This is a genomic window from Sulfurimonas sp. (assembly GCF_026196735.1).
GTDB lineage: Bacteria > Campylobacterota > Campylobacteria > Campylobacterales > Sulfurimonadaceae > Sulfurimonas.
The window spans coordinates 1-115,343 of the sequence record NZ_JAPHUF010000002.1; the positions used below are offsets into that span (position 1 = coordinate 1).

Sequence of the window (115,343 nt, forward strand, 5' to 3'; positions counted from 1 at the left end):
ATCAAAAGGGTGGTGTTGGCAAAACGACTACTGCTGTAAACTTAGCTGCTTCACTGGCGGTTGCAGAAAAAAAAGTGCTTTTGATAGACTCTGATCCTCAGGCGAATGCTACTACATCTTTGGGCTTTCATAGAAATGATTATGAATTCAACATGTATCATGTCCTTATCGGTACTAAAAAACTAAAAGATATTATCTTAAAATCTGAGCTTCCGACTCTACATCTTGCTCCATCAAACATTGGTCTTGTTGGAATTGAAAAAGAGTATTATGATGCAGAGAACTCAAAAGGCCGTGAATTAGTTTTGAAAAAAGCTATTTCTAATGTACTAAAAGAGTATGATTATATTATTATAGATTCGCCGCCGGCACTCGGCCCTATGACAATAAATGCACTTTCAGCTTCAAACTCTGTTATTATTCCTATTCAGTGTGAATTTTTTGCACTTGAAGGGCTTGCACAGCTTTTAAATACTGTAAAGCTTGTAAGAAAATCAATCAATAAAAATTTAAATATAAGGGGATTTTTACCAACTATGTTTTCATCTCAAAATAATCTTTCAAAGCAAGTTTTTGCTGATTTAAAGCAACACTTTAATACAAAACTTTTTAAAGATAAAGATGGCAAGATAATAGTAGTTCCAAGAAATGTTAAACTTGCGGAATCTCCATCTTTTGGTAAGCCGGCAATTTTATATGATGTAAAGTCTATCGGTTCAATATCTTATCAAAATTTAGCACAAGCGATAATAGAAGAATGAAATCACAAAAATTAGGCCGTGGATTAGATGCACTTTTAGGTGAGATGGATGAAGCTTATGAAAATGAAGGCTCTTCAAAAGATTACATAATTGAAGTCTCGTTAAGAGATATAAGACCAAATCCGTTTCAGCCAAGAAAACATTTTGAAGAAAGTTCTCTTTATGAACTTAGCGAATCAATTAAAAATGATGGTTTGCTTCAACCAATCGTTGTTAGTGAAGATATTGACGGTTATATTCTTATTGCAGGAGAGAGAAGGCTTCGTGCATCCAAGCTTGCAAAACTAAAAACTATTCGTGCTATTGTTTTACATAGTGATGAGCAGAAGATGAGACAGTTTGCTCTAATTGAAAATATTCAAAGAGATCAACTTAACTCCATAGAACTTGCTCACGCTTACGGTGAGTTGATGAAGCTTCACGAATTGACTCAAGAAGAGTTGTCTTCTAGAATCAATAAAAGTAGAACACATATCACAAATACTATAAGACTTTTGCAGCTCTCTGCAAAAACACAAAAATCATTAATCGAAAAAAAGATTACAGCCGGTCATGCTAAAGTTTTAGTAGGTCTTGATGAAAAGCAGCAGCAAGTGATTGTAAACTCAATAGTTGGACAAAAGTTAAGTGTTAGAGAAGTTGAAAGTATTATAAAAAGTATGAAGTCTAATAAATCAAATTTTTCTGATAAAAAAGTAGAAGTTGAGTCATATAATTTTTCAGATGTAAAAAATAAATTAACTTCACTTGGATTTAAAGTAAAAACTTCAAATAAAAGTTTAACTATAGAATTTAATGACGAAGATCAAATAAAAGATTTTTTAAGATATCTACCAAATTAACATATTAATTATGTAAATTTTCATACTATATTTATATAAATTATAAAATTCTTTAATTTTTTTTCTTACTTTAACAATTCTTTTAATTTTATCGTAGTATAATCACGCAACTTTTAGGAGGTGCTATGTTAGATATAAATCCGATACTACTTGTAGCTACATTAATCGTGTTTCTTACACTTATTGCCACTCTTAACAGTTGGCTTTATAATCCATTGTTTGCTTATATGAGTAAAAGAGATGAAGATATCAAAAAAGACTTAGAAAAAGTAGGTTCTAATGATGATGAAATCAATTCTCTTAATGAAAAAGCAGAATCAATAATTACAAATGCTAAACTGGAAGCTTCGGCCCTGAGAGAGAAAGTTATTGCGGATGCTAAAGAGTTAGCAGATAGTAAGTTAGAAGCAAAGCGTGCTGAATTAGCTAGTCAGTATTTAGAATTTGAGCAATCACTTGCTCAATCTAAAGAACAGTTGAGAGGTGAGTTAAAATCACAAGTTCCATTGTTCGCAGAAGCTGTAAAAGCTAAATTTAGTCAAATATAAGGATGTAATGTGAGTAGAGTTTTAGTATTTATGCTAATGATGTCAACAATAGCATTAGCGTCTAGTGGTAATGCAGAAAATGCAGGTACAGATATAGTTCAAAGAACGGTTAACTTTTTTCTGTTTGCTGGTTTAATTTGGTACTTAGTGGCAGAACCGGTAAAAAATTATTTTTCGTCTAGAAGCCAAACAATAGCTGATGAGATGCAAAAAGTTCAAGATAAGTTAAAAGAGTCTTTAACTCTAAAAAAAGATGCTCTAGCTAGAATTTCAGATGCTGAGAAGTTTGCTGAAGATTTAGTCGTGAGTTCTAAAAAAGAGAATAAGATTATTAATGATAACATAATGGCTCAATGCGATGCAGACTTGGAAATTCTAAGTAAGCAACAAGTTGTACTACTTGATTTTGAACAAAGAAAAATGATTCGTGCTGTTATTGAAGAGACACTTGATGAAGTGTTAAGCAAAAGTAGTGATAGTTTCGATAAAGAAGCCATGGCTAATGTTATCTTGAAGAAGGTGGCATAATATGGAAGAATTAATCGCAAAAAAATATATCAAAGCTATTAAAAAAAGCTCTGATTTACAAACAATGCAAAATATGACTTTAATATTTTCTACTTTAGCTGGGGCATTTAATAATGATAAATTTATTCAAATCATTAATAATCCAGATGTAAGTAAAGATCAAAAATCAGAGATTCTTTTATCAGCGGTTAAGTCTGCTGATTCAAAAGATGTAGAGAACCTGATTAAATTGCTTGCTGAGCATAATCGTATCAATATTATTCCTGCAATAGCAGAAGTAATGAGAAAAGATGTTGCAGATACTACCAAGAACTATGATGGAATTGTATATAGTGATAGCGATATCGATACAAAAGTTATGGAAGATCTAAGTAGTGGATTAGGTAAAAGATTTGATTCTAATATATCGTTAGCATTTATAAAAAATGATTTTAACGGAATTAAAGTGGATGTTCAGGACCTTGGAGTTGAAATAAGCTTCTCTAAGTCAAGAATTAACAGTCAAATAATAGAACATATTATAAAAGCAATTTAACTTCAAGAGAGGAGATATATAGTGGTAGCAAAAATTCAAGCTGATGAAATCAGCTCAATAATTAAAGAGCGTATCGATAACTTTGAACTAAGTGTTGATATTAACGAAACAGGTAAAATTGTTTCTTATGCTGATGGTGTTGCTCAAGTTTACGGACTTAGCAATGTTATGGCCGGTGAAATGGTAGAATTCGACGAGGGTACTAGAGGTTTAGTAATGAACCTTGAAGAAAGCACGGTAGGTGTTGTTATTCTTGGCGGAGGAAATGCACTTAAAGAAGGTATGTCTGTTAAAAGACTAGGTAAGCTTCTTAAAGTTCCTGTTGGCGATGCGCTTTTAGGTCGTGTTGTAAATGCACTTGGTGAGCCAATTGACGGAAAAGGTCCTATTGAAACAACTGAAACTCGTTTCGTTGAAGAAAAAGCACCTGGTATTATGCAGAGAAAATCTGTACATGAGCCGTTAGCAACCGGTATTAAAGCTATTGATGCACTAGTTCCAATTGGTCGTGGTCAAAGAGAGCTTATTATTGGTGACAGACAAACTGGTAAAACAACTGTTGCACTAGATGCTATTATCAATCAAAAAGGTAATGGCGTTGTTTGTATCTATGTTGCAGTAGGTCAAAAAGAATCAACTGTTGCTCAAATCGTTCGTCGTTTAGAAGACCATGGTGCAATGGAATATACGATTATTGTATCTTCTACAGCTGCTGAAGCTGCAGCACTTCAATTTTTAGCTCCATATACTGGTGTTACAATGGGTGAGTACTTCCGTGATAACGCTAGACATGGTTTGATTGTATATGATGATTTATCAAAACATGCAGTTGCATATCGTGAAATGTCACTAATTCTTCGTCGTCCTCCGGGCCGTGAAGCATATCCTGGTGATGTTTTCTATATTCACTCTCGTCTTCTTGAGAGAGCTGCAAAGCTTTCAGATGAAAAAGGTGCTGGATCACTTACTGCACTTCCTATTATTGAGACTCAAGCTGGTGATGTTGCGGCATATATTCCAACTAATGTTATCTCTATTACTGATGGTCAGATTTTCTTGGAAACTGAACTATTCAACTCGGGTGTTCGTCCAGCTATTAATGTTGGTCTTTCTGTATCTCGTGTTGGTGGTGCTGCTCAGATTAAAGCTACTAAGCAAGTTGCCGGTACATTAAGACTTGACCTTGCTCAGTATCGTGAACTTCAAGCATTTGCTCAGTTTGCATCTGATCTTGATGAGATATCTCGTAAACAATTAGAGCGTGGACAAAGAATGGTAGAAGTTTTAAAACAAGGACCTTTCTCTCCACTATCTGCTGAGAAACAAGTTGCTATCATTCTTGCTGGTAATGAAGGTTTCTTAGATGATTTTGATCCATCAAATGTAGTTCGTTTTGAAGCTGAGTTATATCCATTTATTGAAGCATCTTATCCTCAAATTTTTGAGAATATCAGAAGTACTTCAAAAGTAGATGATGATACTAAAGCACTGTTGATAAAAGCACTTGAAGAATTCAAAGCTACTTTCGTAGTAGCATAAGGAAAACTTAATGGCAAACTTGAAAGATATTCAAAGACAGATAAAGAGTGTTACTAACACTCAAAAGACGACTCGTGCAATGAAGCTTGTATCGACTGCAAAGCTTCGCCGTGCAGAAGAGTTAGCAAAACGCTCTCGTCTTTATGCTGCAAAAATGAATCAGGTAATTGCCGAAATAGCTGGACGCATAAAATGTAACAAAGTTGGTGGAATTGATAATCGTTGTTTTACAGAGATTGAAAGCCCAAAAACAGTTGACATTGTTTTTGTAACTGCTGATAAAGGTTTATGTGGTGGTTTTAATATTCAAACAATTAAAGCTGTTAAAAAACTATTAGCAGAATACAAAGAAGAAAATGTAAAAGTGCGTTTACGCGGAATCGGTAAAAAAGGTATTGAGTTTTTTAAATATAATGAAGTTGAACTTTTTGACTCAGTTGCAAATCTTAGCTCAAAACCGGATAAAGAGAGATCTGATGATTTCATTGAAACTTCTATTGAAGATTTTAAAGATGGAAAAATTGATGCTCTGCATATAGTATACAATGGTTATAAAAACATGATTACTCAAGAGTTACATGTTAATAAGATATTGCCAGTTGATACAGAGCAGTTCGAATGCGATGATGAGCCAAAGTCTATGTTAGAAATTGAAGCTCAAGATGAAGAACATATGTTGGATTCTTTAGTAAACAGATATGTGCAATATGCTATCTACTATGCACTAATTGATTCAGTTGCAGCTGAGCACAGTGCTAGAATGCAAGCTATGGATGCAGCTACTAATAATGCAAAAGATATGGTTAAGTCGTTAAATGTTGAGTTTAATAAAGCAAGACAAGCGGCTATTACTACAGAACTTATAGAGATTATAAGTGGTGTGGAGTCTATGAAATAATGGAGAAAAATATGATTGGTAAAATAAGCCAGGTTATGGGCCCGGTTGTTGATGTTGATTTTGATGGTTATCTTCCAGTAATTAATGAAGCAATCGAAGTTAATGTTAATGTAGAAGGTACACTAACTCGTTTAGTACTAGAAGTTGCAGCTCACTTAGGTGATGGTCGTGTAAGAACGATTGCAATGGATATGAGTGAAGGTTTAGTTCGTGGAATGGATGCTACTGCTACTGGTAGCCCTATTAAAGTTCCAGTTGGTGAAAAAGTTCTTGGTAGAATTTTCAATGTAATCGGTGAGACTATTGATGATGGAGATCAAGTTACTGATTCTCCTACTTGGTCGATTCATCGTGAGCCACCAGCTTTAGTTGATCAGTCAACTACAACTGAAATGTTTGAAACAGGTATCAAAGTTGTTGACCTTTTAGCACCGTATTCTAAAGGTGGTAAAGTTGGACTATTCGGTGGTGCGGGTGTTGGTAAAACAGTTATTATCATGGAGCTTATTCATAATGTTGCTCATGGTCATGACGGTTTATCAGTATTTGCCGGTGTTGGTGAAAGAACTCGTGAAGGTAATGACCTTTACCATGAGATGAAAGACTCAAATGTACTTGACAAAGTTGCACTGTGCTACGGTCAAATGAGTGAGCCTCCGGGAGCGCGTAATCGTATTGCTCTTACTGGTCTTACTATGGCTGAGTACTTTAGAGATGAGAAGAATCTTGATGTACTAATGTTCGTTGATAACATCTTCCGTTTTGCTCAATCAGGTTCAGAGATGTCTGCACTTCTTGGTCGTATCCCTTCAGCTGTTGGTTATCAACCGACTTTAGCTCGTGAAATGGGTGCTCTTCAAGATAGAATTACATCAACTAAAAATGGTTCAATTACTTCTGTTCAAGCTGTTTATGTACCAGCGGATGATTTAACTGACCCTGCTCCTGCTTCTGTTTTTGCTCACTTAGATGCAACTACAGTACTAAACCGTAAAATTGCTGAAAAAGGTATCTATCCTGCTGTTGATCCATTAGATTCAACTTCAAGATTACTTGATCCGCAAATTATCGGTGAAGAGCACTATAGTGTTGCTCGTGGTGTTCAACAAACACTTCAAAAGTATAAAGACTTACAAGATATCATTGCGATTCTTGGTATGGATGAGCTTTCTGAAGATGATAAAAATGTTGTTGAAAGAGCTCGTAAGATTGAGAAATTCTTGTCTCAGCCATTCTTTGTTGCTGAAGTATTTACAGGTTCTCCTGGTAAGTATGTTTCTTTAGCAGATACTATCAAAGGTTTCAAAATGATTCTTGATGGTGAATGTGATCACATGTCAGAAAATTCTTTCTACATGGTTGGTGGCATGGATGAAGCTATTGAGAAATCTCAAAAGAAGTAATTCATAAAGGACCCAAATGAGTAATTTAAAACTTGAAATCCTGACTCCTAATGGCGAAATCTATAATGGTGAAGCTCTTAGCGTAACTCTTCCTGGAGAAGAGGGTGAGTTTGGCGTTCTAGCAGAACACTCTTCATTATCTACACTATTAGAAGCTGGTGTTATTGATATTGAAAAAGTAGATAAATCAGTCGAATCAATTTTAATCAATTGGGGTGTTGTCCAAGTTGATGAAGAAAAAGTTGTTGTACTTGTTGAGGGTGCCGTAGCAATTCGTGGTGAAACAGAGAGTGATGTAGCTAGAGCTCTTGAAAACGCTAAGGAACTTATCGATTCTATTAAAGATGATAATCCTGCAATTGCGTCTGCAACTGCAAGAATAGAATTAGCAGCCCAAAATTTAATATAGATAATGACTAACGAAATTATTGATTTTTATATTAAAAGTCACCCGGTAACATTAGGTGTATTAGCTCTTTTAGCAATATACTTTATCGTGCTAAATTGGGTTTTCTTTTATCGTTATTTTTCAGTTAATAGTTGGCTTCAAATCGAGAGTAGATCTCTTGAGAGCCTTCTAATGGGTTCAACATCTGTAGACACTATGTCATTTTTAAATAATTTTTTAAAATCCAGCTCAAGTAGCACTAAAGAAGTTTTAGATTTAGCTATGATGGCTGCTACTAAAGAGGCTACAAAAGGTCTCTCGGTACTCTCTGTTTTTGCTTCTACAACACCATTCATCGGTCTATTTGGTACAGTTGTCTCTATCTTGGACACTTTTACTCATATAGGGCAAAGCAGTGGCGGAATGAGTATTATAGCAAGCGGTGTTTCAGATGCACTTGTTGCAACTGCAGCCGGTATATTTGTAGCTATTTTTGCATATACATATCATCAAATTTTAAATAGAAAATCGTTTGAGCTTATTAGTTCTATGCAGATGCAAAGTGATGCAATATTAGCTAGAAAAGCATAAGCTATGAGTTATAAATGGGAAGATAAACCTGAATTAAATATTACTCCACTTGTGGATGTGATGTTGGTTTTATTGGCTATTATGATGGTTGTTGCACCAAATATGATTTATGAAGAAAAAATAAATTTACCCCAAAGTTCTAAAACTACTCAGTTAGTTAAAATACCACCTGTTCATATAGTAATAGATAAAGATAAAAATTTAAAAATAAATAAAGACACTTTTTTACTAAACGCTTTTATGGATAATTTTCCACTTTATGCAACAAAGCTTAATAAAAAAGCGACTGTACTTATCAGTGCAGATAAAAGACTGGACTATGGTGTTGTTATGTCAGTATTGGCTGCTGTTAAACAGGCAGGTTTCTCTGAGGTATCATTAGCAACGAATGGATAGAAACAACTCGTATTTCTACATAAGTGGTTTTATATCACTCTCTTTGTTTGCATTTTTTTTATCACTTTTCTTTTTTATGATTTATTCATCTAAAGAGCCAAAGTTTTTTGCTTTAAAAAAAGACAATTTTATATCTGTATCAGTTGATATAGCAAGTGCTAAGAAAAGTGTAAAAAAATCTACAGTTCAAAAAACTGTAGCTCCAATAGAAAAAAAAGAAGTAAATATAGATAATCTTTTTGACAATGTCTGGACACAAGGAGTAAATAAAACAGAGAAAAAAGTCAAAAAAGTAAACAACAGGAGACTTCTTGAAATACAAAAAAAGATTAGTACTTCAGAAGTTAAAAACAAGGACTCTATAACCGATAAAATTAAAAATATTGACAAAAGTCAGTTTGATGACAAGGGTTCTAAAGCATCTACGGCAACCGAAGTTAATGAATATTTAGCTAAAATTCAAGCATTAGTATATGAACATTTTTATCCGCCACAAAATTCACAAGGCAATAGCGTTGAAGCTGTTATTGAGCTAAGTGCAATTGGTAAGGTAGTTGATTTTAGAATACTAAGATATTCTACTAACAGTGCATTAAACAGTGAGTGTGATAATATAAAAGATAGGCTCTTAAGAGTTGTTTTTCCAGAACATCCACAAAACAGTTCTGGTACATATACAATAACATTAACATCTAAGGAATAATTTTGAAAATTTTGATTTCATTTTTAATGGCAATAACTGTAGCCTTTGCAAGTGATGCAACTATAGAAGTAATTAAGAGGGTTGATTCTCTGCCGACTATAGCAGTTGAAGATTCATCTGAGAGTTATGATAATAAATTTAAAATGAAGTTTTTTAAATCACTGATTGCTGATTTAAATGTATTATCTATTTTTAATGTAGATAGATATCATCGTGAAGTAAAATACGATGCCAATGAAGTGGCATACGAGAACAAAGATATGGATTATGTTCTAAGATATAGACTTGTAAAAAGTGATAACGGCTCGCTTAATGTTAACTTGAAAATATTGACAAAAAATGATACCGTATTTGTTAAAAACTATAAGATTAATAACCCTAAAATATACATGTTTGTTTCTCATACGATAGCTTATGATATCAATAAATTTATGGGTGAAGATCCAGTTGAGTGGATGAAAAGAAAGGTAATTTTTTCAAGAATAATTGCTCCTCAAAAAAGTGAACTTGTAATTGCAGACTATACTCTTGAATATCAACATGTAGTTGTAAAAGGCGGTTTCAATATTTTTCCAAAATGGGCAAATAAAGAACAAACAGCATTTTATTATTCATCATTAGATGAAAAAAAACCAACATTAAAATATGTAGATATTAAAACTGCAAAGAGTAAAGTTATAGGTTCTTCTGATGGAATGATGATATGCTCTGATGTTAGTGATGATGGTAGTAAACTACTACTTACTAAAGCTCCCAACGGCCAACCTGATATTTATATGTATGATGTTAATACAAAAATAACTTCAAGGTTAACAAAGTATGGCGGTATTGATGTTAGTGGGTCATTTATGGGTAAAGACAGCATAGTGTTTGTCTCTGATCGTTTAGGTTATCCAAATATTTTTTCTAAAAATATCAACTCTAACAGTGTTGAGCAGATGGTTTATTATGGAAAAAGTAATATATCATGTAGTACTTTTGGAGAGTATATAGTATATAAATCAAGAGAAACCTCAAATGCATTTGCTAATAATACATTTAATTTACATTTGATTTCAACTGAAACAGATTTTATAAGAAGACTTACCGCTGTTGGAGTAAATGAGTTTCCAAGATTTTCAGTTGATGGAGATGCTATAATATTTATTAAAAATTATAAGGCTCAAAGTTCGATTGGTATAATTAGATTAAATCACAATAAAAACTATCTTTTTCCATTAAAGTATGGAAAAGTTCAATCATTGGATTGGTAATATACAATTATCATAGTATATTAATATTATTTTGGTACAATCATGGCAAATAAAATTTAAGGTAGAAATATGAAAAGTATAGTAATCTCAAGTGTTGTAATAGCACTATTAGTTTTAACTGGATGTTCTAGTAAAGAGCCTGCAGTTGATACAAGTTCTCAGTATGAGAGTGTAGAAAAAGTTGCTCCTGTGCAAAGCGAAACAGTATCATCTGATGAATCATCTGTTATGTCTGAAGACGGTAGTAGAGCCTCTGCTAGCGATTATGCAAGTGTTTCTTCTAGTGACTCTATGTCTAGTTTAGAAAATGATCTTTCAACGATATATTTTGATTTTGACAAATTTAATATTCGTGAAGATATGCAAAACAATATTGCTAATGATGCAAGCATAGTAAACGGTGCAGCAATTAAATTTTCAGTTAAGCTAGAAGGTAACTGTGATGAGTGGGGAAGTGACGAATATAACTTTGCACTTGGACTAAAAAGAGCAAACAGTGTTAAAAAATCATTAGTTGCGCAAGGCGTTAATACTAACCGTATCACAATGGTAAGTTTTGGTGAAAGTAACCCTACATGTACTGAGAAAACTAAAGATTGTTGGGCTAAAAACCGTAGAGTTGATTTTAAACTTTTACCATAATAAATGAATCGCAATATAATAATTGCAATTTTTGCAATATGCATGCCTTATTACCTTATCGGTGCCGAACCTTCTGCGTTCGGTGCCGGTGATTTAAATAATCCTCAGCCATATGGGCTAACTTCAAGCGAACAAACCCTTCTAGAGAATAAAAAGAAACTTCATAAAGTTGTTGTCAAAAGTAATAATCAAGCAAATGAAGTTGAATCACTAAGACAAAGAATAGATGGACTACAGACGATTATTGAAAGCATAAGTGCATCGTCTCGAGAGAATAAATTGAAGTTAAAAGAATTAGATAAACAGAATCGTGATGAGCTTGAAAGCAGCAGCGAGTATGAAAAGCGCATTCTCAAATCAATTGAAGAGACTAATGAGCTTATAGTAGTTAATAAACTAGATATAGAAAAAGTCAATCTTAGTTTAGTTGAAATGTCAAAATTGATAGATACCATCAATAGTACATATGTGACTAAAAATGAATTTAATACACTTGTTAATAATGTAAATAACTTTAAAGATTTAGTTGCAAAAGAATTGAAATCAAATGCAAAACCTAAAAAATCAAAATTAGACAGTATGAGTAATGGAGATGTGGCAACTAAAGCAAAAAATTATTATGATAAAAAACTTTATACTGAGGCATTAGAGTATTATAAGCATCTTATAAAGAAAAACTATAAACCTGCTCGTTCTCATTATATGGCTGGAGAGATAAATTACAATAGAAAAAATTATGCTAAAGCTATTGCATATTTTAAAGAAAGTGCAAAACTGTACTCTAAAGCATCTTATATGCCTATTTTGTTGTTACATACAGCAATTTCTATGGATAAAACAGGTGATAAAGAGAATGCAAAAACTTTTTACAATGCTGTTATCTCAAAGTATCCGGATAGCTCACAGGCAATAGAAGCAAAAAGTAAACTTGATTTAATCAAATAGTTCAAATAGATTTATCTGTAATTAGTATAATTATGATAAAATTCCAAAAAAACAAAAGGCATAAAAATGGCAATAGAAGCAAATCAAATTGTATCAATAGAGTATGAAGTTAGAGACGGGGAGAAGATTGTAGATAGCAATATTGGTGGCACGCCGTTAGTATTTATGTTTGGTAAAGGTCAGATTATCCCAGGATTAGAGAAGGGTATAGTTGACATGTCAATTGGTGAAAAAGGAGAAGTTCTTGTAAAAGCGGAAGATGCATATGGTCAGTACAATGCTGAAGCAAAACAAGAAGTTCCAAAAGACCAATTTGCTGGAATAGATTTAGAAGTTGGCATGAGTCTTTATGGTCAAGGTGAAGATGGTGGTACTGTTCAAGTTGTAGTAGAAGAGATAGGCGATGAAAATGTTATTATTGATTTTAATCACCCTTTAGCTGGTAAAGATTTATCTTTTATCGTATCAATTAACAACATTAGAGAAGCATCTGCTGAAGAAGCTATGACTGGAATTCCTGCTGAAATGAAACAAGGTGATGAGAGTTGTGGAACGCACGAAGCTTCTGGCTGTGGATGCTAATTATGTAACTGCTTCTGCATCTTCAGCAGAAGCATTCAAAACAGCGACTCTTTTAAAAACACTAAGTGTCAACTCTTTAATTACGGGAGAGACAGGTGTTGGAAAAAAAAGTCTAGCTTCTTATATCCTTCCAGATGCACCAATACTTGATGCATCGAATCATGATGAATTGTTGAGTACTTTAGAAAGTTCTAAAGAAATAGTTATTACAAATCTAGAAAATTCACCAAATATAAAAAAAGTCTTGGATATTATCACTTTAAAAAATATTAGAATAATCGCAACTGCGAAAAGTTCATATTATCATGAAAATATTGATGATATATTTAGTGTTAAATTTGATATCCCGCCACTATCTCAAAGACCGGAAGATATTGATGAGTTAGTACAAAAATTTATTAAAGAAGCTTCTAGAATTTTTACTACAAATCAAGAATTCAATATGAAAAATTTTAAACCTGACTTATCAAATAACTCAACTTCATTAAGACGACAGGTAATGATAAGTTATTTATTGCAAGATATCGATGATAATGAACTTATGGATATTATGCAAAATTACTTAATAGATAAGCTGGGTTCAAACAGTGATTATAAAAACTTTTTATATCTTTATGAAGTTCCTTTAATAAAATCAGGGCTTCAAAGATTTAAGTCACAGCTTCAGTTAGCTGATAAACTAGGACTAAACAGAAATACTCTTAGAAAGAAGATAGCTGATAATAGTGCATATTTATAAAATTAAAATGAATAGGAAATAAAATGAAAAAAATAGCAATGATTTTTGCAGGACAAGGTTCTCAAGCAGTAGGAATGGGAAAAGATTTTTATGAAAATTCTAATATCGCAAAAGAGATGTTTAAAGAAGCTGGTAAAAGAATAGGTGTTGATTTTAAATCTTTGATATTTGAAGAAAATGAAAAATTAGGACAAACTGCTTATACTCAACCTGCAATTTTACTGGTCCAAATGATAGCGTACCGTATTTTTAAAGAAAAATGCCCAGATATTAAAGCTGAACTATTTTTAGGTCATTCTCTAGGTGAATTTTCTGCCTTATGCGCAAGTGGTGCTATTGATTATATTGATGCTGTTGAGCTTGTACACAGACGAGGTCAACTTATGCAAGATGCATGTTCAGATATTGAGGCGGGTATGATGGCTATAGTTGGTCTTGATGATGCTTCTGTGGAAAAAATTTGTACTGATGCGGGGAGTGTTGGAAAAAAAGTTTGGCCTGCTAATTATAATCAAGATGGTCAATTAGTTGTTGCCGGTATGAAAGCAGATTTAGCATCTTTAGAGCAAACTTTTAAAGACGCCGGTGCAAAAAGAGCGCTTCTTCTTAATATGTCGGTGGCATCTCACTGTGAACTTCTTTCTCCAGCTCAATTACCGTTAGAGAGTTTAATGGAGAGTATGATAAATGAGAGTTTTGAAGCTCCGGTTATCTCAAATGTAACTACAGCACCATATAGTTCTAAAGAAGAAGCTGTAGCTCTACTGAAAGATCAGTTAGTCAAACCAGTTAAATATAAACAATCTATCCTTGCAATTGCTGGTGATATAGATGTAGCTATTGAGTTTGGAAACGGTGTTACTTTAAAAGGTCTAAATCGTAGAATTGCAAAAGATATGACAACTCTGAATATTTCAGATATGGATTCACTCGCTAAAGTAGCAGAGGAAATCTGTAACTAGCATGAGAGTAACATTAGCTCAAACATCTCCAAAATTAAATCGTTCTAATCTTGATGATATTGTAGCAATTATAAAACAATTTAGTGATGAAAGTGATTTAATAGTTTTTGCTGAACTCTCTTTGAGCGGATATAGCTTGCAGGATAAACTTTTTGAAGATGCTTGGGATATAAATGATTTAGATGTTTTAAAGAGTTTGAGTCTACATGTAGATATTGCAGTCGGTGCTGCGATTAAAGATGAAAACGATTTTAGAAACGCAGCTCTATATTTTTCAAAAGGTAAACTTCTCTCTTCTCATTATAAGGTTCATCTTCCAAATTATGGAATGTTTGAAGAAGCGAGATACTTCAAAGCCGGTGATATTTTTGAAAGTTTTGAGAGTAGTTATGGAAAAATATCTATGCTTGTTTGTGAAGATTTATGGCACAAATCTGTACATGTAGATTTAATAAATGAAAATCCTGATTATATCTTGGCTTTAGTTGCTTCTCCAGCTCGCGGCTTTACAAATAATGGCTTGGAGATAGAAGATAAGTGGCATGAGATAATAAAAACAGTGGCTAAAGAATGCAATGCAAAGCTAATATTTGTAAATCGTGTTGGTTTTGAAGATGGTCTTGGTTTTTGGGGTGGAAGCTGCATAATTGATGAAAAATCAAATATTATGTATAAACTACCCAAGTATGAAAAGATAATAAAAACATTTAAAATATAGGAAAAAATTTGAAAATAGCAATCATGGGCGCAATGCCTGAGGAAGTAGCTCCAATATTAGAGAAATTAGGTGAGTATAAAACAACAAAATATGCAGATAATGAGTATTATGAAGCGACTTATAAAGGCGTTGATATAGTTGTAGCTTACTCAAAGATTGGTAAAGTGTTCTCTACGCTTACTGCAACTACAATGATAGAGCATTTTAATTGTGACAGACTACTTTTTTCTGGTGTAGCTGGTGGTATAAATCCAAGTTTAAAGATTGGCGACTTGATTGTTGCTACTAAATTGTCTCAACACGATTTAGATATTACTGCATTTGGTCACCCTATGGGTTTTGTCCCGGGAGGAAGTGTTTTTGTTGAGGCAGACAAAGATTTAATAGCATTATCAAAAGATGTAGCAAAAGAGTTAGGTAAAACAGTAAAAGAGGGTATTATTGCTACCGGTGATCAATTTGTGCATGATGAAAAGGTTAAACAAACAATTGTAAAACATTTTAATGCTGATGCTTTAGAGATGGAAGGCGGTTCAGTTGCAGTAGTGTGTAAATCTTTAAATGTACCATTTTTTATTCTTCGTGCTATAAGTGATACTGCAGATACTGATGCTAGTTTTTCATTTGATGAATTTATGGAGTCAAGTGCAATTATATCAGCAGAGTTTATTATGAAAATGATAGATAGAGTTGTTGAGTAAATATGTCTATTAAAATATCAAAAAAAATCATGTCAAAGCTTGGCAAAACAAATGCCGAGTTTGAACTCATAGAAGAGGGCGATAAGATACTCGTTGGACTTAGTGGCGGTAAAGACTCACTTACCATGATTCATGCCATGAAAGAGCAACAGCGTCGTGCTCCATTTAAATTTGAATTTATTGCAGTAACTATTGGTTACGGAATGGGTGAAAATTTTGATAACTTAATAAAGCATTGTAAAGAGTATGATATAGAGCATATTGTTTACGATACAAAGATTTATGAACTAGCAGAAGAAAAAATTAGAAAAAACTCATCTTTTTGCAGTTTTTTCTCTCGTATGAGAAGGGGTACTCTATATGGTATAGCAGAGAAAAATGGATGTAATAAGCTGGCTCTTGGACATCACATGGATGATGCCGCAGAGAGTTTTTTTATGAATTTTATTTATAACGGGCAGATGCGCTCACTTGCTCCAAAATATAAGGCAGATAATGGTTTGATTGTTATTCGCCCATTGATTCAAATGAGAGAAAGACAGCTTAGAGCATTCGTTGTCGATAATAATATAGCAGCTATAGGTGATGAAGCTTGCCCAGCAATGCGTTTTGATGTTAAAATGCCGCATGCTCGTGCAAATACTAAAGTGATGTTGGCAAAGATGGAAAAAGAGTTCCCAAGTCTCTTTACCAGCTTAAATGCCGCATTTAAAAATATATCTATAGATAGTTTTTTTGATAAAGAGAAGTTTAATATTTAGACTCTATATTCTCTTCATCTTTAGCTATTTGTACTTTATTATCGTGAAGAGTGTCTTCTTTTAAAGTCTGTAAAAATTCTATAATGTTCTCTTGATAAGAGACTATGTCTCTATCATGAGAGAGTTCTAATAGTGGCTTGAGAGACTCCGTATCAATTTTTTTTGCATATCTTGGAACAATTTTTAGTTCTTTTTGAATATTTGATACTAATGTATCTATATCTAGTCCATTGTTATCTCTTACTTTTTGAACTAGCTCTTTGGTTGATGAAACCAATAGATTTGCTCTATCCTCTTCATTTTTATAAATATCCATACCAATATTTTTTACTATTGCATAACTTTCTTCTTTGATGTCTTGATTTGCAGCTATAACAAGAGCAAAAATCTTGGCACGAAAGTCCAAGGAACCATGATGATGAACAAATAGCTCACGAAATGCACTAAAAAAGTGGTGTTTAATTTTAAAACTTAACCCCATTTAAATCCCTCATAAATTACTAATATGTTATTATACAGAAAACAAACTGAATATCCTTAAATAGGGGGATATCGACCTTTTATTTTTTCTAGTGTGCCCAAAGTGTGCCCAAAAGTGCCAAAAAAAGCACTAATTATCTATTAAAAAAGTACCTCTTTTTTTCTCTTTATTCTCAACATATCTGGCATATTTATTGAGAGTCATATCAGGTGTTGAGTGACCTAACATTTTACTAACCCAGAGTATATCTTCTCCATTACTAATCATCATAGATGCAAAAGTATGTCTCATCTGATATGGATTACGATATTGAATATCCAATTTATCAAATAATGGTCTCCAATAAGAAGTAGATATATTTGCTCCATCAGAATAGTTTTGACCTTTTCTACTATTGAACAAATATTCACTTGAATTCAACTTGTATTGTAGATGATTTTTTAAATAAGGTAAGAGTACATCAATAATGTCAACATCTCTGATACTAGATTTAGTTTTAGGAGTAGATTCAATTTTTTGTCTTTTAGCTCTTTGAACTTTTATGATTTTTTTTTCAAAGTCTATGTCACTCCATTTAAGAGCGACTAATTCACCAGTTCTCATGCCAGTAAAAAAACCTATTGCATAATAAGCTTTGATTTCATCATCTATGTTATCTAATATAGTAAATATCTCATCTTTAGAAAAAGGCTTGATTTCTACTACTGCAACATTATTTGGTGCTTTAACAAACTTCAATGGATTTCTAATTATTATTTCATCTGCAACTGCATCTTGAAACATAACATTAAAGACAGCTCTTATGTAGGCTAAACTTTTTGTAGACAAAGATTTTAATATCTTATTCTGCCAAGTAGCTATTTGAGATGGTTTAATCTTATCAAGCTTCTTATTGCCAAAGTAGGGCTTTATATGCCTTTTATAAAGATATTTATAATCCTCTTGACTAGAAGCTTTTCTATGAACTTCGTGTATCTCAAAACTTATTTGCATAAACTCATCTACAGTTGGTACTTTTTCAACATTGTCAGTTTTAAAGAACTCATCCGAGGTTAGTTTAAAAACTATCTCAGGTATTAATTTTGTTTCGGCTAGTTTGCGGTTAGCTTTAGTATCATCAAGGTTTAAAGACCTTCTATATCTATTTGATTGATGATAAAATGTTATCCACAGCTTGCCTTTGCGACTGATTAATTTCATTTGTTTTATCCTTACAGATAACCCATTCATCAATTGCAACTCTATCAAACAGTATTTTACCACTCTTTTTAAAAAAGTGTATACCCTCTATAAAATACTCATCTTTTATTTTATAAATTCTGTCTGATGAATAGCTAAGATACTGAGCTAACTCTTTAACACTTAACCACCTTTTAGTATGTCCCTCTTCTAGTTGATTATTTAATTTCTCAATTAACTCAAACATCTGAGGGAGTAGCTTTAAACTTTCAAATTCTATGTTCATAATGCTACTCCTAAAAGACTCGTTTGAGTCCACGTCTTACAAGCTCATTATCAATTGCATCATACTTATGCAGTAGTTCATCAAAGAGTTTATCATCAGGCATAACACCAACCATCTCTTTAGAGAGTCTTCTTTCAAACTCTTTTAGTCCATAATTAGAGTAGTTCTCTAACTCCTCTTCAAATGTCTGTTTCTCTTTTACATAGACATCATGTACTTTTATAATGTCTTGTCTCAGTTGATAATCTTCTTTTACATCTTGGAGAAGTTCATAGAAGTATAGAAGTGTTGGAGAATTTTTATGAATAAGCAGTCTCATAATTTGACGTTTAATAGGTTTACGAGCATCTTCAAGAGAGTAGCTATAAGTTACTTTTTCAATCTTCTTCATTTCAGTAGTTATCTGCATAAACTCTTTATTATCGTAGTGAGTTGATATGTATTTCCATATTGGTAATATGTCAGCACGTTTACGATTAGATGAGTTTATCTGTGCATCTGTAAGTCCTGATACATCAATTAGTTTTACTAAATCACATCCCATTTCAAATAAGCTCTGTGAACGACTTAATGCATCTTCTATAGTATCTATAGCATACTGCTTTAAAAACTCTCTATGGAACTCAAATTCTACGTTAAATATAGATTGTTCAACATTTAATCCATTTGCTCCAAAATAGTTATACATAATCTCTCTTTTTATTTCTGATGCAGACTCTAACTCTTTTATCTTGTTATATATTCTTAGAAGAAATGGCTTCTTACCAACATAGTAGGTTTCTAACTCATAGCCAGTTGAACGCTCTCCAATATTTGCAGAGTGAGTCTTCTTTTTAGAAAGTATCATCTCTTTGCGTAGATAGTTGAAGTTATGTTGTATGAACATATTTATATCTATTCTAGTTACTGGAAAGTAGTTAGTACTTAGTAGTGAGCCTTTTAGTAATTGAGTGTTGATATACTCAACTAATGACTTTAAACCTATTGTATATATTCCAATAGCATTTAGTTGAACTCTGATGTTATGAATGTTTTGAGATTTTTCTGAATCTTTGAATCCTACTCTAAAGAACTCATGGTTAAACCATAAGAAGCCATCTCTACCCATACCGCTATATTTAACATCTATGTTATTGATAGTGATAATGATATCGTTATCAACATAAGCATAATTAAGAGCTGTGAACTCTTCTTTTTTAGCTTCTATTTGCTCTATGATGTTTTCATAATAGTTATCATAGTTACCACCACTTTGAGCGAAATAATATAAAGCATCTATCCCACTGATATGAGGTACTTTTTTTTCTATTTTATTTTTCATCTTATATTTCCTTTCGAGTACCTAGCACTCTTATTTTGAAGAACATTTATATATATTCTTTATGACTTACGTCAGGGGGTGTTACTAAAACCCCCTAGTAATAATTAATGTGTGTGATTTGTAACGGCTTTCGTCTCTGTCTCTAGAGGCTCAGGCGCTTCTAGCCGACAGATATTTCAGCTCGTTACAACTCATAGAGTCGTAGAGTCTCTGAGTTTATATTCCAAAAAAAGTAATCCCTTGACCAAAGTAAGATACATCTACTGTAACTTCTTTGCCATTCATACCTTGATATTTAGAGGCTTTGTCATTAGGTATAGTCAAGTCATGTAGAACTGACTTCTTACCACCTTTAAGTTCTTGTACAGTCATTACTTGGATACGTTTTTTATTAACGACTTCTCCAGTATCTTTATTCGTGTAAGACGAATCATATTGTCCGATTTGTATTCCAGTTAATTTAAGCATTTGTTTATCTCCTCAGATAAGAATTAAGATGAACTAAAGCGCTTTAGTTATCTTTGTTTATTCGCAATTACAAGGAGATTATAGATTTTTTGAGGTTTTATAGCATGGGGAATATCATAGAAAACTTCTATGATATTAACTTTAAAATGTTTTCTTGTTCTTGTTTATTTTCAAATACTGGATGTAGTTTTAAATTTGACTCTGTTCTAAACTCATAAATAGCAGTATTAAAAAAGTGACTTTTTAACTGTACTGGTTTAAGAAAGTATGTATTATCAATACTTGATTTTGGTATACCAATGTAATGTTCCATAATAATATTAAGAGCAGTTAATACTTTCGCTTGTGAGAGCTTCTTCTTTAAGTTCATAATACCATCGATAAAAGTATATTTTTTATATAGTGAGACTGATAATATTTGAGCACTTTTAAAAAAGTCATTTTCTTTTAAGGGCAAAGAAGCATTTAAAAAATATCTAATGTTAAAAGCTATGTCAATTTTATATTTAGCTACTAACTCATAATTAATAGAGTCTTTACCTATAAATTGTAAAGCATTTAAAGAGAAATCAATTTTATATGAATCATCTTGAAATTCACTTATAATTTTTTTAGTCAATAAAGTAGCAGAGTCATCATTATTTAAGTATAGCGCTTCATCTAATGCTTTTTGTCTAGGAATAATCAACTCAAAGATATTACTGTTTGGATATGTTGCTATTCCTCCAACTAGTGCGGAAGATAAAGATAATTTCTTGTGTTTAATTATTGAATACTTATACTCATCTAAAATATTAATAAGTAAATTTAGTTTTGCACATATTGGGATATCATCAACTTCTACTAACTTGTCATACTTAGCAAGTGTTCTTAGAGCATCCACAAGTATTGTATTAGATGTCTCAATATTTGATATCTCAAGAGTATTTTTAAATGCATCTTCTAGCTCATCTTGATTTAAATAATCGTATGTATTAAACCTATAAGTGTTTATCTCAGCTAAAGTATCATAGATAAAACTTACATCTATTTCATTATTAAACTCTATTTTAATAGATTCTACTAACTCATCTACAATAGCATCAATTTTCTTTCCTGACTGTAGTTTTTGTGTAACATTTTCCATTACAAGACTATATGTATCCATTTTAAACCCTTTTTTTTATATTTTTTTTTGCATTACTAATAAAAATAAAACTCCATTATTAATAATATTTGTAGCGACATAAAAGAATACTAGCGTAACAAAATAGTATTTGTCAAGACATTAATTAGTTAATAGTGTATAATTTTACAAATAGGAGGAATGTATGGCGACTGTAGGAAGACCTAAAAAAGAAGATAAAAGAGATATTGAAATACGTTTTAGAGTATCAAAAGAAGAGAATGAACGTATTGAAGAACTTGCTAAAAAAATGAAGATGAATAAATCTAGACTAATTAGAAATATTTTACTAGGTGATTTGGGTGAAATGGAGATGCTAAGTAATGTAGGAATTATACCTATTGTTCAAAATGCTATGGCTTTTTATGAAAAAAATTTTAAAGGTCAAAACTATTGGGATAAAATTAAAAATGAATAAATTAATATTCAAAAATAACTTGTGCATGTGATTACAAGTTTTTTTTGTTTTATATATTTAACAAAGTATCAATCATTTCACTATCATCTATATAATCATCAACTTCTTTAATTAACTGAATAGATTTTTCTTTATCAAATACTGATATCATATAACCTAAAAATGCTTCTTCCATAAGTTCAAATAAAAGTTTGTTAGATATATTTTCTTTTATAAAATGATTATCTATTTTATACCATTTCCCTATTTCGAAGGACTCCACAAAAGCATCAAATTCATATGCTTTTGGTTGCATTATTTCTTTAGAGATATATTTAGTAATATATTTTTCTGTTGAACTTGGAATTACTTGCTTTAAACCAGACTGTGCAACTGTAACTATATACTCTTCGCTGCGAATATTACCATATATATATCTCATACTAGAAGTAGAAAATGGCAATGATTCTGGAGGGTTTATGTGTAAATTATGTTGCTTCGTTTCTATATCAAATGTTTCAACTTCATTTCTTTGCCATATTGATATACCAACATCATATTTAAATAAGTGAGTTTTAATAGTATCATCTTGTATATCAAAATAATTTTCATTATGCTCGATATATTTTTTTGCAACTTCATAAACAATAATTTTTTTAAATAAATTTGGCTTTAACTCTTCCAAATAGTCAAAGGACTTATTAAATGAATTAGCTATTCTACTCTTAAATATCTTATCTGTCATTTCCGTTGCATTATCAGAATATGCTATAAACTCTGCTGCAAAAAACTCCATAATAGTTCTATGCATAAATTTGTAATCTAGTCCATCTTTGTACATCAATGGTACAGATGATAATAAGTCATTAAAAAAATTTGAAGGACTAGAAGGGGTAACTTTACTTAATTTAATTGCCTTTTCAATATAATTTATTGCTTCGCTATATGACTTTATATTTTCTTTTTTTGAACTTAACAAAGTAAAAGAGAATGCTCTCAATAATTTCCTAAATTCTTCAAAATCTAATAAAGACTTTTTTTCGCGAACATATCCTTTTTTTGTAAGGTCATGACCTTTATACATAGCAATATATACTTCATCATAAAATGTACTAATTTTTGAAGCTATAGAATTATTGAATCCATATGTTCTGTACAATAAAGAAAGGAGAAGAGGTGTTTCTAAAAATTTTGTAGGAACTGATTCAATTTCTTCTATTAGTCTCACGCCAACATCTGTCTGTCCTATAGCATCATAACGAATAACTAATGACTTAGCTTGTTCTAAAGTTAGAGGAGAAAATTTAAAAGTATTACTATTTGATATCCCAGGTAATTGGGCTTCAGGTCTTGAAGTTAAGATTATAACAGCTTCGCTTTTAATAGATAAATCAGATATTTGTTTAGCCATTTCTGGTTGCTCTTCTAACGAAACTTCATCAAAACCATCCAGAATGATAAGAAATTTCTCTAGAGATAATAATTTTAAAAAAAGAGCTTCATCAAAAAACTCATTAATACTATCTAGTTCTTTTCTTAATTCCTCCAAAAGATTGAAACTTTCACCTAATGTTCTTAACTCTATAAAAATAGGTATTAAATTTGTATCTGTAATTGCCTGCACTGTTATAAACTTCATATAAGTTGTTTTACCCATGCCAGCATCATCAATAATTATTGATGATGACGTATTAAAGAGTTTATCTGGTGAATATTGCTCACTAGAAGCTCCCCATTGATTTTTATTCTCTAAGAACAATGGCTCAAATATATCATTTATTTTGATTTCTATATGAGGAAAAACAATTGTTTTAATTGTAGAAACTTTTTTGAACACTCTTTTATAATATGGAAAAAAGAACTTACCTAACTTATCTTCATCTAATTGTTTATTTAAGTGACGTTCTTTTAGCCATGTTCTTAATTCATTTAATTTATACTCTAATAAAGAATCAGTTACTGGCTTCATCGCTTTTAAACTCTGTCCAATTCCGTAGCCTACTCCCACTGTTGTTGCTGTTATCGGTTCTGTCATCTTTTATTTCCAATACTAATTTTATACTTTTGATATTATTATATTATTATATTATTATATTATTATATTATTATATTTTACATGTTTTAGCTAAATATTTTCGTTCCCGTCTGTAAAATAATTTTATATCATCTGATACCTGTTTTTTAGGTAATGGTATTGCTTGTTTAGGAATTTCACTAATTTCAATGAATAAATTTTCCTTAATGTATATTATATCTTTATCACTTTTCAAATTATTTATAACCTTTTCAACATCTTTTGACAATAAGTTCATACGTTTAGCAATATCTTCAGGCTCTACTTCACCTATTAATGATTTAATATAATCAATCTCATATACAATAGATTTTAGTGAACCAATAATTCCCACACGAGCTTCGACTCTTACTATGTTGTTATAACGACTTTTTGATTTAAATAGACTTTCAGAAATGATAACTTCAGATAATCTTTTAACATCTTTCTCTAAATAATCTACTCCTGCTCTAAAACTTCCATATTGAGCAATTGCTAAATAAAAAGCACCAAAAATTGAAGCATACACTTTTAATGAACCGTCTTTTAATGCTATATCAGTTCCTATGTCGTCATATAAAAAAAACTTTCCTCTGGCATGAATAAATTCCTGAATGTAACTTTGGAACTCTTCATATTCACTTTCATCAATTGGAACAGGGTCTATATGTATATATGCTTGACACAAGATATTGTCATTTATGTAGTTTGCCATCTAGTTTCCTTCTTTATAGAATAATTTTATTATTTAATGTTATTTTAAATTAACTTAAGGTTCATACTATTAGGTGTATGGTGTTATTATCTAGATAGGTATATGAATAATTGTAACAATTTTAATAGAATACTTTTATATGAACAAATCAATGTGCCTAAACTGTGCCTAAACTGTGCCTAAAAATGAATAAATATAAAGAATTCAAAAGGTTTTGATAGAGCTACAAAGTCCTTGTTTACGGTCTTTTGTAGTTTTTATTATGTTATTTTAGAATTTTCAGTATACGGAGCCACTATTTCTTACTTACACCATTGTCTTTCACAAGGAATACCATCATTATTTCCATCCATTTTTGTATCAGGACAATTATTCAAAAAAAACTTAGCTTCTTCACATGAAGTCATTTGAGAGCAATATTGTCTGCCATCACATTCATATACTTTACTTTCAGATGCACTAAGAGTAGTAGTTAAGCTTGGTGTAGTCATTTCTGTATTAGTATTTACATACCAAATTGCAGTAAGTGCTATAACAATTAACGTAACTATTTTCATGCTTTCTCCAATAAATATGAGTATGCATTATTATACTCTAACAATTTAGATTTGAAGTAATTTTTAAAGTATAAAAAAGAGTAGATTAATAAAGTTGATTTAGTGTGCCCAAAGTGTGCCCAAAAATGACTAAAAAAGCACAATATCGAATTTTTGATTAGAGTTGCAAAGTACTGTTTTTATGGGTTTTTGTAGTTTTCTGTACTTTTCTAAGTTCGATATGTTATTATACATCTTTGAATTTAAATTGAGTGTAAAGAATATTAATAAGTAAGGAAAGATTTATGGGTAGAGCCTTTGAGTATAGAAAAGCATCAAAAATGAAACGATGGGGAGCAATGTCAAAGCTGTTTCCAAAACTAGGCAAAATTATTACAATGGCAGCAAAAGAGGGTAGTAGCGACCCTGATATGAACGCTAAACTAAGAACAGCGATTTTAAATGCTAAAGCTGAAAATATGCCAAAAGACAATATTGAAGCAGCTATTAAAAGAGCATCAGCAAAAGATACGGCAAGCATGTTAGAAGTAAATTTTGAAGGTAAGCTTCCTCATGGAGTACAGGTATTTGTTGAGTGTATGACCGATAACAACACAAGAACGGTAGCAAATGTAAAAAATATATTAACTAAAAATGGTGGAGAGATGCTGACAAATGGTTCTTTGGAGTTTATGTTTGACAGAAAAGCACTAATAGAGTTTAATATGAAAGAGGATATGGACTTAGAAGAGTTAGAGTTAGAACTCATAGATGACGGACTCGAAGAGATAGAAGAAGAAGATGGCATTGTTCTTGTTACTGCAGACTATACTAGTTTTGGAACACTTACTTCTGCTTTAGAGGATATGGGTGTAGAAATAATTAAAGCCAATTTAGAAAGAATGCCAAATGCTCCCATATCTATTACAGATGAACAGCAAGAAGATATAGATAAAGTATTGGAAAAACTTGAGGATGATGAAGATGTGCAAAAGGTTTTTACAAACTTAGCTTAATGAATTTTGTAAATAAATCGTATATACAAACTCATGAAGTGAAGCAATCAAAATTTATTGCTCATTTTATGCCATATTCAGAGTATGACTTTACTTTAAAAGAATTGAAACTTTCCCATCCTAAAGCAAGACACTTCGTAGTTGCATATAGATATTTAAATGAATTTAACCAAATTGTTGAGCACTCAAGTGATGATGGAGAGCCCAAAGGAACTTCAGGTAAGCCAACCTTGATGGTACTCCAAGGTGCTGATATTATCAATAGTGCAGTTATTATTGTTAGGTATTTTGGCGGCGTTAAACTTGGTACCGGAGGACTTGTTAGAGCTTACAGTGATGCGACTAACTTAGTTTTAAGCTCATCCGATCTACTAGAGTACAAAGAAGAGATTTCTCAAAAGATATCTTTTGAATATTCAAATATTAGAATGATAGAATATGAGTGTCTTACATGTAATATTAAAATTGTAAATAAAGAGTTTGATGAGAAAACAGTTTACGAACTAAAAGCATCCAAAGTAGATATGGAATGCTTTTTAAAAAAGGTTGAAAGGATATCCTCTATCTACCTTGAACAGCACTTCCCATATCCCACATAGGTAAGAAAATACCAAGAGCAAGTAAGATAACCATACATGCAATAAGTAGTAACATTATAGGCTCAATAGCTTCACTAAGACCGTCAATAATAGCATCAAATCTCATCTTAAAGTACTCTGCAACTTTTTTAATCATTGAGTCAAGCGTACCACTGTCTTCACCAGCGCTTATCATTTGAATAATCATGTTTTCAAATAGCTCTGTCTCTTCTAAACCTTTATTTAGGGTTCCACCTTTTTCAACTACAAATCTTACAGATAGTAATTTTTCTTTTAAAGGAAGATTGTCAATCATAGCGATAGATGTGTCAAGGGCTTCTGCAATAGGTATACCGGCGCGAACCAGCTCAGAAAAAACAAGTGTAAAACGACTAAGTGTCGCATATAAGATAATATTTTTAATAAGATAAGTTCTATTAAGTATCTCGTGCCAGCCGTATCTAAATTTTTTATTATTATTTATCATATACTTAAAAATTACAAATGAAATAAATAAAATTGCTAGAACATAAGGACCATAGTTGTTAAAAAGGTGTTCAAGTGTCAATAATATTTGAGTTGGCAATGGTAATTCTGCACCTAGTTCTTCAAAAATAGCTTTAAATTGAGGAACAACATATGAGATCAATACCGTAAAAGCAATTGCCATTGCAATCATAACATTTCTAGGATATGCCATTGCCTTTTTAAATTTTACAACATTTGCACGGATTTCTTCCAGCATATCAGCAAGAGAATAAAGAGATTCATCTAAATTACCTGTTTTTTCACCAAGTTGAACCATAGCGATTGTTAAGTTGCCAAGTTCAAAGCGAAAATTTTCCATAGACTTAGATAGAGAATGCCCTGAATTAATATCCTCTGCAAGTTTGCTAAAAACTGTTTTTAGATTTTCATCTGTTGTTGCAGTTGATATATTCATTAATGAATCATATATAGAGATACCGGCATTTGTCATAACTGCTAATTGCCTAATAGATGCGATTAATGCATCCGGTTTTATTTTTCTTTTTTTAATGTTACTAAATAAGTCTTTTTTGATTCTTTTAAATTGCGCTTCAAGAGGTTCTTGTGCTTCTTCAACTTTAATCATAATCCCAGAATATTTTAATTTTGCAATCTCGTTAGCTTGCTTTTTATCTTCAGCATATAGACCAATTTGTTCTTTTACACCCTTTGTTAGGATAGTTGCTATAAAATACTTCATTATTTTGCCACCTTTAAAATCTCTTCTAGACTAGTTATTCCATCAATTGCTTTATGGATACCGTTTTCTAGTATTGCTACAAATCCATCATCTACAGCCTGCTTGTGTATAGCTTCATTGGATGCACCTTTTGCTATTAGAGATCTGATTTCATCCGTAATAGTAAGGACTTCACAAATCATTTCTCTACCCATATAGCCAGTATCATTACACTCTTTACAGCCTTTACCAACATAAAACTTGCTGTGTTCAGGAACAAATTGATGTATCTCCTCTAAAGTTGAAGCCGAAATTTTTTCTTCTGCTTTACAGTATTTGCATATTTTTCTAACAAGTCTTTGTGCCTGTATAGCAACAATTGCACCACTAATCAAATAATGGGGTATTCCCATGTCCACCATACGAGTTATTGCACTAATTGAATCATTTGTGTGTAGTGTAGAGATTACTAAGTGACCGGTTAATGCTGCTTTAATAGCGATTTCCAATGTCTCAGCATCACGAATTTCACCGATCATTATCTTATCTGGATCCTGTCTTAAGATTGAACGCAGTGCATCTGCGAAAGTCAAGCCAACTTTTGGATTAACCTGTACCTGCTGAATAAGATTCATTCTATACTCGACAGGGTCTTCAACTGTAATAACTTTATCTTCTACATTTCTTAATTCATTGAGTGCACCATATAGGGTTGTTGTCTTACCACTACCTGTTGGTCCGGTTACAAGAATAATACCATATGGAGCCTCTAGACCTTTTAGAAGTTTATGATAGCTCACTGTATCCATACCTGCTTCTTCAAGTTTAACTAGTGCTTTTTGTTTGTCAAGTACCCTCATTACAATAGATTCACCGTATAAAATAGGTAGTGTTGATATACGAAAATCATACTCTCTATCTCCAACCAATGTAGAAAAACGGCCATCTTGAGGTTTCCTTTTTTCTGCAATATCAAGATTTGCTAACAACTTTAATCGTGAAGCCAGAGGTGGATAAATATCTTTCTCAAAGATAAACACTTCTGCTAATTTTCCGTCAATGCGACCACGAACAACACAGTTCTTTTCAGTTGGTTCGATGTGAACATCACTCGCACGACCTTTTATGCATGCTTGCAAGATGACATCTATAAGAAGAAGTATAGAGGAGGCTTCTTGCTGCTCTTCTAAAGAGGCTATGGAGTTTAACTCATCTCTTATTTTTTTTACTAAACCCTTTACGCTGTCTTTTAGTTCTACTTTAAAAAGATATGAAGTAATCTGTTTTTTTGTAGCAACTGCTACTTTTATCGGTTTTCTAGCAAAAAGTCTTTGCACAGACTCTTGAGCTTCAATATCAAGTGGATCACAAAAAGCAATAGTAATGCTTAATTCATCTTCTGAGACAGGCAATACAGTGTACTTTTTAAGTTGTGTCAATGAAATTTTTTCAGTAAGTCTATAGTCCATGTCAATAGAGTCTAAGTCTAAAAATAAAAGCTCTTGCTTTTCTGCGAGTTTAACTAAGACATCTTTTTCGTTTATGTAATCATAGTTGTCAATTATTGATAAATCATATACGCCATTTTGTATTTTATCAACAATAAATCTAATAAGCCTATCCATTGTCATAAAACCAGACAGCGTTATATCTCTAAGAATTAAATTGGTATCTAAGCCTTTGGCTATTAGTCTATCAACCTGACCCTTCATAATAGAGCCATTTGCTAGTAAATCTGAGGTTATTCTATCCATAATGCCTCCTTACCAATATATATGTCGTTTAATCATATCTGAGTTATAGTATTCTTCAATTACAATCTTACTTAACTTATCATCTTTAATAAGATAAAGCTTATATGTTAACTTGCTATCTTTCTCATCTTCAAAAAGATAAAAAGCTCTTGGTTCGTGTTTATTAAGTTTAGCATATAAATCAAAAACTTTTGATAAGACATAGTCTGTAGTAGGTAAATCTATGCTTGAGAGGTCATAATTATCAATCAAGGCATGATAAAGAAGCTTTTTTTGCATTAAAATAATAGATAAATATGCAGAGTTTGCGCGAGCTTCTTTGGAGTATTTAAGTGTAGCTATTGGTATTGATAGACGATCTATGTAGTCAGCTTTTAGACACGCAAATGCGTATAAAGAGATATACTCTTCATTTTGTCTGTAGCGAGAAAAATTATTGAAGCCAATATTACATACTTCTTCATACTGTTTATTTTGATAAAGATTAAACATATTTTGTTTTATATCAGCATATAGATTTATTGTAAGAAAAAGAATTAATAATGTTTTCATTTAAATTTTCCTGATTGAATTTCATCAAGCAATATTTTTGCCTCTGATGAATGAGAATGATTAATATATTCACTAAGAGTTTTTACAGCCATATCTTTCTTGTTTAGTTTTATTAATGATTTTGCAAAAATAATCCAACTAGCTTCTATATTATTGTTTATGTCATTTGTAATAAGAGCATAATTATATGCTTTTTCATATTCTCCTAATTGATAATATTTTTTAGCGACAAAAAGGCTCAGTGCCGGGTTGTGATTTACTTTAAATCTTTTTATTACATGTTGAATTTCGCTATCAGCATCAGAGTCTTTTCTTTTAATATTTATAGTACTTTTTTTCTCAATAGTTAATGCCGGTTCTTTCTTTTTTTGTATTATAATATCTGGTGTATTAATAACAGTACGCTTTTCTTCAATAATTTTTTTTGGTTTTTTAATCTTTTTTGCTTGTAAGTTATCTTCATTATTATAATATACCGGTGTTTCTCCTTGTATTTTTCTTATAAAATCAAGTGATGGAGTAAGTAGAACCTTTTCTTCTACAATTTGTTCTTCTTTTTCTTTTTCTTCTACTTTAAGCTCATCAATGACCTTAGTTTCTGAAGCAATTTTTTGAAGCGATATTTTTGTTTGGTTAATTTCAGTTTGTTCTTTAATAATATTATTTTGTACTGCTAAAGATGAATTCTCAATAATTGTTGTATCTGCTGATTCTTTTTTTTGTAAATTGATGGTAGATATGGAATTATAATTTACTAGAGTAACTGCTAAAGCTGATACAATAAATAAAATAAGTATTAAAAAGTATGGTAAATATGATTTTAACTTATACTTTCTATGTCTAGCTTCTAAATCACGAACATTAAGCATTTATTAGTCCTGTATGAATAGCTGACATTTCAATGTATTTGTTAGATATTTCATTGCTGTTGATTAGATGAGGAGTGTTTTCAATATAGTGTGAATATATATCAAATAGAGTATAGATAAGTTTATTTGTGTCTCTATAATTTCCATCAGTAAGCTTATGAATTAAGTTAATTGATTTTTTAGTAAACATATTTGCAGTATCAAAACAGTTCGCTTTTAAAAGTTTCTTTTGAATATAAATTTTTAATTCAAGTCTTGAAGCGTTCTCGAGTTTAATACTTTCCCAAATCCTAGTTTGAAAGTGCTCTTTCGCAATTAAATCTTCTTTTTCTGTCTTGTGTAAGGCAATAACAAATTTAACTTTTCGTGTATCAGACAGAAGTCTGATTTTCTCCATTAAAGCTGCAGAATAAAGTTGTGCTTCATCAAGCATGATCAATGGTATTATGGAATCACCAAGGTCTCTGTTTTGCACTACTTTCATAAATTGAGTAAAGTTTAACTCACCGCTGTATTCCATCCCATATAAATCTTGGGCAATTGTTTTAAAAAATTCACTCTCGTCTAAAATCGGAGTGTGGTAAAGATATACTTGTTGTGAAGAAGAAAGACTCTCGTGTAATTTTGATAAAAACATACTTTTACCAGTCCCTGGTTTACCATAAAGAAGTATCATTTTTAATGGTTTCTTTATAGACTCCTTTAAAGATCTATAAAGAAGAGACACTCTATCGAGTTGAATGTAATCTTTGGTATTTACAGTATCTAAGAAAACATCTCTAGAGTCTTCATAAATACTACTCATTACCTTCTTTCTTGAGAGATTTTTTTACAATCAATTCGCTTTCTGGAACCCCTTCATAACCTAAATCTGAGAGTGATAGATTAGGCTTTTCATTATTAATAATATGAGGTTCTATAATGATTACAAGCTCTGTAACTGTTTTAATATTATCTTCATATTTAAAAAGATAATTAAGAACTGGAATGTCACCTAGAATTGGAACTTTGTTAACATCAATTGTTTCTAGTGAAGTGATAAGACCACCTAAAATAATTCGGCTTCCATCTTTTACAGTTACAACTGATGATAATTGACGACGGCTTAAGTCCGGTGGCATAGTCCTGTCACCGGCCTCATTAGCAAGAAATGTATTGCTAACAGCCTCTGAAAGAGAAGGGTTTACCTTAAGTGTGATTGTTTGATTTTCAGAAATCTCTGGAGTGATATCTAAAAGAACACCTGCAAAAACCGATTGAACATCATCACTTGAGCTTTGAGTACTCTGTGTTCCTACCAATGTTTCTGTGCTTGTTATCTTATAAAAGTATTCAGTACCTGCTGTAATGAGTGCTGGCTGATTGTTTAGGGTTAAAACTTTTGGATTTGAAATAGAAGTAACATCACCTTGTGTTTTAAGAAATTTAATTACTTCTGTTAAGCTTCCGCCACCTTCAATTGTCACATATGCTTCATTCATTGAAGTACCGTCTGCCATTTTTCCTTTACCTGCATTAAATGCTAAGGTAGAGTTTTGAAGAGCATATAGTTGTGACCAATCAATTCCTGTAGTTTTTCCTTTACTCATAGTAACAGAGAGAAGTTTCACATCTATTAAAACTTGAAGCTTGACTTTTTCTTGTAAATTATTAAGGTAGTTTTCTAGTCTTTGCATCTGTTTTATTGTTGCAGTTACAGTTATAATACCGGCGTTTTTATTAACAATAGGAGATTCCGCCACATATACATCTTCAGGTCTGTTTAAAACCCTTTGTAGCTCTAAATCTAATTCATGCCAAAAAACAACTTCATCGCTAGATTCTATTTTTACACCTGATTGACCAGCTGAACCACCGCCCATTGATTGTTGCTCTTTGCTTTTCTTAGTAGCAACTTTCTTGCCGCTACCATCCCCTGCACCCTGAGATGAAAGGGTTATGTCTGTGCTGGATTCACTTTTTCTCTGTGACAAAATATAGTCAATATTAAACATCTTGGTATTAAGGTATGATATTCTTAAAAGATTGTTTTCCAAAGTATATGATAGATTGTTCTCTTTTAACACTATATTGAGAACCTCTTCTATCGTTAAATTATTAAAATTGGTTTTATTTAACTTTGTATTTAAGAACTTTTTCGCATTAGGATCTGTAACGATTATACTAAACTCACACTCATTACTAAGTTGGTCTATAAAGTCAATTATTTTTGTGTTTTTTGTAGAACTAATACTAAATAGTTCATAAGAACAGTCAGCCAAAACACTGCTAGATAAAAGAAGCGTTAAAAGTGTTGTGTATATTGTTGTTTTTATAAGTTTCATAATCAGTCCTACTTATTCTTGAATTTTAGAGTTTGTTTTTTGCTATTTGTTGATAAAGTCAATTCTTTATCACCTTTTTTGAGTGTTACAGAAGTTTTACGAATATCAATAACGGTATAACCGTTAACCTTATCATTTTTTTTATACCAAGCATCATTAATCATGGCTGATGAATTGATAACTGTACTTAGTAAAAAAGTCGGTTTTTTTACACTCGACAAAGCAACACCGGTTGGCAATGTTTTTTTAGCTGATGCAAAAGAAGATTTTTTTGAACCTGTACTTTTTGGTTTATTTTTTTGTAAAAAAATGAACGGACTTTTTATACTAGAAATATTAGCACCTTTTCTGGGTGGTTTTATTGCATTAACTTGTTCATCAACCCAACCCAATTCAGTAGAATAAAGGGTACTGCTCAAAAACACGCTAAGTATTATTATTGATATAGTTTTCATTAGTAAGTAATCCCCCATACTGAGATTTCAAGATTCGTATTTAAAACATCTTCTGCTTTAATTGTTAAATCATGTATATCTACGACAAGCTCACTTTTTTCCAGTGAGTTGATAAATTTTAAGGTATTAGTATAGTTACCATGTACATTGAGTGTGATATCTAACATATGCCCAAATGCTTCATTGTTCTCAGCATATTTATTTGTAAAATTAATCAACTTAATATTATATTTTTTAGCATTCACTGATATTGAACTAAGGTACTCACCCCAACTCACTTCATCATATATAAGCGATGAAATTGTCTCTATTTTACTTTTAATATACTGATTATTTTCTTTGGTGACAATCAACTTGCCTTCTAGTACTTTAATCTCTCTATTTAGCTTTTCAATTTTTGCTTGCGGATTTGCTTTTAAGTATGTTTTATCAGCATTTATCTGAGATGTTACTTTTGCGACTTTGTCTTTAGCATTGTTGAATTCATCAAATGATAGGTCATAAAATGGATAAGCTAAGGCTGAAAAACCAGCTATTACCATGATATAAATCATGTAAACATCTTTTTGAGTCTTTGATTTAAAGAAAGAATCAATCCTTTGTAAGTACTCTTCTACAATTAATTTTAAATTCATAATAAATTTACCTTCAATTCACTGAAATACAATTTTGACTCAGTGTTATATGATATTTCACTTATAGAAAAATGAAATTTATTTTCATATGTTTTAGTCAAATATTTTATTAAATCAGTGATTTTTTTATCTCTTGAAGAAATAAGGTTTAACTTCATATGCTTTGTTGGATCATCAGTGGCACTATCATGATATATAATAGAATCTACTCTTACTTTATATCTGTTTAAATCTTTTGTTAGTTTATGTAACAGACTAGCTTTCATTGGATAATTTACTTTTACATCGTGAATCTTAATTAGAGTATTTTTCTTTTCAGTATACTCATTTTCCTCATTAGTCAGTAAAGTTTTCACTTTATTTTTATCTGCTTCTTTATTTTTTATAGTCGCTTCTCTTGTTGTTTTAAGATTATGGACTTCTTTATATTCTGTATTTAAAATATGATATTGCATATCTTGTGCATATGTAAGAGTCCAATAAGACACGGGGTACATAAAAGCAAATATTAATGAGGCAACAGCTAGTAAAACAAGGCGGCCGCTCGCTCTTTGGATAAACTTAGGAGGACGATGATAAGTTGTGAAGTTACACTCATATCTCTGATCTTCTGGAAGGGTAGTATATACTTGCATAAGAGCATGAAGTTGATCTATGTGCTTTTCACTACTTTCAAAGCCATAATCAAAATCAAAACTACTACTTTTAATATTTAGTTCGACTTCTGACATCTCATCTAGTTTAGTAACCGTAGGTACTTGTGAATCTATGTATATATGCTCTATTTTTTCAATCTCTAAAGCTCTTTTTACATATGTGAGTATGTCATTAATATTTGAGAAAATCTCTTTGTATAATTTAATAAGATGTTCTTTATATATGCTATCAGTAGTTCTAAGATTTTGTGTAGATAGAAAATTAATAAAATCGTCATATTCTATTCTTTCGCCAAACAAGTCACAAAATCTCTCATGCATTTGAATAAAAGAGTAATTTAAAGATTTTGTATAAATAAAATCTTTTTCATTGTAGATGGTAATAAAAGTGTCATTCTCTTGAAAATATATAAAACAGTGAACACCACTGTCCTCTATAAGTTCTTTTGAATATAACGATTTGAGTAGCAGGGGTGAGGGAATAATATAATCTATATATTTTATACGCTCAGTAGCAGACTTAAACACATCATCAATAATAATTGGATCAATAATAAAAACATGAAAATTTCTGTTTTCATCATCTAGATTGTTAAAAGTTTCTATATATTGAATTTGGTATGTTAAAGCTTGATCAAGCCCAAGTTCATCATAAGCTTTATTATAAATAGCATCGTATAAATCTTCATCAGGTATGTTCTTACTTACTGCGATATGGCTATTTATAAAACCTTTTGTATTTAGATAAGAGATTACATATTGCTCTTTACTAAATACCGGAGACGCAGTCTCATTTAAAAAACTTGAGACTGCATTTATATATGTGTCTTTGTATGGATTAATAGAAAGTACACTGCTGAACGAGTGTTGCTCTTTTTTACTCATTGATAAAAATCCTATTTAAAATGAACTTTAGACATAAAACAAAATTCATTATTTTTATAAAACTCAACCCTGTAAACTCTGTTGGACTTATCAACAGAAAACCTTTTGTTTAAGTCTTTAAGTTTAATACTTAAACCACTTTCATTTTGGTGATTTCTAGATGAATAACCAATTACATTCACACGGTAATCATTTTTTTTGATAATGTTAAAATCGTCATTTACAATAATATCTGAAGTGTTATTTAAAGAAACTTTGTTTCCGTCTATAATAACTTCAAATTCTTCTGCACATTTTTCCACCATCTCAAAGTATTGAGGCTTGAGAGTGAGTATTTTTTTATTGCCGACATATGCAATAAACATACCACGCTTTTGCACAACACTCCCCAGCGGGTTGGAAAATTCGAATACATTACTCTTTAATCTTAGCGGAATAAAGCTTAAAGATTTTTTGATATTGGTTAGATTTAATGAAAAATTACCATTTATGCTTATATTTCCATAGTTTTTTATTATATTATCGATATTTTTTTCAGTTAGTTTAAATTCTCTTGTGAAAGAAATATCCATAATATTCATAAATTCTTCTATTGCAAGCAGTTGATAGAATACTTTTTGAGATAAGGATGACAAGTTTTTGCTACTCTCAATTGCAAAAGCCGGTTTGTTGTTTGTTACAGCAAAGTAGGTAAGAGAGAGCTGCATCGCTTCATCATCAAATTTTGTTTTAGTATTTTTAACATTAAAACTATGATGTTTTTTTAAAAGTTTTTTATTCATTCTCTCTTTAACATCAAGAGCAATACTATTTAGATTTCCAAATGGTTGATCTTGGTTAAGAAGGTTACATTGGTCGATTACGCATGTCTGTCCCCACGCATTTGGATTAAATATTTTACCATGATTCTCTTTTCTATAAAAACCATGACCATCATGTAGATTTAAAACTAACGAAACCTTTTTTGTTAGTATTATATTCTTAATCTCTTTTATAGTCTCAGCATCCTTGTCACTTTTTTTAAGAGTGGCGAATTTTCTATTCATATCTCCATGAATACCTCTTGAATTTTTTAGAATACTTTTTTGATTTAGATTTGGAACTATCCATAAGTTTTTAGATGTTATGTTATAGTGAGTTGCAAGAATAGAGGCAGCAAAGTACCCTCCAGGCTCATCGCCATGAATTCCGGCAATAACAAGTAATGTGGTGTTATCATCAGAGTTTTCTTTTTTTATAAGTTGCACATTAGCAAACGCATAGTTGTATGAAAAAAGAATTAAAAGCAGTACCTTTGCACTAAAGAAGTTCATTGTGCTTACTTTTATTTTTCTGTCAAAATATTAATTTTTTTCTTCTCATCAACTTTGACAATTAAAGTTTTATTTCCAATAAACTCAAATGTATTAGACTTATATATCTCTTTAAAAGTTATTTCAAATATATCAGAGCTATTTGGATATTTAACTATGTTAATATTTTTAAAAATGATAATCTTTTTTTCAGTTTTTTTGAAAATTCTTGTTTTGTACTTTGTGAATTTTTCGATATCCATACCGTCATATCTAACAAATTCCGGTGCATAAAAGTTTAAATAAGCATCTATATCATTATAAAGCCAAGCAAATCTCCACTTATATAGTTGGGACAATATCGATGCAAGAAGCTCTTTTGAAACATTTTTTTGTACTTCAGAACTATCTATTATAAGAAGAGTTTTTGAAATGTCTATATTCCTGTCTAAGCACTCAATATTAGAATTGTTAATTGCTATGCAGCCTCTTGTAAAGTCATCTCTTTCTTGTTCTATTGGAAGTCCATGTATCCATATACCAGAACCATTTTTTCCTCTGTATAAGTCATATATATTTGGATACGATGTAACAAAGGCTAAAGGTCCATAGAATGAGTTTAGATTTGTGTCTTTTGATAATTTTTGAGTGATTTGATATATACCAATTGGAGTTTTAAAGTCTCCTTCTTTTACTTTGTCTCCCTTTTTTTTACCGGTAAATGCACCGTACTCTTTTTTAAACTCAAATTTGTTTTTCTCATCAAGCGAGTAGAGGTTTAATGTGGATTTTTCTTTATTACATGTTAGAACATTTAAGTAAGATTCTATATAGCCAAAAGTTGTATCCTTGTCTTTGATATGGTTAGACCAATACTCTTCTTTTGTTAGCGCTAAATCCATCTCTTTTTCAATTGCATCAATTCCATTAATTCTATAGTTAGTTAAAATATCACTTGCGAACAGTGATATATTAATGAATAATGTTAAGAGTAATAATTTCATGATGAATATCCTATTTTTTCCAAAAATGATTTATCTTTTGTCCAACCTTTTTTTACAACAACCTGCAAGTCCAAAAAGACTTTCTTTCCACTAAGCATCTCTATTTTTTCTCTAGAATACTTTCCAATTCTTTTTATAGAATCACCACCTTTACCGATAATAATTCCTTTTTGTGACTCTTTTTCAATAATAATAGTTGCAAATATTTTATCTATATTTTTATCTTCTTCAATAGCGTCAATAAGTACATCAGCTTCGTAAGGAACTTCGTCACTAACATTTTCAAAGATTCCTTCTCTAATAAAGCCGGCATATATATCACGAACAAGTTCACTCGTTAAATCATCCGGATCATACAAAAACGGACTCTCTGGCAAATTTCTAGAGATGACTTTAAGAAGTTCATCATGTCCCATTTTTTTAGGAATGGCAACTGGGATTAGTGCTTCAAATTGATCAGAATATTGGTTGTATGAAGCAATTTTTTTAAATAATTTGTCTTGTTTTACTTGGTCAATTTTACTAAGAACAATTATGTGTTTAACTCTGCCGTTATTTAGTTTTAAAAATTTTTCATAATGCTCAGTTGAGTCTGTTACTGGTGCAAGATATACTATTAGGTCACAATCACCCATAGCTTTTAAAGCTTCATCAAGCATATATTGATTTAGAATCTTCTCTCTTTCATGTAAGCCTGGAGTATCAACAAATATGATCTGAGTATCTTCATACATAACAATAGCATTTGATCTCTTTCTGGTTGCATTGGCTTTTTGGCTAACCATAGCAATACTTTCACCCAAAAGTGAATTCATTAGTGTACTTTTTCCTGCATTAGGACGACCAATTAGAGATACGAATCCAGCTTTTGTCATATTATTTCCTATAAGATATATCTAGATAAATCATCATTTTCGACAACTACATCAAGTTTTTCGTGTACTAACTCAGAAGTGATTATGAACTCTTCATCTTTGTACTCATCTGCACTAAAACTCACTTCTTCTAGGACTTTCTCGATTACTGTGTGAAGTCTTCTAGCCCCAATATCTTCTGTTAATTCATTTGTGCGATGAGCTAGCTTTGCAATTGCATGAATAGCCGCGTCTTCAAATACCAACTTTACACCCTCTACACTCAAAAGTGCTTCATACTGATTTAGTAAGGAGTTTTTAGTTTGAGTAAGTATCTTATATAGAGTGTCTTCCGTCAAAGATTCAAGTTCAACTCTAAGTGGAAACCTTCCTTGAAGTTCCGGAATTAAATCACTTGGTTTACTAACATGAAATGCACCAGCAGCTATAAATAAAATATGATCAGTGTTAATTACACCATATTTGGTTGTGACACTGCTACCTTCAACTATAGGGAGTAAATCTCTTTGAACACCTTCTTTAGATGGGTCATTTCTGCCTTGAGACTTTTCGCTAACAGCTATTTTATCAATCTCGTCAAGAAAAATAATTCCGCCATCTTCAGCACGCTTAAGGGCTTCGGCATTTATGTTTGTTGAGTCAAGAAGTTTCGCACTTGCTTCAGTTTTTAGGATAGATTTGGCATCTTTGACAGTAACTTCTTGTTTATTATCCTCTTTATTCATTTGAGAGAACACTTTAGAGAATGACTCTTGTACTTTTGCCATTTCCGGAGGTAAATTTGTATCATTAAACTCTACATGTATCTTTTGGATTTCAAGTTCTATGATTTTGTCATCCATCTCTCCGGCTATAACTCTCTTTTCCATAGCTTCTAACAGCCTTTGATAATCATCTTGTTTAGACTCACTAGCACCAGAGGGTAGAGGAGGGAGAAGTTTTTCAACTATTTTGTTAATAACATAGTTTTCAATTTTTTCTCTGTTTTTCTCTTCTTTTTCAGCTTTGACTATAGCGATTGATGAAACAACCAAATCTCTAACCATTGATTCAACATCACGCCCTACAAATCCTACTTCTGTATATTTGCTTGCTTCTACCTTGATGAAAGGTACTTTCATCATTTTCGCTAGTCGTCTTGAAATCTCAGTTTTACCAACACCGGTGGAGCCGATCATCAAGATGTTTTTTGGCATTATTTCATCTTGAAGTTCCTCTGAGAGTTGCATTCTTCTGTATCTGGTTCTTAGTGCTAAAGCTATAGTTTTTTTAGCATCATTTTGGGATATTACATACTTATCTAAGTACTCAACTATCTCTTTGGGTGTTAAATTCATATTATCTGTCTTCTTGAATCTGAACAAGTCCAGCTTCAATTCCTCTCACTAAAGCTACGCCTTTTGGCGAGAAAATATATTTCATTTATTATCTCCGTCTAATACTAGAGTTTTGATGTTGTGATTAGTGTATATGCATAAATCAGCAGCTATACTTAAGCTCTCTCGCACCAGTTCCTCTTCATCTAGATTTGCATGCTTTTTAAGTGCGCGAGCAGCAGATATGGCATGGTTTCCGCCACTGCCGATAGATGCAATCTCTCCATCTTCAGGCTCTACTACATCACCGTTTCCTGTAAGTATGAAAATATGCTCATTGTTTAAAACAATCATCATGGCTTCTAAACGGCGAAGAACTTTGTCTTTTCTCCAAGCTTTAGAAAACTCAATAACCGACTTTAAAATATCGCCTTTTTTATCTTCTAAAAACTCTTCAAACATGTCAAAAAGGTTAAAAGCATCAGCAGTACTTCCTGCAAAACCAGCTAAGATTTTGCCTTTATGAAGTGTTCGGATTTTTGTAGCATTAGCTTTTAAAACCGAATCTCCAAAAGTAACTTGCCCATCTCCACCAATTACAGCTCTATTTTTGCCTTTGTAGGCAAGTATTGTAGTAGCATCAAACATAATTATCTGTCTCCTTGAGTCGGAAGTAATTCCGCTTCAATTCCTCTCACTGAAGCTACGCCTATTGGCGAGAATATATATTTCATATACTATTCGCCCTGTACATCTACATGTAGTACAGCATGAAGACCATGTCCTAATTTAAAATCTAAATCATGCTCGCCAATTGTTTTAATAAGCGATTTTTCATTAATATGTTTTTTATCAATTTCAATATCGTGTTGCTCTTTTAGTGCAGTAGCAATTTCATCTTTTGTAACTGAACCAAAAAGGTGACCGTTTTGACCAAGTTTTTTAGTGATAATTATCTCAGCTTTATCAAGTTTCACGGCAAGTTCTTTTAAAGATGCTATTTCAGCCGCTAATTCTGCAGCTGCTATTTTTTCATTCTCTTTGTGTTGTTCTAAAACCTCACTCGTTGCAAGTTTAGCAAACCCTTTTCCTATAAGAAAATTTTTCCCATAACCATCTTTAACTTCTTTTACTTCACCTTTTTTACCAAGGCTTTTTACATCTTTAATTAATAATACTTTCAAATTTTATCCTTATCTTTGTATTTCGCCATGGTAAGAAACTATGCCATTTGTAAAATTTCCTATTTTCGCATAACCTGAATCAGTTAAAATTCTAGCAACATGTGCACTTCTGCTTCCTACATGACAATAAAGGATGATATTTTCATTTTTATCAAGTTTTGCTTCTTCTAAAGTTGGGAAGAAACTACTAGTCGGTATCAGTACATCTGCACCTTTGATATGACCCATTTGCCACTCCATGTGCTCTCTAACATCAACAAGTTTAAAATCAACCATGCCAAGCTCTCTGGCTTCTAAAAGTGATACCACTTCATCTGAGTCTAATTCACTTTTATTTACTAGCATTGCAGCTTCTTCTTGAGTTAAACCACGAGAGTGTGTATGAGCTACTTCTTCCATACCAAGTTCAATTCTTTTGTTTGCCGCAAATTCAGGAGTTACAAAAATTCCGCAATGACAAGAACCTGTTTCAGGAATTTCTTTTTCTATTGCAGGTTTACACGGGCAGATTCTATCATCAACACTTTTAGGTTTGTCTCCACTGTCATCAACCATAAAACAAGGGCAAAATCTTTTGTTGTACATCATCTTGTTTCTAGCAAGACCCATCTGTACACCTTCGTTTACTTCAACTTGAGGGTTGTAAACCCAGCCAAATTGTTTATTTACTTTATCGGTAAATTTAATAGTTTTTTCCATCTCAGCTTTGAACTCCGGAGAGTTCATGTCTATTTTAATAATGCTCATAATATTTCCTTTTATTTATTTCTTTTTTTACCTGCAATAATTCTTCTTAGAGCATTTAATCTTATAAAACCTTCTGCATCTTTTTGGTTATAAACTTCATCCTCTTCAAATGTTGAGTGTGCTTCAGAATATAATGACATATCTGATTCTCTTCCAACTACTTCTACATTGCCTTTGTAAAGTTTTAATTTAACATTTCCTTGAACATATTTTTGTGTTGTATCAATAGCAGCTTGAAGCATTTCTCTCTCAGGAGTGAACCAAAATCCATTATAAATAAGTTCAGAATATTTAGCAATCATGCCATCTTTCATGTGAGCTTCTTCTCTATCTAATGTGATAGATTCAATTGCTCTATGAGCTTTTAGCATAATAGTTCCACCCGGAGTCTCATAACATCCACGAGCTTTCATACCAACAAATCTATTCTCAACAATGTCAATTCTTCCAATACCGTGCTTGTTTCCATACTCATTAAGAGTTCTAAGCAGTGTTGCTGGTGACATCTCTGTACCGTTTATAGAAATTGGATCACCATTTTTGTATCCAATTGTTATGTATTCTTTTTCATCTGGAGCATTTTCAGGAGAGTTTGACCACAGCCACATTGATTCTTCTGGTTCATTCATTGGGTCTTCTAAATGAAGCCCTTCATAAGATATATGAAGTAAGTTAGCATCCATTGAGTACGGACTTACTGTTGGATTTCCATCTTTGTCAATATGTTTAGCATCAATATCAATGCCATGCTCTCTTGCATAAGAGAGTAGTTTTTCTCTTGAGTTTAAATCCCATTCTCTCCAAGGTGCTATAACTGTAATATCAGGGTTTAACCCCAAATATCCAAGCTCAAATCTTACTTGATCGTTTCCTTTTCCAGTTGCCCCGTGGCTTACCGCATCTGCACCCATTTTTTTTGCAATTTCAATTTGTTTTTTTGCTATAAGCGGTCTTGCGATAGAAGTACCTAAAAGATATTCACCCTCATAAATAGCATTTGCTCTAAACATAGGGAAAACATAATCTTTTACAAACTCTTCTTGCACATCAAGAATAAAAATATTTTCTGGTTTAATACCATTGTCAAGTGCTTTTTGACGAGCGGGTTCTACCTCTTCGCCTTGACCTAAATCAGCTGTAAATGTAATAACTTCAGCTTGATATTCTTCTTGCAGCCATTTTAAAATAACACTAGTGTCAAGTCCGCCAGAATATGCCAAGACTACTTTTTTAACTTCTTTTTTCATATAGAAAACCCTTATCAGATAAATAATAATCGCGAGTTTACTATAAAATATATTAAAAAATGGTTAGTGGAAATTTTATACATTAAACATAAAGTTTAATATATATATGTTTATATAAGATATTTGGAGGATATCTCAAAAGGGTAAATTTACCCTACTGAGTCAAATAAGATGCCGGTTACTTCTTGCATTTTTGGAAGAAAATCTGCTGCTTGCTCTGCAGGAAACCTTCTTATCATTTTGCTCGTTTCTGATTCTATTACTGAAACAAAAAATACATCCTGTGAGTCAACACCAAATTTTATATTTGTATTCATTGGAGCTAATGCTTTATTTAATTGATCTACTAAATCTTTTACCTGCTCTTTTGAATTTATTTGTTGAGAACTTGCTACGCTCCCTTTTTGTATCTCTTTTACCACATCCACTTTTTGCACAGGCTGCTGCGCTTGAGCCACTCGTCCTTGAGCTTCTGATGAGTTCATCTGAGACTGTTGTTGTTTCGCTACATTTGCTATGCCGTCCATGACTTGCTCCTTATTTAAAATAATGTTATTACACACCATATCGTCAAGTAAAAAAATAACTTTAGTAAAATATGTAAAAAAATTCAATTTTGTTATTTTTATCTTTTTTTTATGATAATCTTCCATTTATGAATGAGTATATTAAATTATTAAAATCTGAAGATGTTTTAAGACGATTGTCTATTATTCAGCTAATCGCATATTTTGGTGCATGGTTTAGCAATGTAGCAATATACACACTTTTGCTGGATATGAATGTGTCAGCTGAAGTCATAGCTTTTGTCGCAATGCTGCACTTTTTATCCGGAGTAGTTCAAGCTCCTCTTTCAGGTTCCATAATAGATAGCATGAAACCTAAAAAACTTATGTTGATTTTGATTACATTTGAAATATTTGCAACACTGTTTTTGGTTCTTATAAATGAAGTCTCTGATTTATGGCTACTTTACATCCTAATATTTATAAAAATGGCGGCTGCGAGCTTTTACTTTACAACAGAGATGTCACTTCTGCCAAAACTACTTGATGGACATAAGCTGCAAAAAGCAAATGAGATTCACTCTATTATATGGTCATTTTCATACACTTTAGGGATGGCACTTGGCGGATTTGTTGTTTATTGGCTGGGAGTAAAAGTGGCATTTGTTTTAGATGCTTTTATGTTTGTTATTGGATTCGTACTCTTATATAACCTAGATGTAAAAGTGGAATTTATTAAGAGCAGTGAAAACTTGCTTGAGATGATGCGTGATACTTTTAGATACTTAAAAAGATTTCCGCATGCTTTTCATTTGATGCTTATTCACGCTTTTGTCGGTTTAACAGCGTTTGATGCTTTAGTAGCTTTAATGGTTGATAAATATTATGCTTCTATCATAGCAACATCTTTGGCACTTGGACTTCTCCATGCTTCAAGAGCCTTAGGTCTGGTTTTTGGCCCTATAATCCTTAGTAAGTGGATAAACAATAAAAGATTGACTTATCTATTTGTTTTTCAAGCATTGGCTATCTGGTTATGGGCAGTTTTAATGAAAGATTTCTACATGTCAATAGCAGCAAGTGTCGTAGTTGGGCTATTTACAACAACTTTATGGTCATATACTTACACGCTGCTTCAAAAAAATATAGAACAAAAATACTATGGCAGAATAGTGGCATACAATGACATGTTGTTTTTAAGTTCGGCGGCATTTACATCATTTATGATTGGTTTTTTAGCCGGAGATGGTTTTTCATTGGAGTTTATTACCTTTTTAATAGGCCTTGGATTTATCATTGGCGGAGTCTATTTTGCCTGGATTTTAAAGAGTCAAAATATTAAAGATGTTCAATGATTTCATTTAAATATTGAAGTATTTTAAAAGTTTAAAATAAGAGTGAAATAAAATAAACCTTTTATCGCATTTTCTTATAAATTAAAATTAATCTTATTTTCACATCTTTTGTTATGTTTTAAAAAGATATCCTTAATCATATTTGATAGTTGTATCGAGGTTATGATGAAAGAAATTATTTCAATATACAAAAAACAACGCCCTTTTATAGAAAATTCCCTTAAAGCTATGATAGATGGCATTGACTTAACTCAATATGACGAGATGAAAGATAAGGCGATATTTTCTCTGCTTCCTGCACTTAAAGCCACATATAAAATAAATGAAAAATATAAACAGTCTACTCCCGTATATATGTGCGAAGGGGTTAATCAAGACTCTTTAGGATTGGATATGTCTCATTTTCTTTCTCGTATACAATTTAGTGAAGAAAATATTTACATATCAAATAGTTATGTTAATTCAAGAAGTGCAACACCTTATATTACAGTTGTAATACATGTTAACAACGAATATTTAGTCTATGATTTTGAGTTGTTTGCGCTATTAAAAGAGCTTATGCTGATTGAAGGGGATAAATTTTTTAGTAAATTTACACAAGCTTTTTACGGTTTCTTTGGATTTTTACTTATTTTGTTTTCTGTGGGCTTGATAGCTTATGCTATTTTTATTATCTATGATGTAATCTCAAATGAGAACAAAGAGATACTTTCGGGCTTTTTTCGTTCAATAATAGCCTTAACACTAGGCCTTGCCATATTTGATTTGGCAAAAACTATTTTAGAGCATGAGGTGTTTTATAAAGAGCTTAGTCGAAGTTATAATCTAGAAAATAAACTTCTGGCACGATTTTTAATTTCAATTGTTATAGCACTTTCTATCGAAGCATTAATGGTTGTTTTCAAAATAGTTCTTAGTGATTACTCTCAAATGCTTCATGCTTTTTATCTTATCGCAGGAATCGGAATTATGATTTTATCTTTAAGTGTTTTTATATTTACTATGCGTTACCACGGAAACAAAAACTGATCTTATTTTATTTCAAAGGAAATATAAGATAGAATCCGAAATTGCTAAAGGAAATAGATGATTTATAAATCGAGTATTGGGGATATAGACTTAAGTAAACTAACTAGACTTTATCCGGCTGCGGTTGTTGAAGTAAATGGTGAGACAGCTGAGATGTCTTTAGAGTGGACGGATATGAACGCTGATAAAGTAAATGTAATATCATTCGTTTTAGTTTTTGATTTTACATCCCCAAAAGAGGAAGTTAGAGATAAAAAAGAGCTGCATTTTGAAACAAAAGATGAACTTATAACAACTATGACAGAGGTAGCACAATTTTTCAAAGACTAATCTCTAGTGACACAAAAAAAGTATTCTCTATTGCAATACCGGCCGCACTAAAACATTTAGTAGATATTCTTCAAGTTCTTATTGACATGTTGATGGTTGGTATGGTCAGCGTATCAGCCTTAGCCGCTGTTGGTATGAGTATGCAGTTTATGATGATAATAAATGTACTTATGACACTTTATGTTGTCGGTGGAAATGCACTTATATCAAGATTTATAGGTCAAGGCAGAAAAAAAAGGGCATCTGCACTTCTTTATTCACTTGGAATATTTGCAGTTGTACTTTCTCTGTTTGTAACCATCGGCGGATATATGGGTAGTGAGGCTATCTACACTTTGATGGGTGCCCAGCCGGATGTTGTAGAGCAGGGCTCCCTCTATTTTAAAATACTCTCACTCGGGATAGTAGTTGTTTTTATTGATACGCTTCTGTACAATGCACTCTCAGCTGCGGGGGATACCAAAAGCTCCTTATATATCAAGCTTCTTTCAGCAGCTATAAATGCTTTTTTAAACTATGTTTTCATCTTTGGTCATTACGGCTTTGAAGCAATGGGAATTGAAGGTGCTGCTTACGCAACGGTAATTGCATACTGTTTTAATGTCGTAGCCTACTTTTTACTGATAAAAAAACCACATGCGAAATTAAATATTATCCCTATTGTCCGCATGAAGGACTTGATAAGAGTCTGGCATGTCGGTTGGAGTGCTGCACTTGACCGTGGAGTCTCAAGCATGTCATTTTTAGTTTTTGTTTCTATAATCGCAGCCTATGGAACTGCAGAACTTGCCGGTTATCAGGTTGGGCTTCGTATAGAAGGCATAGCATTTATGCCGGGATTTGGGTTTGCTATTGCTGCTATGGCATTGGTTGGACAAAGCTTGGGCGCAAACAATAAAGACAAAGCTTACAATATGGGCGTAATAAGCGGAAGAATTGCTTATGTTTTTATGGGAAGTGTTGGATTAGTTCTAATCCTGTTTCCAGAGTTTTTAGTCAGTTTTTTTACAAAAGATGCCGCAACTATAGCAGTTGCTTCTTATTATCTTATACTTGTTGGGTTGGCGCAAATCCCTTTGGCTATTATGTTCGTTTACTCAGGAGCACTAAGAGGCGCAGGAGCAACTAAGACTACACTTAAAGTAAATGTATTGTCACTTTGGATTTTTAGAGTCATCCCATCTTATATAGCATATAAAATGGGATATGGCATTATTGTTATATTTGTGATTATGAACATTGAAACTCTTATAAAAGGGATAATCTATTGGCGTATTTATAAAAATAGAACCTGGTTGGAGACTAAAGTTTAAGCATAACATATAAATTTATAGTTGAAAATGATATAATCAGCAATCAATTAATTAAAAATAAGGTGACTATGACTGTATATCAAAGTAAGCGTAACACATTAATTTTAATTATTGTTGTTTTAGCACTCTCGTGGTTGATGGGGTATTTTTATTTAAAGTATCAGTTGAATAATTCAATTGCTGAGCGCTTTAAAGACATGTCTTCGAGCACACAAATCCTTTTTAATTTAAATTTAATACACGACAAAAAGATACTTGATATTGAACTCGATAGGATAGTAGTAGCTGATAATCTGCCAAAAGCTATTGCGGATAGTGATTATGAGCAGATAAAATCCATAATATCTCCATTGTATATGCAACTAAAAAGCAAAGAAAGAGAAATAAAGATTCTTACCTTTCGTTCTCCAGAGGGAGTAACACTTTTTCGTGCACATAGGCCAGATTTTTTTGGTGATTTAGTCAATGAAGAAAGAAAGCTTATTGTAGATACAAATAAATTTAAACGCTCATTTAGTGGTTTTGAGATTGGTAAACTTGAGATGACATATCGTATAACAAAACCAATATTTTATAAAAGTGTCTATGTTGGTAATGTTGAGTTAGGTATTTCGCCATCAAGATTTATAGAAGATTTAAACTCAATATTTAAAACAGATACCGGCATTGTAATTGATAAATCACTCTCCGATATTATGCTTGATAAGGAGATGATACTTGTTAATGATAAGTATGTTCTCATAGACGCCAATGAGAACTTAAAGAAACATTTTCAGCATAAACATGATGAAGAAGCTGAAGCATATAAAATAGATATGAGCATTCCTCTCAATAATCATATTTCACAAACACTAGGGTACTTAATTGTAGGTTTTGATGTATCTGGTATTGTAAAAAGTGACAAAAAGTTTATGGGTAATCTATCTTATTTAATTGCAATTATGGTTATTATCTTTGGGCTTATTTTGCATAAAGGTTTCGGTGCCGTATTAAAATTATTTTCAGAACAAATATATATAGACCAGCTAACTGGCTTAAAAAATAGAGAGGCATTAAAAGATGCTCTTGCTTCGGATGACAGGAAGGTTCTTTTTTTAAGCAATATAAAAGAGTTTAGCCTGCTTAATGACTTTTATGGTGTACATGTCGGTAATGAGATTCTTATTCAAGTAGCAAATGCTTTTGAAAAGTTTGCCTTAGAGAATGAGTTTAGTGCATTTAGGATTTCATCTGATGAATATGTACTGCTAAGACAAGATGACAATTTCGATGACAAAGAGTATAATGTTTTGATTAAAAAGCTTCATAGTGATATCAATTCACTAAAGATTTCTATTGATGGCATTGATGATTATATTTCCGTTGAAATATACTCAGGTATTGCATATAGTGATGCCAATACCATGGAAGACGCTCAGATGGCGATAAGAAGGGCTAAAAAGCAATCTTTGCCGTACTTGATGTATTCACAACATGTAGATACAAAAAAGTTTTCACAAAGCGTTATTGAAATGAAAAAAACTATAAAACATGCACTTCAGCATCATAATGTTCTTCCATATTTTCAAGCTATTACAAACAGAGATGGGAAAACTGTAAAATATGAAGCTCTAATGCGTATAGTGGAGTTCAACGACGGCAAAAAAAGTATTTTAATGCCGGATAGTTTTTTGGATATAGCAATGCAAAGCGCTCTTTATATAGATTTAGAAAAAGAGATGTTGGAAAAAAGTTTGCATTTTTTCGCCAATAGAGATGAAAAGATATCTGTAAACTTTTTGCCAAATGATTTTTTTAATCCAGCTGTAATGAACACCTTAATTGACGGTATAAAAAGTTTTGATTCACCTGATAGAATAGTTGTTGAAATTACTGAGCGCGAAGGTGTAGATGATTTTGCTAGATTGATTACGGTAGTTGAACAATTAAGACGCCTAGGTGTTCAAATCGCGATTGATGATTTTGGCAGTGGATATGCCAACTACTCACATATATTAAAGATAAAACCTGATTATATTAAGATTGATGGTTCACTTGTAAAAAATATTGTAACAGATGAAGAGTCAAAAATCTTAGTTAGAAGTATTGTAAACTTTGCAAAAGAGTTAAATATTACAACTATCGCAGAGTTTGTTGAGAATGAAGATATATATAATCTACTCAAAGAGTATGGCGTGGACGAGTTCCAAGGTTACTACTTTGGCCGTCCTGAGGATTTGATAAACGCTTAACCCTTAATCCCGTCAGCTCTTGGAGCAACTAGAAACTTGAAAAACACTTTTATATATATCATAAAAGGGAGTGCCCATACGATGGCAGAGTAGAGGTATAGTTCATGTGCATACTCTTCATAAAATGGAATTAAACCTCTCATAAGAGTTGCTAAGAGTATAAGGGCAATCATAGTGTGCGTGTATATATTTGATGTAAGATGTCGTCCCGTATGAATCCAGCCGATAATTATCATTACCATTAGATAGGCAAGACCAAATCCACCGCTTGTTATGAAGTGCCTAAAATGGCTTATACTTCCAAAGTCAGCCATTAAAATCGCATACCCCATCAAAGCATAACCGGCTCCAATCATAATAAATATAAAAGCAAGGTAGATGACATAAGGTTGATTTAGTATAAATTTATCTTTTAAAACATAATCGTTTGTTATTGCCAATACAGCGGCACCGCTTGCAAGTCCAAGCCATCCAAGAGCAGAGTTGTTTGGGTACAAAAACTCTACGACAGTAAAAACAATAACGCTAAATGTTGCAAGGTTTGTAAGAGGCGGACGGGAGATGTATACATCATCTATCCCTTTGTCCTCCATCAGTTCGTTTACTGCTTCCATATTGACGCGTCTTAGAGCTAAAAGTATCAATACGACATGAGCTCCTAGCCCAATTTTTAGTATATCCATCGGTGGTGTACTTGCGTGTCCCGCCATTGACGCAAAAAACCACGCTTCAATTATAAGCAGGGCTAAAAGTGCATATCCCAAAGAGGCGTGTCTTTGAAGCTTGTCTAACACGGCTCTTCTAGCAAACCAGATAAGCCATCCAAGCATAGAGAGGTTTAATAAAGCGGCTAGATAAACACCGGTAATATCTATAAACCAAAAACTTAAACGACCTGCCAACCATAAAATTACAACATATTTTAATTTCTTGCCTACAAGCGGGACAAGTCCAGGAAATAGTTCAGGCAGTCCCGTACTTAAAAATGCAAGTACGCCTATACCCAAGATACCAAAGAGCATTTCATATACATGCCAGACTAAAATATTGTCCATAAAAGGGATATTTATAGTTCCACTCCAGACTAAGCCCCATAAAATCATAGAGATTATCATGTAAGGAGCTAGAAGTAAAAATACCGGTCTAAATCCATAAGCTAGATATGGTGGAATATCTTTTTCATCAGGATAGTAAAGATAATGGTTTGTTGCATGTAAAATTTGCGGTTTATTTTCTTCATTTTTCATTATTTTAGTTCCAGTTCAAATGTACTTATTATCTCTTCATCTTGGAGTATTTCGGCACTCTTGCCATAAACATATTTATCATCTCTTTGGTTTTGAATAAGCTCAAACTTGAATTTTTTGACAATATGTCCCGGATCTGCTTTTAGCAGAAGCATCTCATCGCTTAGACGAATCGCCTCCATAAGGTCGTGTGTGATAAAAAGTACGCTTATCTCTTTTTTGCTTATCATGTCTATTAAGACACTTTGCAACTCTTTTTTAAGTCCTATATCAAGTGCTGAAAATGGCTCATCCAAAAAAAGCAAAGAAGGTTTAATCACAAGTGCTCTTGCAAAACTTACTCGCTGTTTCATCCCGCCGCTTAAATCTTTTGGAAATTTATCAAAATCTTCTTCTTCAAGCCCAAACTTTAGGGCTATCTCTTGTGATTTTTCAATAGCCGTATCTTTTTTTTCGCCTTTTGCTAAGAGTCCTAAAGAGATGTTGTCTATAACATTTTTCCATGGCAGAAGTCTCGCCTCTTGAAAAGCAAATGCACTACTAGAAAATGTGTTTGTAACACTTCCTTCTTGGACATCCAATAGATCGGCGCAGAGGTGCATAAGCGTTGTTTTACCGCCACCGCTTGGACCTACTATAGAGAGAACTTCGCCTTTAGCTAATGTAAAGTTTATATCTCTTAAAATTTCTGTAAATCCATAATGGTGATTTAGTTTTTTAACTTCTAATCTCTCCATAACTCAACCTCTTTTTTTATCGGCTCTAAAATTATGTATTCAATAAACATAAGTGAAGCTATCATAATCACGACAATAGCAAGAGCTGTTGGTGTGTCAAGTTGACTTCTAGCAACCGCAAGTGAAGCTCCGATGCCGTCACTTGTCGCTAAAAGTTCTGCCATGATGACAATCTTCCAAGCCATTCCCAGACCACTTACCCATGCAGGAAAAACATAGGAAAAGATATGCGGGAAATAGACATCAAAAAAGCGCATGTACCATGGGAGACTAAAACTCTCCGCCATCTCTTTCAAGTCGCCATCGAGTGTTCTTGTTCCTTGAAGTGCACCTACAAAAACAATAGGAAAAGAGGCAACGATTACCGTAAATATAACAGTCTCATCACCCATACCAAACCATATCATCGCAAGAACTATCCAAGCGATAGGAGGCATTCCGACAAGTATAGTTACAATTGGACGACTCATCATGGAAGCTGTTGCAAAAAAGCCGGCTAAAAGACCAAGAGCAGTACCGATTATAAGAGAGATGCCAAAGCCAATAGAGGCACGATAAAGAGTAATGTTTATCTCTGCTAATACTCTCTCGTCTTGAAGCATCGCCAATAGTGTTTTAAATGTTTCAAGAGGAGAGGGCAGTACCAAATCACCATAAACTTGATTACCTGCATCCCAAAGAGCGATAAATAGGAGAATAGAAGCAACTGCTCCCCAACCGCTCCAAAGAAAGGTTGGAAAATCTTTTAAAATCTTGAGTGCAAATTTCATATTTTACAATCCATAATAAAAATCATCATCCGGAAGTTTTTCACCTATACTTTTTGGATTTTCTTCTTTTAAAACATTAAAGAAAAATTCTAAATCTTTCTTTGCTTCAACCGCCGTTACATTTTTAAGTCTTACATGTGAAATAGAGTCACTTATGGCTTCCTCAGTTAACATGTCAATCGTTTTTGCAACAAGTTTTCCTGCTTCAATAGGGTTTGTTTTATACCACTCTAGAGATTTCGCATACTCTTCTTGAAACCTTTTTATTAAATGCTCATCTTTTATATGCCCCATAACTGCAATACCGGCTTGAGGAACATCACCGGAGCTGCCAAAAACTTCTCCCCACTCCTCTTGCAAATCAACACTTCTGTATAACTCAGGAGCAACTATGCTAATAGGAAAAGATTTTGTTTTTCTAAGCGCCATAGAGATTGCCGGTTCAGCTAAGAGTGAGTGGTCTATTCTTCTCATGATAAGCATCTGCATAGCATCAATCGGGCTTGATACATAGACGAGCTCAAAATCTTTTTGCGGGTCTAATCCCTCTTTTTTAAGAAGTTGTTTAAAGACAACATCCGGCATATCGGCACGAAATGGAATGGCAATTTTTTTGCCTTTGAAATCTTTTAGTGTCTTTAGCGAATCATCACGGCTAATCATACCAAGAATCCCCCACACAGAAACATTAAGAAGCTTTATATCAACACCTTTGTTGTTTAAAATTGCTGCGGTATTTGTAGGGATAGCTACGAAATCTACATTGCCTCTTATGGTCATAGCACGAAGTTCATCTGGGTTCTTCCAAAGTTTAAACTCTATCTTATCTGCCACATCACTTAGTGCATTTGTCTCAATCATGTGTAAAATAGGATGTGCAACGGATGCAAAAGGACCTGAAACTACTATCTTGTCTAGTTTTGTGTTAGCGCCAAATACATTTGTGGAAAGTAAAAATAGTGCTAAAAAGCCGTAAGCTAAATTTTTCATAAAAAAACTCCTCTAAAATTTAATTGCTGTAATATATTTTGAATTGTACCTAATTCCAATATCTATCTGCTTGTCACCGCTCAAAAATATATTGATGATATTCATTATCAATAAGAAAGTTTATTCCAAGTTTGCTTAATTAAATATAAATAGTGATAATTGTTATCAAAATAATTAATTCAACAAGATTAAGATAAAATTCCATTATGAATTTAAATGAATATAAAAAAGCTGTAGCACAATTAAATCTCTACTCATACCACTATTATGTTCTTGATGACCCCATTACTACCGATGAGGTTTACGATAAACTCTATCATGAAGTAGTAGAGTATGAAGAACAAAATCCTGATGACATGTTAAAAGATTCGCCTACTCAAAGAGTGGGAGATATAGTCTCTGATGGATTCACTAAAGCAAAACATCTCTCACGCATGTGGTCTTTAGAAGATGTTTTTGATAGTGAAGGATTGCAAAAATGGCTTACAAAGACTTACAAACTCGATAAAAACATTTCATTTTATTGTGAACCAAAGTTTGATGGAGCCAGTCTTAACCTTATTTATGAAAACGGAGAGCTATCTCAAGGAATCACTCGCGGTGACGGAGAGATAGGAGAGCTTATTACTCAAAATATCAAGACTATCCGCTCAGTTCCTCTTACAATAGAGCATAAAGAGACTATTGAGATTCGTGGTGAAGTTGTGATTTTTAAAGATGAATTTGACAAGATTAATGAGCAAAGATTAAAAGAGGGTGAAGCTGTTTTTGCAAACCCTAGAAATGCAGCAGCAGGAAGTTTAAGACAGCTTGATTCTAGCATTACGGCATCAAGAAACTTGGTTTTTTTGCCATATGGAGTAGGTGTAAATTCACTTGAGCATAAACTACTCAGCCAGAAGATGGAGTATATCTATTCTTTAGGCTTTAGAAGACCCCCTAACAGTTCTACATGTCAGGGCTATAATGAGATTGAAGAGATATATGAAGTTATGAACCGAAATCGTGATGGTTATGCGATGATGCTTGATGGTATGGTTGTAAAAGTCAACGAAATAGCCGCGCAGATAGATATGGGTTATACAGTTAAAAATCCTCGTTTCTCAGTAGCTTATAAATTTCCTGCGGTTGAGAAGATAACGCGTGTCAAAGATATTATCCTGCAAGTTGGTCGCACAGGTGCAGTTACTCCTGTGGCGATAGTCGAGCCTACGGATATTGACGGCGTTGTGGTAGAGCGTGCAACTCTGCATAATTTTGATGAGATTGATAGAAAAGACATTCGTTTAAATGATAAAGTTATCATCTTGCGAAGCGGGGATGTAATACCTAAGATTATTAAAGTTTTAACTCATGAACGAGATGGAAGTGAAGTAGAGTATCAAAGACCTACATCCTGTCCTGTATGTAACAGTGAGCTTTTAGACGAGGGTGTTTTACTTAAGTGTCAAAACTTGACATGTGAGGCCAGAGTTATAAATTCTATCTATTATTTCGCTTCAAAGTCATGTCTAAATATAGACGGACTTGGTACTAAAATAGTAGAGGCTCTTTTTAACTCAGGCTTAGTGCGAAGTGTGCTTGATTTGTTTGATTTGACTCTGGATAAACTTCTTACTCTTGAAGGCTTTAAAGATAAAAAGGCACAAAATCTTCTAGATTCACTAGAAAATGCAAAAGGCTCAGAGTATTGGCGCTTTGTCAACTCTCTTGGGATTGAACATGTAGGAGAGGTGGCATCAAAAACACTTAGTGAAAATTTTGGAAGCAACTTCATCAATACAAGCAAAGAAGAGATAATAGCACTTGAGGGTATTGGTGAAGAGATGGCTGAGTCTGTTTTAGAATTTGTTAGAGTAAACAGAGAAACAATTTTAAAACTGCAAGAGATTTTACAACCACTCGAACCTACAAAAAAAGCAGAGGCAAAAGAGAACCCTTTTAAAGGTAAGACAGCAGTTCTTACCGGAACGATGAGCGAGTCACGCGGTGCTATAAAAGAGATGCTAGAGAGTCTTGGTGCTAAGGTTTCAGGTTCAGTTTCTAAAAAGACAGACTTTTTGATTTATGGCGAAGATGCAGGAAGCAAGTATGATAAAGCCATGGATTTGGGTGTAGAGTGTTTAACAGAGCAAGAGATGAGAGAAAAGATTGAGTAGATTAGATAATTATTTAGTAGAAAATGGCCTGAGCGAAAGCAGAAATAAGGCTCAAGGACTGATAAAAGATGGACATGTCAGTGTCAACAATAAAGTAATAATCAAAAGTTCTCATAAGCTGGAAAATAGTGATAAGGTAGAAGTTAAAGAGCACAAAAATTATGTATCTCGTTCTGCTTTTAAATTAAGTGCATTTTTGGATGAGCTAAATTTGGATATTAAAAACAATGTAGCTTTAGATATCGGCTCATCAACAGGCGGTTTTACTCAGGTACTTTTAGAATATGGTGTGGGGGAGGTTACTGCTGTTGATGTAGGAAAAGAGCAACTACATGTAAGTCTGAAAGAAGACGCGCGAGTTCACTCGTTTGAGAGTTGCGATATAAGAGATTTTAAAAGTGATAAAAAATTTGATATTGTTGTTAGTGATGTTGCCTTTATATCTCTACTAAATATCTTAGACGATGTAGATAGACTCTCAACAGAGAAAATCATCCTGCTTTTTAAACCGCAGTTTGAAGTTGGACGAGAAGCCAAAAGAGATAAAAACGGTGTTGTCACTGATGAAAAAGCTATACTTAACGCAATGATAAAATTTGAAGATGCCTGCGCTCTTAAATGCTGGAAGAGAGTTTTAAAATCTCCTTCAAAGCTTACAGGCAAAGAAGGCAATTTAGAATATTGCTACTTGTTTGAAAAATATAATATCTCAAAATAAGAGGGTAAAATGAATGATTTCATAATAGATACAATCGGTATCATAGGGGTATTAATAGTTTTAGCGGCATATTTTATGTTGCAGAGTGAAAAAATAGATTCAAAAGGTTTTTTATACTCATTTTATAATCTTTTTGGCTCATTGCTTATTTTGTACTCGCTCTTATATAACTGGAATCTTGCTTCTTTTGTAATAGAGTTTTTTTGGATTGCAATAAGTTTGTACGGGCTTTGGAAGTGGTTTAAAAAGACTGCTCAAAATATATAAAACTAGAGTTTTAGCTTCTATTGGATATACTTCATATTAAATAACCTACATTATCTACAGCATTTGGTAAAGGAATAGTTAGTTGAGAGATATTAAAGACAGTACCGCAATCGCTATCGGTGGCTTTGACGGTATGCATATAGGTCATCAGCATCTTTTTGAAGCACTGGGTGAAAACGGCACAATAGTAGTTATTGAGACGGGTTATGCAAACCTTACACCAAAAACAGATAGAGAGCACTTTTCACATCATCCTATCATGTATCTTGAGTTGGGTACTATTCGCCATCTTAGCGGGGAAGAGTTTATAGCGTTTTTAAAAGACAAATTTCCAAAACTTAAGAAGATAGTGGTCGGATATGATTTTCATTTTGGAAAAAATAGAAAATACTCTTATGAAGATTTAAAAACTATGTTTGACGGTGAAGTAAAAGTTATTGATGAGGTGAGTTTAGATAATGATTCTGTTCATTCTCATAAAATAAGAGCAAAGCTACAAATAGGTGATATCAAAGGTGCCAACGCATTTTTAGGGCATAACTACACTATCAGAGGCTCACAGGTAACAGGTCAGGGCATCGGCAAAAAAGAGCTGGTTGCTACAATAAACTTAGAGACTAAAGGGTATTTGATACCTAAAGAGGGAGTTTATGTCACTCTGACAAGAATCGATGATGAAGAGCATTATCATCCATCAGTATCTTTTATAGGTCATCGTGTGACAACAGACGGCTCTTTTGCAATAGAAACACATATTTTAGATGGTGAAGTTTTATGCAAAGAACAAGCAAGAATCAGTTTTGTATCTTTTATAAGAGATAACAAGAAATTTGACTCAATAGATGAGTTAAATAAAGCGATAAAAAAAGATATAGCTATCGCTTCAAAAGAATTAAAGTTTTTAGCATTATGAGAAAAAGAGAATATTTAGACACTACAAGTGATATAGGTTTCAAGTTTTACCAAACTCCAACAGATTTTATTGTTGATGAGGTTATGGATGGCGAGTTTAAGGGTAAAGGCAACTATCTGATCCTACATGTAAAAAAAGTTGAGATGACTACATGGGATATGATAGCAGTTTTTGCGGAGTACCTAGCAGTACCGGCACAAAAGATAGGTTATGCAGGCTTAAAAGACAAGCACGCAACTACAACGCAGTATATATCTGTTGATGTAAGTTATGAGAAAATGCTTAAAAAGTTTCATCATAAACAGATAAAGATTTTAAAAGCTGTTAGACACTCTAACTCTATTAGAATGGGTGATTTGGCGGGAAACAGATTTAGCATAAATCTGCATTTTGTTGATAACATTGACTCAGGCAAGATAGAAAAAGTAGCTCGCCGTATTGCAAAAAACGGGCTTCCAAACTACTTTGGTTATCAGAGATTTGGTCGTGACAATGACTCGATACAACAAGCCAAAGATATGATAAAAGGCGATATTTTTATAGAAGACGCAAAGATTAAAAACTTTTTGATCTCTATATATCAAAGTACATTCTTTAATGACTGGCTAAGAGAGCGAGTTTTGCTTAGTCGCGAGAAAAACAGTGGCAAATTTTTACTTTTAGAGGGCGATGTCTACATGTCAAAAGATAAAAAACTCTCTACTCCAAAGATCATACCGACTAAAGATTTTGAGAAACATAAACTAGTTCCAACAGGACTTTTATGCGGAAGAGATGTGTTTCGTGCAAGAGACGAAGCAAGAGAGATTGAAAAAGAGTACGACGATGAGTTTTTGCAAGAAAAGGGTTATCGTAGAGAGGCTTTAGTATATCCACAAGACATAGAATGCAACTATATTAAAAAGGAAACAAAGTTAAATATATCATTTACTCTACCTAAAGGCTCATATGCAACTGTATTTTTAGAAAGTATTGCAAATAAAAACTATACAGCTAAAGATGTTAAGCCAAAAATGAGCAAAGATAAAAAAATTACATAAAAAAAGCTTGGTATTATAAAAGTTTAATCCAACTTTGACTATAATGCCTCAATTATTTAAGACAGGGAGTACACCTATGGGTGAATTGTTCACATTTTTCGGCTTAATATCTCACGATAAATCGTTTATCTACACGACACATATGCTTTTATCTGCAGGAATAGCATTGATACTTGTAAGAATGGCTATGTCAAATCTTCAAATGGTTCCAAGAGGAACTCAAAATATTATGGAAGCGTATATTTCCGGTGTTCTTAAAATGGGAACAGATGTAATGGGTGAAGAAAAAGCTCGTAAATATGTAGCTCTAGTTGCAACTATCGGTCTTTTTGTCGGTATTGCTAACCTAATAGGTATCGTGCCAGGTTTTGAGGCTCCAACAGCATTTTTAGAAATGCCTTTAACATTGGCTTTAGTAGTGTTTATTTACTACAACTATGTCGGTATCAAAGAGCAGGGCGTTATCAAGTATTTCAAACACTTTATGGGTCCTGTTTGGTGGTTATACTGGTTAATGTTTCCAATCGAGATAGTTTCTCACTTCTCTCGTCTTGTTTCTCTTTCTTTTCGTTTATTTGGAAATGTAAAAGGTGACGACATGTTCTTAATGGTAATCTTAATGCTTGCTCCATGGGTATTGCCATTGATTCCATTTGCACTACTTACTTTTATGGCATTCTTACAAGCTTTCATATTCATGATGCTTACTTATGTTTATCTTGGTGGTGCTGTAGCGGTTGATGACCACTAATTAAGTTGCTCCTTTGATGCAAAAAGATAAATTCGACAGAATTATAAGCTTTTTGCTTGGAACATCATGGGCTATTGTCCTTTTTGGTGCTCTAATAACTTTTAATATTCTCTCCTTCTTGGGATTTTCACTAGCTCTTTTTATTACCGTAATCTTTGTGGTTATCTCGCTGTTTATGATTTTGGCACTTGATGCATTTTCAATAAATAGAAAAAGGTTTCAAGAGAGTAAAAAACAGACAAAACTTCTAGAAGAAATCCTATCACAAAAATAACTTTTACTTTATGAGAGTTAAAAGCTTTAATTAGATAAAATGTAGTCCTAATATTATGAATTTATCTAAGGAAACTTATGTTCGAAACAGTTATCGGTCTAGAAGTACATGTACAATTAAACACAAAATCAAAACTTTTTTGCTCGTGTCCAACGAGTTTCAATCACAAACAAAATACAAATACATGTCCAACTTGTTTGGCTCTTCCTGGTGCTCTTCCTGTTTTAAATAAAGAGGTTGTGCACAAGTCTATAATGCTTGGAACGGCAATAGATGCAACTATAAATAAAACATCATTTTTTGATAGAAAGTCTTACTTCTATCCAGATTCTCCTTCAGCCTATCAGATTACTCAGCTTTACACTCCTATTGTTGAGCATGGCAAACTACAAATAGACTTTGAAAACGCTTCTCATAAAATTATCCGTATCAACCGTGCTCACATTGAAGCAGATGCGGGTAAAAATATTCATGACGGCGATATTTCAAAAGTAGATTTAAATCGTGCAGGTACACCTTTGCTTGAGATAGTTTCAGAACCGGATATGAGAAGTGCCGAGGAGGCGATTTTATATCTTAAAAAACTTCACTCTATTATCCGTTACTTAGATATAGGTGATGCAAATATGCAAGAGGGCTCATTTCGTGTTGATGTAAATGTTTCTATCCGTCCTAAAGGCGATGAAAAACTCTACACTCGTGTTGAAGTTAAAAATATAAACTCATTTAAGTTTATTCAAAAAGCAATCGAAATGGAAGTTGCTCGTCAAAGTGAAGCATGGGAAGATGGTGTTTATGAGCAAGAAATTTTCCAAGAAACAAGACTCTTTGATGAAAAAAATCAAGAGACTCGTTCTATGCGCGGCAAAGAAGAAGCGGCTGATTATCGGTATTTTCCAGAGCCAGACCTACTTAAAGCCGTAGTTACTGATGAGATGATGGCTACATACTCACAAATCCCAGAGCTTCCGGATGCTAAGAGAGAAAGATTTATAAAAGAGTATGGGATGAACGAATACAATGCCGGTGTTATCACAGGCAGCGTAGAGATGGCACACTTCTTTGAGACTATGATGAAAGAGGATGGAGTTACTGCAAAAACGGCAACTTCATTGTTAACTGTTGAGCTTCAAGGTCGTCTTAAAGGCGATATGAACATAACTAATTCACCGGTTGATGCCGAAAAATTAGGACATTTAGCAAAAAGAATTGATGATAAAACTATTAGCAATAAAGCTGCTAAAGAAGTACTTGACAAACTTATGCAAGAGAACTTGGATGTTGATGGTGTTATCGATGCACTTGGTTTAAAGCAAGTTAGTGATAGTGGTGCTATTGAAGCTATATGTGATGAGATAATTGCTGCAAATCCCGATAAAGTAGAGCAATATCAAGGTGGAAAAGATAAACTTTTTGGCTTCTTTGTCGGTCAAGTTATGAAAGCTTCAAAAGGCAGTGCCAATCCTCAGGCTGTAAATGAAGTACTAAAAGCAAAACTAGGATAATCAGTTTTGCTTAAGCGCTTGATTGTAAACACCGCATACAGCATAAATACTTCAAAAAAGTATGCAAAAAACAAGCAGTTTTTTTACAATCTACTAGAAAATAGTGATTATAAATATAAAAGAATTTTTGATTTTTTTATGATAGCACTAATATTTGCAAGTGTAATTATCTTAGTTAGAGAAGTAAAATCACATGTAAACGATGAACTTCTGTTTTTTAACAACTATGTCATATCAATTATTTTTCTTATCGAGTACCTATTGAGACTTTGGGTAAGCAGCAGTGTTACAAAGATTATAATAGAGCAGAGTGAGTATGATGCAATGCTTGGCAAAGAGTTTGAACTTCTTAAGCCTCTAAAAGAGATACTAAGAGTAAAGTTCAAGTATATCATATCTGTTAAAGCCATTATTGATCTATTGGCAATTGTTCCATTCTTCCATCAGCTAAGACTTCTTCGTATATTTGTACTTTTTAGAGTATTTAAACTCTTTAGATATGCAAAAAGTATTCAGACTTTCACTTCAGTTATCGCTGCTAAAAAGTTTGAGTTTTTAACGCTTGCTATATTTGCTTCTATTGTTATCTTTGTTTCATCGGTTTTAATCTATGTAATGGAAGCAAATAATCCAACCTCACCTATTGATACACTTTTTGAAGCAGTTTACTGGTCTATTGTTACAATATCTACTGTCGGGTACGGGGATATAACTCCCGTAACAGAAGCTGGTAGAGTTGTTGCAATGTTTGTGATAGTTGCAGGTATTGCAGTGTTTTCATTTACGACTTCACTTATAGTTACTGCTTTTACGGAAAAACTTGATGAGATAAAAGATATAAAACTTATTGATGATGTTGCCAAAATGAAAGAGTTTTATCTTATTTGTGGATATGAAAATGTATCAAAAGAAGTGGCTAAAAAACTTAGTATCAATAATAAAGTAATTATTTTAGAAAAGAACCTAGCAAAAGTAGAACAAGGAAAAAAAGATGGTTTTTTTGTGCTTAATTACGACCCTGGAAGCATAGAGAGCTATAAGAAGCTTCGAATAAATATCAAAACGCAAGTTAAGGCTATCTTGTGTCTAAGTTATAGTGATGTTGAAAATGTCTATACTGCTTTGACTGTTCGTTCTTTCAATAAAGATGTATATATACTCTCAATTTTGAAAAATAAGATGAATAAAAACAAGTTGATTTCTGCAGGTGTAAATGAGCTTTTTTATGAAAAGGAGCTTGTTGGAATCATAGCTAAAGAGTTTGCAGGACAACCCGTGGCATTTGAAGCCATACATGCTCTTCGCTCTAACTATAATGGCATAGATATGCAAGAAGTTGTCATTACTCAAAGAGTTCTTAACAATTTTGCTATGGCCGGAGAACTTCAAAATGCAAAATACAAAATAGTGCTTCTGGGAATATACAAAAAAAGTAAGAAAAGATTCTTTTTTAATCCTTTAGATGGTACTATTTTAGAGGCAGGGGATTATCTTTTGATTATTGGAAATATCCAGTTTATAAAAGAATTTAGAAATTTCTTACATAAAAAGGGCACTAAATGACACAGACAAGCGCCTTGATTTTTGGATATAACGAATATACATCTGAGATAAAAAAGAATATTTCATCGCACTATAAAAATATACATGTATTTAAGTTAGATGAAAACATCACACCAATTGATAAAGAAGATGAATCATATGAAGTGTCCATTTTTGATTTAAGTGATAATTGGAATCACCTAAGCGATATAGTTGATATTGAAGAGTGTGTAGCTTTTTGCATATTAGAAGATATGGCTGAAAATATATTTTTAACACTATCACTCAGAGATACTTTTAAAGACTTGATTATTGTTGCATTGGCAGCTGACAAAGAGAGTGCAGATAAACTGACTTTGGCTGGAGCATCTAGAGTTATTCCAACTACTCAGACAACTGCAAATGTTATTGTTGACATGTTGGAAAAACCAATTGTTACAGAGGTTTTGCATGATATTTTATATGAGAAAAGCAATCTTAAAATAGCTCAAATAAAAGTAGGTGAAAATGACTATTTTGAAGGAAAATATCCATCAGATATAGAGTGGAGCAGGCAACACGGAATTATTGTTTTATCTATTGTTCATGAAGATATGAGCACAGAGTTTGTTTACTCATCAAAAGCACAGCACCATGTCATAAAAAAAGGTGATATATTTGTTGTGGTGGGGTATGAGTTAGAGATAAAAGAGTTTGAAAAAATGATAGGGAGTGGCTGTGAATAAAATAGGAGTGATTGGAGCAGGAAAATGGGGCTTGGCTTTAGCTTTTGCGCTTAGTGAAAAAAATGAAGTTTTTATAAGTTCACGAACATCCAGAGATATGAGAAACTTTATTTCGATGCAAGAGATATTAAAATTTGACTATCTTGTAATAGCTATTCCGGCTCAGCAGGTGGCATCTTGGCTTGAAGAGCATTTTATATTTTCACATCAAAAAGTTTTAGTTGCTGCAAAAGGTATAGAAGCCTCTAGTGGACGATTTTTAAATGAGATATATGCTAAACACATTCCAAGTTCTCACATAGCTTTTTTATCAGGTCCTTCATTTGCAACTGAAGTTATGAAATCACTTCCAACGGCACTTGTAGTTAACTCTGAGAATGAAGAGTTAAGTGCTGAGTTTGCATCGTTTTTTCCCTCATTTATCAAGACATATACATCAACTGATGTAGTCGGAGCCGAAGTTGCAGGAGCATATAAAAATGTTATTGCCATTGCTGCAGGAATTTGTGATGGTTTAGGTCTTGGAAAAAATGCAGCAGCTTCACTTATCTCTCGCGGATTAGTAGAGATGCAGAGGTTTGGCTGCGAATACGGTGCAAAAGAAGAGAGTTTTGTAGGACTTAGCGGAGCAGGTGATTTGTTTTTGACTGCATCATCAACTATGAGTAGAAACTTTAGAGTAGGACAGGGTATAGCAGCCGGAAAATCTAAAGAAGAGATACTTAAAGAGTTGGGTGAAGTTGCAGAAGGTATAGGCACTACTTATGCCTTAAAAAAAATAGCTGATGAGAGAGATTTATATCTTCCAATAGCCAGAGAAGTTTATAATATGCTAGAGGGCGAAAACCCACATGTCAGTTTAAAAAACTTTCTTGCGAGTTAATAATATATGAATGAATATAAAGCACAGTTTCAAAAAATAGCAGTTGGAGTTTTAGTAGGTGCTTTAATCTTCGCACTAAGTCTAACTATATTTACTCCACAGCAGGCCTCACTTCTTGGTCTTATAGCTCTTCTAGTTGCTTTATGGACCAACGAGGGCTTGCCTTTAGGTGTTGTTTCTCTTTTACCAATTATTATGTTTCCGGCTTTTTCGATTTTAACTACAAAAGAGACAACAGTTAATTATGCTCATCCTATTATATTTTTGTTTTTGGGTGGCTTTATGCTTGCTATTGCAGTTGAGAAAACACATCTTCACAGATGGATAGCAGATAAGATGTTATCACTTTTTCCAGCAACTCCCAAGGGAATAATTTTTTCACTTACAATTACAGCAGGATTACTTAGTTCTGTGCTTTCAAACACTACAACAACACTTTTGCTTATGTCTATAGCTCTTTTCATAACGGACAATCTAAGACTTAAGATGAGATTTGCTCTTGCTATCGCTTATGGTGCCAGTGTTGGCGGGATATTGACTCCTATTGGAACTCCTCCAAATCTTATCTTGCTTGGTATCATGCAAAATAAGGGAATGGAAATCATTCCATTCTTGCAGTGGATGTGGATGGTTGCTCCTTTGGTGTTTATGATGTTTTTTGTAGTTGCATCACTTTTAAGCATTGGCGTGAAAGATATTGACATGTCAATATCAACTGAGGATAAAGCATTAGATAAAGAGCAAAAAAAAGTATTATACATAATAGCAGGTTTAGTTGTTTTGCTACTGCTAAATGCTCCGCTAAAGCCGTATTGGAATGGACTAGGACTAAGTGAAGCGGGAATACTGCTCGGAGCAGGACTTTTACTTTATGTACCGCCGTTTAAGATACTTGACTGGATGGCTGATAAAGGAAAGATTCCATATAGGATTATGTTTTTATTTGGTGCAGGGTTTAGTATTGCAAAAGCGTTTAGCTCTACCGGTCTGGCAGATGAGTTTGCTTCGTATCTAATTACCATTACGCAACTATCACCGATAATGATACTTTTTGCTGTAGCGATGCTTATCACTTTTACAACAGAGATAACCTCAAACACCGCACTTATATCTATCATGCTTCCTGTTATTTACGCAGTTGCCCAGCAGACAGGCATAAACACAACTCTGTTTATGATGGTCGCTACAATCTGTGCAAGTTATGCTTTTATGCTTCCGATTGCTACTGCGCCAAATGCTATTGCTATGAGTAGTGGAGCTGTAAGTATTGCTAATATGGCAAGATACGGGATTGTTTTAAATCTGGTTGGAATATTTTTAATCGTAATGGTTGCAGAGTTCTTTTGGAAAGGGATTCTTTAGTCGTTTTTGCTTTTGTACATTGTGTAAAAGTCTTTTAAAATAAGTCCGGCAGTAAAGAACCACAAAAGATTTAGTATATAGTTTTCATCTAGTCCATTGTTGTAAAGATACGGAAATACCAAGAAGAACGGCCACTTAAAAAAGTAAAAAAATAGTATGCCAGACCCGTAAAGTTCTCTTAAGATTTTTTTCATAGCTCTATTTTACCTTTTTTAGTTAAAATTCCATCAAAGATATAATAAGGTTTAGTATGATAGTCCATATAGTGATGTTTAAATTTAAAGATGAAAATAAAAAAGAGAACATAAAAGAAGTTAGTTCCAAACTGAATGCTTTAGTTGAGTTGATCCCAACTCTTAACTCCATGGAAGTAGGAGTTGATTTTTCTCGTTCTGAGAGAGCATTTGACATGTCGATTTATACTACATTTGATTCTAAAGAAGCTCTTAGCGAGTATGCAGTCCATCCAGAGCATTTAAAAGTGGTAGAGCTTATAAAGTCAGTAACCTTAGAGTCTAAAGTTGTTGATTATATCAAAGAGGATAGTAACTAAATGTTAATGACAATTGTAGCAATATATACTCTTTTTGTACTTGTAACTATTTATACAAGTGTTATGCAGATAGGCTATGTAAGCAAGGCTAAAAGAGGCAAGGCAGTTCTTCTGTCTGATTCTGAGTTTGTTAAAGCAGGTGATTACAGTATAGCAAAAGAAAAGATGAGTATTGCCAGCTCATTTTTAGACTATATAGTCTTTATTATTTGGATAGATTTAGGAATAAAATTTTTGGAAGATAGTTTTGTATTTCTAACAGAGAACGGGGAAAATGAAGCTGTAATGAATATTGCTATTGTAATGGGCTTTTTAGTTATTAACTCTATCATCTCTTTGCCATTCTCATATTATGAAAAATTTGTATTAGATGAAAAGTTTGGTTTTAACAAATCAACGATGGCTCAGTGGATAAAAGATACTCTTATCTCGTTTGTAATGACGCTAATTTTAGGTTCTTTAGTTGTTTGGGGAATCTACTTAATCATATCAAGTTTTACTCTATGGTGGTTATGGAGTTTTGTATTTATTTTCGCTGTTGTAGTTCTAATAAATATGCTTTACCCTGCATTTCGTGCAATGTTTTTTGACAAGCTTACTCCACTTAAAGATGAAAAATTAGACCATGAGATAAAAGTTCTGATGGACAAGACAGGTTTTGTAAGTTCAGGCGTATTTGTAAGTGATGCAAGCAAAAGAGATGCAAGACTTAATGCTTACTTTGGCGGTTTTGGTAAAGCTAAGAGAGTCGTACTTTTTGATACTCTTATAGAAAAACTAAGCACAAGAGAACTTCTTGCAGTGTTGGGGCATGAGCTAGGTCACTTTGCACATGGTGATATATATAAAAATATAGCTCTAGTGGGTGCGATGCTTTTTGCAATGTTTGGCATATTTGGTAACTTGCCAGATTCTCTTTACTCAGAGTTAGGTTTGTCTGAAGCTCCTTATGTTGTTATGATTTTACTTATACTTTTTATGCCTGTGCTAGGCTTTTTGATGATGCCGATTATGGGAATTGTAAGCAGACATAATGAATACGAGGCAGATAAAATGGGAAGTGAATTAGCAGGAGTTGGCGGAGAGATTGAACTTGCAAATGCGCTTAAAAAACTTGTTACTGAAAACAAAAGTTTTCCTTTGTCACATCCGTTATATATCTTTTTTCACTACACTCATCCTCCTGTTTTAGAGAGATTAAAAGAGCTTGGTGTTGATTTACAAGACATAGACAAAAATGCTTTAGAGGCTACATGTCAAGCGAATATCTAGTAAAAGATATTTTAAAAGATATTACAACTACTCTTAGCCCACATATTCCTAGAGCATCCAGAGAAGCACAACTGCTTCTTATGGCTCATTTACATGTAGATGAGTTATGGCTTCTAACAAATCAATCTGTACATGTACAAAATTCCGATAAACTTTTTGAATGGGCGCAAAGACGCGCTAAAAACGAGCCCTTAGAGTATATTACTAAGAGTGTTAGTTTTTACTCTGAAGAGTTTTATATAGCAGAGGGTGCTTTAATTCCTCGTCCTGAAACTGAACTTCTCATAGATGAAGTGCTTAAAAGAGTAGAAGATAAAGATACTAAAATGACTTTTGCAGAAGTTGGAGTGGGCAGCGGTATTATCTCTATCATGCTTGCAAAAAAATTTCCAAATGCTAAGTTTATTGCTGTAGATATATCTCAAAATGCTATAGATATTGCAAAGATAAATATACAAAAGTTTGGACTTCAAAGCAGGATTGAGTTACGACTTGGTTCACTACTGGAGCCTATAAATGAACATGTAGACTATTTGGTGTCAAATCCTCCCTATATTGCAGATGATGAAAAACTTGAATCAAACTTATCGTATGAGCCTCAAAATGCCTTGTTTGGCGGAACTGTAGGAGATGAACTTATAAAAGAACTTCTTGATGAAGTCTTAAAGAGAAACATTAACTTTTTTAGCTGTGAGTTTGGTTATGACCAAAAGGATAAAATACAAAAATATTTAGATGGCAGGTCATACATTTCACTAGAATTTTACAAAGATTATAGTGATTTTGATAGAGGCTTTACCTTGGGGTTATAATTTTTGAAGAAAAATATATATATAGATTTTACATACCTAATCATACTAGCAGCTACTTTTGGAGCAATTATTGTTTTAGGTGCACTTGTTGCTCCTGTTGTTTTTCATACCGATAAAATTTTACATGCTGTTGTTCTTGATAATTATAATGCCGGAATCATAATGGGTGAGGTGTTCCACCGTTTTTCTTATTGGATATATTTTTTAACATTTTGTGTAGCAGCATATGAAGCTGTTATGTATAAAAAAGGTCAAAGAGACAGTGTTGTTTTTGCCAGTTCTGTTGTTGTCGTTTTTACTTCACTGATGTTTAGCGCAGTTTATTCACCAAAAATCATGTCTATGCAAGTCCTCGGTCGAGAAGCTACAGAAAGCAATACATTTGCCAACATTCATATTGCAAGTGAATTAGACTTTAAAGTTTTAGCAGTCGCACTTCTTGTTTTATTTGTAAGAAGATTGATGCTTCTTAGACGCGCATAAATAGATAATTAATTCTTATCACAAAATTTATCACATTTAATAATTTATAACTAAAATGTCTTTAAAATTGATGCATATCAAGTTTATTTAATCTTGATTGTAATATTATAATTTGAACTAAAAATAAGAAGGATTTAAATGAAAAAGGTATTAGGAAAAATAGTAGTTACTGCTCTAAGTTTAGTAGCGCTTTCTCAGAGTGCAAATGCAAGTGGTGGAGCAGGATTTTATGCTGTACCAAAAGCAGTTGTGATTATGGGTGACACTATTATGCATGGAGCGTATGAGCTTGATGGTGATACAGGTGTAGGTATTGGTGTGGATTTAGGGTATGCATTTACAAAAAACTATGCTGTCGAGTTAGCTCTAACTCATGTAGAAGCTGATGTAACTGAAGATGATCTTCATGGTCATGTAGTGAAAGGTGATGCTGAGTACACAACATATGGTGTTATGGGTGTTTATTCAAGAACTATAACTGGTCACTTACGCGGTTTAGTGAAGCTTGGTTATGCTTGGGAATATGAAAAAATAACTGATGTACACCATCCTTTTAAAACAACTCTAAGCGGTATTGCTTATGCTGCAGGTTTAGAGTACGGTATTTCTGACAACATGGAAGTTGTTTTTGAATATGAAGGTGCTGAAGTTGTAAGTAGTAGAGGCGATAGCCTTATGTTAGGACTAAAATATAAATTTTAGACTTACAAATCTTTCATTATTTACCTAGATTAAAATCTAGGTAAATATATCTACCTCCCAATTTTAAAACACTTTTAACATATACTTAACACTCTTTAGATATATTTATATAAAATAAATCTAGGAACTGTTCTCTCATGAAAAAAACTCTACTTATTATACTTGCCTTGTTACTTGTTTTTACATCCTCATCTCTTTTTGCTTTTTCTAAAGAGGCAGCTGGTGTTCCTGTTTTAGTTCAAGACGGTAAACATAAAGATTGGTGTCCCGTTTGCGGCATGGACATAAAGAAGTTTTACAAAACTTCTCACACTTCCACACTGCAAAATGATAAAAAGAGACAATACTGCTCTATAAGATGCTTGGCTGTAGATATGCAAGAGCATAAAATAGACATAAATAGTATAAAAGTTGTAGACGCGGCAACTGATAAACTCATAGATGCAAAGAGTGCAATATATGTGGTTGATTCTGATATTAGAGGCACTATGACTAAAGTGTCTAAACTGGCTTTTTCTAGTGCTGAGTCAGCTGATGATTTCAATATGGACAATGGCGGCTATATAGTTGATTTTGCAACTGCTTTAAAGATGGCAAATGAATCTTTAAAATCAGATATTGCTATGGTTACGAAAAAGAAAACCAAAAAGATATATCCAATGGGTAAAAAAATATTTGAAAAATCGTGTAATAAAGATATTGAGCCAAAAAATTACATAGAAATAAATCAGCTAAAATCAGCTATAAAGCATGAAAAGCTTTGTAAACCTCTAAAAGAAAATCAGCTCCAAGCCGTCGCTCTTTATCTTTTTGAAGTTAAAAGATTTGGCGACATGGAAAAAATTGATGGCATAATAAAAGTCACTAAAGATGAGAAATGTCCAATCTGTGGGATGTTTGTCTATAAATATCCAAAATGGGCAGCACAAATTTATTATGAAGATAAACATTATTCGTTTGACGGTGTAAAAGATTTAATGAAGTACTATTTTACTCATAAAGATGGGATTTCAAAAATCTTGGTTACGGACTACTACTCTCAAAAAGCAATAGATGCAACAAAGGCTTTTTTTGTAGTTGGCAGTGATGTTTATGGACCAATGGGAGATGAGTTGATACCTTTTGTAGATGAGAGAGAAGCAAAGACTTTTAGTATGGATCATAAAGGTTATAAAATCTTGAAATTTAGTGAGATAAGCGAAGAAGAAGTACGAAAACTAGATGAATAAAAAAAGTAGATTTGTTTTTTATAGCTTTATTACACTCGGTGCACTCTTGTTGTTAGAGCTTAGCTACATCCAATCTACAAAAAGTGTAAGCAGTGAAGTACTAAATTATAAAAGATTTTTTGTAGAGCAGATAGGGCTTCCGGACTTGGCTATATCCACTGAGGCCAATTATGTAAGACACAGAAGCCTGAGTGACATGTTTGGCATATATAAAGATGACGCAAGTCTAAGAGAGTACTTTGTATCTACATTTACTTACTCTCATTCAAACACCATAAATGAAAAGAGATTAAATGAGAGATAGAGTAAATGTTTACTTGATAGAGTATGCTATAAATTCTCTACTTAGACAGAAGTACAAAAGTTTATTTATAACTATAATATTAACTGCTCTTGTATTTTTACTTACTTCAATGTTTTTCATTACAAATTCTATAAAGTATGAACTGCAAAGTACAGTAGACGCACTTCCTGAGATAGTGGTTCAAAAGATGAAAGCGGGAAGACATTATGATATAGATGTAGATAGTGTTGATAATATCTTAGAGATAACAGGTGTAACAGGTGCAGTTGCCAGAGTGTGGGGATATTACTATTTTGAAAATGCCGGTGTTAACTTTAGTATCGTCGGCATAGATGAGTATGAAGATCAGTATAAAAGTAGTTTGACAAATGCTGCTAACAACCTAGACTTTAGCTCATCTTCTATGATTGTAGGAGAGGGCGTTAAAAAAAGTATGCAAAATAGTTACTATAAAGAGTACTTCAACTTTATAAAGCCCGATGGAAGTCTGAAAAAAGTTACAATAGGTGGAGTCTTTAATACTGATACAGAGTTAGAGTCAAACGATATAATTGTAATGAGTAAAGATAGTGTCAGAGAGATTTTTGATATGAGTGCTGATAAGGCAACTGATATTGTTGTAAAAGTTTCCAATGTAGATGAAATACAGACAATAGCAACTAAGATAAAGCTTCTGTATCCAGATTGCAGAGTAATAACAAAAGATGATTTGAAAATCAGTTATCAAAATATTTTTGACTATAAAAGTGGTGTATTTTTAGCTCTTTTTATAGTCTCACTATTTACATTTTTCATAATAATATATGACAAAGTAAGCGGACTTAGCAGCGAAGAAAAAAGAGAAATAGGCATACTTAAGGCCATTGGTTGGAGAGTTGATGATGTTTTAAAAGAGAAATTTTATGAAGGCTTTATAGTCTCGTTTTTTGCATATCTGCTTGGTTCGTTTTTATCATTTGCATTTGTATATATCTTTAACGCACCGCTGCTGCAAAATATATTTACAGGTTATTCCGAGTTAAAAACCTCATTTAGTCTGCCTTTTGTTTTTGATTTTCAGACAATGGCTCTTGTGTTTTTTCTGAGTGTACCAATATATATAGCAGCTACAATCATTCCATCATGGAAAGCTGCCACTTTAGAGGCTGACGAGGTTATGAGATGATAGAGTTAAACAACATAATAAAAAAATATGAAATAAATAAAAATAACACTCTTACGGCACTTGATGGCATAAATCTTAGTATTAAAGAGGGTGAATTGGTTGTTTTAAAAGGTGCCAGTGGAAGTGGAAAAAGTACAATTCTTTCACTAATCGCAGCTCTTAGTAAACCAACTAGTGGAGAAGTAGTTGTTGATGATAAAAGAGTCTCAAAACTTCCTGAGAATTTTGCATCTGATTTTAGACGAGACAACATAGGTTTTATATTTCAAAAATACAACCTTATAAATACTCTGAGTGTCAAAGATAATGTTCTTTTACCGTTAGTACCTATGAATCTACATGTAGATGTTTTAGAGGATAAGCTAAAGCGAGTTTTAGAGATGTTTCATATTAAGCATAAAGAAGATGCTATTGTTAAAAACCTCTCAGGCGGTGAACAACAAAGAGTTGCCATTGCCCGCGCAAACATAAATGACCCCAAAATTATACTAGCAGATGAGCCTACGGCAAATCTTGATGAAAAACTCTCCTTCTCATTTATAGAGATATTAAAAGAGTTAAAGCGCAGAGGCAAGACAGTTATAGTGGCAACACACGATCCGCTTTTCTTTAATCTTGACATAGTAGATAAAGTAGTTGAGATACATCAAGGAGTCATCTCTTAATGCTGCTGACTCCTGAGGTTTTAACTATACTCATTTTAAATGTTATCTTTGCTGTTTTCGCAATAGTGGCTTTTGTGCTGAGTGTAAAAATATTTTTACACTGGGATATAAACTCTACCTCTCAAAGCCAGTACATGTTAGAAAAGCAGAGTTATCTTAGTGCTACTATTATCAAGTATATATTTGCCATAAAAGTTCCACTATTTCTATTCTTTATCTTTACTCTTGATAAGGCATCGAATGTACTTACCGGAGCGATGTGCGGAGCAGGGGTTGTTGATGCTACAGAGTATGGAACTTACCTTATTGTTTTAAAGATTATAAACCTCTATCTGTTTGCCTATTGGCTGAAGCTTCACAGTGAAGATATGAAAGATGAAAGTCAGCCATATACAAGGCTAAAGTTTGGCATCTTTATAGCACTGTTTATTTTTTTTATGATTGAGATTGTCTTAGAGGGTGTTATGTTTAATGCAATAGAGATAGATAAGATGGTGAGCTGTTGTGGAAGCATATATTCTAGTTCTGCAACTTCTTCTATATCTAGCATATTTGCCTTGGATAATAGAGTGCTTTTAAGTATATTTTACGGTAGCTTTGCACTAATAGTGCTATTTTACTTTTTAAAAAACCGCTATCTTTTTGCACTTTTTAATTTTATATTTATAATTGTGGCACTAATAGCGTTGATATTATTTTTCGGTACATACATTTATGAGCTTCCATCTCATCACTGCCCATTTTGCTTTTTGCAGAGTGATTATTACTATATTGGCTATATTATTTATTTAACACTTTTTGTCGGAACATTTTACGGTTTAGTAGTGGGTTTTATAGATGAATCGTCAAAAAGTTACAGTATCTCAATTGTTTTCAACTCTCTTTATGTTATATTATTAACGCTAATTACTGTAATATACTATATTAAAAATGGTGTTTGGCTTTAATGAACATGTATATATGACAAAAGTTTAAATTGCTATTGCACAAGAAAATACAGAGCTTAAAGATAAAGCTAATGAGAGATATATAAATTATGATGAGGTTTTTAAAATAATAAAATGAAATCACAGTTAAAAAAAACAGTTCTATTTAATAATATAGACGAAGATACGATTAATAAGATAGAAGGCTTTACAACTGTTCATAAGATATCTAAAGATAATATAGTTTTTTATGAAGGGGATGAATCAAAATACTTATATCTATTGGTTAAAGGTGTTATAAAACTATACAAGACATCATCAAGCCACAAAGAGATTGTGTTAAAATATTTTCACGAAAATGAACTTATAGGTGAAGTTGCAAACTTTGAAGATATTCCTTATCCTGCTACTGCAAAAGCATATAGTGATGTTGAAGTTTTAAAAATTGACTTTGAAAAACTAAAAGAGATTATTGTAACTAATCCAAATATGGCATTTAACATTCAAGTATCGCTTATAAAAAAGATTAAAAATCTTGAAAATATTATATCTACAAATTTAGTTTTAGATTCAAAAGAGAGAGTAGCAAAGTATATTCATAATCATGCAGATGACTTTTTTGAAACAAAAAATATAGAAATAGCAGAGATACTTGGTGTTTCTCCAGAGACACTCTCTAGAATTTTAAAGTTTTTTAAAGACCACGATATCATCAATGTAAAAACAAAATTTATAGATAAAGATGCATTAGTTAAATTTTTCGAATAAATATCATATAACTGACTTATATCAACTCAACAATCCACTCTCTTAGTTAAAATACGACAATTTTAATTATGGAGAAAATATGCGCAATATATTTTTAATAATATCTACAATGCTGCTAGTAAATTCACTTCAAGCGAATGAAAGTAAGGTTTGCCAAAAGTGCCATCCAATAATATATTCAGAATATTATGAATCATCTCATCGTAAAGCCTCTGTATATAATAACCCTATTCATAAAGCTATGTGGGATAAGCACCCTAAAGATGAAAAAGGATATACATGTGCAAAGTGCCACTCTCCTAGTGATTTAGAGTCTTTGCAAACCGGTAAGCTTACAGAAAACGATATACAAACTCAAGAGCCGATTTCTTGTACATATTGTCATACGATTAAAGATGTAGAAGAAGGTGATAGCTCAAATACAAACATAAGCAATGGTAAAAAGAGAGAATATTATACGGCTGAAAAAGGCATAAAAGGTAAAGCTGAGTATAAAACTGAGACATCATGGTTTGGACTTGTAAAAGAATCTAAAAGTTCGCCTTTTCATAAAATTGATTATGACAATGAAAACTACTACAGCGGTAATGTATGTATGGGTTGTCATTCGCATACCAACAATGAGCATAGCTTTGATATAACGATGCTTGACGCTGCTATCAGTGACAAAGATGAAAACACATGTGTGACATGTCATATGCCTCAAGTACTTGGAACCAAGGTTACAATTCATGAAACAAAAACACATGCTTACCACGGCATAGCAGGTATATATCATAAACAAAAGAAAATGGGTGAGCATATAGACTTTAAAATTTCAAAGACAAACAATAATTTTAATGTAGAAGTTATAAATAAATCTAATCATGCACTGTTTGGACAAGCATTTAGACAAGGAATATTAAAAGCAGAGATTAAAAGAAATGGTAAGACTATAGAACTTGAACCATTCATATTTGAAAGAATACTGGCAAAAGACGGTAAAGAAGTAATGCCATGGGATGCAAACGAGGCTATTAAAGACACTCTTATTTATGCTAAGAGAAATGTTGTGTTTGAGCAGGCAATAAAAGCAGGGGATGTAGTTACGCTTACTTTAGGAGTACAGAGAATATCTGACAATGGTGCTAAAAAGCTTGGGATTGAAGATAATAAGGAACTAACAAAGTTTAGAGTTATGAAGACAGAAAAATATAGTTTTTAAAAAAACTATATTTTGAGTGTTAGTCTTGTTGTTGTCTCATATAAGAAGGTATATCTAAATGGTTATCATCAAAATCTCCATTCATTACCAATCTTGGACGAATTTTTGTTACAGGTGAAGGAGTTTCACTTACAAAGTCTCCATTGTTAGTGCCAGCGTTTAAATCTTTTTCAAAACCGGTTGCAACAATAGTTATTTTTACATAATTCTCAGGAAGTGTCTCATCAGTAGAAGTTCCAAATATAACTTCTGCATCTTCATGAGCACTCTCTTGTACTACAATCATAGCCTCAGATGTTTCCATCATTGGAAAGTTCGGATGCATACTAAAATGTACTAACACACCCATCGCTCCATTGATTGACATGTTGTCTAGTAGAGGAGACTCAATAGCTGCTTTAATAGCTTCATAAGCTGCGTTTTCACCTTCATGTTCACCAACACCCATAAGTGCCATACCTCTATGACTCATAACAGTTTGTAAGTCGGCAAAGTCAAGGTTGATGTCATTGATACCATTAGATAAAATAACACCGGATGTTCCGCTAACAGCTTGAGCTAATACAGCATCAACGATTTTAAAACTGTCTTTGATACCAAGTTTTCTATCGATAATTGATAGAAGTTTGTCATTCGGAATAACAACAATAGAATCACTCTCTTTTTTAAGCTCTTCTAGACCATCTTTAGCAAGTTTAGTTCTTTTTGGACCTTCAAACATAAAAGGTTTTGTTACGATAGAGATAGTTAAGGCACCTATCTCTTTAGCTATTTTTGCAACAACAGGAGCAGCCCCTGTACCAGTACCGCCACCAAGTCCAGCAGAGATAAATACTATATCAGCACCTTCAAGAGCATTTCTGATCTCATCGTAATTTTCTAACGCAGACTCTTTACCGATATCCGGTTTCATGCCGGCACCAAGCCCTTTAGTTAGTTTGCTGCCGATTTGGATAGTTGTGACAGAAGCATCATTTAAAGCTTGGGCATCAGTATTTACCATTATTAACTCAATGCCGGTAATGCTTTCGTTAACCATATGACCAATCATATTACCGCCACCGCCGCCAACACCAACAGCTACAATTCTTGCTCCACTTGCAATGCTTGCTTCTTCAACTAAAAATGCTTCCATAATCTCTCTCCTTAAAATAACTGAGTTGCCCAGTTCCAAAATTTACTAAATGTACCCGCTTCATCACTCTTTTTATCTTTTTTAGATGCAAGAGTAACCATTTTTTCTACTTTACTGTTTTCTTGTGTCTCATAAGACGGCAGTTCAGGGTCCTCAGTAAGGTCTATGCTACTGTCTTGCATTGGTGTCTCGTTTGTATGTCTTACTTTTTTATTTACATCTATCTCATATTGAGTATATGAAGATGCAGCATACATGACAAGCCCGATAGCACTTGAGTATTCAGGTGAACGAAGGTTGTCAAAGAGTCCATCCATCTCTTTAGGTTTTGCTAAACGAACAGGCACGGAACCAAAAGTTGCTATTGCGAGGTCTCTCATCCCTTCCATCTGTGAAAAGCCACCAGTTAAAACAACTCCGGCACCTATGTTGTTTTTTAAGCCGCTATTTTCAATAAACTGAGCCAAAATCATAAGAGTCTCTTCAACTCTTGCAAACACTACATTATGAACTACTTCAAGAGACACTTCATGAGTCGTATTCTCGTCTCCTATGATAGGAAGTTCGATTAAATCACTACTAGGAGTCAGTAGTGAACCGTAGTTTAACTTTACGCTCTCTGCAACATTTAGAGGTGTGTGAAGCGCCATAGATAAATCACTCGTTACATGATTAGAACCAACACCTAAGAAATCGTTATATCTAATAGAGTTACCCGAGTGTATCGTAATGTTACTTGTATTACCACCCATGTCTATGATAGCAACACCTAGCTCTTTTTCATCATCATTTAGTGTAGCAATAGAAGAAGCATAACCATTAAGAACTACATTTTCAACCTCTATGCCGGCACCGCGTACAGCTTTTTTAAGATTGTTTAAATTTGATTTTTGTGTTGTTATTATGTGTGTGTCAACTTCAAGTCTTGAAGCATTCATCCCAAGAGGGTCTTCTATGAAGTCTTGGTCATCTACTTTAAAGTTATAAGGCAGAGCATGTAAAACATCATACTCATTTGGAATGTTAGCATTGTATAGAGAAGTTTGCATGACTCTTTCTATCTCTTTAAAGCTAACTTCTTTATTTTGAATATTTACGATTCCGTTGGAGTTCAGACTTTTTGTGTAAGCACCGGATATGGAGACTATAGCAGTTTTAACATCACTTCCGGATATTCTTTTTGCATCAACAAGAGCAGCTTTAATAGATTTAGAAGCTAACTCTATATTTGTTATGCTTCCTTTTTTAAGGCCTTGAGCCTTTGAAGTTCCAGCACCTGTTATAGCTATTGAGTTATCATCAGCTATCTCAGCGATAATCGCACATATTTTTGTCGAACCAATATCAATGGCTAAAACAGTTCTACTCACTTAGAGTCCTTGGATAAAAATCTCTGTTTTGTACTTGTTTTGAAGTTTTTTAATCAAACCTTCGTTAAACATAGCACTCTTTAATCTAACAATTGGATTGTCCTGATTAATGTTAGTTTTATTAAGCAGTTTTTGTTCCAATATGTTATACATAACAACATTCCCACTCTCTAATGCAATGAATCCTCTTTTCTCCTGAGCAGTAAAAAGGATAGTCAAAAACTCCTTTGCATCATTCGTGCTTATGTTTGTTAGCTTCTCAGTATCATGGCTTGTTATAAAATCGGTTGTTTCTCCAATAAATGTAGCAACAGAATTTTTTGCCAGTTCTGTTATCTTAGCTCTTTTTTGTTCATTTGTATATAGAGGTATAACATCAGCTTTAGCTTGCTCATAAGTTTTTGGTTGTGCCGGGTTAGTTTTGACAAGCTCAAAAGTAAAATACTTTCCATTTACCAAGATTGGTTTTAAATATGGAGATACCGGTGTTAGTTTTGAAAGAGCTTCAAGAACTTCATCACCAAAAGGATTATTTGAAGCAGATATAGTCGCTATTTTTATATCGGCATTTTCTAAGTTTCCTTTTTTATACGATATATATGATCTTAAAGCTTCTTTTTTTGTCTCTTTATCGTTTAATTCTTGGATTACTTTGTCTTTAGCATTTTCAAAAGCTAGGATTTTGCCTTCAGAATCTTTAAAATGAGTTTTGTTATCGTTGTAGTATTCGTTTAACTTAAAATCATCGTAATCTTGAGTAATTGCAGCTTGAATGATATATTTTACATCGTAAGCAACTTCAGTCATAAAGTTATGTTGCATCTTCTCCCAAAAAGGTTTTACAAACTCATCTGATGTATCTACATTGATTTGATCTGTGTGCAAAACTTTATAGTTTATTTTGTCTGCAATATTAGACACAATTTCCATGGTTTTTAACTCTGAATCATTGGTGTTGATTGGGATAAGATTAAGAGTTTTTTTGATTAATAACTCTTTTTTCACATCAGCTTCATACTCTTTAAGGCTAAGATTGTTTCTAGAAAGAATACTTTTATATGTCTCTTTATCAAAAACACCGTCTTTAAAAAAGTAATCTTGCTTTTGAATCTCAGCTAAAAGTTCAGCATCACTAACTTGAAGGTCATAAGATTTGGCAAGGTTTAGTATAAGTGCTTGCTGTGTTAAATGTTTTAGAGCTTGAGATTGAAGACCAAAGCTTTTTGCTTTTTCTTCATCAAATTCTCCCTGAAACATTTGGCTATACTGGTTATAAAGATTTGAATAACTTTTTTGAAGTTCACCCATAGTTATCTCAACAGTTCCAACTTTTGCAACTGCTCCGGCTTTATCTCCATAGCTGTACTGACCCCAGCCAACAAAGCCTGCTCCAACGAAAGCAATAGTAGAAATCCAAATAGTTATTATTAAATATTTTTTGTGTCTTTGCATCCATGTAATCATCTAGTTTATAACCTTATGTACGATATTTTTGTAATTTTATGTAAATTCGTATTAAACCTTGATAAAGTACTGCTAAACTTTATGAAACAGTTGATATTTATATGTTAAGTAAACTGTAAAATAAAAAGTAGTAGAATCACCAAGATAGAGTAAAAAAAGGACGGGCTATGAATAGTGTAGAAAAATATGAGAATATTGAAGAGGTATTGCCTAAATTACCAAAAATTTTACTCAATACTATACAATCTGATGTTTTGGAAATTAGAAAAGTTAATAAATTATGCAAAAAATATTTGAGTGTATGTGACAAAAAACCGGATATAAAAAATGCAGTTTTTGTTGTTTATTCAAAGTACATTAAAAAGAGTGATCATAGTTTTGAAAAATTTGTTTTTTTAGATGAACAAGGAGCTGAAATTTGTCATGTAAGTGGTATAGAGATGGATCTTTACGGGCTTCTTGAATGTACAAAATTAGAACTTACCGAAGAGTATAAAGCCTTGGTTGACAATAAAGAGTAGTTGACATAAGCACTCAGTTCCTGTACAATGGATGCCAATATGAATAATTTAGAATTAAAAAACAGAGACCTTGATGTCTTGTGGCACCCGTGTACTCAGATGAAAGACCACGAAACACTTCCTTTAACTCCAATTAAAAAAGCCTACGGAGTCTATTTGGAAGATTTTGAAGGCAATACTTACATAGATGCTGTTAGTAGTTGGTGGGTTAATATTTTTGGCCACACAAACAGATACATAAATGAAAAAATAAAAGAGCAGTTAGATACACTTGAGCATGTAATACTAGCCGGCTTTACACATGAACCTGTTGTAAGACTCTCTGAGAGGTTAGTAAAACTAACACCTGAGGGACTTGAGAAATGTTTCTATGCAGATAATGGTTCAAGTGCCGTTGAAGTGGCTTTAAAGATGAGTTTTCATGCTCATAAAAATGATGGAAAAAAGAAAAGAATTTTTGTTTCACTAACTAACTCATATCATGGAGAGACTATCGGTGCACTAAGTGTAGGTGATGTTGAACTATATAAAGATACTTATGCACCACTTTTGATAGAGACTATTCAGACACCGGTTCCAAAAGACATGAGTGTAGAGTCTGCAAGAGAAGCAGCATCTGAGTTTGAAAAACTTTGTAAAAACAAAGCAGATGAGATAAGTGCGATTATCTTGGAACCGCTTGTGCAGGGTGCAGGATATATGCACATGTACAGTCCTGAATTTTTGTCTCTTGTTCGTGATATTTGTAACAGATATGATGTCCACCTTATAGCCGATGAAGTTATGGTTGGCTTTGGTAGGACAGGGGAGCTTTTTGCATGTCAAAAAGCTAACATAACACCTGACTTTATAGTTCTTTCAAAAGGTCTAACCGGTGGATATTTACCGCTTTCAGTAGTTCTAACGACCAATGACATGTACGCAAAGTTTTATTGTGATTATAATGAACATAAGGCATTTTTACACTCTCACTCTTATACTGGCAATGCTCTTGCTTGTGCTGCGGCGAATGCCACTCTTGACATATTTGAGAGAGATAATGTTATAGAAGAAAATAGAAAAATCTCTAAATATATGGGCGATAAACTGCAAAAGTTTAAAGAGCTTCAAAATGTTGCCTCAATTAGACAGACCGGGATGATTTGTGCGGTTGAACTTAAAGGTTATACCTCCCAGCAGAGAATAGGGCTTAAAGTTTATCAATACGGACTTAATAATGGAGTTTTGCTTCGTCCGCTTGGACATATAGTCTACTTTATGCCGCCGTATATAATTACAAATGAAGAGATAGACAAGATGATGGACACTGCTTACGAGGCTATAAAACTACTACCTTAGTCAAAGGCAGTGTCATTTTTACTGTAATCTAAAAGTAGTAATCTACAGCTTTTTTCCAATATGGCAATCTTTTTGGCCATCTCATGTATATCTCTGTTAAAAGTGTAAACACCATAGCCTTTAATAACCATGATATCCGTTTTTTTACTTTGAAAATAGTAAGCAATCTCGCTCTGTGCTCTTTCATACCAATCTTCAAACTGTTTAGGGTCTACTATTTCAATAGAACCTATCTCTTTAAAACCAAAGTAATCTTTAGGAGTTATGATGTTATGTTCTAGAGAGTATGCTGTTGTAAAAGGAGGCATGCTAAAACAGATAAATTTTGCATCAGATATTTGTGAGTAGATACTGTAATGAATGTTTGAATCAATACTGGCTTGATTCCATCTGTAATCTTTTTTAAAGTACAGCTCTATAAGGTTGCTATCATCAATCGCATCAAAAATAGCTTCTTTGGTGTTTATAATAAAACGGTTTGATTCAGTTTTTGCTGAGATAGAACCATGATAAATACCAAAGAAGTCTTTTCTAAACATAGAAAGGGCTAAAGTAGATAGTTTATTTTTGAGATGGTCTCTGTTCATAATTAGCCTTTATTGTCTGTTTAGTTAACGAATATTTTAGTTAAACCAGCTTTTCATCTTGTCAATGGCTGAGTCTAGTACACTCTCATGAGGTTTTGATTCTATACCAAATGATGCTTGAAGTTTTTCTAGAAGTTCTTTTTGTTCATCATTTAGCTTTTTTGGATAAGTTATGTTTACTTGAGCGATTAAGTTTCCTTTTCCGTGCCCGTGAACATCTTCTATACCTTCACCTCTAAAAGTGAAGTGCTGCTTATCTCTTGTACCAATATCAAGTTTAAGTTCCAACTCACCTGTAAGAGAAGGGATAGTCAGAGTTTCACCCGAGACTGCCTGTGTGAAAAATACAGGAATAGCGATGTAAACATCATTGCCTTCTCTTTGAAAATGTTTGTCGGGTTTTACGCTAAAAGTAACATAAAGATCACCTCTAGTCCCTCGTTTTCCAATATTTCCTTTGCCGGAGACTCTAAGGCGGTTTCCATCATCAATACCTTTTGGAATTTTAACGGTTACATTGCCTCTTTCTTCATTATACCCAGTGCCGTCACAGCTTTTACAAGATGCTGTAGATGCACTTCCGACTCCATGACATGCAGGACATGTTTGAGAAAAAGTCATAAAGCCTTGTTGCATCATAACTTGACCTTGTCCATTACACTGCTTACATGTAGAGAGTTTTCCGTCTTTTGCGCCAGTGCCATTACAAGGCTTACAAGCGTTTTTATATGTAAATTCTATGTCTTTTTCACATCCGAAAATAGCTTCATTGAAACTAAGATACATGTCAACATTCATATCCAGATTGTACTTTTCCATATCTGTCGGATTTTGGCGACGACGAGAACCACCGCCGGCAAAACCACTAAACATCTCTTCAAACATTGAGCCTAAATCATCAAAACCACCGGATGAACGGCGGCCGCCGCCACCCATACCTTGCAAGCCTTCTTTTCCATAGCGGTCATAGATACTTCTTTGTTTATCATCACTTAGACATTGGTAAGCTTCATTACATAATTTGAACTTGTGCTCAGCTTCTGTATTTCCGGAATTTTTATCCGGATGATATTTTTTTGCCATAGCTCTATATGCTTTTTTGATAGTTGTTTTGTCTGCGTCTCTTGAGACTTCTAATATTTCGTAATAGCTTAAATCTTGCATATTATATTTAATACCCTAATAATAATTTTCGCAATTATATCGTTTTTAATTTAATATATGTATAATCACACTTATGAAATATAATCTACTATTTTTAACTTTTATTATGTTTTTTGTTGGATGTTCAAAAGAACCTCAAGTTCTGTTTTTTGATATGCCTAAAACACATCTTGTAAAGAGCGATTTCAGTGAGTTGCCAAACTTCGAAGATGAGAATTACTCTGCGGCTCTCAACTCTTTTATAAACAACTGTGCAAGTTCTAAAACAAAAAAGATATATAAAGAACTATGTAGAGATGCCGTGCAGACATCAGACCCTAAAAAGTTTATTTTAGATGAGTTTATACCATATAAAATAAGTACTGAAAGTTTTGAAGAAGATGGACTGCTGACTGGTTATTATGAACCGCAATTAAATGGGTCTCTTATAAAAAAAGAACCATTTGTGTATCCTATATATGCTACTCCAAATGACATGTTTGTTATTGATCTGGGCGAACAGTATCCAGAACTTAAAAGTCTTAGACTAAGAGGCAAATTAGAGGGCAATAAAATAATCCCATATTATGATAGACAAGAGGCAGTTGAAAAAGCATTGGATGCTGAAATAATATGCTATACAGATTCTAAAGTGGATCTTTTCTTTTTAGAAGTGCAGGGTTCCGGAAGGGTGACACTTGAAGATGGAAAAACTATTTTTGTAGGTTATGATAATCAAAATGGACACAGATACAAATCGATAGGAAAATATTTAGTAGAGATTGGTGAGATTCCTTTAGAAGAAATATCACTGCAGAGTATTAGAGCGTGGTTTGACGCTAATCCTCATAGAGTTGATGAAGTTTTAAACTATAACAAATCAATGGTCTTTTTCAGACAAAAAGATCAAGCTGCAACAGGTTCGCTTGGGCTTGAACTCACACCTGATCGTTCAGTGGCAGTAGACAGAGAGTATATACCGCTTGGTAGTATGTTGTACCTAGATGCTGATATCGATAATAAAAATGTAAGCAGGCTTGTTGTTGCACAAGATACCGGTGGAGCTATAAAGGGAAGTGTTAGAGCAGATATGTTTTGTGGTTATGGAGAAAAAGCAAGAGAGATAGCCGGAAAATTAAAAGCACCTCTAAGACTATGGATACTGCTTCCAAAAGATATAAAAGATGAGATAAATTGATGCAAGGCTCGTTAGATAAGTTCAACAAGCTTGTAGATGCGTTGCAGGAGTTGCCGACGGTCGGTAAAAAATCAGCTACTAGATTAGCATACCATATGCTTATGAAAGATACTTTTGTAGGTATGAAGGTTTCTCATGCTATTGAAGAGGCTTTGGGATGTTTAAGAAAGTGTAGTTCCTGCGGCGGCATGAGTGAAGATGAACTATGTTTTATCTGCTGTGATGAAAGCAGAGACGAAACACTCCTTTGTATAGTTGAAAATGCAAAAGATATATTACTTTTAGAAGACAATGGGCTCTTTAGCGGTAAATACTTTGTGTTGGAGTCTTTAGAAGAGTTGGATTTTTCAGGTTTACAAAAAGCGGCAAACAATGGCGTATGCGAAATTGTTTTTGCCTTAACGCCGTCTATTGCAAATGATGCTATAATGTTATTTATTGAAGACAAATTGAGTGATTATGATATTAACTATACAAGAATAGCTCAAGGCGTACCAACCGGGGTTAGTTTGGAAAATGTGGATTTGCTCTCATTAACTAGAGCATTAGAAGATAGAGTAAAGGTTTAAGAGTGAAGTTAGCTGGTTTGATTTTTATGGTTTTTATGGTTTTTGGTTTTAGTGGATGTATCTCTCAAAGTGTTGAAGAGCCGCAAAAACCGGTTTTGAGTGAAGAAGTAAGTAGTGATGCAGATGATGAACTTGATGAATTCGCAGAAGAAATGCAAGTAAAAGAAGTTTATGATCCCTTTAGCGGATATAACAGATCTATGACTAGCTTTAATGACGGTGCATATGAATATGTCTTTAAGCCCGTAGCACAGGGTTATAGATATCTGTTCCATGAAGAGATAAGAATGAGCGTACAAAAGTTTTTTCATAACCTTTATTTTCCAATGCGAGTTGTGAACAATGCACTTCAGGGTAAATTTAAAAACTCTGCAGAAGAGACCGGAAGATTTGTTATAAACTCTACAGTCGGTATTTTAGGGCTTTTTGATCCTGCAAAATCCAAGTTTGGACTCCAAGCTCATGAAGAAGATTTCGGACAGACCCTCGGGTTTTATGGTGCAGGTAGTGGACCGCATATAGTTTTGCCTTTCATAGGGCCATCTAATTTAAGAGATACGATAAGCCTTTACCCTGATTCATTATTAACTCCAATTGACTATACTGAGAGAAGTTATTGGACCTTAACAGACACAGTGGCAGAATACTTAGGTGTAAAGTCGGTCGAGAAAGTAAATTATGCTTCACTTAATATGGAGAGATATGATAAACTCAAACAAGATGCAGTGGATCTTTATCCATATTTAAGAGATTTATATGAACAATACAGAGATAAGCAAATCGAGGAATAGATGATGAAAACAATATTAAAAAAGATTTTATTTGTGAGCGCGATGTTGATATTTACGCAAAGTTTAGGAGCGAATGAACAAGATGATGTAAAAGAGCGTTTCTTAACCAACATAGATAAAGTTATTTTAATAGTTGAAGACAAAAGCCTTTCAAAAAAGCAAAGAAATGCTAATATCATTAATGTTTTGACCCCAATGTTTGATTTTGAACTTATGGCAAAGCTAAGCCTTGGAAAAATATGGAGAACTTTAGATAGCGAAGATCAAAAGAAATTTGTAAATCTTTATGTTGAGAGAATGGAGAAGTCATACTCTTCAAAAGTTGATTCTTACAATAATGAAAAAGTTGAAGTAAAAAAAATAGAGCAGCCAAAAGATAATAGAATAGCTCTAGTAACTGATTTAATTGGTAACGATGAGAGTCTTGAAATAGTATATAAATATTATAAGCCCAAAAAGCCAATAAGCCAAAAAGATACTTGGCTTGTTTATGATGTAGAGATAAAAGGCGTTAGTATTTTAAAAGCGGATAAAGCCCAATTTAAAGAGTTTTTACAAACAAAAAGTATACATGAACTTATGGCTGTCTTAGTCGAGAAATAACAGATAAACAGATTGAAAAATTTATATTTAAACTATATTTTAAAATATCCAAAAATTATTTTGTCATTTATGACTGTTTTTATAGTCTTGATGGCTTTTTCAGCGATGAAGCTGGAAATTGATGCAAGTGCTGAAACACTATTGCTTGAGGGTGACAAAGATTTAGAGTTCTCAAGAGAAATATCAAAACGATTTGAAGCACCATCTATTTTAGTTGTAACTTACACTGTTGAAGATGACCTTCTAAGTGAAAAAAACATACAAAATATAAAAACACTAAGTCAGCAGATAGAAACTATTGAGATTGTGGAATCAACAAACTCAATAGTTAATGTTCCTCTTTTGCAGTCACCGCCAAGACCGGTTAAGGAATTGGTAAAAGATATTCCTACACTTGAGTCTCCAAACATAAACAAAGCTCTAGTTAAAGAAGAATTTTTAAAGAGTGCAATATATAAAAAGAATTTAGTCAGTGAAGATTTTAAAACGACAGCAATATCAGTTAATTTAAAACGAGATGAAAAGTACTTTAATCTTATTGACAATAGAGACAAGTATGTAAAACTTAAAAAGCAAAGAGAATTAACTGTATCAGAGAAAGAAAGCTTTAAAAAAGCAGAGATACTACTCAAAACATATAGAGATTTTTTAAGAGCGCAAAACCATAGTTCAATTGTTAAAGTACGAGAAATACTCAAAACATTTTCAGATAAAAATAAAAATATACAACTCCATTTGGGTGGAGTGGATATGATAGCTGATGATATGGTTGAGTTTGTAAAGTATGATTTGAAAACTTTTGGATTTGTTATTGTCGGGTTATTGATATTTATTTTGTATATTTTACTTAGAGAAATAAAATGGGTAGCTATAGCTCTCTTTATTTGTACATTTTCTTTAGTTATTACAAGCGGACTTCTTGGTTTTTTTGGTTGGGAGATTACAGTTGTATCATCAAACTTTATTTCGCTTCAGCTGATTATGAACATGTCACTGGTTGTGCATCTCATAATAAAGTACAAAGAACTACATGCTAAAAATAAAAATGACACACAAGAGCAGTTGGTTGTAAATACGGTTGTTTCTATGTCAAAACCATCATTTTTTGTGGTGATTACGACTATTGCCGGATTTAGTTCTTTAGTCTTTAGTAATATCCTTCCAGTCATAAATTTTGGCTGGATGATGAGCGTTGGTATTATTGTGTCACTTCTGCTTACCTTTATTTTGTTTCCAATTACATTGAGTTTCTTCGATAAAAGTGAATTAAAAGACGATGATTCAAATAAAGTACCCTTTACCACCAGAGTTGCTGATGTAGCATTTGGTTATAAAAAAACAATACTTATAATGACATTTTTTGTTGTAATCTTTTCTATAACTGGGGCCACTCAGCTTAGAGTAGAAAACAGTTTTATTGATTATTTTAAAAAAGATACACAGATTTATCAAGGAATGGCAGTTATAGACCAAAAACTTGGTGGAACATCTCCACTTGATATTATCTTGACATTTAAAGAGGGTAGTGATGTAGTTGAGTCTGTAGAAGTCGTACAAGAAGAAGCTAATGAATTAGATGAGTTTGCAGATGAGTTTGCAGAGACAGAGAGTGACAAAGAGCAGTATTGGTTCACTCAAGCTAAAATGCACAAGATTACAAAAGTTCATGACTATCTTGATTCGCTTGAACCGATTGGTAAAGTTTTATCGCTTGCTACAATTGGTGAAGTTATTAAAGTTCTAAATGACGGAGAAGAAGCGGATAGTTTGACTCTAGCACTTCTATATCAAGAGTTACCGCAGAAATATAGAAAAATAATTTTATCTCCATATATGGATATTGAGCATAATCAGGTACGAATAAGTACAAGAGTAATTGACTCCATGGAAAATTTGCAAAGAGATAAGTTGATTAAAAAGATAAATCAAGATTTAACTGAGATGTTAAACCCAGAGTATGAAGAGCATAAATTATCAAATATTTTAATTATGTATAACAATATGCTTCAGTCACTTTTTGAATCGCAAATTAAAACTATCGGTATAGTTGTACTTATCCTATTTGCTATGTTTTTAGTCCTTTTTCAAAACCTAAAAATAGCGATAATGGCGATAATTGCCAATACTATACCTGTAAGTGTTATTTTTGGATTTATGGGTTGGATGAATATACCATTAGACATGATGACTATTACAATTGCTGCTATTAGTATAGGGATTGCTGTTGATGATACCATACACTATATTCATCGTTTTACTTTGGAACATAAAAACCACAGTAATGCAAAAAAAGCAATGTATAACTCACACGCTAGCATAGGAACAGCGATGTTTTATACTTCAACGATTATTATGGTGGGTTTTTCTGTTTTAGTTCTTTCTAACTTTATACCGACAATTTATTTTGGATTGTTGACTATGATGGCTATGCTTATGGCTATTGTAGCGGACTTACTGCTGCTTCCTGTGCTTCTTCTGCTGTTTGGGGTTTAGTAGCATCAAGGTGATTTAAAATCAGCTCCATACGATGATTGTAAATTTCTCTGTTTTTATCTTGAAAAGGGTGGGCATAATTCTCACCATTAAATGTAGCAGCACCTCTGCTTTGCGCAATATCTCTTAATGGGGATGTCATACTTTTAGAAAGAATTTCATCTTTTTCTCCGGTAATTACAAGTATTTTACTAGCATCTTTGGGAAGATTTTCTACTGGATCAATAGACTTGGGACAGCCGTGTGGAGATAGAAAACTTGGGGCTGAGTCTATGACTGCCGCGTCATATTCAACATCCAAACCAATCATATTTAAGACAATCATTCCGCCTAAAGATGTGCCGTAAAGAAGTTTTCTGTTGTAAGATTTGTTTAGATGTATTGCTATCTCTTTATGATCGTGGATGATTGCATTGATTCGCCTGTTTCCCTCAGAATTTGCATAACCTCTGTAGTCGTAAACATAAACATCATAATTATGTTCGGAGAATTTTTTCAACTCTTTTATCATAAGGTCTGAAACCATAGCATTTCCCATAACAACCAAGATATAGCCTTTTGGCGGTGTATTATTGTAGCCGTCATTTGACATGTACTTGTAACCTCTGAGTATCTTTTCATCAGATGTCTTAAATTCGCTTGGTTTTATAAACTTTATGTCGGCAACTCTGCTGCTGTCTGGACTCGGTGCCATAGAACTCCACAGCCAAAATAAAAAAGGCTCTTGAAAACTACCGCAAATAGATTTCTCTCTATCATTTGCATATGAATTTGAAGTGATGAATAAACTTAGAAGCAGTGATATGAAGTTTTTACTCATATGTTTAATCCTTTAGATATTACATGTGTGATAGCAAAACTATTTTATTTTACAGTTTAAAACTCTTTGACATATGGATTTTAATATCATCAATTTTTAATTCATGATTAGTAAATAATTCATTTCCTAAGACGCCTTGACCTAAAAGCATATCAGCACCGTCTTTATAAGTAATGCCTTTATCTTGTGCAAGTTTTAAAAATGGTGTTAGTTTTCCATATATAGCATCTGCAGCAAATGATGTGTTTTCTAAAGCTTTTTGTATTATCTTTGAGGGGGCAGGAAGTTGTTCATCTTTAAGTCCGGCACTCGTAGTGTTAACAACAAGGTCGTATCTCTCTGCTTTAAAGCTCTCCCAAGTGTGACATGTAGATACCAAATCTTTAAAATATTCAAGTCTTGAAGCACTTCTATTTAAAACTGTTACATCTATGTCGTCTTGTACAAATCTGCTTGCCAGTGCTTTTGCAGTTCCCCCAGCTCCAAGCAGTAAAATCTTTTTAATGTTGCCAAATTCTTTTATAGCAAACATAAAACCATCTGCATCTGTATTGTAGCCGACAAGTTTGCCGTTTTCATTTATGATGGTGTTGACAACGCCTACAGTTTTTGCAAAACCTCTGACTTCATCACAAGCCTCATATGCAGCTTCTTTATGTGGAACAGTTATATTCGCTCCGCTAAGTTTAAGAGAAAGAAAAGTCTCTTTGAGTTTTGAGCCGTCTTTTAAATGAACTCTTGTGTAGCAGGCTGGGTAATTTAGGTTTTTAAACACACAGTTGTGCATAAGCGGAGAACGGGAGTGCTCTACAGGATCACCAAAAATGGCAAAAAGTTTTTTGTTTTTCATTTTTAGTCTAAGTCTTCGAGTGAGTGTACTAGAGCACCAAGTTTATTTTTTACTTCTAAATACTCTAGCTCATTTTGACTATCGGCAACAACACCGGCACCGGCTTGTAAAACAACCTTATCCTCTTTTACCATAGCAGTTCTAATTGTAATAGCGCTGTCCATATTTCCATCAAAACCGAAGTAGCCTATGCTTCCACTGTAAAAACCTCTTTTTAGCCCTTCAAACTCTGCTATAAGCTCCATAGCTCTGATTTTTGGAGCACCTGTCATTGTGCCTGCTGTAAATGTTGCCATAAACAAATCAAACATATCTTTATCTTCATCTAATTGTGCTGTTACATCTGAGACAATATGCATAACATGAGAAAATCTCTCTATATGCATCATATCTTCAACTTTAACAGTTCCGGTCTTTGCTACACGACTAACATCATTTCTGCCAAGATCGATTAGCATAAGATGCTCTGCCAACTCTTTAGGGTCTGCTAAAAGTTCAGCTTCAAGCTCTAAGTCTCTTTGCTTTGTAGCACCTCTTTTTCTAGTCCCTGCAATCGGACGAAGAAGAAGTTCACCATCTGTAAGTCTTACCATTACCTCCGGTGAAGAACCGACTATATTAAACTCTTCATACTCCATTAAAAACATATACGGTGAAGGGTTTTTAGTTCTAAGTATACGGTAGAAACTAAAAGGGTCAACTTTGATATTTCTGGTAAAGCGGTTTGTCATTAAAATCTGAAAAACATCACCGCTTTTTATCATCTCTTTAGAGTCATCTACCATCTTAAAAAAGTGCTCTTTAGTATGGGCGAAACTACCTTTGTCATCTCCAACATTATGCTTCATCGGAATATATTCATATGAGCCTTTTAACTCATTTTCAATCATATCAAACTTGTCATTCATCTCAGAGAGGGTGCTAACAAGTGTAAGTTGGTGATTTTTATGAGAATATACTAAGATTATTTTTGGAAGGATAAGATCCAAATCTGGAGTATTAAGTTCATCTTTTAATCCCTCCATACTTGAGCTGAGTTTTGGCTCAAAGACTTTAACCATATCATACCCGATATAGCCGATAAACCCATCAACATAACCGACTTTTAAGTCTGCTGTAGCTTTTTTATATGTTGATGTATCTATGTTTTTGTAGTAGTTTTTTAAAAATGTAAAAGGTGATTCATCTTTGATTGACGAGTTGCCACTGGCATCTGTATATATGGTTTTATTATCTAAGTATTGAAGTCTTTCTCTTGCCCCAATGCAGATAAAGCTATAGTTTCCTTCGCTTTGTCCTGCACTTTCAAACAGATAAGATATCTCATTATTAAACATAGTTTTTAATTTCGCATAAACGGCAATAGGGGCTAGTTGATCTTGAAAAAATTGTTTAGAGTAAATCAAAGGTTACCTTGTTGAGGAAATTGCTCCACAAAAGGAGCTAAATTTTATATTTTAGTTAAAAAAGCACCGGCTTCTATAGAAGTTCTAACACTTCTTAAAGCTTCTCTTGCCTCACCTTCGCTAGGAAATGGACCAACCAAAACTTTGTTTAGTGTTTTGCCATTATTTGTTACTTGGTGAAATTTATATTTATAACCTAGACGAAGAATAGAGTCTAGAAATTTCTTATTTGGTTCATATCTTGCAAAAGAACCTACTTGAATATAGTAACTTCCGGTAGTTGCCGTTGCAGTTGTTTCAGGTTTAGTAACACTTTTTGGAGCCACTTTCTTCACAGCTGTTTTTACAGCAGCTTTTGGAGCTTCTTTTGGTGCTTCTTGTGTTATGGCAGATTCAGTTTTTTCTTTGTTGCTTTCTGCTTTTAATTTTTGTGCAATTTTGTCAAGAGAGTCATTGTTTTGATTGCTTTCTTGTACAACTTGTACTTCTTCAAACAGAGGTTCTTCGTCTGCTATCTCTTGCTTAGTCTGCGGGTCAGGAGGAAGAATAGCTTGTGGTAAATTGTCTGTGCCGGTTGAAGTAAGAGTATTCATAAGCATTACAACAATAATTAAAATCACACCTAAGGTAGCAACTGCTAAAATAATTTTTTTACTTCCAGCAGCCGAACCACCTTTGTTTAATATAATATCATTTAGTTCATTTTTTTCTTCCATAATTACACCCTTTTAATTGTCTAGTCTAATAATACCTAAAAATTGTTGATATCACATAATGCTTTGTAAAAAAATATTACATGTGTTTTGACCAAGAAGCTCCACGCTCTTTGGCATAAACTCCATATGGCAAAGTCAAAATGTTATATTCATCCGGCATATCAGCATTTGGAAATATTCTCCACTGCTTAGGCTGTTTAGCGGCTAATTTCATAGAAATCAGTTTGCCTAGCTGTATAGCCTCTTGCAGAGTTGTATGACCCTTATGTATATAAAGATGAATATGACCCTCTGTTTTTGTCTGATAAGCTGTAAAATTTATGTATCCCTCTTCACGAAGCAAAAGTTGTGCCTTATGGTAAAAGCGTTCAGGGTCTCTTCCATTGTAGTCAATCACTATATTTTCAACTTTATTATGTTTATTTACTAAAGAGTGGGCAACTGTTATATCACCCTTGATGTGTTGGTTGATAATTGACTGAGTCAACGGAGCATCTACTTTTTCAAATTTATTGTAAAAAGTACGACCCTTAAAGGATAGCTTATTTACTACTGAATCTCTTTTTATCCAGTAGTGGTCCGTCACCATTTTGATAAGTTTAAGATCCATTGCAGTCATTGTTGTGCTTAGTAAGTTGGTTGATTATATATTATAAAATTTTGCGCTAATGCTTTTAACTCTTCTTTGATACTTGCTTGAAGTTCAGTGTTGTTAATATCATCAAGTACATCAGCCATTTTGTTTGCTATAAATTCAAACTCTTTTTCTTTCATACCGCGAGATGTAAGAGCGGGTGAACCAACTCTAATCCCTGAGGTTACAAAAGGACTTCTAGTTTCACCTGGAACTGTGTTTTTATTGATAGTTATACCAGCATTACCAAGAGCAGCATCAGCATCTTTACCGGAAATTTCACGGCCCACAAAAGAGACAAGCACTAAATGGTTGTCAGTTCCACCAGAGACAACATCGTAGCCTCTTTTAACAAGTACCTCTGCTAAAACTTTAGCATTTGCTTTTACTTGTTTAGCATACTCTTTCCATTCTGGAGATAGGTTGTATTTGAAACCAACAGCTTTTGCAGCAATAACATGTACTAATGGACCACCTTGAAGAGCAGGGAAGATTGCAGAGTTCATTTTCTTAGCAATCTCTTCATCATTGGTCATAATCATACCGCCTCTTGGACCTGCAAGAGTTTTGTGCGTAGTAGTTGTAACAACATGTGCATGAGGAAATGGGCTAGGGTGCTCACCGGCTGCTACTAGACCTGCAACATGTGCAATATCTGCAAACATTATAGCTCCAACTTCGTCAGCAATTTCACGGAACTTTTTGAAGTCTATCTCTCTAGCATATGCAGATGCACCACAAACTATGATTTTTGGTTTAACTGCTTTTGCAATCTCCATGATTTTCTCATAATTCATGCGACCATCAAGCTCTACACCGTATGTAAAACTAGAGTAGTTTTGACCTGAAAAACTAGGTTTTGAACCATGTGTTAAGTGCCCACCATGACTTAAATCCATACCTAAAAGTTTATCACCGGCTTTTAATAAACCAGCATAAACAGCGGCATTTGCCTGGCTTCCTGAGTGTGGTTGAACATTTGCATAGTTACATCCAAAAAGCTCACAAGCTCTGTCAATTGCAAGTTGTTCAACACCATCAGCGTATTCACAACCACCATAGTAACGCTTGCCGGGATAACCCTCAGCATACTTGTTTGTAAAAACTGAGCCCATAGCTTCCATAACAGCCGGTAGTGTAAAATTTTCAGATGCAATCATCTCTAAATGGTCGCTCTGACGCTCCAACTCTTTTTCACATAAATCAAATATTTCGCTATCGTACTCTTTTAAAAAGCTCATGTTACAAAATCCCTTGTAAGTTAAATATGGCGATTATACAAAAAGTATGATAATAAAAGACTGAATAAGGTTTTGTAGTTTCTTTTTATTTGAAAAAACTGATATCACCTTTTAACCGCCTATATTCCCAATATAATATCAACGGTATAATAAGTATTACAAATTCGGGTAATCCCTCATCAAAAAGAACCATTAGTGAGAATGTTGCATATGATACGCTGATAACTACGGCAATTATGTCTTTTATTTTCATTTTTTTCCCAAATATTGAAATTTATTATTAGTTTGAGATTCATTGTATCACAATAATAAGTTATTTAAATGTCAATAAACAATAATGAATTAATATAAAAAAGTTAATAGATACTATATGTTATAAGAGTGTTTTAATGTAGAAAAGGGCGTATAGTTTGCCCTTTTAATTTGAGTGTAGTTAACTTACTCTTCTTCTTGATTTTTTTGTTCTGCGTGTATGGGTTTCATTGCAGGGAAGAGTAGTACATCTCTTATTGAGTGCTCATTCGTAAGCAGCATAACAAGTCTATCTATACCTATACCTTGTCCGGCAGTTGGTGCCATACCATAGCTAAGTGCTTCTACAAAGTCTACATCCATCTCGTGCGCTTCATCATCACCACTCTCTTTTGCTGCATCTTGAGCTTCAAAACGGCCAAGTTGGTCAACCGGGTCGTTTAACTCACTAAATGCATTTGCAATCTCACGACCTGCAATAAACAGCTCAAATCTTTCAGTAATTTCCGGGTTTTCATCACTTCTTCTTGCAAGCGGAGAGATGTCAACAGGATACTCTGTGATAAAAGTAGGGTCAATCAGCTTTTCTTCAACGAACTCATCAAACAGTTCGCCTTGAAGTTGACCTAAGTTCATGCCTGGCTTTACAGTGATATTTTTAGAGTTTAAGAACTCTACTATTTTATCTTTATCGTTAGTTACTTCTGCTGGAACACCACCAATTGTTGTAAGTGACTCTATAAGTGGAATCTCTGTAAAGTTTGCAAAATTAACTTCCATATCTCCATAAGGCAATAGTGCAGGCAGGTCTAAATGGTCAAATAAGTACTCAAAATACTCTTTTGTGATTTCAATCAAGTCTTTATATGTTTTATATGCCCAGTAAAATTCGATAGATGTGAATTCAGGATTGTGAGTAGCATCCATTCCTTCATTTCTAAAGTTACGGTTTATCTCAAATACTGCTTCAAAGCCACCAATAATAAGTCTTTTAAGGTAAAGCTCCGGTGCAATTCTAAGGTATCTGTCAATGCCAAGTGCATTATGGTGTGTAACAAAGGGTTTTGCATTGGCTCCGCCTGCAATTGGGTGCATCATAGGAGTTTCAACTTCTAAGAAACCTTTGTCTTCAAAAAAGCGTCTAGTTAAAGAGATGACTTTAGAACGAATTTTAAATGTTTTACGAACATCTGCGTTCATGATAAGGTCAAGATATCTTTTTCTGTATCTAATCTCTTTGTCTGTAACACCGTGAAATTTCTCAGGCAGCGGAGAGATTGCTTTTGTTAGTAGGTTTAGTTCAGTTGCATGAAGAGAAAGCTCACCTTTTCCGGTAACAAACGGATAACCTGCAACTTCAATGATATCACCAACTTCTATATGTTTTTTAAAAATATCGTTATAAAAACCTTCAGCTAGGTTGTCTCTTGCTACATAAACTTGAAGCATACCGCTCTCATCTTCTATCTTTACGAAACTTGCTTTACCCATGATTCTAAAAAGTTTGATTCTGCCATTTACAATGTAGTGGCGGTTCTCATCTCTTTTGTCTTCTTTATCTTCTATATCAGAGTTAACATTCAAATATTTTTCAATTGTTGTATTTCTTTTAGAATTATTAGAGTAAGGGTTAAAGCCTGCCTCTTTTAAAATGTTTGCTTTTTCAATTCTTTGTTGTATAAATTTATTATCAAAAACCAATAATGTTCCTTTTATGTTTGTTGGCAGAGTTTACAGATTCCGTAAATCTGCATAGAATGGTCTTTCATAAAAAAACCAAGTTCATCAGCAATTTTATGCTGTCTATGTTCAATCTGTTCATCTACAAACTCTGTAATGCTTCCACACTCTGTGCAAATAAGATGATCATGATGATCCTTAGCTCCAAGCTCATACTTTTTGCCTTGAGCACCAAAAGATAGTGATGTAACCATACTAGAATCTTCTAAAAGAGACAGCGTTCTATATACTGTTGCAATTCCTATCTTTAAATCAGGAAATTTTTCTTGGATAAGATTGTGTAGTGACTCTGGTGTTAAGTGTTCATCTGAATCATAAAGTGTCTCTAGTATAACTTCTCTTTGAATAGTAAACTTTAAAGCGTTCTTTTTTAGAAGTACTTTGAAATCATTAAGCAACTGCTCGTACTCAATAGTTCTGTCATTAAAATTTGTAGTTATATCGGACATGTTATTGGCTCATTTTTTCTGATGAATTTTTGTCTATTGCTGAGTTTATTTGATCTTTTGTCGCTTTTAGCATCTCAAGCGCAGAGTCTTTTACTGTTTCACTGATGTTATTTTCAATAGTTTCTTTGCTTTTAATAATTGTAGCGTTGATGTCATCAGATATCTCAATAGGATCAAGTTTCATAATTACACTTCCAACTTCTACTAGCACAGGGAACATAAAACTATTTTTTGAAATAGAATCCATAGTTCCTCTCATAGCCTTTACATTGTATGTAGCATATGCGATTACAGCCGCAATAAGAAAAAACTTACTTGCACCAAATATGAATCCGAGCAGTTTATCAAAAATGCCTAATCCGCTCATGTAGCTTAATTTTTTAAAAATCAATCCCATAGCAACCATAAATAGCCAAAATGCTATAAGTGTTACCAAGAAACCTGTAAAGCTGATTGCTGCGGTGTTTTCAAATCTAAAGATAAGATCACTTAACTGCTGACCTACGCTGTCGCCAACCCTAGAAGCTACAAAAATACCACCAATAATTCCCAATAGACCAAATAGTTCTTTAAAGAAACCGTTTATAATCCCTTTAAGTCCCAAAAATAAAACTATTACGGATACTATAATGTCAAAATAATTAAATTCCATCTATTCAAATACCTTAGAAACTTGATTTTTACCATTATGCTTAGAAATATATAGAGCTCTATCTGCACGCGTTAATAGTTTATCGGGTGTATCGCCATGAAGTAACTTAGTTAATCCGATGCTAGCTGTAACAGACAGTTTTTCTCCCATATAAATAAGTTTGTTTGAACTAATAAGCTTTAAAATTCTATCTGCAATTATGTTGCTTTCTTCATCACTGTTGCGATTTAGGACGATTGTAAATTCTTCTCCGCCGTATCTAAAAATTTTATCTCCATCTCTAAGTGTTTTTCTTAGAATATTTGAAATAAAAATCAGAATCTTATCACCGGTAATATGACCATAAGTATCATTGATTTCTTTAAAATCATCTAAATCAAGCATTAGCACATGAATATTATAATTTACACCATCGCTAGAGCTAGAGCAAGCTTCTAGAAGGTAAGTGTTTAATGCTCTTCTGTTAAAAACTTTTGTAAGCGAATCAATATTTGAAGTCTTTTCTAATGCCTCAACTTTTAATGATAATTGTGAAATAATTTGATTGGCTTTTTTTACTTCATCACTCATGTGAGATTGAATTTCTATAAACTTTTCGTTAAGAGTCGGCAGGTCGATTTGTTCAGTTATGCAATCGCTTAAAGTTTTTTCATGTAATAGCGTTAGTTGTTCAAATTTTTCATTTGTATATTCATAAGATACTAAACTTTGATTTACGAGTTCTTTATATTTATTATCAAAAGCTTCTTTGGCATGTTTTGTAGAATCTATTTCTTTATCATCAATGCTGCCGAGAATATCAACAGCGTCTTTTAAATAATCGATTACTTGCTCTTTGGTTGCGGGATCTTGGGCATCTATACGCTGCATTAAATTAGCAAAGACCTCTTCTACTAATGCTTTTAAATCACTTTTTTGCATAATATTGTCCAATCAAATATTTTTTGTATTTTACAATATTAAGCATAAAGAATAGCTTTTATAGTTTTTATATTGTTAAAAGACAACTAATCAGAGCTATTTTAGGTACTTTTATGTAAAATTACGAAAATATATAAATAGTACATATAAAAAGGTTTTATAATGAGTATCTGGAATCCTACAAGTTGGAGAGAAAAACCAATTTTACAACAGCCGACATACCCTGACCAAGAAGAATTAAAAAAAGTATTAAAAGAGTTAGAAAACTATCCTCCTCTTGTATTTGCAGGCGAAGCCAATAGGTTAAAAGAACAACTTGGCGATGTAGCAAAGGGTGATGCATTTTTACTTCAAGGCGGAGATTGTGCAGAGAGTTTTAGTGAATTTCATGCAGACAATATCCGTGATACATTTAAAGCTTTGATGCAGATGGCTGTAGTTATGACTTATGCAGGTGGTGTTCCGGTTGTTAAAGTCGGTCGTCTTGGCGGTCAGTTTGCTAAGCCTCGCTCATCTGATACAGAAACATTTGACGGTGTAACACTGGATTCATATCGTGGTGATATTATCAATGGAGTTGAGTTTACTAAAGAAGCTCGTACTCCTGATCCTCAGCGTATGATAAAAGCTTACAATCAGTCAGCTGCTACTCAAAACCTCCTTCGTGCTTTTGCAACAGGCGGTTTAGCTGATTTGCATAAAGTTCATCAGTGGAATATGGCATTTACAAATAAAAGTGAAATTTCTGAAAAGTATGAGCAATTATCTCAAGAGATAGAAAATTCTTTGCAGTTTATGAAAGCTTGCGGAATAACATCTAAGACCTATAGAAACCTAAGAGAAACAGATTTTTATACATCTCATGAGGCTCTTTTACTACCGTATGAAGAAGCTTTTACAAGAAAAGATTCTATTTCCGGTGACTGGTATGATACATCAGCTCATATGTTATGGATAGGTGATAGAACTCGTCAACTTGACGGTGCACATGTAGAATATCTAAGAGGTGTTAAGAATCCAATCGGTGTTAAAGCCGGTCCATCAATGGACACGGAAGATTTAGTAAAACTTTGTAATACTTTAAATCCTGAAAATGAAGCAGGTCGTTTGAATATAATTGTTAGAATGGGAGCGGACAAAGTTGGTGATGAAAAAAATGGTCTGCCTAGACTTATTCGAGCAGTTGAAAAAGAAGGCATGAATGTAGTTTGGTCTTGTGACCCTATGCACGGCAATACTATAAAGTCATCAAACAATTTTAAAACTCGTCCGGTTGATTCTATTTTGACTGAAATGAAGCAGTTTTTCCAAGTTCACAAAGCTGAAGGAACAGTCGGTGGGGGAGTTCACTTAGAAATGACCGGTAAAAATGTTACTGAATGTATCGGCGGTTCATTTATTGTAACTGAAGAGGACTTATCTTCTCGTTACCATACTCATTGTGACCCTCGTTTAAATGCTGATCAGTCTTTAGAGTTGGCATTTTTAATTGCAGACACTTTAAAAGAGTCTCGTAAATAATTTTTAAAATGAAGAGGTAAGTTTATTACTTATTTCTTCAAGTTTTTCCTCTATCGCAAATAACTCTTCTATCTTTTGTTCATAAACAGCTTCTATATCAGCTAACTCTTTTGCCAAAGCTGTAATACCGATTTCTTCATAACATTTTGGGTCAGCTAAACAGTCATTTTTCTCTTTTATCTCAAGTTCGAGTTTTTCTATCTCGAGCGGTAATTTTTCAAGAGCAATTTTCTCTTTAAAGGTGAGTTTTAAAGCTTTTTCTTTAGGCGCGGCAGGTTTTTCCTGCACTTTTTCTTTTTGCATCTCGTTTTGCATTTCAGAGAGTACATGTAACTCTTTTTCAAGCTCTAAGTACTCTGAATATTGTTGATGAGACTCTTCTATATGTTTGTCTTTTTTAAAGATAAACAGCTTTTTAGCAATCTTATCTACAAAGTATCTATCATGACTAACAATTATTACAGCACCTGGAAAGTTGGTGAGTTGCTCTTCTAGAATGTTTATGGTTGGAATATCCAAATCATTTGTAGGCTCATCAAGTATGAGAATATCAACATCTTTTGTAAATAGCAGGGCAAGAGCAATTCGGTTTTTTTCTCCGCCGCTTAGAACTCCTATCTTTTTATCTAAAAACTCTCTAGGAAATAAAAAGTTTTTAAGATAACCATATACATGTAGGTCTTTTCCTCGAACACTTACTCTGTCTCCGCCATGTGGACAAAAAGTTTCCATTAGGTTTTTATCATCATCGAGCATTTCACGATGCTGGTCAAAATAGCCTATCTTAAATTCACCCTGTTTTATCTTTCCGCTGGTTGGTTCTATACGCCCTAAAAGAGCTTTAAGCAGGGTTGATTTACCGCTTCCGTTTGGTCCTACTATGGCTATAACATCTTTTTGAAGTATACGAGTCGTAAAGTCTTTAAGCAGCTCTTTATTGCCAAGTGTTAAGCATAAGTCTTCAACCTCAAAAAGCATTTTTTGTTTGTTTATGCTTTTGTCACGGTTGAAATGTTTTGCTTCTCGTTGAAGCTCAATTGACATTTTTCTGATTTTGGCTGGATTGTTTTTTGCATCTTCTCTAAGGGTCATAAGTCGTTCTTTGCGACCTTCGTTTCTCTTAAGTCTAGCACGAACTCCTCTTGCGTACCAAGCATTTTCTCTTTTTAAAATATCAAGAAGATTGTCATGTTGCTTTTGAAGTGTTCTGATGTATTCCTCTTTTTGTGTCAAATAATCACTATATCCACCGCTGTACTCTCTAAGCGCACAGTCGTCTACCTCTACACTTTTAGTGGTAATCTTGTCTATAAAGTATCTATCATGAGAGATGAAAACAAGGGTGAATTTCTCTTTTAAAATAAGTTCTTCTAAAAACTCAACCATGTAAACATCAAGATGGTTGGTAGGTTCATCTAGAAGCAAAACATCGGGCTTTTGTAAAAGCAAAGAGGCTAGAGCTACACGGCGTTGTTCCCCTCCGCTAAGAAGAACTATCGGCTTATCTTCATACTGTTTCAAGTCAAAGTGCTGGATGATTCTCTCTATCTTGTCGTCTAAGTTCCAAGCATTGTGATGTTCTATATATTTGGAGAGTTTCTCATGCTCATCTATGATTTTTTTATTATCAAAATCCTCTGCTAGTTGTAGTGAAAGTTCGTTATATCTCTCTTTTGCTTTATTTAACTCGCTAAGACCATCTTCAACAGCTTCTCTTACTGTATGACCCTCTTTGAAGTTTGGTCTCTGGTCTAGCATCTTTATCTCTAAATCATTTCTTGTGATTCTCTCGCCGCTGTCTTGCTCAAGAGTTCCGTTTATTATTTTCATAAGTGTAGATTTACCACTACCGTTTTTACCAATAATAACGATTCTTTCACCTTCATCTATATGAAAATTGACATCCGTTAAAATTTTTTGTGCTGAGTAATGTTTTGATATGTTTTGTAAATCTATTAGTGCCATGTGGCTCCCATATTTATCGGGTTTAAAGTTATATAATAATATCTATATTTTGGTTAAGGAAGGCTTTATTTTTTGATTAAATGAATCTTTAATTAAAAAGGTATATAATGTAGTTATTATCAAAAAAATCATATAGACCAAAAAGGTTTAAAATGAGAGTTGTTATAGTAGGCGGCGGTATCGCTGCAACATATTTAGCAAACAATATTAAAAAACAAAACAGTGCTTTAGAGGTCACAATTGTCAGTGATGAAAAGTATCCTCCGTACGACAGAATACATCTTTGTCGTTTAGTAGATGATAAAAAAGACATAGGCTCTATAGCATTGCCCCTTGACCCCACAGTTAAATTGGAATTAAACCAGAAAATAATTAAAATTGACAAAGAAAATAAAAGAGTTTTTTCTGATAACTCCATGTATAGCTATGACAAGCTTATCATTGCAACCGGCTCGCGTCCTATATCACTTTTTGATGTTGAGACAATCAAAAATGCAGCCGTATTTAGAAGTGCAGATGATTGCGAGATTATAAAAAGTGAGATGAAAGATAGAGATGTTGTTATAGTCGGTGGCGGTCCTATCGGACTTGAACTTTTAGAGACAATCAATCAAATTGATGATGTCTCAAACATCATACTTATTCTTCGCGCTAAACATCTATATGACAAAAATTTATCAAGTGATTCTATAAAACTAATACAAGAGTGTTATACTAAAAATGGAAAAATCAAGATATCTTATGAAGATGAGATAGTTGACAAAGTAATAAAAAACAATGAAATAATTTTTCTTAAAACCAAAAAATTAGACATACAAAATCCATTTTTAGTTTTTGGAACAGGGATTGAGCCAAATATAGAACATTTTAGAGATACTCTTAGATGCAATAAAGGAATTTTAACAAATCTTTACATGCAGACAGACGATGAAAATATTTATGCTGTAGGTGAGTGTGCTGAGATTGAAGAGCTTAATTTTGTTGCAGGACATGTAAAAGATTGCACTCAAGAAGCAAACTGCGCTATATCTCATTTACTACAGAGTGATATGCAAGAGTTCAAAAGAGAAGTTAGCATTGACATGTTAAAAGTCGGTGAGTTTGACTTGGTGGATGTCAGGTCGCCAAAATTTAGTGCAAACTTTGAAAAAGTTGTTATAGCTTCAAAAAAAGATAATCGGATTGATGAATATTTTCTTGAGGATACTAAACTTGTCAGGTTTATCGGTATTAACTCAAATGTAGATATTGGGTATATTGAAAATCTTATAAATGATGAAGATGAAGTAGACATCAACTACTTGTATCAAAACAGACTTGTCGGGGAGAGAGGCAGACTTATATGCAGCTGTGAGCATGTCTACCATAAAGATTTAGTAGATATTGTAACCGAGACCGGAATAGGCTCATTTTCAGAGTTGGCAAATTATTCACAAGCCGGCAGGGTTTGTGGCAGATGTAAATCAATGGTTGAGGATGTTATAAAAGAGTCACAGCATCTTATAGACCCAAATATGCCAAAAAAAAGTGCACAAGATATTAAACTTGAGCAAGAAATTGAAAAAGTACAAAAAAGAATAGATAAGTTTAACACACTTCATCCAAGAAATAACCTGAGTGCTGATAATCTAGAATCAGCTATGGAGTCGCTTAATATTGCAAAAAAAGAAGTTAACAGCTGGGTATCTATGGTAACGGCAAATATGAAACTTCATCCAAATTTTGAAGATTTAGTTGAAAAAGGTGTCAAAACCCTAAATAAAGTCCCAATTATATGGCTAGAGTTGGCAGATTGCAGCGGGAACTCAGAGGCTTTTATAAAATCAACAAATCCTGCCATAGAAGATCTTATATTTGATTATATTTCACTTGATTATCATGAGCTTCTTATGAGTGCTAGCGGTGATCAAAGTGAGACTGTTTTAGAAGATATAATAACCAATCAAAAGGGAGAATATGTTCTTATAGTTGAAGGTGCAGTTCCATTGGCAATGGATGGAAAATACCTTCGTATCGGACCAAAAGGTGAGACGGGAATTGAGCTTTTAAGAAAATGTGCAAAAGATGCAGCTTTGGTTTTGGCGGTTGGCTCTTGTGCATTTGACGGCGGAGTTGTAGCAGCTGCTCCAAATCCAACCGGAGCTGTAGGAGTGGCAGAGGCCTTGGGTAGAGATGATATTATAAACATCTCAGGGTGTCCTACAAATCCCACAAATATAGTCGGGACTCTACTCTCATACATAATGTTTGAAGAGTTGCCGGCACTAGATAAATATAATCGTCCTCTTTGGGCATACGAGGGAAGAATTCATGACAACTGCGAAAGACGCGGTCACTATGAGCTAGGCGAGTTTGTAAAAGAGTGGGGAGACGAGGGTGCAAAAAAAGGTTACTGTCTTTTTGAGATGGGCTGTAAAGGTCCATACGCACATGTAAACTGCCCAACCATGAAGTTCAACAGTAGTACAAGCTGGCCTGTTCAGGCTGGGCATGGATGTATGGGATGTACGGAGTTAGGTTTTTTTGATAAGTTTGCAAACGAGAGAAAATATGTCGAGGAGCAAAACAATGAATAATCTTGCCAAAGGCAAAGCTTCAGTGAGAGGAATTTTTTCTGGGCTTTGCTCAGTAAAAAGGAGATTGATATGAACAAGAAGAAAAAAATTGTCATTGATCCAATCACACGAATAGAGGGACATTTAAGAGCTGAGGTGGAAGTGGATGAAGATGGAGTTGTTAAAGAAGCTTATGTAAGCGGGCAGCTTTTTCGCGGCATTGAGACCATACTTAAAAATCGTGATCCAAGAGATGCAGGACTGATGGCAGGCAGAATCTGTGGTGTATGTACAAATTCTCATTTTCGTGGAGCCATAACTTGCGTGGAAGATGCTTACTCTATAGAAGTTCCCAAAAATGCTGAAATCATCAGAGACCTTGTTTCAATGGCTCTTTTTATTCAAGACCATGTTGTGCATTTTTATCATCTTCACTCTTTGGATTTTGTGGATGTCACAAGTGCACTTGCAGCTGATGCTAAACTGACATCCAAAGAGGCACATAAATACTCTGATAGACCATTTAGAAACTCACATGCTCACTATAAACAAGTAATCGCAAAACTTCAAAACTTTGTCAAAGCCGGAAAACTCGGTCCGTTTAGCAACGGTTATTGGGGACATAGTGATTATAAGCTAACTCCTGAGCAAAATCTAGTTCTAATATCACACTATTTAGAAGCTTTGAAGTTTCAAACAAATATTAGTAAGGCTATTGCTATTTTTGGCGGTAAGACACCGCACCCTCAAACATTGGTAGTCGGCGGAGTTACAAGCGTGGCTGACATGTTAAATCCTGCAAGACTCAATGACTACTTATTTATAATAAAAGAAGCAAAAGAGTTTGTGGATCGTGCATATCTGCCTGATATGAAGCTGATTGCTACGGCTTATAGAGATGAGATTAAAGCAGGACTTGGAAGAGCTAACGGTAACTTTATGTGTGTTGGCGGATATGAGTTTGAAGGTGAGCGAAAACTTTTTTGCAGCGGGATAGTTTATAATCATGATTTAGAGAATATTCATGAATTTGATGAGAGCAAAATAAGTGAAGAGGTTGACCGTGCTTGGTACAAGGAAGATGGTGAAATTGAGTATACAGATTTAAATGAAGACGGAAGTCTGAAAACTGCAAAAAACGATGACAAATATTCATGGATAAAAGCTCCAAGATATGATGGTAAAACAATGGAGACCGGACCTTTGGCAAGAGTTTTGATAAGTTATAAAAAAGAAAATAAACTTATAAACTCTTTTGTAGATGAGTTTTTAAAAGATACCGAGCTGGAGTTGATGGATTTATCTTGCACTATTGGAAGAAATGCAGCTAGGGCTATCGAGAGCGGTTATATCTGTGAGTATATCTTAAAGCTTGTATCAAGACTGATACAAAATATAAAATACTATGATACGGATACATGGACTAAATATGACTTTGAAAAATTGCCTAAGCAGACAAAAGGAAGATCATTTTTAGAAGTGCCTCGCGGAGTTTTATGTCACTTTGTAAATATTAAAGAAGCTAAAATTGATAACTACTCAGTTATAGCGCCGACTACATGGAATGCCACTCCTAAAAATTTTGACGGTTTAAGAGGAGCTTATGAGGAGGCTTTGATAGGTATAAAAATAGCAGATACTTCAAAACCGCTAGAGGTATTAAAAGTTCTTCACTCCTTTGACCCATGCCTTGCCTGTGCCGTACATATTATAGACACTAACGGCAACGAGCTTAGCTCTTATAAAATTAAAACTCTTTAAAAAAGTAGTTCATATGGCTAAAAATATAGTTATCGGGGTTGGAAACCTACTCCTTAGTGATGACGGAATAGGAGTGATAAGCACATCTTATTTGAGAAAAAACTTTGCTTTTGAACCAGAACTTGAACTGCTTGACGGTGGGACACTCGGGTTTAATCTTATTGAGTATTTTCTCAACTACGATAATGTTTTTATAATCGATACTATTTCAATAGATGATGAAGCCGGTTCACTCTATAAAATCCCATCACAAGAGTTACTTGGCGGCACAAAATATAAAAATACGGCTCATGAAGTAGAAGTAGTGCAGATGCTTGAAGCTTGTGAACTTTACGATAAAAAAGCAAATATTACAATCTTTGGTATCGTGCCAAAGGATATCAATAGCATGAAGATAGGATTGAGCAAAAGCCTGATAGAAAACTTTGACATGTTAATAGAGACTATAATAAAAAATATTCAAGAGTTAAATATAAAAGTTACAAAAAAAGCCAACTTTACACTTCAAGACATAATCAAAGAGTTTGGATAAGATATTGACATGTTAAATTTTAAAGAATTTGTATTATCACAAGTAGGGAAGATATTTATAATAGGCGTGCTGTTATTTATCCTGTATTTAGGTGCTATTGGCGGTATATATCTTTACTCATCGGAGGATGCTCACAATATAGTAATTATGACTTTTGCCAATCTGTTTTTTGGAAGAGCGGCAGGAATCTCTTTTGGTTTTTCAGCACACTTTAGCGATATAGCGATTATGCTTATAAATATGTTTATAGAGTTTTTAACTGTTATGTTGATATATCCCTTTTTTGTCCTCAGTTGGGAAAAATCACTGGATATAAAAATGCTAAGAAGCTTTTTTATCAAGGTAAAAAAGCAAAAAATTAAGTACAAAGACCTTTTTGAGAAATATGGTAAATATGGACTTTTCTTGTTTGTCTGGTTTCCATTTTGGATGACAGGACCGGTTGTGGGTGCAATAATAGGTTTTTTAATAGGCATAAAACACTACACAACCATGTTTATAGTACTTGCGGGAACATTTCTGGCAACAGCGATATGGACATATTTTTTAAAAGAGCTAATAGCTTTGTTAAATTATCTAAGTTCTCACGGTGCATATATTATTTTAGCTATATTTATAGTACTTGGCATTGTTTTAAAACTAAAAAAAAGTAAAAAAACAAAAATCAAGAGAGAGGCGGATGATTTAGATGACAACATATAGCATACTCATCATTGCTCCTCTACTATTCGCTTTTAGCGTGTTGTTTGGTGGGTTAAGAGTCCGAAATGTACTGACAGTTGTCTTTGTCCTTTTTTTGGCTGGAGTAAGTTTGACAAATATTTTCTTGGTAAGCTCTTCTACACAAATTTTATTTTCGCCTTTATTACATTATCTTTTTATTTTACTTGATTCTATTGTCCTTATATACTTTTTGTGGCAGGGGGTTATTAAAAAACACAACTTGGTGACTTTTTTTGCTCTGCTTCAGATGATGCTCTATGCAGCTGTTGTATTTTTCTCATCTTCGATTACTTCGAGTGATATTTTAATCGATGAGATATCTTCGACAATGTACCTTGTCATCAACATTGTAGGTGGGATAATCATAGTTTATGCTCTTGGGTATATAGAGAGTGAAAAGTTTTCAAGGTTTAAGAAAAACGGTTTTATAGCGCTGCTGTTTTTCTTTTTATCTATTATGAATTTTATTGTCTCAACAAATAATATTGAGATATTCTTTTTGTTATTTGAGCTGACAACATTGTGTTCATACATATTGATAGCATATCATGGAGATGAAGTCTCAAGCGAAAATGCTCTAAAAGCTCTCTGGATAAATCAGATAGGCGGAGTGGCTATTTTAATCGCTTTGATTGTTTCAATAACCCAGTATGATACGGTATATTTTGACATGTTAATAAATAATATTAATGAACTCTATCTTTTACCAATCGTATTTTTGACAATTGCAGCATTTGTAAAAGGTGCGAGCATACCTTTTGATAAATGGCTGCTTGGTGCTATGGTGGCTCCAACTCCTGTAAGTGCGATGCTCCATAGTGCTACAATGGTAAAAATAGCACCATATTTGATGCTAAAACTTGCCCCTGCCATGAGCGGATTTGTCTCTTTGAGTATTACGCTGATTGGTACATTCGTGTTTTTTTCAGCATCACTGTTAGCTCTTAGCAAGGACTATTTTAAAGAGATACTTGGGCTTTCGACCATTGCACTTTTAGCGCTTATGATGGCTCTTGCAGCTATAGGAACAAAGGAGGCCACAACAGCCTGCTTGGTTTTGATAGTGTTTCATGCCATTTCAAAAGCACTGCTGTTTTTACAAGCTGCAATACTAGAAAAAAGCTTCAATCTAAAATATGTCAATGACATAAATGGTCTGATAAATCACTCACCTTTTGTGGTCTTATTTATTGTGGTCGGTTTTGCCTCGCTTACGCTTCCTCCATTTGGGGCATTTGTTGCAAAGTTTATGGCCATAGAATCAATAGCAAATGAAATAGGCAACAATCCTCTTTATGTTCTGGCTCTAATATTTATAGCTCTTGGGAGCGTCTTTTTAACACTATTGTATTTCAAAGTACTTACCAAGCTTTTGGCAAAAGATGTGAGCCAAGAAAAAGAAATACATGTAGACATACCAAAGCTTTTTACTGTTCCCTCATTTGCTCTTTTGGCTTTGCTGGTTATGGGTGTATATGTTCTTTATGAAAAAGAGTTTTTAACTACTGCTCAGGTTTTTGTCCCTGTTGTACTTATAGCTGTTGTGCCTCTTTTGTTTGCAACACTGCTTTTTAAAAAGGCTCACAGAGTTAAAGAGTATCACTGCGGTGAAAAAGAAGAACCGCAACTTAACATGTACTATTTTGAGATAGCTCGCAGTTACAAAATGGCTATTACGGTAGTTGCTACAGTATTGATTTTAGTACTTATCTTGGGGGCGATGTTATGATTGAAGTTATTCTTATAATAGTCGCACCGATAATAGGCGGTTTGATATATGGTCTTGAGAGAGTTGTTCGTGCTCGCATGCAGCGCAGACAGGGTCCTCCGATTTTACAACCGTTTTATGACATGTTAAAACTCATAGATAAACAGGCTTTGATAGTAAACCCATATCACTCCATCTTGGGCATTATGCATTTTGTAACTCTGTGGGTTGTTGTCGCCTTCGTAGTCTTGGGGCAGAATCTGCTCTATATAATCTTTTTGCATCTTCTCTCAGCCATATTTTTAATCATCGCAGGTTTTAGTGCAAAGTCTATTTACTCTCATATAGGTGCAAATAGAGAACTGCAGGCTATGATAGCGTATGAACCGATTTTGATTATGACAGCTGTAGGTTTTTATATGATTAACGGTAGTTTTGATATATCTGTTATACGAAACAACACTTCAGAGATAGCGGGGTTGTTTTTAATCTTTTTAGCCTTTTTAATGATTATACCTATAAAACTGAAAAAGTCTCCATTTGACGCTACCGAAGCACATCAAGAGATAGTTGGAGGTGTTGAGATAGAGTACAGCGGTATATTTTTTGAGTTTTTATATATGGCAAAATGGCTTGAATATGTTTTTATCTATCTTCTTCTTATGCTGTTTGCAGGTGACAGCCTGATACTTGGAGCAGTTTTGTCAGTTACTGTGTTTTTACTGGTTAATCTCGTGGATAACTCTACGGCGAGAATTAAGATGAAACACCTGATAAAAATAGTTTTAGGCATAGGTTTGAGCCTCTCTATGATTAACCTGATAGGACTTAGTTATGTTTGATTTTAAACCAATTAGAAAAAAGTCACCATGGATACTGCACTATAATGCAGGAAGTTGTAACGGATGCGATATTGAGATACTCGCTTGCCTCTCACCGAAGTATGATATTGAGAGATTTGGAGTCATCAACACTGGTAATCCAAAACAATCAGATGTATTTTTAGTCACAGGTCCGGTTACATTTAGAAGCAGAGAGAGACTTATAGAGCTATATACCCAGATGCCTGAACCAAAGGTTGTCATGGCGGTTGGAAGTTGTACATGTACCGGCGGAGTATTTCGTGACATGTACAATGTTGAAAACGGGCTCGACAGATATATTCCGGTTGATGTTTATGTTCCAGGATGTGCAAGTTCGCCTGAACTGATTATAGATGGATTAGTTAAGGCTTTGGAGATACTGGAGTCTAAGACCAAAGAGATTGAAAAGCCCTTTAAGCTCTTTAGAGAAGCGTCATTGGACAACACTATTGTAAACAGACGAAATAGTGCACTTAAAGTAGGGGAGGACACAACAGATGATGAAAAAAATTGAAACCTCTATAGATACTCTAAAAAAAGATATTAAAGAATTTTATGATTATAAAAAGTGGCATTTTTTAACACTAAACGGTGTTGCACTTGAAGATGACATGTTGGAAATTCAGTGGATATTTTCAGAGTATGAAGTTAAAAATAAGATAGTTGTTTATTATGCACATATCAAATATGACGAGCTTATACCATCCATAGTAGAGATAATCCCATCGGCAATAATCTCACAAAGAGAGATAGTGGATATGTTCGGCGTAGAGGTTGAGGGAAGCCAAAAGGGACTTTACCTTGATGAGGATTCTCAGCAAAAACCACTAAGCGGGTGTTCAATATGAAAAAGACAATAAATATACCAATAGGCTCACAACATATTGCACTGCTAGAGCCTGTAAGGTTTAAGTTTGAGTGTGAAAATGAGAAGATAGTAGGTGTTGACTCAGATGTAGGTTTTGTTCATAGAGGCATAGAAAAAGCATGTACAACAAAGTTTAAATATGACGCCATTGGATATGTTGTTGCGAGAGTATGCGGACTCTGTGCCATTACCCACTCTATGACATATACGGCTTCTATAGAAAAACTAATCGGCGGTGAGATAACGCAAAAAGCAAAGTATCTGAGAATTTTACTACTAGAACTAGACAGAATCCACTCGCATATGCTCTGTTTGTCTCATACATGCGAAAATGCCGGTTTTGAAGCAATGTTTATGCGTATTATGGGTGACAGAGAAGATATTATGGAGATACAAGAACTCATAACTGGAAATAGAGTGCAGTTTGATTATATAAGTATAGGCGGAGTTAACAGAGACATAGATGCCGCTTTGGCTAAAAAAATTCTTAGTAAACTGGAACTTGTCAGACAAAAAGTACTTGGATATATGGATGAATTTACAAACAACTGGAGCTTATCTTTGAAGTTTAAAGGTGTTGGAATACTCACTCTTGATGATGCTTACAGATTTAATGCTATTGGACCCTTGGCTCGCGCATCAGGAGTGCAAGCAGATGTAAGAAACGAGATAGATTACCTTCCCTATAATGAAATCGGCTTCAAGATGCAAAAGCATACAGAGGGTGATATAAATGCAAGAAACCTTATAAGACTTAATGAACTGCTAAACTCAATAGAGATGTGCAATAACATTCTTGAAGGCTTGCCTGAGGGTGAAATATTTACAAAGCTAAGAGGAAAGCCAAATGGTGAAAGTGTAGTTAGGTTTGAAGCTCCTCGCGGAGAGCTGATGTACTATGTAAAAGCAAACGGCAGTGCTATGCTTGAGAGGGTTAGGATAAAAACACCTACATTCTCTTCTATACCTGCGTTTTCACATATTTTTACGGGTGCTAATTATGCAGATGCACCTGCGATTTTGGCATCTTTTGACCCATGCCTCTCGTGTACGGCAAAGTAGAGGTGAGATTATGTTAACATCATTTTTTAAAGCACTTGCGAATCTTTTTAAAACACCAAAGACTATAGACTACCCTTTGACGCCTATAGCAAAAGATGAAAAATACAGAGGTGTGATAGAGTATAATCAAGATGAGTGCATATACTGTTTAAAGTGTGAAAAAGCGTGTCCACCGGGAGCCATACTCTTCGTGCCGGTAGATAATCCGCCAATAAATGAGAAGAACAAAAAAGGCTTGAAGTATCACTACAATCCACACCTTTGTATCTACTGCAGCGAGTGTGTAAGAGCATGTCCAAAACCGCAAGAAGCTCTTTGGCAGAGTAATAAAAAAGGACACATTGGTATTAAAGATGATAAAATAAACGATGATTGGTTTGAACTAGAAGAGTTAAAAAAGTAAAAGGAGGATAAGATGCAGCATTTAATCGGAGAAAATTGGCACTCTTTTGAAACTGAAAAAATTGTAGAAAAATTAGAAAGCAACATAAATGATGGCTTAGGTCCTCTTAGTATAAAGCATAGGAAAGAGTTTTTTGGCAAAAATGAGTTAAAAGAGAAAAAACAAGACTCCAAACTCAAAAAATTCTTTATGCAGTTTCATAATGCCCTTATTTATATACTCCTTGGTGCATCGGCAGTCACAGGCTTTTTACAAGAGTGGGTAGACAGCGGGGTTATCTTTGGCGTTGTCATTATAAATGTGATTATTGGCTATATTCAAGAGGTAAAAGCCCAAGAAGCGATAGATTCCCTTAAAGAGATGATGACAACAGAAGCCATAGTGATAAGAGATGGCAAAAAAATCAATATATCCTCTGTAGATTTAGTACCCGGAGATATAGTCCTGCTTGAATCTGGTTCAAAAGTGCCCGCAGACATGAGGCTCATAGAAGCAAAAGATTTAAAAGTTGATGAATCGATGCTTACAGGAGAGTCTCTGCCTGTGCAAAAAAATCTTTCAGTTCATAGTCAAGACATAACAATCAATGACAGAAAAAATATGACATATTCAGGAACATATGTAACCTACGGTAGAGCAAAAGGGATAGTGGTCGCAACTGCTTCTCATACTGAACTTGGTAAAATTGCTCACCTTATAGAAGAGACCACTTCTATGGAGACTCCTCTTACAAAAAAAATCTCAGCATTCTCAAAAATACTGCTCTATGTTATTTTAGTTCTTGCGACGATTACATTTTTGATTGGACTCTTAAGAGATTATAGTATTGTAGATACATTTATGGCTTCTGTTGCTTTGGCTGTTGGTGCAATTCCCGAGGGCTTACCGGCGGCTGTTACAATTACGCTTGCTATCGGTGTCAGTCGAATGGCAAAACAGCATGCCATTATCAGAAAACTTCCGGCAGTTGAAACACTTGGAAGTGTTACGACAATCTGTTCTGACAAGACAGGAACACTAACTCAAAACAAGATGAGTGTCACAAATATATTTTGTGAGGGTAACTCTTATGAGATAGATGGTGTTGGATATGAACCAAAGGGTAATTTTTTTAAAGATAATAAAGAGATAGATTCTTTAGATGATAAACTACAAGAGGTACTTAGAGCAGGGTATTTATGTAATGAATCATATCTTGTAAATAAAGATGGTCATTATCTTATAAAGGGAGATCCGACAGAGGGTGCACTAATCGTTAGTGCCTTAAAAGCCGGATTGGATGAGAATGCTCTAAACACAACATACCCAAGGCTTGACATTTTACCTTTTGAATCAGACAGACAGTATATGGCAACGCTAAACAAAGATATAAGCACGAATGAAAACAACATATATCTAAAAGGCTCTGTTGAAAGATGTTTAAATATTTGTGACTATGAGATAAGTGACACAGGCACAGTTGCTGTTGATAAAGATAAAATTTTAGCAAAAGCACAGGAGTATGCAAGCCAAGGTTTAAGAGTTTTGGCTTTGGCTAAAAAAGTAAGTCACGGAGATAAAATAAGTGACAATGAATTGGACAACGGCTTTGTGTTTTTAGGTCTACAAGCTATGATGGATCCACCGCGTCCAGAAGCAATAGAGGCCGTAAAAGAGTCCATTGGCGCGGGCATAAAAGTTATTATGATAACTGGCGATCATGCTCACACTGCCTTTTCAATAGCAAAAATGATGTCTATAGTAGAAGAAGATGCAATATTTGAAGATACAGTATTAAATGGTAAAGAACTATTTAGTATAAGCGATAAAGAACTCATTGAAAAAGTATCTACTGTAAGAGTGTTTGCAAGGGTTGAGCCAGAACAAAAACTTCGAATTGTAGATGCTCTTCAAGCAAGGGGAGAGATAGTTGCTATGACCGGTGATGGCGTAAATGACGCTCCGGCACTTAAGCAAGCAGATATCGGCATAGCTATGGGTAAAGGCGGTACTGAGGTAGCAAAAGAGGCTGCAGATATGATTTTAAGTGATGATAACTTCAGCTCAATCACACATGCTGTTAAAGAAGGTAGAAATGTCTTTGATAATCTAATCAAGTTTATTACCTGGACTCTGCCGACAAACCTC

Annotated in this window: 120 protein-coding genes (1 of these 120 running past the window's edge); 72 read left to right on the forward strand and 48 right to left on the reverse strand. The window is 33.5% G+C overall.

Features of this window, described 5'->3' with window-relative positions:
- The 21 genes from OQK60_RS00250 to OQK60_RS00350 all read left to right on the forward strand — a co-directional run.
- Window positions 1–761, forward strand: a 761-nt coding sequence (locus tag OQK60_RS00250) for an AAA family ATPase (RefSeq protein ID WP_297682895.1), incomplete at its 5' end; no start/stop codon positions are given.
- A complete protein-coding gene (locus tag OQK60_RS00255; RefSeq protein ID WP_297682897.1) occupies window positions 758–1,603 on the forward strand; it encodes a ParB/RepB/Spo0J family partition protein in 846 nt (281 codons plus the stop codon). The genes OQK60_RS00250 and OQK60_RS00255, both read left to right, overlap by 4 nt.
- Window positions 1,604–1,728: 125 nt before the next feature.
- On the forward strand, window positions 1,729–2,151 hold the full coding sequence (locus tag OQK60_RS00260; RefSeq protein WP_297682899.1) for a FoF1 ATP synthase subunit B': 423 nt from the start codon (window positions 1,729–1,731) through the stop codon (window positions 2,149–2,151).
- Between the two features lie 9 nt (window positions 2,152–2,160).
- The gene (locus tag OQK60_RS00265; protein ID WP_297682901.1) at window positions 2,161–2,679 is read left to right on the forward strand and encodes a F0F1 ATP synthase subunit B; all 519 of its coding nucleotides are present in this window, start codon (window positions 2,161–2,163) and stop codon (window positions 2,677–2,679) included.
- A gap of 1 nt (window position 2,680) precedes the next feature.
- Window positions 2,681–3,214 (forward strand): F0F1 ATP synthase subunit delta, encoded by a 534-nt coding sequence (locus tag OQK60_RS00270; protein WP_297682903.1) that lies wholly within the window; start codon window positions 2,681–2,683, stop codon window positions 3,212–3,214.
- A 21-nt stretch (window positions 3,215–3,235) separates the two neighbouring features.
- Complete coding sequence (gene atpA / locus OQK60_RS00275) at window positions 3,236–4,753, forward strand: F0F1 ATP synthase subunit alpha (RefSeq protein ID WP_297682905.1); 1,518 nt, start codon at window positions 3,236–3,238, stop codon at window positions 4,751–4,753.
- A 10-nt stretch (window positions 4,754–4,763) separates the two neighbouring features.
- Window positions 4,764–5,651: an ATP synthase F1 subunit gamma gene (gene atpG / locus OQK60_RS00280; RefSeq protein ID WP_297682907.1), complete on the forward strand. Its 888-nt coding sequence runs from the start codon at window positions 4,764–4,766 to the stop codon at window positions 5,649–5,651.
- Between the two features lie 11 nt (window positions 5,652–5,662).
- Window positions 5,663–7,054 (forward strand): F0F1 ATP synthase subunit beta, encoded by a 1,392-nt coding sequence (atpD, locus tag OQK60_RS00285; RefSeq protein WP_297682908.1) that lies wholly within the window; start codon window positions 5,663–5,665, stop codon window positions 7,052–7,054.
- A gap of 16 nt (window positions 7,055–7,070) precedes the next feature.
- Window positions 7,071–7,463: an ATP synthase F1 subunit epsilon gene (atpC, locus tag OQK60_RS00290; protein ID WP_297682910.1), complete on the forward strand. Its 393-nt coding sequence runs from the start codon at window positions 7,071–7,073 to the stop codon at window positions 7,461–7,463.
- Between the two features lie 3 nt (window positions 7,464–7,466).
- Entirely contained in the window at window positions 7,467–8,033 is a 567-nt protein-coding gene (locus OQK60_RS00295) for a MotA/TolQ/ExbB proton channel family protein (protein WP_297682912.1), read from the forward strand.
- Window positions 8,034–8,036: 3 nt separating this feature from the next.
- Entirely contained in the window at window positions 8,037–8,429 is a 393-nt protein-coding gene (locus OQK60_RS00300) for a biopolymer transporter ExbD (protein WP_297682914.1), read from the forward strand.
- Window positions 8,422–9,132: a TonB C-terminal domain-containing protein gene (locus OQK60_RS00305; protein WP_297682916.1), complete on the forward strand. Its 711-nt coding sequence runs from the start codon at window positions 8,422–8,424 to the stop codon at window positions 9,130–9,132. The genes OQK60_RS00300 and OQK60_RS00305 overlap by 8 nt, the downstream gene beginning before the upstream one ends.
- A 2-nt stretch (window positions 9,133–9,134) precedes the next feature.
- The gene (gene tolB / locus OQK60_RS00310; protein WP_297682918.1) at window positions 9,135–10,385 is read left to right on the forward strand and encodes a Tol-Pal system protein TolB; all 1,251 of its coding nucleotides are present in this window, start codon (window positions 9,135–9,137) and stop codon (window positions 10,383–10,385) included.
- Window positions 10,386–10,454: 69 nt separating this feature from the next.
- Window positions 10,455–11,027 carry an OmpA family protein gene (locus OQK60_RS00315; protein WP_297682920.1) on the forward strand — a complete coding sequence of 191 codons (573 nt, stop codon included), beginning with the start codon at window positions 10,455–10,457 and terminating at the stop codon, window positions 11,025–11,027.
- A 42-nt stretch (window positions 11,028–11,069) separates the two neighbouring features.
- The gene (locus OQK60_RS00320) at window positions 11,070–11,972 is read left to right on the forward strand and encodes a tetratricopeptide repeat protein (protein ID WP_297682922.1); all 903 of its coding nucleotides are present in this window, start codon (window positions 11,070–11,072) and stop codon (window positions 11,970–11,972) included.
- 66 nt (window positions 11,973–12,038) lie between these two features.
- Window positions 12,039–12,554: a peptidylprolyl isomerase gene (locus OQK60_RS00325; RefSeq protein ID WP_297682924.1), complete on the forward strand. Its 516-nt coding sequence runs from the start codon at window positions 12,039–12,041 to the stop codon at window positions 12,552–12,554.
- On the forward strand, window positions 12,520–13,293 hold the full coding sequence (locus OQK60_RS00330) for a Fis family transcriptional regulator (RefSeq protein ID WP_297682926.1): 774 nt from the start codon (window positions 12,520–12,522) through the stop codon (window positions 13,291–13,293). The genes OQK60_RS00325 and OQK60_RS00330 overlap by 35 nt, the downstream gene beginning before the upstream one ends.
- 23 nt (window positions 13,294–13,316) lie before the next feature.
- A complete protein-coding gene (gene fabD, locus OQK60_RS00335) occupies window positions 13,317–14,255 on the forward strand; it encodes an ACP S-malonyltransferase (protein WP_297682928.1) in 939 nt (312 codons plus the stop codon).
- 1 nt (window position 14,256) lies between these two features.
- Window positions 14,257–14,973, forward strand: a complete 717-nt coding sequence (locus OQK60_RS00340) for a nitrilase-related carbon-nitrogen hydrolase (RefSeq protein ID WP_297682930.1) — start codon at window positions 14,257–14,259, stop codon at window positions 14,971–14,973.
- An 8-nt stretch (window positions 14,974–14,981) separates the two neighbouring features.
- Window positions 14,982–15,674, forward strand: coding sequence for a 5'-methylthioadenosine/adenosylhomocysteine nucleosidase (locus OQK60_RS00345; protein WP_297682931.1), 693 nt, complete (start codon window positions 14,982–14,984; stop codon window positions 15,672–15,674).
- 2 nt (window positions 15,675–15,676) lie between these two features.
- Complete coding sequence (locus tag OQK60_RS00350) at window positions 15,677–16,435, forward strand: ATP-binding protein (protein WP_297682933.1); 759 nt, start codon at window positions 15,677–15,679, stop codon at window positions 16,433–16,435.
- Here OQK60_RS00350 and OQK60_RS00355 read toward each other — a convergent pair.
- From OQK60_RS00355 to OQK60_RS00380, 6 genes are all read right to left on the reverse strand, one after another.
- Window positions 16,425–16,916 carry a hypothetical protein gene (locus OQK60_RS00355; protein WP_297682935.1) on the reverse strand — a complete coding sequence of 164 codons (492 nt, stop codon included), beginning with the start codon at window positions 16,914–16,916 and terminating at the stop codon, window positions 16,425–16,427. The two genes, OQK60_RS00350 and OQK60_RS00355, sit on opposite strands and share 11 nt — an antisense overlap.
- A 129-nt stretch (window positions 16,917–17,045) precedes the next feature.
- The gene (locus OQK60_RS00360) at window positions 17,046–18,116 is read right to left on the reverse strand and encodes a site-specific integrase (protein WP_297682936.1); all 1,071 of its coding nucleotides are present in this window, start codon (window positions 18,114–18,116) and stop codon (window positions 17,046–17,048) included.
- Window positions 18,058–18,381 (reverse strand): helix-turn-helix domain-containing protein, encoded by a 324-nt coding sequence (locus OQK60_RS00365; protein WP_297682938.1) that lies wholly within the window; start codon window positions 18,379–18,381, stop codon window positions 18,058–18,060. Before OQK60_RS00365 ends, OQK60_RS00360 begins: the two co-directional genes overlap by 59 nt.
- A gap of 10 nt (window positions 18,382–18,391) precedes the next feature.
- Window positions 18,392–19,702, reverse strand: a complete 1,311-nt coding sequence (locus OQK60_RS00370; RefSeq protein WP_297682940.1) for a hypothetical protein — start codon at window positions 19,700–19,702, stop codon at window positions 18,392–18,394.
- 216 nt (window positions 19,703–19,918) lie between these two features.
- Window positions 19,919–20,170 (reverse strand): hypothetical protein, encoded by a 252-nt coding sequence (locus tag OQK60_RS00375; protein ID WP_297682942.1) that lies wholly within the window; start codon window positions 20,168–20,170, stop codon window positions 19,919–19,921.
- Window positions 20,171–20,297: 127 nt separating this feature from the next.
- Entirely contained in the window at window positions 20,298–21,317 is a 1,020-nt protein-coding gene (locus OQK60_RS00380) for a hypothetical protein (RefSeq protein WP_297682944.1), read from the reverse strand.
- A gap of 163 nt (window positions 21,318–21,480) precedes the next feature.
- On the opposite strand from OQK60_RS00380, the gene OQK60_RS00385 reads away from it, so the two are divergent.
- Window positions 21,481–21,753 (forward strand): hypothetical protein, encoded by a 273-nt coding sequence (locus OQK60_RS00385; RefSeq protein ID WP_297682946.1) that lies wholly within the window; start codon window positions 21,481–21,483, stop codon window positions 21,751–21,753.
- A gap of 49 nt (window positions 21,754–21,802) precedes the next feature.
- Here OQK60_RS00385 and OQK60_RS00390 read toward each other — a convergent pair whose 3' ends face one another.
- The 3 genes from OQK60_RS00390 to OQK60_RS00400 all read right to left on the reverse strand — a co-directional run bounded on the left by OQK60_RS00390 (window position 21,803) and on the right by OQK60_RS00400 (window position 25,057).
- Window positions 21,803–23,767 carry an NACHT domain-containing protein gene (locus tag OQK60_RS00390; RefSeq protein ID WP_297682948.1) on the reverse strand — a complete coding sequence of 655 codons (1,965 nt, stop codon included), beginning with the start codon at window positions 23,765–23,767 and terminating at the stop codon, window positions 21,803–21,805.
- Window positions 23,768–23,837: 70 nt separating this feature from the next.
- Window positions 23,838–24,500 (reverse strand): hypothetical protein, encoded by a 663-nt coding sequence (locus OQK60_RS00395; RefSeq protein ID WP_297682950.1) that lies wholly within the window; start codon window positions 24,498–24,500, stop codon window positions 23,838–23,840.
- A gap of 302 nt (window positions 24,501–24,802) precedes the next feature.
- Window positions 24,803–25,057 (reverse strand): excalibur calcium-binding domain-containing protein, encoded by a 255-nt coding sequence (locus OQK60_RS00400; RefSeq protein WP_297682952.1) that lies wholly within the window; start codon window positions 25,055–25,057, stop codon window positions 24,803–24,805.
- Window positions 25,058–25,341: 284 nt separating this feature from the next.
- On the opposite strand from OQK60_RS00400, the gene OQK60_RS00405 reads away from it, so the two are divergent.
- Together OQK60_RS00405 and OQK60_RS00410 are read left to right on the forward strand one after the other, a co-directional pair.
- Window positions 25,342–26,052: a YebC/PmpR family DNA-binding transcriptional regulator gene (locus OQK60_RS00405; protein WP_297682954.1), complete on the forward strand. Its 711-nt coding sequence runs from the start codon at window positions 25,342–25,344 to the stop codon at window positions 26,050–26,052.
- Window positions 26,052–26,651, forward strand: coding sequence for a YigZ family protein (locus OQK60_RS00410; RefSeq protein ID WP_297682956.1), 600 nt, complete (start codon window positions 26,052–26,054; stop codon window positions 26,649–26,651). Before OQK60_RS00405 ends, OQK60_RS00410 begins: the two co-directional genes overlap by 1 nt.
- Here OQK60_RS00410 and OQK60_RS00415 read toward each other — a convergent pair.
- From OQK60_RS00415 to OQK60_RS00500, 18 genes are all read right to left on the reverse strand, one after another.
- Window positions 26,614–27,858: a type II secretion system F family protein gene (locus OQK60_RS00415; RefSeq protein WP_297682958.1), complete on the reverse strand. Its 1,245-nt coding sequence runs from the start codon at window positions 27,856–27,858 to the stop codon at window positions 26,614–26,616. The genes OQK60_RS00410 and OQK60_RS00415 overlap by 38 nt on opposite strands.
- Window positions 27,858–29,591: a GspE/PulE family protein gene (locus OQK60_RS00420; protein WP_297682960.1), complete on the reverse strand. Its 1,734-nt coding sequence runs from the start codon at window positions 29,589–29,591 to the stop codon at window positions 27,858–27,860. Before OQK60_RS00420 ends, OQK60_RS00415 begins: the two co-directional genes overlap by 1 nt.
- Before the next feature lie 9 nt (window positions 29,592–29,600).
- The gene (locus tag OQK60_RS00425) at window positions 29,601–30,143 is read right to left on the reverse strand and encodes a hypothetical protein (protein ID WP_297682962.1); all 543 of its coding nucleotides are present in this window, start codon (window positions 30,141–30,143) and stop codon (window positions 29,601–29,603) included.
- Window positions 30,140–31,012 carry a CDC27 family protein gene (locus OQK60_RS00430; RefSeq protein WP_297682964.1) on the reverse strand — a complete coding sequence of 291 codons (873 nt, stop codon included), beginning with the start codon at window positions 31,010–31,012 and terminating at the stop codon, window positions 30,140–30,142. The genes OQK60_RS00425 and OQK60_RS00430 overlap by 4 nt, the downstream gene beginning before the upstream one ends.
- The gene (locus tag OQK60_RS00435) at window positions 31,005–31,817 is read right to left on the reverse strand and encodes an ATP-binding protein (protein ID WP_297682966.1); all 813 of its coding nucleotides are present in this window, start codon (window positions 31,815–31,817) and stop codon (window positions 31,005–31,007) included. Before OQK60_RS00435 ends, OQK60_RS00430 begins: the two co-directional genes overlap by 8 nt.
- Entirely contained in the window at window positions 31,810–33,336 is a 1,527-nt protein-coding gene (locus OQK60_RS00440; RefSeq protein WP_297682967.1) for a secretin N-terminal domain-containing protein, read from the reverse strand. Before OQK60_RS00440 ends, OQK60_RS00435 begins: the two co-directional genes overlap by 8 nt.
- Before the next feature lie 8 nt (window positions 33,337–33,344).
- Window positions 33,345–33,791, reverse strand: coding sequence for a hypothetical protein (locus OQK60_RS00445; protein ID WP_297682969.1), 447 nt, complete (start codon window positions 33,789–33,791; stop codon window positions 33,345–33,347).
- Window positions 33,791–34,426 (reverse strand): type 4a pilus biogenesis protein PilO, encoded by a 636-nt coding sequence (gene pilO, locus OQK60_RS00450; RefSeq protein ID WP_297682971.1) that lies wholly within the window; start codon window positions 34,424–34,426, stop codon window positions 33,791–33,793. Before pilO ends, OQK60_RS00445 begins: the two co-directional genes overlap by 1 nt.
- Complete coding sequence (locus OQK60_RS00455; protein ID WP_297682973.1) at window positions 34,423–35,967, reverse strand: hypothetical protein; 1,545 nt, start codon at window positions 35,965–35,967, stop codon at window positions 34,423–34,425. Before OQK60_RS00455 ends, pilO begins: the two co-directional genes overlap by 4 nt.
- An 11-nt stretch (window positions 35,968–35,978) precedes the next feature.
- A complete protein-coding gene (locus tag OQK60_RS00460; protein WP_297682975.1) occupies window positions 35,979–37,280 on the reverse strand; it encodes a M99 family carboxypeptidase catalytic domain-containing protein in 1,302 nt (433 codons plus the stop codon).
- An 11-nt stretch (window positions 37,281–37,291) separates the two neighbouring features.
- Window positions 37,292–38,263, reverse strand: a complete 972-nt coding sequence (locus tag OQK60_RS00465; RefSeq protein WP_297682977.1) for a L,D-transpeptidase family protein — start codon at window positions 38,261–38,263, stop codon at window positions 37,292–37,294.
- The gene (gene era, locus OQK60_RS00470; protein WP_297682979.1) at window positions 38,260–39,138 is read right to left on the reverse strand and encodes a GTPase Era; all 879 of its coding nucleotides are present in this window, start codon (window positions 39,136–39,138) and stop codon (window positions 38,260–38,262) included. The genes OQK60_RS00465 and era overlap by 4 nt, the downstream gene beginning before the upstream one ends.
- Before the next feature lie 8 nt (window positions 39,139–39,146).
- Window positions 39,147–40,475, reverse strand: a complete 1,329-nt coding sequence (gene hslU, locus OQK60_RS00475; RefSeq protein WP_297682981.1) for an HslU--HslV peptidase ATPase subunit — start codon at window positions 40,473–40,475, stop codon at window positions 39,147–39,149.
- Window positions 40,476–40,556: 81 nt separating this feature from the next.
- The gene (gene hslV, locus OQK60_RS00480) at window positions 40,557–41,102 is read right to left on the reverse strand and encodes an ATP-dependent protease subunit HslV (RefSeq protein ID WP_297682983.1); all 546 of its coding nucleotides are present in this window, start codon (window positions 41,100–41,102) and stop codon (window positions 40,557–40,559) included.
- An 89-nt stretch (window positions 41,103–41,191) separates the two neighbouring features.
- Window positions 41,192–41,638 (reverse strand): 50S ribosomal protein L9, encoded by a 447-nt coding sequence (gene rplI / locus OQK60_RS00485; RefSeq protein WP_297682985.1) that lies wholly within the window; start codon window positions 41,636–41,638, stop codon window positions 41,192–41,194.
- 9 nt (window positions 41,639–41,647) lie between these two features.
- On the reverse strand, window positions 41,648–42,385 hold the full coding sequence (locus tag OQK60_RS00490; RefSeq protein ID WP_297682987.1) for a ferredoxin-thioredoxin reductase catalytic domain-containing protein: 738 nt from the start codon (window positions 42,383–42,385) through the stop codon (window positions 41,648–41,650).
- 11 nt (window positions 42,386–42,396) lie between these two features.
- Window positions 42,397–43,632, reverse strand: a complete 1,236-nt coding sequence (locus tag OQK60_RS00495; protein WP_297682989.1) for an argininosuccinate synthase — start codon at window positions 43,630–43,632, stop codon at window positions 42,397–42,399.
- 149 nt (window positions 43,633–43,781) lie between these two features.
- Complete coding sequence (locus OQK60_RS00500; protein WP_297682991.1) at window positions 43,782–44,159, reverse strand: flagellar protein FlaG; 378 nt, start codon at window positions 44,157–44,159, stop codon at window positions 43,782–43,784.
- A gap of 128 nt (window positions 44,160–44,287) precedes the next feature.
- Here OQK60_RS00500 and OQK60_RS00505 point away from each other — a divergent pair, with 128 nt between their 5' ends.
- The 5 genes from OQK60_RS00505 (at window position 44,288) to OQK60_RS00525 (ending at window position 50,396) form a co-directional block, all read left to right on the forward strand.
- Window positions 44,288–45,493, forward strand: coding sequence for an MFS transporter (locus tag OQK60_RS00505; RefSeq protein WP_297682993.1), 1,206 nt, complete (start codon window positions 44,288–44,290; stop codon window positions 45,491–45,493).
- 165 nt (window positions 45,494–45,658) lie between these two features.
- A complete protein-coding gene (locus tag OQK60_RS00510; protein ID WP_297682995.1) occupies window positions 45,659–46,522 on the forward strand; it encodes a hypothetical protein in 864 nt (287 codons plus the stop codon).
- Window positions 46,523–46,579: 57 nt separating this feature from the next.
- On the forward strand, window positions 46,580–46,852 hold the full coding sequence (locus OQK60_RS00515; RefSeq protein ID WP_297682997.1) for a hypothetical protein: 273 nt from the start codon (window positions 46,580–46,582) through the stop codon (window positions 46,850–46,852).
- Between the two features lie 35 nt (window positions 46,853–46,887).
- Complete coding sequence (locus OQK60_RS00520) at window positions 46,888–48,165, forward strand: MATE family efflux transporter (protein WP_297683507.1); 1,278 nt, start codon at window positions 46,888–46,890, stop codon at window positions 48,163–48,165.
- A 68-nt stretch (window positions 48,166–48,233) separates the two neighbouring features.
- Window positions 48,234–50,396 carry an EAL domain-containing protein gene (locus OQK60_RS00525; protein WP_297682999.1) on the forward strand — a complete coding sequence of 721 codons (2,163 nt, stop codon included), beginning with the start codon at window positions 48,234–48,236 and terminating at the stop codon, window positions 50,394–50,396.
- Here OQK60_RS00525 and OQK60_RS00530 read toward each other — a convergent pair.
- From OQK60_RS00530 to OQK60_RS00545, 4 genes are read right to left on the reverse strand one after another with little or no spacing between them, the layout of a single operon-like run.
- Window positions 50,393–51,643 carry an NnrS family protein gene (locus OQK60_RS00530; RefSeq protein ID WP_297683001.1) on the reverse strand — a complete coding sequence of 417 codons (1,251 nt, stop codon included), beginning with the start codon at window positions 51,641–51,643 and terminating at the stop codon, window positions 50,393–50,395. The two genes, OQK60_RS00525 and OQK60_RS00530, sit on opposite strands and share 4 nt — an antisense overlap.
- Window positions 51,643–52,380 carry an ATP-binding cassette domain-containing protein gene (locus OQK60_RS00535; protein ID WP_297683003.1) on the reverse strand — a complete coding sequence of 246 codons (738 nt, stop codon included), beginning with the start codon at window positions 52,378–52,380 and terminating at the stop codon, window positions 51,643–51,645. The genes OQK60_RS00530 and OQK60_RS00535 overlap by 1 nt, the downstream gene beginning before the upstream one ends.
- Window positions 52,368–53,150 carry an ABC transporter permease gene (locus OQK60_RS00540; protein ID WP_297683005.1) on the reverse strand — a complete coding sequence of 261 codons (783 nt, stop codon included), beginning with the start codon at window positions 53,148–53,150 and terminating at the stop codon, window positions 52,368–52,370. Before OQK60_RS00540 ends, OQK60_RS00535 begins: the two co-directional genes overlap by 13 nt.
- Before the next feature lie 3 nt (window positions 53,151–53,153).
- Window positions 53,154–54,140, reverse strand: coding sequence for an ABC transporter substrate-binding protein (locus tag OQK60_RS00545; RefSeq protein WP_297683007.1), 987 nt, complete (start codon window positions 54,138–54,140; stop codon window positions 53,154–53,156).
- Between the two features lie 206 nt (window positions 54,141–54,346).
- On the opposite strand from OQK60_RS00545, the gene ligA reads away from it, so the two are divergent.
- The 12 genes from ligA (at window position 54,347) to OQK60_RS00605 (ending at window position 66,279) form a co-directional block, all read left to right on the forward strand.
- Complete coding sequence (gene ligA / locus OQK60_RS00550) at window positions 54,347–56,299, forward strand: NAD-dependent DNA ligase LigA (protein ID WP_297683009.1); 1,953 nt, start codon at window positions 54,347–54,349, stop codon at window positions 56,297–56,299.
- Complete coding sequence (locus tag OQK60_RS00555) at window positions 56,292–57,017, forward strand: TlyA family RNA methyltransferase (protein WP_297683011.1); 726 nt, start codon at window positions 56,292–56,294, stop codon at window positions 57,015–57,017. Before ligA ends, OQK60_RS00555 begins: the two co-directional genes overlap by 8 nt.
- Before the next feature lie 9 nt (window positions 57,018–57,026).
- Complete coding sequence (locus tag OQK60_RS00560) at window positions 57,027–57,284, forward strand: hypothetical protein (RefSeq protein WP_297683013.1); 258 nt, start codon at window positions 57,027–57,029, stop codon at window positions 57,282–57,284.
- Window positions 57,285–57,375: 91 nt separating this feature from the next.
- On the forward strand, window positions 57,376–58,197 hold the full coding sequence (locus OQK60_RS00565; protein ID WP_297683509.1) for a bifunctional riboflavin kinase/FAD synthetase: 822 nt from the start codon (window positions 57,376–57,378) through the stop codon (window positions 58,195–58,197).
- Entirely contained in the window at window positions 58,194–59,237 is a 1,044-nt protein-coding gene (locus OQK60_RS00570) for a tRNA pseudouridine(13) synthase TruD (protein ID WP_297683015.1), read from the forward strand. The genes OQK60_RS00565 and OQK60_RS00570 overlap by 4 nt, the downstream gene beginning before the upstream one ends.
- 76 nt (window positions 59,238–59,313) lie before the next feature.
- The gene (locus tag OQK60_RS00575; RefSeq protein WP_297683017.1) at window positions 59,314–59,988 is read left to right on the forward strand and encodes a F0F1 ATP synthase subunit A; all 675 of its coding nucleotides are present in this window, start codon (window positions 59,314–59,316) and stop codon (window positions 59,986–59,988) included.
- A gap of 16 nt (window positions 59,989–60,004) precedes the next feature.
- The gene (locus OQK60_RS00580; protein WP_297683018.1) at window positions 60,005–60,262 is read left to right on the forward strand and encodes a hypothetical protein; all 258 of its coding nucleotides are present in this window, start codon (window positions 60,005–60,007) and stop codon (window positions 60,260–60,262) included.
- 77 nt (window positions 60,263–60,339) lie between these two features.
- Complete coding sequence (gene gatB, locus OQK60_RS00585) at window positions 60,340–61,767, forward strand: Asp-tRNA(Asn)/Glu-tRNA(Gln) amidotransferase subunit GatB (protein WP_297683020.1); 1,428 nt, start codon at window positions 60,340–60,342, stop codon at window positions 61,765–61,767.
- Between the two features lie 6 nt (window positions 61,768–61,773).
- Window positions 61,774–63,330 (forward strand): ion transporter, encoded by a 1,557-nt coding sequence (locus OQK60_RS00590; protein ID WP_297683022.1) that lies wholly within the window; start codon window positions 61,774–61,776, stop codon window positions 63,328–63,330.
- On the forward strand, window positions 63,327–64,034 hold the full coding sequence (locus tag OQK60_RS00595; protein ID WP_297683024.1) for an NAD-binding protein: 708 nt from the start codon (window positions 63,327–63,329) through the stop codon (window positions 64,032–64,034). The genes OQK60_RS00590 and OQK60_RS00595 overlap by 4 nt, the downstream gene beginning before the upstream one ends.
- A complete protein-coding gene (locus tag OQK60_RS00600) occupies window positions 64,027–64,917 on the forward strand; it encodes an NAD(P)H-dependent glycerol-3-phosphate dehydrogenase (protein ID WP_297683026.1) in 891 nt (296 codons plus the stop codon). Before OQK60_RS00595 ends, OQK60_RS00600 begins: the two co-directional genes overlap by 8 nt.
- Before the next feature lie 6 nt (window positions 64,918–64,923).
- Window positions 64,924–66,279 carry a DASS family sodium-coupled anion symporter gene (locus tag OQK60_RS00605; RefSeq protein WP_297683028.1) on the forward strand — a complete coding sequence of 452 codons (1,356 nt, stop codon included), beginning with the start codon at window positions 64,924–64,926 and terminating at the stop codon, window positions 66,277–66,279.
- On the opposite strand, the gene OQK60_RS00610 is transcribed toward OQK60_RS00605, so the two are convergent.
- A complete protein-coding gene (locus OQK60_RS00610; RefSeq protein WP_297683030.1) occupies window positions 66,276–66,473 on the reverse strand; it encodes a hypothetical protein in 198 nt (65 codons plus the stop codon). The genes OQK60_RS00605 and OQK60_RS00610 overlap by 4 nt on opposite strands.
- A 56-nt stretch (window positions 66,474–66,529) precedes the next feature.
- Here OQK60_RS00610 and OQK60_RS00615 point away from each other — a divergent pair, with 56 nt between their 5' ends.
- From OQK60_RS00615 to OQK60_RS00670, 12 genes are all read left to right on the forward strand, one after another.
- The gene (locus OQK60_RS00615; protein WP_297683032.1) at window positions 66,530–66,832 is read left to right on the forward strand and encodes a Dabb family protein; all 303 of its coding nucleotides are present in this window, start codon (window positions 66,530–66,532) and stop codon (window positions 66,830–66,832) included.
- The gene (locus OQK60_RS00620) at window positions 66,833–68,104 is read left to right on the forward strand and encodes a M48 family metallopeptidase (RefSeq protein WP_297683034.1); all 1,272 of its coding nucleotides are present in this window, start codon (window positions 66,833–66,835) and stop codon (window positions 68,102–68,104) included.
- Window positions 68,086–68,916 carry a peptide chain release factor N(5)-glutamine methyltransferase gene (prmC, locus tag OQK60_RS00625; protein ID WP_297683036.1) on the forward strand — a complete coding sequence of 277 codons (831 nt, stop codon included), beginning with the start codon at window positions 68,086–68,088 and terminating at the stop codon, window positions 68,914–68,916. The genes OQK60_RS00620 and prmC overlap by 19 nt, the downstream gene beginning before the upstream one ends.
- A 3-nt stretch (window positions 68,917–68,919) precedes the next feature.
- A complete protein-coding gene (locus OQK60_RS00630; RefSeq protein WP_297683038.1) occupies window positions 68,920–69,399 on the forward strand; it encodes a DUF4149 domain-containing protein in 480 nt (159 codons plus the stop codon).
- Between the two features lie 138 nt (window positions 69,400–69,537).
- A complete protein-coding gene (locus OQK60_RS00635) occupies window positions 69,538–70,101 on the forward strand; it encodes a porin family protein (protein ID WP_297683040.1) in 564 nt (187 codons plus the stop codon).
- 137 nt (window positions 70,102–70,238) lie between these two features.
- Complete coding sequence (locus tag OQK60_RS00640) at window positions 70,239–71,330, forward strand: nitrous oxide reductase accessory protein NosL (RefSeq protein ID WP_297683042.1); 1,092 nt, start codon at window positions 70,239–70,241, stop codon at window positions 71,328–71,330.
- Window positions 71,323–71,634 carry a hypothetical protein gene (locus OQK60_RS00645; protein WP_297683044.1) on the forward strand — a complete coding sequence of 104 codons (312 nt, stop codon included), beginning with the start codon at window positions 71,323–71,325 and terminating at the stop codon, window positions 71,632–71,634. The genes OQK60_RS00640 and OQK60_RS00645 overlap by 8 nt, the downstream gene beginning before the upstream one ends.
- Window positions 71,624–72,799 (forward strand): FtsX-like permease family protein, encoded by a 1,176-nt coding sequence (locus OQK60_RS00650; protein WP_297683046.1) that lies wholly within the window; start codon window positions 71,624–71,626, stop codon window positions 72,797–72,799. The genes OQK60_RS00645 and OQK60_RS00650 overlap by 11 nt, the downstream gene beginning before the upstream one ends.
- Window positions 72,796–73,464, forward strand: a complete 669-nt coding sequence (locus OQK60_RS00655; RefSeq protein WP_297683048.1) for an ABC transporter ATP-binding protein — start codon at window positions 72,796–72,798, stop codon at window positions 73,462–73,464. Before OQK60_RS00650 ends, OQK60_RS00655 begins: the two co-directional genes overlap by 4 nt.
- The gene (locus tag OQK60_RS00660; protein ID WP_297683050.1) at window positions 73,464–74,411 is read left to right on the forward strand and encodes a hypothetical protein; all 948 of its coding nucleotides are present in this window, start codon (window positions 73,464–73,466) and stop codon (window positions 74,409–74,411) included. Before OQK60_RS00655 ends, OQK60_RS00660 begins: the two co-directional genes overlap by 1 nt.
- Before the next feature lie 114 nt (window positions 74,412–74,525).
- The gene (locus tag OQK60_RS00665) at window positions 74,526–75,158 is read left to right on the forward strand and encodes a Crp/Fnr family transcriptional regulator (RefSeq protein ID WP_297683052.1); all 633 of its coding nucleotides are present in this window, start codon (window positions 74,526–74,528) and stop codon (window positions 75,156–75,158) included.
- A gap of 79 nt (window positions 75,159–75,237) precedes the next feature.
- Entirely contained in the window at window positions 75,238–76,362 is a 1,125-nt protein-coding gene (locus OQK60_RS00670) for a multiheme c-type cytochrome (RefSeq protein WP_297683054.1), read from the forward strand.
- A 19-nt stretch (window positions 76,363–76,381) separates the two neighbouring features.
- Here OQK60_RS00670 and ftsZ read toward each other — a convergent pair whose 3' ends face one another.
- The 3 genes from ftsZ to OQK60_RS00685 are packed head-to-tail and all read right to left on the reverse strand — an operon-like array spanning window position 76,382 to window position 80,331.
- Window positions 76,382–77,497: a cell division protein FtsZ gene (gene ftsZ / locus OQK60_RS00675; protein WP_297683056.1), complete on the reverse strand. Its 1,116-nt coding sequence runs from the start codon at window positions 77,495–77,497 to the stop codon at window positions 76,382–76,384.
- A gap of 11 nt (window positions 77,498–77,508) precedes the next feature.
- The gene (gene ftsA, locus OQK60_RS00680) at window positions 77,509–78,867 is read right to left on the reverse strand and encodes a cell division protein FtsA (RefSeq protein WP_297683058.1); all 1,359 of its coding nucleotides are present in this window, start codon (window positions 78,865–78,867) and stop codon (window positions 77,509–77,511) included.
- Complete coding sequence (locus tag OQK60_RS00685; protein ID WP_297683060.1) at window positions 78,868–80,331, reverse strand: peptidylprolyl isomerase; 1,464 nt, start codon at window positions 80,329–80,331, stop codon at window positions 78,868–78,870.
- Between the two features lie 167 nt (window positions 80,332–80,498).
- Between OQK60_RS00685 and OQK60_RS00690 the strand changes: the two genes are divergently transcribed.
- Window positions 80,499–80,852: a hypothetical protein gene (locus OQK60_RS00690; protein WP_297683062.1), complete on the forward strand. Its 354-nt coding sequence runs from the start codon at window positions 80,499–80,501 to the stop codon at window positions 80,850–80,852.
- Between the two features lie 39 nt (window positions 80,853–80,891).
- Window positions 80,892–82,190 (forward strand): adenosylmethionine--8-amino-7-oxononanoate transaminase, encoded by a 1,299-nt coding sequence (locus OQK60_RS00695; RefSeq protein ID WP_297683064.1) that lies wholly within the window; start codon window positions 80,892–80,894, stop codon window positions 82,188–82,190.
- Here the strand turns inward: OQK60_RS00695 and OQK60_RS00700 are convergent.
- Both OQK60_RS00700 and dnaJ read right to left on the reverse strand, forming a co-directional pair.
- On the reverse strand, window positions 82,187–82,777 hold the full coding sequence (locus OQK60_RS00700; protein WP_297683066.1) for a class II aldolase and adducin N-terminal domain-containing protein: 591 nt from the start codon (window positions 82,775–82,777) through the stop codon (window positions 82,187–82,189). The genes OQK60_RS00695 and OQK60_RS00700 overlap by 4 nt on opposite strands.
- Before the next feature lie 36 nt (window positions 82,778–82,813).
- Complete coding sequence (dnaJ, locus tag OQK60_RS00705) at window positions 82,814–83,941, reverse strand: molecular chaperone DnaJ (RefSeq protein WP_297683068.1); 1,128 nt, start codon at window positions 83,939–83,941, stop codon at window positions 82,814–82,816.
- Between the two features lie 73 nt (window positions 83,942–84,014).
- On the opposite strand from dnaJ, the gene OQK60_RS00710 reads away from it, so the two are divergent.
- From OQK60_RS00710 to OQK60_RS00730, 5 genes are read left to right on the forward strand one after another with little or no spacing between them, the layout of a single operon-like run.
- On the forward strand, window positions 84,015–85,118 hold the full coding sequence (locus tag OQK60_RS00710; protein ID WP_297683070.1) for an MltA domain-containing protein: 1,104 nt from the start codon (window positions 84,015–84,017) through the stop codon (window positions 85,116–85,118).
- Window positions 85,118–85,687, forward strand: a complete 570-nt coding sequence (gene recR / locus OQK60_RS00715) for a recombination mediator RecR (RefSeq protein ID WP_297683072.1) — start codon at window positions 85,118–85,120, stop codon at window positions 85,685–85,687. Before OQK60_RS00710 ends, recR begins: the two co-directional genes overlap by 1 nt.
- A 2-nt stretch (window positions 85,688–85,689) precedes the next feature.
- Entirely contained in the window at window positions 85,690–86,478 is a 789-nt protein-coding gene (locus OQK60_RS00720) for a VacJ family lipoprotein (protein ID WP_297683074.1), read from the forward strand.
- A 3-nt stretch (window positions 86,479–86,481) separates the two neighbouring features.
- Window positions 86,482–87,081, forward strand: coding sequence for an ABC transporter substrate-binding protein (locus OQK60_RS00725; protein ID WP_297683076.1), 600 nt, complete (start codon window positions 86,482–86,484; stop codon window positions 87,079–87,081).
- A gap of 12 nt (window positions 87,082–87,093) precedes the next feature.
- Entirely contained in the window at window positions 87,094–89,574 is a 2,481-nt protein-coding gene (locus tag OQK60_RS00730; protein ID WP_297683078.1) for an MMPL family transporter, read from the forward strand.
- Here the strand turns inward: OQK60_RS00730 and OQK60_RS00735 are convergent.
- From OQK60_RS00735 to OQK60_RS00780, 10 genes are all read right to left on the reverse strand, one after another.
- Complete coding sequence (locus OQK60_RS00735) at window positions 89,519–90,394, reverse strand: alpha/beta fold hydrolase (protein ID WP_297683080.1); 876 nt, start codon at window positions 90,392–90,394, stop codon at window positions 89,519–89,521. The genes OQK60_RS00730 and OQK60_RS00735 overlap by 56 nt on opposite strands.
- Window positions 90,395–90,443: 49 nt before the next feature.
- Window positions 90,444–91,244: a shikimate dehydrogenase gene (locus OQK60_RS00740; protein WP_297683082.1), complete on the reverse strand. Its 801-nt coding sequence runs from the start codon at window positions 91,242–91,244 to the stop codon at window positions 90,444–90,446.
- A 2-nt stretch (window positions 91,245–91,246) separates the two neighbouring features.
- Window positions 91,247–92,650: an anthranilate synthase component I family protein gene (locus OQK60_RS00745; RefSeq protein WP_297683084.1), complete on the reverse strand. Its 1,404-nt coding sequence runs from the start codon at window positions 92,648–92,650 to the stop codon at window positions 91,247–91,249.
- Window positions 92,651–92,694: 44 nt separating this feature from the next.
- Window positions 92,695–93,366, reverse strand: a complete 672-nt coding sequence (locus OQK60_RS00750) for an SPOR domain-containing protein (protein WP_297683086.1) — start codon at window positions 93,364–93,366, stop codon at window positions 92,695–92,697.
- Window positions 93,367–93,442: 76 nt separating this feature from the next.
- On the reverse strand, window positions 93,443–93,985 hold the full coding sequence (locus OQK60_RS00755; RefSeq protein WP_297683088.1) for a DUF1882 domain-containing protein: 543 nt from the start codon (window positions 93,983–93,985) through the stop codon (window positions 93,443–93,445).
- An 8-nt stretch (window positions 93,986–93,993) separates the two neighbouring features.
- Window positions 93,994–95,241, reverse strand: coding sequence for a serine hydroxymethyltransferase (locus tag OQK60_RS00760; RefSeq protein ID WP_297683090.1), 1,248 nt, complete (start codon window positions 95,239–95,241; stop codon window positions 93,994–93,996).
- Window positions 95,242–95,679: 438 nt separating this feature from the next.
- Complete coding sequence (gene lysS / locus OQK60_RS00765) at window positions 95,680–97,194, reverse strand: lysine--tRNA ligase (protein ID WP_297683092.1); 1,515 nt, start codon at window positions 97,192–97,194, stop codon at window positions 95,680–95,682.
- Between the two features lie 11 nt (window positions 97,195–97,205).
- Window positions 97,206–97,682 (reverse strand): Fur family transcriptional regulator, encoded by a 477-nt coding sequence (locus tag OQK60_RS00770; protein ID WP_297683094.1) that lies wholly within the window; start codon window positions 97,680–97,682, stop codon window positions 97,206–97,208.
- A gap of 1 nt (window position 97,683) precedes the next feature.
- Window positions 97,684–98,334 (reverse strand): CvpA family protein, encoded by a 651-nt coding sequence (locus tag OQK60_RS00775; protein WP_297683096.1) that lies wholly within the window; start codon window positions 98,332–98,334, stop codon window positions 97,684–97,686.
- Window positions 98,335–99,255 carry a GGDEF domain-containing protein gene (locus OQK60_RS00780; RefSeq protein ID WP_297683098.1) on the reverse strand — a complete coding sequence of 307 codons (921 nt, stop codon included), beginning with the start codon at window positions 99,253–99,255 and terminating at the stop codon, window positions 98,335–98,337.
- 159 nt (window positions 99,256–99,414) lie between these two features.
- On the opposite strand from OQK60_RS00780, the gene OQK60_RS00785 reads away from it, so the two are divergent.
- The gene (locus OQK60_RS00785; protein ID WP_366854600.1) at window positions 99,415–100,776 is read left to right on the forward strand and encodes a class II 3-deoxy-7-phosphoheptulonate synthase; all 1,362 of its coding nucleotides are present in this window, start codon (window positions 99,415–99,417) and stop codon (window positions 100,774–100,776) included.
- Between the two features lie 3 nt (window positions 100,777–100,779).
- Here the strand turns inward: OQK60_RS00785 and abc-f are convergent, their stop codons facing one another.
- Window positions 100,780–102,741 carry a ribosomal protection-like ABC-F family protein gene (gene abc-f / locus OQK60_RS00790; RefSeq protein ID WP_297683100.1) on the reverse strand — a complete coding sequence of 654 codons (1,962 nt, stop codon included), beginning with the start codon at window positions 102,739–102,741 and terminating at the stop codon, window positions 100,780–100,782.
- Between the two features lie 152 nt (window positions 102,742–102,893).
- On the opposite strand from abc-f, the gene OQK60_RS00795 reads away from it, so the two are divergent.
- From OQK60_RS00795 to OQK60_RS00845, 11 genes are all read left to right on the forward strand, one after another.
- Window positions 102,894–105,317 (forward strand): hydrogenase small subunit, encoded by a 2,424-nt coding sequence (locus tag OQK60_RS00795; protein ID WP_297683103.1) that lies wholly within the window; start codon window positions 102,894–102,896, stop codon window positions 105,315–105,317.
- A 69-nt stretch (window positions 105,318–105,386) separates the two neighbouring features.
- Entirely contained in the window at window positions 105,387–107,057 is a 1,671-nt protein-coding gene (locus OQK60_RS00800; RefSeq protein WP_297683105.1) for a nickel-dependent hydrogenase large subunit, read from the forward strand.
- A 13-nt stretch (window positions 107,058–107,070) separates the two neighbouring features.
- Complete coding sequence (locus OQK60_RS00805; RefSeq protein ID WP_297683106.1) at window positions 107,071–107,589, forward strand: HyaD/HybD family hydrogenase maturation endopeptidase; 519 nt, start codon at window positions 107,071–107,073, stop codon at window positions 107,587–107,589.
- Between the two features lie 9 nt (window positions 107,590–107,598).
- Window positions 107,599–108,291: a small multi-drug export protein gene (locus OQK60_RS00810; RefSeq protein ID WP_297683108.1), complete on the forward strand. Its 693-nt coding sequence runs from the start codon at window positions 107,599–107,601 to the stop codon at window positions 108,289–108,291.
- Window positions 108,278–110,041, forward strand: a complete 1,764-nt coding sequence (locus OQK60_RS00815; protein ID WP_297683110.1) for a proton-conducting transporter membrane subunit — start codon at window positions 108,278–108,280, stop codon at window positions 110,039–110,041. The genes OQK60_RS00810 and OQK60_RS00815 overlap by 14 nt, the downstream gene beginning before the upstream one ends.
- Window positions 110,038–110,862 (forward strand): complex I subunit 1 family protein, encoded by an 825-nt coding sequence (locus tag OQK60_RS00820; RefSeq protein ID WP_297683112.1) that lies wholly within the window; start codon window positions 110,038–110,040, stop codon window positions 110,860–110,862. The genes OQK60_RS00815 and OQK60_RS00820 overlap by 4 nt, the downstream gene beginning before the upstream one ends.
- On the forward strand, window positions 110,855–111,397 hold the full coding sequence (locus OQK60_RS00825) for an NADH-quinone oxidoreductase subunit B family protein (RefSeq protein ID WP_297683114.1): 543 nt from the start codon (window positions 110,855–110,857) through the stop codon (window positions 111,395–111,397). Before OQK60_RS00820 ends, OQK60_RS00825 begins: the two co-directional genes overlap by 8 nt.
- Complete coding sequence (locus tag OQK60_RS00830; protein ID WP_297683116.1) at window positions 111,384–111,731, forward strand: NADH-quinone oxidoreductase subunit C; 348 nt, start codon at window positions 111,384–111,386, stop codon at window positions 111,729–111,731. Before OQK60_RS00825 ends, OQK60_RS00830 begins: the two co-directional genes overlap by 14 nt.
- Window positions 111,728–112,813: a nickel-dependent hydrogenase large subunit gene (locus OQK60_RS00835; protein ID WP_297683118.1), complete on the forward strand. Its 1,086-nt coding sequence runs from the start codon at window positions 111,728–111,730 to the stop codon at window positions 112,811–112,813. The genes OQK60_RS00830 and OQK60_RS00835 overlap by 4 nt, the downstream gene beginning before the upstream one ends.
- Window positions 112,814–112,823: 10 nt before the next feature.
- The gene (locus tag OQK60_RS00840) at window positions 112,824–113,216 is read left to right on the forward strand and encodes a 4Fe-4S binding protein (RefSeq protein ID WP_297683120.1); all 393 of its coding nucleotides are present in this window, start codon (window positions 112,824–112,826) and stop codon (window positions 113,214–113,216) included.
- A 12-nt stretch (window positions 113,217–113,228) separates the two neighbouring features.
- A protein-coding gene (locus OQK60_RS00845; RefSeq protein WP_297683122.1) for a cation-transporting P-type ATPase crosses the window boundary here: on the forward strand, window positions 113,229–115,343 show its 5' portion. Its footprint extends 585 nt past the window's final position; 2,115 of the gene's 2,700 nt are visible here — the first part of the coding sequence; it begins with the start codon at window positions 113,229–113,231; its stop codon lies off the right edge, out of view.

Bases quoted from the DNA above. Each gene is read 5' to 3' on its own strand.
- OQK60_RS00255 (WP_297682897.1), top strand. From the start codon at position 758: ATGAAATCACAAAAATTAGGCCGTGGATTAGATGCACTTTTAGGTGAG.
- OQK60_RS00260 (WP_297682899.1), top strand. From the start codon at position 1,729: ATGTTAGATATAAATCCGATACTACTTGTAGCTACATTAATCGTGTTT.
- OQK60_RS00270 (WP_297682903.1), top strand. From the start codon at position 2,681: ATGGAAGAATTAATCGCAAAAAAATATATCAAAGCTATTAAAAAAAGC.
- atpG (WP_297682907.1), top strand. From the start codon at position 4,764: ATGGCAAACTTGAAAGATATTCAAAGACAGATAAAGAGTGTTACTAAC.
- atpD (WP_297682908.1), top strand. From the start codon at position 5,663: ATGATTGGTAAAATAAGCCAGGTTATGGGCCCGGTTGTTGATGTTGAT.
- atpC (WP_297682910.1), top strand. From the start codon at position 7,071: ATGAGTAATTTAAAACTTGAAATCCTGACTCCTAATGGCGAAATCTAT.
- OQK60_RS00295 (WP_297682912.1), top strand. From the start codon at position 7,467: ATGACTAACGAAATTATTGATTTTTATATTAAAAGTCACCCGGTAACA.
- OQK60_RS00300 (WP_297682914.1), top strand. From the start codon at position 8,037: ATGAGTTATAAATGGGAAGATAAACCTGAATTAAATATTACTCCACTT.
- OQK60_RS00305 (WP_297682916.1), top strand. From the start codon at position 8,422: ATGGATAGAAACAACTCGTATTTCTACATAAGTGGTTTTATATCACTC.
- OQK60_RS00315 (WP_297682920.1), top strand. From the start codon at position 10,455: ATGAAAAGTATAGTAATCTCAAGTGTTGTAATAGCACTATTAGTTTTA.
- OQK60_RS00320 (WP_297682922.1), top strand. From the start codon at position 11,070: ATGCCTTATTACCTTATCGGTGCCGAACCTTCTGCGTTCGGTGCCGGT.
- OQK60_RS00325 (WP_297682924.1), top strand. From the start codon at position 12,039: ATGGCAATAGAAGCAAATCAAATTGTATCAATAGAGTATGAAGTTAGA.
- fabD (WP_297682928.1), top strand. From the start codon at position 13,317: ATGAAAAAAATAGCAATGATTTTTGCAGGACAAGGTTCTCAAGCAGTA.
- OQK60_RS00340 (WP_297682930.1), top strand. From the start codon at position 14,257: ATGAGAGTAACATTAGCTCAAACATCTCCAAAATTAAATCGTTCTAAT.
- OQK60_RS00350 (WP_297682933.1), top strand. From the start codon at position 15,677: ATGTCTATTAAAATATCAAAAAAAATCATGTCAAAGCTTGGCAAAACA.
- OQK60_RS00355 (WP_297682935.1), bottom strand. From the start codon at position 16,916: ATGGGGTTAAGTTTTAAAATTAAACACCACTTTTTTAGTGCATTTCGT.
- OQK60_RS00360 (WP_297682936.1), bottom strand. From the start codon at position 18,116: ATGAAATTAATCAGTCGCAAAGGCAAGCTGTGGATAACATTTTATCAT.
- OQK60_RS00365 (WP_297682938.1), bottom strand. From the start codon at position 18,381: ATGAACATAGAATTTGAAAGTTTAAAGCTACTCCCTCAGATGTTTGAG.
- OQK60_RS00370 (WP_297682940.1), bottom strand. From the start codon at position 19,702: ATGAAAAATAAAATAGAAAAAAAAGTACCTCATATCAGTGGGATAGAT.
- OQK60_RS00375 (WP_297682942.1), bottom strand. From the start codon at position 20,170: ATGCTTAAATTAACTGGAATACAAATCGGACAATATGATTCGTCTTAC.
- OQK60_RS00380 (WP_297682944.1), bottom strand. From the start codon at position 21,317: ATGGATACATATAGTCTTGTAATGGAAAATGTTACACAAAAACTACAG.
- OQK60_RS00385 (WP_297682946.1), top strand. From the start codon at position 21,481: ATGGCGACTGTAGGAAGACCTAAAAAAGAAGATAAAAGAGATATTGAA.
- OQK60_RS00390 (WP_297682948.1), bottom strand. From the start codon at position 23,767: ATGACAGAACCGATAACAGCAACAACAGTGGGAGTAGGCTACGGAATT.
- OQK60_RS00395 (WP_297682950.1), bottom strand. From the start codon at position 24,500: ATGGCAAACTACATAAATGACAATATCTTGTGTCAAGCATATATACAT.
- OQK60_RS00400 (WP_297682952.1), bottom strand. From the start codon at position 25,057: ATGAAAATAGTTACGTTAATTGTTATAGCACTTACTGCAATTTGGTAT.
- OQK60_RS00405 (WP_297682954.1), top strand. From the start codon at position 25,342: ATGGGTAGAGCCTTTGAGTATAGAAAAGCATCAAAAATGAAACGATGG.
- OQK60_RS00410 (WP_297682956.1), top strand. From the start codon at position 26,052: ATGAATTTTGTAAATAAATCGTATATACAAACTCATGAAGTGAAGCAA.
- OQK60_RS00415 (WP_297682958.1), bottom strand. From the start codon at position 27,858: ATGAAGTATTTTATAGCAACTATCCTAACAAAGGGTGTAAAAGAACAA.
- OQK60_RS00420 (WP_297682960.1), bottom strand. From the start codon at position 29,591: ATGGATAGAATAACCTCAGATTTACTAGCAAATGGCTCTATTATGAAG.
- OQK60_RS00425 (WP_297682962.1), bottom strand. From the start codon at position 30,143: ATGAAAACATTATTAATTCTTTTTCTTACAATAAATCTATATGCTGAT.
- OQK60_RS00430 (WP_297682964.1), bottom strand. From the start codon at position 31,012: ATGCTTAATGTTCGTGATTTAGAAGCTAGACATAGAAAGTATAAGTTA.
- OQK60_RS00435 (WP_297682966.1), bottom strand. From the start codon at position 31,817: ATGAGTAGTATTTATGAAGACTCTAGAGATGTTTTCTTAGATACTGTA.
- OQK60_RS00440 (WP_297682967.1), bottom strand. From the start codon at position 33,336: ATGAAACTTATAAAAACAACAATATACACAACACTTTTAACGCTTCTT.
- OQK60_RS00445 (WP_297682969.1), bottom strand. From the start codon at position 33,791: ATGAAAACTATATCAATAATAATACTTAGCGTGTTTTTGAGCAGTACC.
- pilO (WP_297682971.1), bottom strand. From the start codon at position 34,426: ATGAATTTAAAATTAATTGTAGAAGAGTACTTACAAAGGATTGATTCT.
- OQK60_RS00455 (WP_297682973.1), bottom strand. From the start codon at position 35,967: ATGAGTAAAAAAGAGCAACACTCGTTCAGCAGTGTACTTTCTATTAAT.
- OQK60_RS00460 (WP_297682975.1), bottom strand. From the start codon at position 37,280: ATGAACTTCTTTAGTGCAAAGGTACTGCTTTTAATTCTTTTTTCATAC.
- OQK60_RS00465 (WP_297682977.1), bottom strand. From the start codon at position 38,263: ATGAAATTATTACTCTTAACATTATTCATTAATATATCACTGTTCGCA.
- era (WP_297682979.1), bottom strand. From the start codon at position 39,138: ATGACAAAAGCTGGATTCGTATCTCTAATTGGTCGTCCTAATGCAGGA.
- hslU (WP_297682981.1), bottom strand. From the start codon at position 40,475: ATGAATTTAACACCCAAAGAGATAGTTGAGTACTTAGATAAGTATGTA.
- hslV (WP_297682983.1), bottom strand. From the start codon at position 41,102: ATGTTTGATGCTACTACAATACTTGCCTACAAAGGCAAAAATAGAGCT.
- OQK60_RS00490 (WP_297682987.1), bottom strand. From the start codon at position 42,385: ATGAGCATTATTAAAATAGACATGAACTCTCCGGAGTTCAAAGCTGAG.
- OQK60_RS00495 (WP_297682989.1), bottom strand. From the start codon at position 43,632: ATGAAAAAAGAAGTTAAAAAAGTAGTCTTGGCATATTCTGGCGGACTT.
- OQK60_RS00500 (WP_297682991.1), bottom strand. From the start codon at position 44,159: ATGGACGGCATAGCAAATGTAGCGAAACAACAACAGTCTCAGATGAAC.
- OQK60_RS00505 (WP_297682993.1), top strand. From the start codon at position 44,288: ATGAATGAGTATATTAAATTATTAAAATCTGAAGATGTTTTAAGACGA.
- OQK60_RS00510 (WP_297682995.1), top strand. From the start codon at position 45,659: ATGAAAGAAATTATTTCAATATACAAAAAACAACGCCCTTTTATAGAA.
- OQK60_RS00515 (WP_297682997.1), top strand. From the start codon at position 46,580: ATGATTTATAAATCGAGTATTGGGGATATAGACTTAAGTAAACTAACT.
- OQK60_RS00525 (WP_297682999.1), top strand. From the start codon at position 48,234: ATGACTGTATATCAAAGTAAGCGTAACACATTAATTTTAATTATTGTT.
- OQK60_RS00530 (WP_297683001.1), bottom strand. From the start codon at position 51,643: ATGAAAAATGAAGAAAATAAACCGCAAATTTTACATGCAACAAACCAT.
- OQK60_RS00535 (WP_297683003.1), bottom strand. From the start codon at position 52,380: ATGGAGAGATTAGAAGTTAAAAAACTAAATCACCATTATGGATTTACA.
- OQK60_RS00540 (WP_297683005.1), bottom strand. From the start codon at position 53,150: ATGAAATTTGCACTCAAGATTTTAAAAGATTTTCCAACCTTTCTTTGG.
- OQK60_RS00545 (WP_297683007.1), bottom strand. From the start codon at position 54,140: ATGAAAAATTTAGCTTACGGCTTTTTAGCACTATTTTTACTTTCCACA.
- ligA (WP_297683009.1), top strand. From the start codon at position 54,347: ATGAATTTAAATGAATATAAAAAAGCTGTAGCACAATTAAATCTCTAC.
- OQK60_RS00560 (WP_297683013.1), top strand. From the start codon at position 57,027: ATGAATGATTTCATAATAGATACAATCGGTATCATAGGGGTATTAATA.
- OQK60_RS00570 (WP_297683015.1), top strand. From the start codon at position 58,194: ATGAGAAAAAGAGAATATTTAGACACTACAAGTGATATAGGTTTCAAG.
- OQK60_RS00575 (WP_297683017.1), top strand. From the start codon at position 59,314: ATGGGTGAATTGTTCACATTTTTCGGCTTAATATCTCACGATAAATCG.
- OQK60_RS00580 (WP_297683018.1), top strand. From the start codon at position 60,005: ATGCAAAAAGATAAATTCGACAGAATTATAAGCTTTTTGCTTGGAACA.
- gatB (WP_297683020.1), top strand. From the start codon at position 60,340: ATGTTCGAAACAGTTATCGGTCTAGAAGTACATGTACAATTAAACACA.
- OQK60_RS00595 (WP_297683024.1), top strand. From the start codon at position 63,327: ATGACACAGACAAGCGCCTTGATTTTTGGATATAACGAATATACATCT.
- OQK60_RS00605 (WP_297683028.1), top strand. From the start codon at position 64,924: ATGAATGAATATAAAGCACAGTTTCAAAAAATAGCAGTTGGAGTTTTA.
- OQK60_RS00610 (WP_297683030.1), bottom strand. From the start codon at position 66,473: ATGAAAAAAATCTTAAGAGAACTTTACGGGTCTGGCATACTATTTTTT.
- OQK60_RS00615 (WP_297683032.1), top strand. From the start codon at position 66,530: ATGATAGTCCATATAGTGATGTTTAAATTTAAAGATGAAAATAAAAAA.
- OQK60_RS00620 (WP_297683034.1), top strand. From the start codon at position 66,833: ATGTTAATGACAATTGTAGCAATATATACTCTTTTTGTACTTGTAACT.
- prmC (WP_297683036.1), top strand. From the start codon at position 68,086: ATGTCAAGCGAATATCTAGTAAAAGATATTTTAAAAGATATTACAACT.
- OQK60_RS00635 (WP_297683040.1), top strand. From the start codon at position 69,538: ATGAAAAAGGTATTAGGAAAAATAGTAGTTACTGCTCTAAGTTTAGTA.
- OQK60_RS00640 (WP_297683042.1), top strand. From the start codon at position 70,239: ATGAAAAAAACTCTACTTATTATACTTGCCTTGTTACTTGTTTTTACA.
- OQK60_RS00645 (WP_297683044.1), top strand. From the start codon at position 71,323: ATGAATAAAAAAAGTAGATTTGTTTTTTATAGCTTTATTACACTCGGT.
- OQK60_RS00650 (WP_297683046.1), top strand. From the start codon at position 71,624: ATGAGAGATAGAGTAAATGTTTACTTGATAGAGTATGCTATAAATTCT.
- OQK60_RS00655 (WP_297683048.1), top strand. From the start codon at position 72,796: ATGATAGAGTTAAACAACATAATAAAAAAATATGAAATAAATAAAAAT.
- OQK60_RS00660 (WP_297683050.1), top strand. From the start codon at position 73,464: ATGCTGCTGACTCCTGAGGTTTTAACTATACTCATTTTAAATGTTATC.
- OQK60_RS00665 (WP_297683052.1), top strand. From the start codon at position 74,526: ATGAAATCACAGTTAAAAAAAACAGTTCTATTTAATAATATAGACGAA.
- OQK60_RS00670 (WP_297683054.1), top strand. From the start codon at position 75,238: ATGCGCAATATATTTTTAATAATATCTACAATGCTGCTAGTAAATTCA.
- ftsZ (WP_297683056.1), bottom strand. From the start codon at position 77,497: ATGGAAGCATTTTTAGTTGAAGAAGCAAGCATTGCAAGTGGAGCAAGA.
- OQK60_RS00685 (WP_297683060.1), bottom strand. From the start codon at position 80,331: ATGATTACATGGATGCAAAGACACAAAAAATATTTAATAATAACTATT.
- OQK60_RS00690 (WP_297683062.1), top strand. From the start codon at position 80,499: ATGAATAGTGTAGAAAAATATGAGAATATTGAAGAGGTATTGCCTAAA.
- OQK60_RS00695 (WP_297683064.1), top strand. From the start codon at position 80,892: ATGAATAATTTAGAATTAAAAAACAGAGACCTTGATGTCTTGTGGCAC.
- OQK60_RS00700 (WP_297683066.1), bottom strand. From the start codon at position 82,777: ATGAACAGAGACCATCTCAAAAATAAACTATCTACTTTAGCCCTTTCT.
- dnaJ (WP_297683068.1), bottom strand. From the start codon at position 83,941: ATGCAAGATTTAAGCTATTACGAAATATTAGAAGTCTCAAGAGACGCA.
- OQK60_RS00710 (WP_297683070.1), top strand. From the start codon at position 84,015: ATGAAATATAATCTACTATTTTTAACTTTTATTATGTTTTTTGTTGGA.
- recR (WP_297683072.1), top strand. From the start codon at position 85,118: ATGCAAGGCTCGTTAGATAAGTTCAACAAGCTTGTAGATGCGTTGCAG.
- OQK60_RS00725 (WP_297683076.1), top strand. From the start codon at position 86,482: ATGAAAACAATATTAAAAAAGATTTTATTTGTGAGCGCGATGTTGATA.
- OQK60_RS00735 (WP_297683080.1), bottom strand. From the start codon at position 90,394: ATGAGTAAAAACTTCATATCACTGCTTCTAAGTTTATTCATCACTTCA.
- OQK60_RS00740 (WP_297683082.1), bottom strand. From the start codon at position 91,244: ATGAAAAACAAAAAACTTTTTGCCATTTTTGGTGATCCTGTAGAGCAC.
- OQK60_RS00750 (WP_297683086.1), bottom strand. From the start codon at position 93,366: ATGGAAGAAAAAAATGAACTAAATGATATTATATTAAACAAAGGTGGT.
- OQK60_RS00755 (WP_297683088.1), bottom strand. From the start codon at position 93,985: ATGACTGCAATGGATCTTAAACTTATCAAAATGGTGACGGACCACTAC.
- OQK60_RS00760 (WP_297683090.1), bottom strand. From the start codon at position 95,241: ATGAGCTTTTTAAAAGAGTACGATAGCGAAATATTTGATTTATGTGAA.
- OQK60_RS00770 (WP_297683094.1), bottom strand. From the start codon at position 97,682: ATGTCCGATATAACTACAAATTTTAATGACAGAACTATTGAGTACGAG.
- OQK60_RS00775 (WP_297683096.1), bottom strand. From the start codon at position 98,334: ATGGAATTTAATTATTTTGACATTATAGTATCCGTAATAGTTTTATTT.
- OQK60_RS00780 (WP_297683098.1), bottom strand. From the start codon at position 99,255: ATGCAAAAAAGTGATTTAAAAGCATTAGTAGAAGAGGTCTTTGCTAAT.
- abc-f (WP_297683100.1), bottom strand. From the start codon at position 102,741: ATGGCACTAATAGATTTACAAAACATATCAAAACATTACTCAGCACAA.
- OQK60_RS00795 (WP_297683103.1), top strand. From the start codon at position 102,894: ATGAGAGTTGTTATAGTAGGCGGCGGTATCGCTGCAACATATTTAGCA.
- OQK60_RS00800 (WP_297683105.1), top strand. From the start codon at position 105,387: ATGAACAAGAAGAAAAAAATTGTCATTGATCCAATCACACGAATAGAG.
- OQK60_RS00805 (WP_297683106.1), top strand. From the start codon at position 107,071: ATGGCTAAAAATATAGTTATCGGGGTTGGAAACCTACTCCTTAGTGAT.
- OQK60_RS00810 (WP_297683108.1), top strand. From the start codon at position 107,599: ATGTTAAATTTTAAAGAATTTGTATTATCACAAGTAGGGAAGATATTT.
- OQK60_RS00815 (WP_297683110.1), top strand. From the start codon at position 108,278: ATGACAACATATAGCATACTCATCATTGCTCCTCTACTATTCGCTTTT.
- OQK60_RS00820 (WP_297683112.1), top strand. From the start codon at position 110,038: ATGATTGAAGTTATTCTTATAATAGTCGCACCGATAATAGGCGGTTTG.
- OQK60_RS00825 (WP_297683114.1), top strand. From the start codon at position 110,855: ATGTTTGATTTTAAACCAATTAGAAAAAAGTCACCATGGATACTGCAC.
- OQK60_RS00830 (WP_297683116.1), top strand. From the start codon at position 111,384: ATGAAAAAAATTGAAACCTCTATAGATACTCTAAAAAAAGATATTAAA.
- OQK60_RS00835 (WP_297683118.1), top strand. From the start codon at position 111,728: ATGAAAAAGACAATAAATATACCAATAGGCTCACAACATATTGCACTG.
- OQK60_RS00840 (WP_297683120.1), top strand. From the start codon at position 112,824: ATGTTAACATCATTTTTTAAAGCACTTGCGAATCTTTTTAAAACACCA.